The 87886-nt window shown below is 71.4% G+C and carries 80 protein-coding genes and 3 pseudogenes; 50 read left to right on the plus strand and 33 right to left on the minus strand.

Translation table 11 applies throughout. The annotated features are described in order from the left end of the window. The first annotated feature begins 113 nt into the window (after window positions 1-113). The 5 genes from AB0I45_RS11340 to AB0I45_RS11360 all read left to right on the plus strand — a co-directional run bounded on the left by AB0I45_RS11340 (window position 114) and on the right by AB0I45_RS11360 (window position 6907). On the plus strand, window positions 114-887 hold the full coding sequence (locus tag AB0I45_RS11340) for a Mu transposase C-terminal domain-containing protein (protein WP_345032546.1): 774 nt from the start codon (window positions 114-116) through the stop codon (window positions 885-887). Further along, entirely contained in the window at window positions 887-1699 is an 813-nt protein-coding gene (locus tag AB0I45_RS11345; protein WP_345032548.1) for an AAA family ATPase, read from the plus strand. The genes AB0I45_RS11340 and AB0I45_RS11345 overlap by 1 nt, the downstream gene beginning before the upstream one ends. A 356-nt stretch (window positions 1700-2055) precedes the next feature. Continuing rightward, window positions 2056-2448 (plus strand): WhiB family transcriptional regulator, encoded by a 393-nt coding sequence (locus tag AB0I45_RS11350; protein ID WP_295689568.1) that lies wholly within the window; start codon window positions 2056-2058, stop codon window positions 2446-2448. After that, window positions 2445-5465 carry a hypothetical protein gene (locus AB0I45_RS11355; RefSeq protein ID WP_345032550.1) on the plus strand — a complete coding sequence of 1007 codons (3021 nt, stop codon included), beginning with the start codon at window positions 2445-2447 and terminating at the stop codon, window positions 5463-5465. The genes AB0I45_RS11350 and AB0I45_RS11355 overlap by 4 nt, the downstream gene beginning before the upstream one ends. Further along, window positions 5462-6907, plus strand: a complete 1446-nt coding sequence (locus AB0I45_RS11360) for a DUF5719 family protein (RefSeq protein WP_345032552.1) — start codon at window positions 5462-5464, stop codon at window positions 6905-6907. Before AB0I45_RS11355 ends, AB0I45_RS11360 begins: the two co-directional genes overlap by 4 nt. Before the next feature lie 51 nt (window positions 6908-6958). Here the strand turns inward: AB0I45_RS11360 and AB0I45_RS11365 are convergent, their stop codons facing one another. After that, complete coding sequence (locus tag AB0I45_RS11365; RefSeq protein ID WP_265808452.1) at window positions 6959-7369, minus strand: metallopeptidase family protein; 411 nt, start codon at window positions 7367-7369, stop codon at window positions 6959-6961. A gap of 37 nt (window positions 7370-7406) precedes the next feature. Here AB0I45_RS11365 and AB0I45_RS11370 point away from each other — a divergent pair, with 37 nt between their 5' ends. From AB0I45_RS11370 to ahcY, 3 genes are read left to right on the plus strand one after another with little or no spacing between them, the layout of a single operon-like run. Then, window positions 7407-7751, plus strand: coding sequence for a DUF3499 family protein (locus AB0I45_RS11370; protein ID WP_345032556.1), 345 nt, complete (start codon window positions 7407-7409; stop codon window positions 7749-7751). After that, window positions 7748-9199, plus strand: coding sequence for a phosphomannomutase/phosphoglucomutase (manB, locus tag AB0I45_RS11375; protein WP_265808453.1), 1452 nt, complete (start codon window positions 7748-7750; stop codon window positions 9197-9199). Before AB0I45_RS11370 ends, manB begins: the two co-directional genes overlap by 4 nt. A gap of 35 nt (window positions 9200-9234) precedes the next feature. Continuing rightward, complete coding sequence (ahcY, locus tag AB0I45_RS11380) at window positions 9235-10686, plus strand: adenosylhomocysteinase (protein WP_265808454.1); 1452 nt, start codon at window positions 9235-9237, stop codon at window positions 10684-10686. Between the two features lie 171 nt (window positions 10687-10857). Here ahcY and AB0I45_RS11385 read toward each other — a convergent pair whose 3' ends face one another. The 6 genes and pseudogenes from AB0I45_RS11385 to AB0I45_RS11410 all read right to left on the minus strand — a co-directional run bounded on the left by AB0I45_RS11385 (window position 10858) and on the right by AB0I45_RS11410 (window position 16148). Continuing rightward, a complete protein-coding gene (locus AB0I45_RS11385; protein ID WP_247618903.1) occupies window positions 10858-11838 on the minus strand; it encodes an ABC transporter substrate-binding protein in 981 nt (326 codons plus the stop codon). 133 nt (window positions 11839-11971) lie between these two features. Beyond that, complete coding sequence (locus tag AB0I45_RS11390) at window positions 11972-12655, minus strand: ABC transporter permease (protein ID WP_247618902.1); 684 nt, start codon at window positions 12653-12655, stop codon at window positions 11972-11974. A gap of 21 nt (window positions 12656-12676) precedes the next feature. Next, window positions 12677-13003: a hypothetical protein gene (locus AB0I45_RS11395; RefSeq protein ID WP_247618901.1), complete on the minus strand. Its 327-nt coding sequence runs from the start codon at window positions 13001-13003 to the stop codon at window positions 12677-12679. Next, on the minus strand, window positions 12984-14492 hold the full coding sequence (locus AB0I45_RS11400; RefSeq protein ID WP_295689559.1) for a sugar ABC transporter ATP-binding protein: 1509 nt from the start codon (window positions 14490-14492) through the stop codon (window positions 12984-12986). Before AB0I45_RS11400 ends, AB0I45_RS11395 begins: the two co-directional genes overlap by 20 nt. Window positions 14493-14543: 51 nt before the next feature. Next, window positions 14544-14795 (minus strand): L-rhamnose mutarotase, encoded by a 252-nt coding sequence (locus AB0I45_RS11405; protein WP_345032629.1) that lies wholly within the window; start codon window positions 14793-14795, stop codon window positions 14544-14546. A 54-nt stretch (window positions 14796-14849) separates the two neighbouring features. Then, window positions 14850-16148: pseudogene (locus AB0I45_RS11410) on the minus strand (enolase C-terminal domain-like protein). A 224-nt stretch (window positions 16149-16372) separates the two neighbouring features. Between AB0I45_RS11410 and AB0I45_RS11415 the strand changes: the two are divergent. From AB0I45_RS11415 to AB0I45_RS11425, 3 genes are all read left to right on the plus strand, one after another. Beyond that, window positions 16373-17086 carry a GntR family transcriptional regulator gene (locus tag AB0I45_RS11415; RefSeq protein WP_295689557.1) on the plus strand — a complete coding sequence of 238 codons (714 nt, stop codon included), beginning with the start codon at window positions 16373-16375 and terminating at the stop codon, window positions 17084-17086. Between the two features lie 108 nt (window positions 17087-17194). Beyond that, window positions 17195-18058: a fumarylacetoacetate hydrolase family protein gene (locus AB0I45_RS11420; protein ID WP_247618898.1), complete on the plus strand. Its 864-nt coding sequence runs from the start codon at window positions 17195-17197 to the stop codon at window positions 18056-18058. Between the two features lie 67 nt (window positions 18059-18125). Beyond that, window positions 18126-18878, plus strand: coding sequence for an SDR family oxidoreductase (locus AB0I45_RS11425; RefSeq protein ID WP_247618897.1), 753 nt, complete (start codon window positions 18126-18128; stop codon window positions 18876-18878). 74 nt (window positions 18879-18952) lie between these two features. Here AB0I45_RS11425 and AB0I45_RS11430 read toward each other — a convergent pair whose 3' ends face one another. After that, window positions 18953-19768, minus strand: a complete 816-nt coding sequence (locus AB0I45_RS11430; RefSeq protein ID WP_247618896.1) for an RDD family protein — start codon at window positions 19766-19768, stop codon at window positions 18953-18955. A 43-nt stretch (window positions 19769-19811) separates the two neighbouring features. On the opposite strand from AB0I45_RS11430, the gene AB0I45_RS11435 reads away from it, so the two are divergent. After that, complete coding sequence (locus AB0I45_RS11435) at window positions 19812-20807, plus strand: stage II sporulation protein M (RefSeq protein WP_295689551.1); 996 nt, start codon at window positions 19812-19814, stop codon at window positions 20805-20807. Window positions 20808-20896: 89 nt separating this feature from the next. Here the strand turns inward: AB0I45_RS11435 and AB0I45_RS11440 are convergent, their stop codons facing one another. Genes AB0I45_RS11440 through AB0I45_RS11460 form a run of 5 tightly spaced genes read right to left on the minus strand, consistent with a single transcriptional unit; the run spans window position 20897 to window position 26334 of the window. After that, the gene (locus AB0I45_RS11440) at window positions 20897-22189 is read right to left on the minus strand and encodes a DUF58 domain-containing protein (protein ID WP_295689549.1); all 1293 of its coding nucleotides are present in this window, start codon (window positions 22187-22189) and stop codon (window positions 20897-20899) included. Further along, window positions 22189-23397 (minus strand): MoxR family ATPase, encoded by a 1209-nt coding sequence (locus tag AB0I45_RS11445; protein WP_295689546.1) that lies wholly within the window; start codon window positions 23395-23397, stop codon window positions 22189-22191. The genes AB0I45_RS11440 and AB0I45_RS11445 overlap by 1 nt, the downstream gene beginning before the upstream one ends. After that, a complete protein-coding gene (locus AB0I45_RS11450) occupies window positions 23394-24650 on the minus strand; it encodes a DUF4350 domain-containing protein (RefSeq protein ID WP_345032567.1) in 1257 nt (418 codons plus the stop codon). The genes AB0I45_RS11445 and AB0I45_RS11450 overlap by 4 nt, the downstream gene beginning before the upstream one ends. Next, a complete protein-coding gene (locus tag AB0I45_RS11455; protein WP_247618891.1) occupies window positions 24647-25267 on the minus strand; it encodes a DUF4129 domain-containing protein in 621 nt (206 codons plus the stop codon). Before AB0I45_RS11455 ends, AB0I45_RS11450 begins: the two co-directional genes overlap by 4 nt. After that, complete coding sequence (locus tag AB0I45_RS11460) at window positions 25264-26334, minus strand: hypothetical protein (protein ID WP_295690396.1); 1071 nt, start codon at window positions 26332-26334, stop codon at window positions 25264-25266. Before AB0I45_RS11460 ends, AB0I45_RS11455 begins: the two co-directional genes overlap by 4 nt. A 229-nt stretch (window positions 26335-26563) precedes the next feature. Here AB0I45_RS11460 and mtrA point away from each other — a divergent pair, with 229 nt between their 5' ends. The 7 genes from mtrA (at window position 26564) to secA (ending at window position 36196) form a co-directional block, all read left to right on the plus strand. Then, window positions 26564-27244 (plus strand): MtrAB system response regulator MtrA, encoded by a 681-nt coding sequence (gene mtrA, locus AB0I45_RS11465; protein WP_247618889.1) that lies wholly within the window; start codon window positions 26564-26566, stop codon window positions 27242-27244. Next, a complete protein-coding gene (mtrB, locus tag AB0I45_RS11470) occupies window positions 27241-28962 on the plus strand; it encodes an MtrAB system histidine kinase MtrB (RefSeq protein WP_247618888.1) in 1722 nt (573 codons plus the stop codon). Before mtrA ends, mtrB begins: the two co-directional genes overlap by 4 nt. Continuing rightward, complete coding sequence (locus AB0I45_RS11475; protein ID WP_175406917.1) at window positions 28949-30646, plus strand: LpqB family beta-propeller domain-containing protein; 1698 nt, start codon at window positions 28949-28951, stop codon at window positions 30644-30646. Before mtrB ends, AB0I45_RS11475 begins: the two co-directional genes overlap by 14 nt. Before the next feature lie 88 nt (window positions 30647-30734). Then, window positions 30735-31475: a ComF family protein gene (locus tag AB0I45_RS11480; RefSeq protein ID WP_137319223.1), complete on the plus strand. Its 741-nt coding sequence runs from the start codon at window positions 30735-30737 to the stop codon at window positions 31473-31475. 67 nt (window positions 31476-31542) lie between these two features. Continuing rightward, window positions 31543-32181: a ribosome-associated translation inhibitor RaiA gene (gene raiA, locus AB0I45_RS11485; protein WP_137319224.1), complete on the plus strand. Its 639-nt coding sequence runs from the start codon at window positions 31543-31545 to the stop codon at window positions 32179-32181. 4 nt (window positions 32182-32185) lie between these two features. Then, window positions 32186-33406, plus strand: a complete 1221-nt coding sequence (locus AB0I45_RS11490; RefSeq protein WP_345032574.1) for a crosslink repair DNA glycosylase YcaQ family protein — start codon at window positions 32186-32188, stop codon at window positions 33404-33406. A gap of 87 nt (window positions 33407-33493) precedes the next feature. Continuing rightward, complete coding sequence (gene secA, locus AB0I45_RS11495; RefSeq protein ID WP_295690941.1) at window positions 33494-36196, plus strand: preprotein translocase subunit SecA; 2703 nt, start codon at window positions 33494-33496, stop codon at window positions 36194-36196. 48 nt (window positions 36197-36244) lie between these two features. Here secA and AB0I45_RS11500 read toward each other — a convergent pair whose 3' ends face one another. Then, window positions 36245-36685 carry an Rv3235 family protein gene (locus AB0I45_RS11500; protein ID WP_247618885.1) on the minus strand — a complete coding sequence of 147 codons (441 nt, stop codon included), beginning with the start codon at window positions 36683-36685 and terminating at the stop codon, window positions 36245-36247. Beyond that, window positions 36682-37473: a hypothetical protein gene (locus tag AB0I45_RS11505; RefSeq protein WP_247618884.1), complete on the minus strand. Its 792-nt coding sequence runs from the start codon at window positions 37471-37473 to the stop codon at window positions 36682-36684. Before AB0I45_RS11505 ends, AB0I45_RS11500 begins: the two co-directional genes overlap by 4 nt. Before the next feature lie 180 nt (window positions 37474-37653). On the opposite strand from AB0I45_RS11505, the gene AB0I45_RS11510 reads away from it, so the two are divergent. Further along, window positions 37654-38166, plus strand: coding sequence for a hypothetical protein (locus AB0I45_RS11510; RefSeq protein ID WP_295690938.1), 513 nt, complete (start codon window positions 37654-37656; stop codon window positions 38164-38166). Between the two features lie 7 nt (window positions 38167-38173). Here AB0I45_RS11510 and AB0I45_RS11515 read toward each other — a convergent pair whose 3' ends face one another. Further along, window positions 38174-38395 (minus strand): helix-turn-helix domain-containing protein, encoded by a 222-nt coding sequence (locus AB0I45_RS11515; protein ID WP_137319229.1) that lies wholly within the window; start codon window positions 38393-38395, stop codon window positions 38174-38176. Window positions 38396-38560: 165 nt separating this feature from the next. Between AB0I45_RS11515 and AB0I45_RS11520 the strand changes: the two genes are divergently transcribed. The 3 genes from AB0I45_RS11520 to AB0I45_RS11530 are packed head-to-tail and all read left to right on the plus strand — an operon-like array spanning window position 38561 to window position 40880. Beyond that, a complete protein-coding gene (locus AB0I45_RS11520) occupies window positions 38561-39193 on the plus strand; it encodes an SAF domain-containing protein (protein WP_175406918.1) in 633 nt (210 codons plus the stop codon). Then, window positions 39190-40425 (plus strand): DNA-binding response regulator, encoded by a 1236-nt coding sequence (locus tag AB0I45_RS11525; RefSeq protein ID WP_345032584.1) that lies wholly within the window; start codon window positions 39190-39192, stop codon window positions 40423-40425. Before AB0I45_RS11520 ends, AB0I45_RS11525 begins: the two co-directional genes overlap by 4 nt. Further along, a complete protein-coding gene (locus AB0I45_RS11530; protein ID WP_137319231.1) occupies window positions 40422-40880 on the plus strand; it encodes a hypothetical protein in 459 nt (152 codons plus the stop codon). The genes AB0I45_RS11525 and AB0I45_RS11530 overlap by 4 nt, the downstream gene beginning before the upstream one ends. Here AB0I45_RS11530 and AB0I45_RS11535 read toward each other — a convergent pair. After that, the gene (locus tag AB0I45_RS11535) at window positions 40839-41309 is read right to left on the minus strand and encodes a DUF2505 family protein (RefSeq protein ID WP_295689943.1); all 471 of its coding nucleotides are present in this window, start codon (window positions 41307-41309) and stop codon (window positions 40839-40841) included. The genes AB0I45_RS11530 and AB0I45_RS11535 overlap by 42 nt on opposite strands. Before the next feature lie 152 nt (window positions 41310-41461). Here AB0I45_RS11535 and AB0I45_RS11540 point away from each other — a divergent pair, with 152 nt between their 5' ends. Together AB0I45_RS11540 and AB0I45_RS11545 are read left to right on the plus strand one after the other, a co-directional pair. Then, on the plus strand, window positions 41462-46348 hold the full coding sequence (locus AB0I45_RS11540) for an NAD-glutamate dehydrogenase (protein WP_295689940.1): 4887 nt from the start codon (window positions 41462-41464) through the stop codon (window positions 46346-46348). Between the two features lie 14 nt (window positions 46349-46362). Continuing rightward, complete coding sequence (locus AB0I45_RS11545) at window positions 46363-47928, plus strand: PAS domain-containing sensor histidine kinase (protein WP_265808476.1); 1566 nt, start codon at window positions 46363-46365, stop codon at window positions 47926-47928. Window positions 47929-48027: 99 nt separating this feature from the next. On the opposite strand, the gene AB0I45_RS11550 is transcribed toward AB0I45_RS11545, so the two are convergent. Further along, window positions 48028-48276 carry a WhiB family transcriptional regulator gene (locus tag AB0I45_RS11550; RefSeq protein ID WP_137319234.1) on the minus strand — a complete coding sequence of 83 codons (249 nt, stop codon included), beginning with the start codon at window positions 48274-48276 and terminating at the stop codon, window positions 48028-48030. A gap of 285 nt (window positions 48277-48561) precedes the next feature. Here AB0I45_RS11550 and AB0I45_RS11555 point away from each other — a divergent pair, with 285 nt between their 5' ends. The 3 genes from AB0I45_RS11555 to AB0I45_RS11565 all read left to right on the plus strand — a co-directional run bounded on the left by AB0I45_RS11555 (window position 48562) and on the right by AB0I45_RS11565 (window position 52560). Continuing rightward, window positions 48562-49134: a gamma carbonic anhydrase family protein gene (locus tag AB0I45_RS11555; protein ID WP_295689936.1), complete on the plus strand. Its 573-nt coding sequence runs from the start codon at window positions 48562-48564 to the stop codon at window positions 49132-49134. 87 nt (window positions 49135-49221) lie between these two features. After that, window positions 49222-51111: a heavy metal translocating P-type ATPase gene (locus tag AB0I45_RS11560; protein WP_295689934.1), complete on the plus strand. Its 1890-nt coding sequence runs from the start codon at window positions 49222-49224 to the stop codon at window positions 51109-51111. Between the two features lie 12 nt (window positions 51112-51123). Further along, window positions 51124-52560: an NAD(P)H-quinone dehydrogenase gene (locus tag AB0I45_RS11565; protein WP_137319236.1), complete on the plus strand. Its 1437-nt coding sequence runs from the start codon at window positions 51124-51126 to the stop codon at window positions 52558-52560. 54 nt (window positions 52561-52614) lie between these two features. On the opposite strand, the gene AB0I45_RS11570 is transcribed toward AB0I45_RS11565, so the two are convergent. From AB0I45_RS11570 to AB0I45_RS11580, 3 genes are all read right to left on the minus strand, one after another. After that, complete coding sequence (locus tag AB0I45_RS11570) at window positions 52615-54405, minus strand: biotin carboxylase N-terminal domain-containing protein (protein ID WP_295689931.1); 1791 nt, start codon at window positions 54403-54405, stop codon at window positions 52615-52617. Window positions 54406-54529: 124 nt separating this feature from the next. Next, window positions 54530-55246, minus strand: coding sequence for a Maf family protein (locus AB0I45_RS11575; protein ID WP_295689929.1), 717 nt, complete (start codon window positions 55244-55246; stop codon window positions 54530-54532). Beyond that, window positions 55243-56193, minus strand: a complete 951-nt coding sequence (locus tag AB0I45_RS11580) for an SGNH/GDSL hydrolase family protein (RefSeq protein ID WP_345032596.1) — start codon at window positions 56191-56193, stop codon at window positions 55243-55245. The genes AB0I45_RS11575 and AB0I45_RS11580 overlap by 4 nt, the downstream gene beginning before the upstream one ends. 48 nt (window positions 56194-56241) lie before the next feature. On the opposite strand from AB0I45_RS11580, the gene AB0I45_RS11585 reads away from it, so the two are divergent. Continuing rightward, a complete protein-coding gene (locus AB0I45_RS11585) occupies window positions 56242-57708 on the plus strand; it encodes an AI-2E family transporter (protein ID WP_295690283.1) in 1467 nt (488 codons plus the stop codon). A 106-nt stretch (window positions 57709-57814) separates the two neighbouring features. Here the strand turns inward: AB0I45_RS11585 and greA are convergent, their stop codons facing one another. Continuing rightward, entirely contained in the window at window positions 57815-58312 is a 498-nt protein-coding gene (gene greA, locus AB0I45_RS11590; RefSeq protein WP_137319241.1) for a transcription elongation factor GreA, read from the minus strand. Between the two features lie 99 nt (window positions 58313-58411). Further along, a complete protein-coding gene (locus AB0I45_RS11595) occupies window positions 58412-58837 on the minus strand; it encodes a DUF4307 domain-containing protein (protein ID WP_295690282.1) in 426 nt (141 codons plus the stop codon). A gap of 131 nt (window positions 58838-58968) precedes the next feature. Here AB0I45_RS11595 and mca point away from each other — a divergent pair, with 131 nt between their 5' ends. Next, entirely contained in the window at window positions 58969-59952 is a 984-nt protein-coding gene (gene mca, locus AB0I45_RS11600) for a mycothiol conjugate amidase Mca (RefSeq protein WP_247618876.1), read from the plus strand. Next, the gene (locus AB0I45_RS11605) at window positions 59949-60281 is read left to right on the plus strand and encodes a hypothetical protein (protein WP_247618875.1); all 333 of its coding nucleotides are present in this window, start codon (window positions 59949-59951) and stop codon (window positions 60279-60281) included. Before mca ends, AB0I45_RS11605 begins: the two co-directional genes overlap by 4 nt. Before the next feature lie 15 nt (window positions 60282-60296). Here the strand turns inward: AB0I45_RS11605 and AB0I45_RS11610 are convergent, their stop codons facing one another. Beyond that, complete coding sequence (locus AB0I45_RS11610) at window positions 60297-61058, minus strand: hemolysin III family protein (RefSeq protein ID WP_265808482.1); 762 nt, start codon at window positions 61056-61058, stop codon at window positions 60297-60299. Window positions 61059-61118: 60 nt separating this feature from the next. On the opposite strand from AB0I45_RS11610, the gene uppS reads away from it, so the two are divergent. Both uppS and AB0I45_RS11620 read left to right on the plus strand, forming a co-directional pair. Further along, a complete protein-coding gene (uppS, locus tag AB0I45_RS11615; RefSeq protein ID WP_137319245.1) occupies window positions 61119-61907 on the plus strand; it encodes a polyprenyl diphosphate synthase in 789 nt (262 codons plus the stop codon). A 203-nt stretch (window positions 61908-62110) separates the two neighbouring features. Further along, window positions 62111-63415, plus strand: coding sequence for a PhoH family protein (locus AB0I45_RS11620; RefSeq protein ID WP_247618872.1), 1305 nt, complete (start codon window positions 62111-62113; stop codon window positions 63413-63415). A gap of 25 nt (window positions 63416-63440) precedes the next feature. Here AB0I45_RS11620 and AB0I45_RS11625 read toward each other — a convergent pair whose 3' ends face one another. From AB0I45_RS11625 to glpX, 5 genes are all read right to left on the minus strand, one after another. Next, a complete protein-coding gene (locus AB0I45_RS11625; protein WP_247618871.1) occupies window positions 63441-63923 on the minus strand; it encodes an FABP family protein in 483 nt (160 codons plus the stop codon). After that, window positions 63920-64714 carry a methyltransferase domain-containing protein gene (locus tag AB0I45_RS11630; protein ID WP_295690276.1) on the minus strand — a complete coding sequence of 265 codons (795 nt, stop codon included), beginning with the start codon at window positions 64712-64714 and terminating at the stop codon, window positions 63920-63922. Before AB0I45_RS11630 ends, AB0I45_RS11625 begins: the two co-directional genes overlap by 4 nt. 108 nt (window positions 64715-64822) lie before the next feature. Further along, window positions 64823-66226: a class II fumarate hydratase gene (locus AB0I45_RS11635; protein WP_295690275.1), complete on the minus strand. Its 1404-nt coding sequence runs from the start codon at window positions 66224-66226 to the stop codon at window positions 64823-64825. A gap of 83 nt (window positions 66227-66309) precedes the next feature. Beyond that, window positions 66310-66930 carry a carbonic anhydrase gene (locus tag AB0I45_RS11640; protein ID WP_137320441.1) on the minus strand — a complete coding sequence of 207 codons (621 nt, stop codon included), beginning with the start codon at window positions 66928-66930 and terminating at the stop codon, window positions 66310-66312. A 91-nt stretch (window positions 66931-67021) separates the two neighbouring features. Further along, window positions 67022-68155 (minus strand): class II fructose-bisphosphatase, encoded by a 1134-nt coding sequence (glpX, locus tag AB0I45_RS11645; protein WP_360318411.1) that lies wholly within the window; start codon window positions 68153-68155, stop codon window positions 67022-67024. A 103-nt stretch (window positions 68156-68258) separates the two neighbouring features. On the opposite strand from glpX, the gene AB0I45_RS11650 reads away from it, so the two are divergent. Beyond that, on the plus strand, window positions 68259-68831 hold the full coding sequence (locus tag AB0I45_RS11650; protein WP_137319251.1) for a DUF4245 domain-containing protein: 573 nt from the start codon (window positions 68259-68261) through the stop codon (window positions 68829-68831). A gap of 39 nt (window positions 68832-68870) precedes the next feature. Here AB0I45_RS11650 and AB0I45_RS11655 read toward each other — a convergent pair whose 3' ends face one another. Beyond that, window positions 68871-69134, minus strand: a complete 264-nt coding sequence (locus tag AB0I45_RS11655; RefSeq protein ID WP_247618867.1) for an exodeoxyribonuclease VII small subunit — start codon at window positions 69132-69134, stop codon at window positions 68871-68873. Then, entirely contained in the window at window positions 69131-70459 is a 1329-nt protein-coding gene (gene xseA / locus AB0I45_RS11660; RefSeq protein WP_295690405.1) for an exodeoxyribonuclease VII large subunit, read from the minus strand. The genes AB0I45_RS11655 and xseA overlap by 4 nt, the downstream gene beginning before the upstream one ends. Before the next feature lie 164 nt (window positions 70460-70623). Between xseA and AB0I45_RS11665 the strand changes: the two genes are divergently transcribed. Next, on the plus strand, window positions 70624-71682 hold the full coding sequence (locus AB0I45_RS11665) for a 4-hydroxy-3-methylbut-2-enyl diphosphate reductase (RefSeq protein WP_247618911.1): 1059 nt from the start codon (window positions 70624-70626) through the stop codon (window positions 71680-71682). Window positions 71683-72041: 359 nt separating this feature from the next. On the opposite strand, the gene AB0I45_RS11670 is transcribed toward AB0I45_RS11665, so the two are convergent. Continuing rightward, window positions 72042-73226 carry a DNA recombination protein RmuC gene (locus AB0I45_RS11670; protein WP_295690408.1) on the minus strand — a complete coding sequence of 395 codons (1185 nt, stop codon included), beginning with the start codon at window positions 73224-73226 and terminating at the stop codon, window positions 72042-72044. Between the two features lie 82 nt (window positions 73227-73308). Between AB0I45_RS11670 and AB0I45_RS11675 the strand changes: the two genes are divergently transcribed. The 9 genes and pseudogenes from AB0I45_RS11675 (at window position 73309) to AB0I45_RS11715 (ending at window position 80794) form a co-directional block, all read left to right on the plus strand. Further along, entirely contained in the window at window positions 73309-74277 is a 969-nt protein-coding gene (locus AB0I45_RS11675; RefSeq protein ID WP_295690410.1) for a threonine/serine dehydratase, read from the plus strand. A gap of 24 nt (window positions 74278-74301) precedes the next feature. After that, window positions 74302-74553, plus strand: a complete 252-nt coding sequence (locus AB0I45_RS11680) for an LLM class flavin-dependent oxidoreductase (RefSeq protein ID WP_295690413.1) — start codon at window positions 74302-74304, stop codon at window positions 74551-74553. A gap of 43 nt (window positions 74554-74596) precedes the next feature. Continuing rightward, window positions 74597-76033 (plus strand): recombinase family protein, encoded by a 1437-nt coding sequence (locus tag AB0I45_RS11685; protein WP_345032609.1) that lies wholly within the window; start codon window positions 74597-74599, stop codon window positions 76031-76033. Between the two features lie 181 nt (window positions 76034-76214). Beyond that, entirely contained in the window at window positions 76215-76427 is a 213-nt protein-coding gene (locus tag AB0I45_RS11690; RefSeq protein ID WP_006215449.1) for a hypothetical protein, read from the plus strand. Continuing rightward, a complete protein-coding gene (locus tag AB0I45_RS11695; RefSeq protein WP_006215448.1) occupies window positions 76427-76675 on the plus strand; it encodes a hypothetical protein in 249 nt (82 codons plus the stop codon). The genes AB0I45_RS11690 and AB0I45_RS11695 overlap by 1 nt, the downstream gene beginning before the upstream one ends. Window positions 76676-77017: 342 nt before the next feature. Further along, complete coding sequence (locus AB0I45_RS11700; protein WP_040004150.1) at window positions 77018-78439, plus strand: Rep family protein; 1422 nt, start codon at window positions 77018-77020, stop codon at window positions 78437-78439. After that, a pseudogene (locus AB0I45_RS11705) lies at window positions 78436-79024 on the plus strand (hypothetical protein). Before AB0I45_RS11700 ends, AB0I45_RS11705 begins: the two are co-directional and overlap by 4 nt. After that, window positions 79021-79560, plus strand: a pseudogene (locus tag AB0I45_RS11710) (relaxase/mobilization nuclease domain-containing protein); the annotation flags it as partial. The pseudogenes AB0I45_RS11705 and AB0I45_RS11710, both read left to right, overlap by 4 nt. Window positions 79561-79894: 334 nt before the next feature. Beyond that, a complete protein-coding gene (locus tag AB0I45_RS11715; protein WP_345032614.1) occupies window positions 79895-80794 on the plus strand; it encodes a hypothetical protein in 900 nt (299 codons plus the stop codon). Window positions 80795-81164: 370 nt separating this feature from the next. Here the strand turns inward: AB0I45_RS11715 and merA are convergent, their stop codons facing one another. Further along, on the minus strand, window positions 81165-82586 hold the full coding sequence (gene merA / locus AB0I45_RS11720) for a mercury(II) reductase (protein WP_006215442.1): 1422 nt from the start codon (window positions 82584-82586) through the stop codon (window positions 81165-81167). A gap of 105 nt (window positions 82587-82691) precedes the next feature. Here merA and AB0I45_RS11725 point away from each other — a divergent pair, with 105 nt between their 5' ends. The 6 genes from AB0I45_RS11725 (at window position 82692) to AB0I45_RS11750 (ending at window position 87799) form a co-directional block, all read left to right on the plus strand. Further along, window positions 82692-83081, plus strand: coding sequence for a heavy metal-responsive transcriptional regulator (locus tag AB0I45_RS11725; protein ID WP_006215441.1), 390 nt, complete (start codon window positions 82692-82694; stop codon window positions 83079-83081). Between the two features lie 38 nt (window positions 83082-83119). Further along, window positions 83120-83914 (plus strand): LLM class flavin-dependent oxidoreductase, encoded by a 795-nt coding sequence (locus tag AB0I45_RS11730; protein ID WP_295688619.1) that lies wholly within the window; start codon window positions 83120-83122, stop codon window positions 83912-83914. A gap of 136 nt (window positions 83915-84050) precedes the next feature. Next, window positions 84051-85154 carry a redox-regulated ATPase YchF gene (gene ychF / locus AB0I45_RS11735; RefSeq protein ID WP_295688617.1) on the plus strand — a complete coding sequence of 368 codons (1104 nt, stop codon included), beginning with the start codon at window positions 84051-84053 and terminating at the stop codon, window positions 85152-85154. Between the two features lie 75 nt (window positions 85155-85229). Beyond that, the gene (locus AB0I45_RS11740; RefSeq protein ID WP_295688614.1) at window positions 85230-86243 is read left to right on the plus strand and encodes a hypothetical protein; all 1014 of its coding nucleotides are present in this window, start codon (window positions 85230-85232) and stop codon (window positions 86241-86243) included. A 12-nt stretch (window positions 86244-86255) separates the two neighbouring features. Continuing rightward, on the plus strand, window positions 86256-87491 hold the full coding sequence (locus AB0I45_RS11745) for a DEAD/DEAH box helicase family protein (RefSeq protein ID WP_295688612.1): 1236 nt from the start codon (window positions 86256-86258) through the stop codon (window positions 87489-87491). Continuing rightward, window positions 87488-87799, plus strand: coding sequence for a hypothetical protein (locus AB0I45_RS11750; protein ID WP_360318425.1), 312 nt, complete (start codon window positions 87488-87490; stop codon window positions 87797-87799). The genes AB0I45_RS11745 and AB0I45_RS11750 overlap by 4 nt, the downstream gene beginning before the upstream one ends. Window positions 87800-87886 lie beyond the last annotated feature (87 nt).

The raw sequence follows: 87886 nt of genomic DNA on the forward strand, positions 1-87886 counted from the left end.
AACGATCACCACGGCGCCGCTGAAGACCTCGTCCAGGCGGCCTGAGCAGAGAAGGAAAACTCGTAGGGACTGTCCACATTCCTTGACACAGCCCAAACGACCCGCACTGGCCGATGTGCGGCATCCCCGACCGGCTCTACGTCGACCACGGCACCGACTTCACCAGCGACCATCTCTCCCAGACCGCCAAGGATCTGCACTTCGAAATCATCTACTCCGCAGTGGCCAGGCCGCAGGGGCGCGGCAAAATCGAGCGGATCTTCGGCACCATCAACATCGAACTCCTGGCCACCCTTCCGGGCCATCTCGCCGAGGGCCACCGCCACCCCGACCCCGTGCTGACACTGCCGGACCTCGACGACGCCATCGGGGCGTTCATCGCCGATGACTATCACCAGCGCGAGCACCCAGAGACCACAGCATCTCCGCACCAAGCGTGGCTCGGCGACGGATGGCTGCCCCGCCTGCCCGAAACTGTCGATCACCTCAACCTGCTGCTGCTGACCGTAGCCAAACCTCGCATCGTCCACCGCGACGGCGTCCACTTCCAAGGCCTGCGCTATATGTCTCCACTGCTGGCCGCCTACGTCAAAGAGCCGGTCATCATCCGTTACGATCCCCGCGACATCTCAGAAATCCGCGTCTTCCACAAAGACCAATACATCTGCAAAGCCGTCGACCCCGACCACGTCGCCGCCACCGTCAGCCTCAAAGACGTCCAGGCAGCACGCGCCGCCCGACGCCGCGAGCTGCGCGGCCAGATCAACGAACGCCTCGCCGCCGTCACCCGACACCAACCGGTGCCTCCACCCACGCCGCAACCGACTCCCGTCGAACGTCCGAGCAACAAGAAGCCGAAACTGCGGACCTACCTTGAGGATGACTGATGCCCCAGCAACGATTCGTCGCCACCAAAGAACACCGCAGGTTCGCCGAATTCGCCGATGCCGTGCGCCGGCAACACACCATCGGCATCTGCTACGGGCAGGCAGGAATCGGCAAAACCCTGTCGGCCAGGCGATATGCCAACTGGCACAAGGCCGAGAAACTCCTGGAACAATGGGGGCCCCGCGATGACTCGGACCACCAGGTCTACGCCGCCTTAGCCCAAAGGCGAACCGTGTTCTACACCCCGCAGGTCCTCGCCAGCCCTCGCCAGTTCATGCAAGACCTCACCCACATCACCTCTCGCGTGGCGATCTGCATCGACCAACACCTGAACAAGAACGGCACGCGACAAGGACCGGTTATGCACTGGGACAAGCACGTCGAACTCATCATGATTGACGAGTCCGAACGACTTCGCCCTGCCGCTCTGGAGTACCTACGCGACAGCTATGACCGCACCAACACCGCGCTCATCCTGATCGGAATGCCAGGAATCGAGAAGCAATTCAGCCGCTACGCACAGCTCTACAGCCGCGTCGGCTTCGCCCACGAGTACCGGCCCCTCGCCGAAGACGAACTCCGCTTCGTCCTCGAACGCCGCTGGCGCAAACTCGGCCAAACCCTCGACCCCGACGACTTCACCGACGCCCAAGCCCTCGCGGCGGTCGCTCGCATCACCCGCGGCAACTTCCGCCTCGTCGACCGACTCTTCACCCAGATGGAACGCATCATGAAGATCAACGATCTCAACACCATCACCGACGACGTCGTCGAAGCCGCCCGCTCCACGCTCGTCATCGGCATCACCTGAAGCCGCCACCTCCAGCTGCAGAAAGCCGCCAACTCGAGCTAACAGTCACAATCATGGGAAACTTCCCGCCGGTGCCGGAGATCCCACAGGTTGTGGTCCAGCGGGTGCCGCAGCCCAAGATGTAGTGACATGTGCCGGAACGCCGGGGAACGCCTGTTCGAATAGCGAGACGCGGGCCGGTCCATCTAGCACTCGCGGGGTTGACTTATGGGTAATGACACGCGTGTAATTTCGGTAGGGGAAAACCGGGAACGGAGCGGCGGCAGCGCCGTCCGGACCCGAACGCAGAGCAGGGGGAAATCGTGTCAGAAGCGCGACATCACGCAGAGGAATGGCGGGCGCCGCACTATCCGTCGGTGACCGAGCGCACCGCGGAGGACTGGTTCGTCGACCCGACCCGCCCGGCGCCCGGCTTCGTCCCGGACCCGCTCTCGCTCGACCCCACGGATCTCTCGCCGATCCCGACCCGGTCCGAGGCCGAGGCCGCCGTGTCCCCGCTCTCGCTGCTGTTCGGCGGACTCGAGGACGGCGTGCTGTCCTGGCAGGACCAGGCCCTGTGCGCGCAGACGGACCCGGAGGCGTTCTTCCCGGAGAAGGGCGGCTCCACGCGTGAGGCGAAGAAGGTGTGCGCCTCCTGCGAGGTGCGCACGCAGTGCCTGGAGTACGCGCTCGAGAACGACGAGCGCTTCGGGATCTGGGGCGGACTGTCGGAAAGGGAGCGCCGCCGGCTGAAGAAGCAGGTGGTGTGAGCTTTGCGGTGACCGTCGTCGTCGACCTCGACGACGGGCCGATCGCACCCGACAGGCTCGCCGCGCTGCGCCGGGACCACGCCGATGTCACCGGCTTCCTCGCGCTGTCCTCCGGCCCGGCGCGCGCCGGCGTCCACACCCACGCCGAGGCCGCCTCCGCGCCCGTCCTCGAGCGCTCGCAGTACGTCTGGTTCCTCACCCCCGGCGCGGAGCCGGATCCCGACGCGCTCTCGCTCCTCATCGAGGCGCTCAACACCGCCGAGACCCTCGGTGCCGTCGGACCCGTCGTCACGACGGCCGGTCCGACAGCCCCGCTGCTCGTGTCCGCCGGGGTCACCACGACCCCCGACGGCCTGCGCGTCAACCCGGTGACCCCGGGCGAGACCGACGCCGGTCAGTACGACCGCCGGCAGGACGTGCTCGCCGTCGACGTCCCGGGGATGCTCGTCCCCGCCGCGCTCGTGCGCGCCATCGGCGTGCCGTCCCCCGCGCTCGACCCGGCGTACCGCGGCATCGAGTACTGCCGCCGGATCCGGGCCGCCGGGTACCGCATCGAGCTCGCGCCCGGTGCGGTCGTCGCCGTGCCCGAGGCCGGGCCGTACCGCTCCTCGGCCCGCCCCCTGCCGAGCCCGCGCGCCCTGCGCGAGGAGCACCGGTACCGGCTCGCGCTCACCCCGCGGTCCCGGACCACCTGGACGATGGTCCGGCTCGGAGCCGCCGCGCTCCTCGCCGCCCTCGGCTGCCTGCTGGCCAACGACCCGCGCCGCGCGGCCTGGAACCTCCGCGCCCTCCTCGCGCTCCCGGCCGACGCCCGTGCCACCGCCCGGGTCCGGCGCACCCGCTCCGGCCGCGATCCCGCATCCGTCCTCTTCGCGAGCCGGCACGCCCTCGAGATCGCCCGGCGCGAGCTGCGCGACGACGGGGAGCCGGCCGCGGAGAACGAGCGCGACGCCGGTCCGCTCGACACCGCCGGCGAGGTCGCGCGCTATTCGACGATCGAGGTCGCCGGCCGCCGCAGCCTCCTCCTCCACCCGCTCACCGCGGTCCTCGTCGCCACCGGGATCGCCTCCGGCCTCATGCTCCACTCGCTCGCCGGGCCCGGTGCGCTCACCGGCGGCGCGCTCCCGCGCCTCGACGTCCCCGCCGGCGCCGTCCTCGACCGGATCCTCACCCCGGTCGACCGCCAGGGGCTCGGCTCCGCGCTGCCCGCCGACCCGCTGCTCACCGTCCTGCTCATCGCCGCGCTGCCGTTCCTCGGCGACCTCGACCTGCTCGTGCGCGTGCTGTGGTTCGCCGCGCTGCCGGGCGCGGCCCTCATCATGTACCTGTGCGCCGCGCGTCTCGCACCGCCGGCCGGCATCCGCGGGCTGCTCGCACTCGTCTGGGCCTGCTCCCCGGCGCTCCTCCTCGCCCTGCTCGAGGGCCGCCTCGGCACCGTCGTGGCCTGGCTGCTCGCGCCGGTCGCCTGCTGGGCGCTCGAACGGGCCGTGCGCCTGCGCCGCGCCACCGCGGCCGCCGGGGCCGGACTCGCGCTCGCCGTCGTGCTCGCCGGTGCCCCGTTCCTCGTCCTGCCGGTGACCGCGGCGCTCCTCGTCCTCCTCGTCGTGCTGCGTCGCCCCGGCCTCGTCTGGACCCTGCTGCCGACCCTCGGCCTGTTCGCCCCCTGGCTCGTCTCCGCCGTGCGCCACCTCGATGTGTTCCTCACCAACCCCGGTGCACCCTTCGACTTCGCCACCCCGGCGAGCTACGAGCTCGGTCTCGGCTATGCCGCCCGGCCCGGGTCCGCGCTCCTCGACCAGTGGCTGCCCGACGGCGCCACCCCGTGGATCCTGCTCGCCCTCATGCTCCCGCTCCTGCTCGCCGGGGCGCTCGCGCTCACCCGGGTGAAGAACTCGCTGGGCCTGCTGCTCGCCTCCACCGTGCTCTACTGCGCCGGGCTCGCCGGCGGGATCGTCCAGTCCGCGCTCGAGGCCGGGCTCACCGCCGACCGGCTCATCGCCTCCTACCCGGGCGACTCGCTGCTCCTCATGGGGCTCGGCGCGGTCGGGCTCATTGCCTGCGCCCTGTGGCCGGCGGACTTCGACCGCGCCTCCCGGCTGCGCTCGGTGAGCCTGCGCATCCTCGTCCCGGGCGCCGCCCTGCTCGTGCTCGGCGTATTCACCGCCCAGTCACTGCTCGGCGGGCTCGCGCTCACCCGCACCCCGGACTCCCCGCTGCCGGCGTTCGCCACCGAGCGCGCCACCGGCCCGCTCGGCCAGCGCACCCTCGTCCTCGACACCCGCGACGGCCAGCTCTACGGCGAGCTCGCCGGGCCGGGCACCGGGACCGTGCTCACCACTGCGACCCTCCACCAGGCGCAGCGGATCGGCGGGGGGCCGTTCGATCGCCGCCCGGAGCCCCTCGACGCCGCCGACACCGCGCTCGCCACCGCGATCGGCGGCCTCACCGCCGGCGACGGCTCCGATGTGCGCCCGGCGCTGCAGGAGCTCGCCGTGGGCTTCGTCGTCGTCCGCGACACCGCCGAGGACTCGCTGAGCCGGGACGTGTCGGTGTCGACCGGGCTGACCCGGCTCGGCGACTCGGCGCAGGGCCGCCTGTGGCAGGTCGAGACCGACGGCGCGCCGATCTCCGCCGTCTCCCTCGTCCACCCCGACGGGATCGTCGAACCCGTCGAGGTCCACGACGGGGCGTTCACGATCCCCGCCGGCGAGGACGGACGCACCCTCGTCGTGTCCGAGCGCGCAGGACTCACCTCGGTGCGCCTGGGCGGCGCGCCGCTGCCCGCGGCCGAGGCCGGGTGGCGCACCGCCCACGCCGTCCCCGCCGCCGGCGGCAGCGGCACCCTCGAGGACCGCCGGGCCGGTCACACCGTGCTCGCCGTCACCGGCCTCGTCGTGCTCGGACTCGCCGTCATCACCGCGCTGCCCTTCGGCCGGTCGGACGCACCGCTGCGCACCGGGGGCAGCCGTGCCGTCCCGGTCCGCCGCACCGCACCGCCGAGGAGGGCCGAAGCATGATCAGCGAGCGCAACCTGCGGTCCCTCGTGACCTTCGCCGGGATCGCGGTGCCCGGCGTGCTCATCGCCGCCACCGGCTTCCTCACCCCGCTCGCGGGAGGCTCCGTGCAGCGCGGCCCGGAGCAGATCCGGCTGCCCGCCTCGGACACCGTGTCCGTGTGCCCCGGGCCCTGGCAGACGGCGGAGGAGGCCGCCGGCACCGACGCGGAGTTCTCCACCGATCCCGCCCCGCCGGCGACGGTGCAGTCGGCGACCGTCCTCACCTCCGCCCCCGACGGCACCGCGCAGGCCGCCGGTCTGCGCTCGGAATCCCTCGACGGGGCGGAGAACTTCACCGTCGGCACCTCCCGCGGCTTCGTCACCGGCGACGACCTCGTCGACGCGCCCACCCGCATCACCGGGCTCGCCGCGGAGGAGCACCCCGCCCTGGTGTCCGCCGCGCAGACCGTCGCCGCCGACTCCGGGGACTTCGCCGGGCTCGCCGCGCTCAGCTGCACCCGGCCGGCCACCCGCGCGGTGCTCACCGCCGGCGGCACCGCCGCCGGCGCCGATTCCCGGCTCCTCATCGGCAACCCCTCGGCCTCGCCGATCACCGTGGAGATCGCGCTGCGCGGTGCGCACGGCCGCGTCCCCGCCGCCGGGGAGGACGCGCTGAGCCTGGCGCCGGGCGAGCAGCGTGCCGTCCAGCTCGGCGCGCTCGCCCCGGACGAGGAGGTGCTCGGGATCGAGCTGCGCGCCGCCGGCGGACTCATGACCGCCGCACTCCAGCAGATCGAGCGCGACGGTCTGACCGCGCTCGGCATCGAGTACGGGGTCCCGACCGCTCCGGCCGGCTCCACCGCCGAGGTCCCCCTCGCCGCGGCCGGCTCCGCCGCGGTGCGGATCGTCAACCCCGGTGACACCGCGGCGAGCGCGCGCATCGAGTACCTCGGCGCCGACGGCCCGGTGGAGATCGAGGTGGGCTCCGCCGCGATCCCGGCCCACGGCACCGTGGAGGTCGCGCTCGGCGAGGTCCCGGCCGGGGTCGTGCGGATCAGCGCCGACGCCCCCGTCCACGCCGGGGCCCGCCTCACCGCCGACGGCGACTTCGCCGAGGTGCCCGCGACGGCTCCGCTGCGCGCCGGCCAGCTCCTCCTGCTGCCGCGCGGGCCGGCGGCGGAGGTCGTGCTCGGCAGCGCCGACGGAGAGGTGGTGCTCACCGGGGTGCGCGAGGACGGGACGAGCACGGAGCCGCACGCCGTCGATCTGTCCCCGGACCGGGCGAGCACGGTGACGCCGAGCGCGCTGTTCGGGGAGGCCGTCACCGGGCTGCGCTTCGACACCCCCGACGGGGTGCGCGTCCATGCCGCGGCGATGGCGGTGAGCGAGGCCGGGATCAGCGGGCTCGTCGTGCCCGCGCCGCCCACCGGGATTGGCTACCGCGACATCCGCCTCGGGCACTGAGCCTGCGCCGGGGTGCGCCGGGCGCGGGACGGCAGGCGCGGCGGGCGGGGGTCAGCCGCGCGCCTCGGGCCACAGCTCGGCGGCATCGCGGCCGCACAGCAGCCCGGCCTGCTCGCCGATGATCCGGCCGAGCAGGTCGACGAGCTCCTCGCGGTCCGCGCAGCGCGAGGCGATCGGCAGCCGGTGGACGACGATCGTCGCCGGCCGGCCCGGGGTGGCCGGGAACACGCGTCCGAGCTCGACGGCACCGGTGGGCGGGGGCACCCGGTCGACGGCGAGCACGACCCCGTCGAGCTCGCCGTCCGCGCGGGAGCGGATCCGGTCCATGATGCGCGCGGCGAGGCGGTCGAAGCGCGCGGCGCGCGAGCGCGCGCTCGGCACCGGGGCGGAGAAGATCTCCCCGCGCAGGCCGCGGCCGTGCCGGTCGCGAGCGTGCCGGTCGCGGGCGTGGGAGCGGGACATGGGGCCGATTGTATTAGACTCTCGTGGTGTGCCCGGAGTGAGACTGTGTTCCAAGACGAACTGCGCGAACAGCGCCGCGTGGACCCTGACGTACGTCCACGCCGACGCCTGCGTGGTCATCGGTCCGCTCGCGATGCGCGCCGAGCCCGGCGCCCACGACCTCTGCTCCCGCCACGCCGAGCGCCTCATCGCCCCGCAAGGCTGGCAGCTCATCCGGCTCGGGGCCGGCGAGGAGCAGCCCGAACGCAGCCGCGACGACCTGCTCGCGATCGCCGACGCCGTGCGCGAGGCCGCTCGGCCCAAGCCCGCGCCGGCCGCCGGGCCCGCCCCCGTCGCGCGGAGCCACGGCCACCTGCGCGTGGTCGGGGACCCCGAGGAATGACGGACCGCTCCTCCCGGCTGTCCCGCGCGCTCAAGGCCTACGACCTGCGCGGCCGGGTCGGCGACGACCTCGACGACGACCTGCTGTTCGCGCTCGGCTGGGGCACGGTGCGCACGATGCGCGCCCGCCACGGCACCGCCGGGGTCGTCATCGGCGCGGACATGCGCCCGGACTCCCTGGGATTCGCCCGCGCGCTCGCCCGCGGGGTCGCCGCCGCCGGGGGTGCACCCACCCTGCTCGGCCTGTGCTCGACCGACCAGCTGTACTTCGCCTCCGGGCGCTCCGGCCTGCCCGGCCTCATGGTCACCGCGAGCCACAACCCGAGCGGCTGGAACGGCATCAAGGTGTGCGGCCCGCACGCGGCGGGGATCTCCCGCGCCGGCGGCCTCGACGCGATCGCCGACTCCGCCCTCGACGCCCCGCCGGACCCCGCCGCCGGCGACCCGGCGGCGGCCGCGGAACCCCGGCCGGACCCGGACGCGGCCCGGGAGCTCGCCGTCGGGTATGCGGAGACGATCCGCGCGCAGACCGGCATCACGGGCCTTCGCCGGCCGCTCACCGTGATCGCCGACTGCGGCAACGGGATGGCCGGCAAGCTCCTGCCCGAGGTGTTCGGCACCGCCGCGCTCGCCGCCCCGGCGCCCCTGGACGTGCGCGGGATGTACACCGAGCTCGACGGCACGTTCCCCAACCACCCGGCGAACCCGCTCGACCCCGCGAACCTCGTCGACGTGCAGGCCGCCGTCGTCGACTCCGGCGCCGACCTCGGGCTCGCCTTCGACGGCGACGCCGACCGCTGCTTCGTCATCGACGAGACCGGGCGGGCGACCTCGGCCTCGGCGATCGGCGCGCTCGTCGCCCGCCGCGAGATCGCCCGCGCCCGCGCCGCCGGGGAGGACACCCCGGTCGTGCTCCACAACCTCATCACCTCGCGCGCGGTGCCGGAGACGATCCGCGCGGCCGGCGGCCGGCCGGTGCGCACCCCGGTGGGCCACTCCGGGATCAAGCAGCTCATGGCCGAGCACCGGGCGGTGTTCGCCTGCGAGCACTCCGCGCACTTCTACTTCCGCGACTTCTCCGGCGCCGACAGCGGCATGCTCGCCGCCTGCCACGTCATCGCCGCGCTCGCGGAGACCGGCGGGACGCTCAGCGCGCTGCTCGCCGATCTCGACCCCTACGCCGGCTCTGGGGAGATCAACTCCACCGTGGCGGACCCGGCCGCCGCGCTCGCCCGGTTCCGCGACGCCGCCCGGGCCGGGACGTTCGGCGCGGGCACGGTCGACGAGCTCGACGGGGTGACGCTCACCGGGGCGGACTTCTGGGCCAATGTGCGCCCGTCGAACACCGAGCCGCTCGTCCGGTTCAACTGCGAGACCCCGGACGCCGCGCGCACCGCCGCCCTCACCGCGGACGTGCTCGCACTCGTCCGCGCCGACGATCGACCCTAGACTGGACGCACACCCGACGGACAGTAAGGACTCACGTGCTCGAACACCGCATTGCCGACATCACCCTCGCCGAGGCCGGCCGCCACCAGATCCGCCTGGCCGAACGCGAGATGCCCGGACTCATGAGCCTGCGCGAGGAGTACGGGGACTCCCAGCCGCTGCGCGGCGCCCGGATCGCCGGCTCGCTCCACATGACCGTGCAGACCGCCGTGCTCATCGAGACGCTCACCGCGCTCGGCGCCGACGTCCGCTGGGCGTCGTGCAACATCTTCTCCACGCAGGACGAGGCGGCCGCCGCGGTCGTCGTCGGCGCGGGCACCGTCGAGGAGCCCGCCGGCGTCCCCGTGTTCGCCTGGAAGGGCGAGACGCTCGAGGAGTACTGGTGGTGCACCGACCAGATCTTCCGCTTCCCCGAGGGCGCGAACCTCATCCTCGACGACGGCGGCGACGCCACCATGCTCGTCATGGAGGGCGCGGACGCCGAGGCGGCCGGCGGCGTGCCGGAGCCCGGCGAGAACGCCTCGGCGGAGGCCCGCGTGTTCGCCGCCCGCCTGCGCGAGTCGCTGGCCGAGGACGCCGGGCGCCTGACCCGGATCCGCGACGGGCTGCTCGGCGTGAGCGAGGAGACGACCACCGGCGTCAACCGGCTCTACCGCCTCGCGGAGGCCGGCCGCCTGCCGTTCCCGGCGATCAACGTCAACGACTCGGTGACGAAGTCGAAGTTCGACAACCGCTACGGCATCCGCCACTCCCTGCCCGACGGCCTCAACCGCGCTACCGATGCGCTCATCGGGGGCAAGGTCGCGCTCGTCATCGGCTACGGCGACGTCGGCAAGGGCAGCGCCGAGGCGCTGCGCGGCCAGGGGGCGCGCGTGCAGATCGTCGAGATCGACCCGATCTGCGCCCTCCAGGCGGCGATGGACGGCTACGAGGTCGTCGACGCGCAGGCCGCGATCGGGCAGGCCGACTTCGTCATCACCACCACCGGCAACACCCGGGTCGTCGACACCGATCTCCTCACCCGCCTCAAGCCCGGCGCGATCGTCGGCAACGTCGGCCACTTCGACGACGAGATCGACCTCGCCGGCCTCGAGAAGCACAGCGGGGTGGAGATCGTCGAGATCAAGCCGCAGGTCCACGAGTGGACGATCCCGGTGCCCGCCGAGCTCGGGCTCGACCGGGAGGAGACCTCGTTCGTCGTGCTCTCGCAGGGCCGGCTGCTCAACCTCGGCAATGCGACGGGCCACCCCTCGTTCGTCATGAGCGCCTCGTTCACCAACCAGGTCATGGCCCAGCTCGAGCTCTTCACGAACCACGACGACTACCGGCCGGGCGTGCACCGGCTGTCGAAGGTGCTCGACGAGAAGGTCGCCCGCCTCCATCTCCCGGCGCTAGGCGCGCACCTCACCGAGCTCACCAAGGAGCAGGCGGAGTACATCGGCGTCGACGTGGCAGGCCCCTACAAGCCCGAGCACTACCGCTACTGATCCCGCCACCCCGCGCGGCACAGCACAGCACAGCGGCACAGCCAAACGGCAAAATCCTGCGGTTCCTGAGAACGGAACCGCAGGATTTCGCTGTCTCGGCCGGTGCGTGCCGCACCGCGGCGGAGGAGCCCGGTCCGGCGGCGCGGTCCCGCCGCGCCGCCGGATCCGATGTCACTCGTAGAGGTTGGGCTTGATCTCCTCGGAGTCGATGGTGTCCTTGTCGTACCAGTAGAAGCCGGTGTCGATGGTCTCCGGCAGGTCCTCGCCGGCGAGCGCCTTGACCGCGGCCTCGACGGTCTCGCGACCGATCCCCACCGGGTTCTGGGTCACGGCGCCGAACTCCGTGCCCTCGCGGATCGCGTCGAGCTGGGCCTTGCTCGAGTCGAAGCCGACGATGGTGACGGAGTCGACGACGTCCTTCTCCTTGACCGCGTTGACGACGCCGACCGCCGAGCCCTCGTTGGTCCCGTAGAGCCCGGCGAGGTCGGGGTTGGCCTCGATCATCGCGTTGGCGATGTCGGTCGACTTGAGCTGGTCGCCGCCGCCGTACTGGGTGTCGACGATCTCGATGTCGGGCTCGTTGGCCTCCATGTACCCGACGAACCCGTCGCGGCGGTCGCGGCCGGAGGACGAGGTCTGGTCGTGGGCGACGATCGCGATCTTGCCCGAGCCGTCGATCGCCTCGGCCATGTGCTTCGCGGCCTCCGCCGCAGCCGCCGTGTTGTCCGTCGCCGCGGTCGTCACCGGGATGTCGGAATCGACGCCGGAGTCGAAGGCGATAACGGGGATGTCGGACGACTGGGCGCGCTCGAGCAGCGGGGCCGCGGCCTGCGAGTCGAGGGCGGCGAGCGCGATCGCGTCCGGGTTCTTGTCGAGGGCGGTGGTGAGTATCTGGATCTGCTGGTCGACGTCGGTCTCCGTCTCCGGGCCCTCGAACGTCACGCGGACGTCGTGCTCGGCGGCGGCCTCCTCCGCGCCCTGCTTGACGGCCTGCCAGAACTGGTGCTGGAACCCCTTGGACACGATGGCGATGTAGGGCTGGTCGCCCTCCCCGCCGCCTGACCCGCCGGACTCGGTGGATTCGCAGCCGGACAGGGCCAGGGTGAGGATCGCCGCGCCGGCGGCGACCGTGCTCCACAGTGAGCGCTTCATGTGAACTCCTTCGTTCGTGGACGGTGGTGCTGATGGGTGGTCTGCGGTGGTGCTGGTGCTGCTGGTGCGAGGGTGCGGGTCCGGTGCGGCGTGCGCACCGGGGGCGGGAGGCCCGCGGGTGAGGCGTCCCAGCTCATGTCGACTCCTGCCGCTTGCGGCGCACCATGTCGACGAACACGGCGATGAGGATGACGACGCCGACGACGACCTTCTGCCACTCCTGCGGGATCGACATGATCTGCAGGCCGTTGGTGAGCAGGGACATGATGAGCGCGCCGATCACCGTGCCGATGATCGAGCCCTTGCCGCCCTGGAGCGAGGTCCCGCCGATGATCACCGCGGCGATCGCCTCGAGCTCGTAGCCCATGCCCTGGCCCGGCTGGGCCGAGGACAGGCGGGAGGCCATGATCACGCCGGCGAGTCCGGTGAAGCAGCCGGCCACCGTGTACACGATGACCTGCCAGCGGCGGACGTTGATGCCCGACAGGGCCGTCGCCTCGGCGTTGGAGCCGATCGAGAAGGTGTAGCGGCCGAACACCGTGCGGGAGAGCAGCACCCACGCGATGATCGCGGCGATGAACATGATGATCACCGCGTTCGGGATGACGAGGCCGGGGATCGATCGGCCCATGGCGACGTTGAAGAAGCCCGGCGTCTCGGTGAAGTAGATCGGCTTGGTGCCGGAGATCACGAGGGCGAGGCCCTGGGCCACCATCATCATCGCGAGGGTGGCGATGAACGGCGGGATGCCGAGGAAGGAGATCACCGAGCCGTTGACGAGCCCGATGAGCGCGCCGAACGTGATGCCGCCGAGCACCCCGACCCACAGCGGCAGCCCCTAGTAGGTGAGGAACACCCCGACCATGACCGAGCACAGGGTCATCCCGGTGCCGATCGACAGGTCGATGCCGCCGGTGATGATGACGAAGGTCGTGCCCAGCGCGAGGATGCCGATGACCGCGGTGGCGAGCAGGATGCCGGAGATGTTCGACACCGAAGCGAAATCGGGGTTGGCGACGGTGAAGAAGATGAAGAGCACGATGAGGCTGACGAAGGCGAGCATCTGCTGCAGCGAGCTGCGGAGCCGGGAGAGCAGTCCGGTGCGCTGCGGCGGGCCGCTCGCGGTCGGGCCCGCGGCCCGGGTCTCAGTGGTCGTGGTGCTCATGGCGAGGACCTCCTCGGTCACGGGTGTCGGTGGGCTGGGGTGCGGAGTGGACGGTGACCTGGGAGTGGGCCGTCGCGAGCTCCATGATCGATTCCTGGCTCGCCTCGGCGGCGTCGAGCGTGCCGGCGAACCGGCCCTCGCTCATCACCGCGACGTGATGGCACAGGCGCAGGACCTCCGGCAGCTCGGAGGAGATCACGATGATCGCCTTCCCCTGCTCGGCGAGCGACTGGAGGAGGGCGTAGATCTCCTCCTTCGCCCCGACGTCGATCCCGCGGGTGGGCTCGTCGAAGATCAGCACCCCGGAGTCGTGGAGCAGCCATTTGCCGATGACGACCTTCTGCTGGTTGCCGCCGGACAGGTTCTTCACCTGCTGGCCGATCGACGGGGTCTTGATCCGCAGCGTGTCGACCGCGGAGAGCGCGGCTGCGCGGATCGCCCCGGTGCGGACGAACCCGGCGGTGCTGAGCTTCGGCAGGCTGCTGAGCGCGATGTTGTCCGCCACGCTGCGGTCGAGGAGCAGGCCCAGGTGCTTGCGGTCCTCGGACAGGTAGCCGATGCCGGCCGCGGCGGCCGCCGCGGGCGAGGCGAGCCGCACCGGGGTGCCGTCGAGCCGGATCGTGCCCGCGGTGTGCGGGTCGGCGCCGATGACGGCGCGCGCCACCTCGGTCCGGCCGGCTCCCATGAGCCCGGCGAAGCCGAGGATCTCACCGCGCCGCACGGAGAAGGAAACGTCGCGCAGCAGCCGCTTCGTCGACAGTCCCTCGACCTCGAGGGCCGGGGGAGCGGCCGCATCGATGTGCGCGGGTGCCAGTTCCTCGGCCGCGGTGATCTCCCGCCCGACCATCATCGCGATCACCGTGCGCAGCTCGGTGTCCGGGGTGTCGACGGTGTCGATGTACTGGCCGTCGCGGAGCACGGTGATGCGGTCGGTGATCCGCTTGAGCTCCTCCATCCGGTTGGAGATGTAGATGACGCCGGTGGTCGGCGACACGAAGCCGCGGATGATGTCGTGGAGGGCCGCGACCTCGGCGTCGTTGAGGGCTGCGGTCGGCTCGTCCATGATGAGGATGTCCGACTGCACGCTCAGCGCCTTGGCGATCTCGACCATCTGCTGCCCGGCGACGGTGAGGTCGCCCACCCGGGTGCGCGGGTCGAGGTCGACGCCGACCCGCTCGAGGAGCGCGGCGGCGCGCCCGTTGAGCGTCGCGTCGGACACGAACATCCCGAGGCTGCGGGGTTCGCGGCCGAGGAAGATGTTCTGCGCGACGCTGAGGTCGGCGGCGAGGTTGAACTCCTGGTGGATGATCGACACGCCGAGCGTCTCCGCGGCCTTGGGGGTGAGGATCTCCACCTGGCGGCCGTTGATCGCGATCCGGCCGGCGTCCGGCGGGTGGATCCCGGAGAGGATCTGCATGAGCGTCGACTTGCCGGCGCCGTTCTCCCCGATGAGTCCGAGCACCTCCCCGCCGTGCAGGGTGAGCTGCACGTCGTCGAGCGCGCGGACCCCGGGGAAGGACTTCGAGATCCCCGGGTGCGGTCATGGCAGCCTCCAGTCGAGCGGCAGGCCGGAGTCCTGTCCGGAGTAGTCGTCGGGCACCGCGAGGAGCTCGTCCATCTGCGCCTGCCAGGCGACGTTCACCGGGTGGTCGGCGAGGGCGGCGCGCATCGCGGCGTAGTCGTCGACCTCGACGAGGTGGAAGAGGTGTGTGCCGTCGCGCCAGATCCGCCAGCCGCGGACCCCGGCGTCGCGCAGTGTGGTGTCGAGCTCGGCGGGGATCTGCGCGTGGATCGTTTGTAGTCGAGCTCGCGGCCGGGCCGGAGCTCGGTGCGGAGGGCGATGGTCTCAGGCATGGACCGCCTCGCTCCTGCCGGCCTCCGCCGCGGGGACGGCGCCCGTCGCCGCACTCCACTCGGCGCCGCCGGGGTAGGCGTAGCGGGCGAGCGATCCGGCGTGCATCTCCATGCCCGCGCCGGGCAGGCGGGGCGCCCGGTAGTGGCCGGCGCGGACGTCGATCGGCTCGATGAAGTGCGCGTGGAGGTGGTCGACGAACTCGATCGAGCGGCGCTCCCGGGTGCCGGAGACCGCGACGAAGTCGAACATCGACAGGTGCTGGACGGCCTCGCACAGGCCGACACCGCCGGCGTGCGGGCACACCCGCACACCGAACTTCGCGGCGAGCAGCAGGATCGCGATGTTCTCGTTGACCCCGCCCACCCGTGTCGCGTCGAGCTGCAGCACCTCCATCGACCCGGCCTGGAGCATCTGCTTGAACATCACCCGGTTGTGGACGTGCTCGCCGGTGGCGACGGGGATCGGGGCGATCCCCCGGGGCGATCGCGGCATGGGCCAGGATGTCTTCGGGGCTCGTCGGCTCCTCGACCCAGGCGATCGAGTCGTCGTCCATCGCAGTGACCCAGTCGATCGCCTCGGCGACGTCCCAGCGCTGGTTCGCGTCGATCGCGATCTCGACGGAGTCCCCGACGGCCCGCCGCGCGAGCGCGAAGCGCCGGCGGTCGTCGTCGAGGTCCGCCCCGACCTTGAGCTTGATCTGGGTGAAGCTGTCCGCGACGGCCTGCTCCGCGAGGGCGACGAGCTTCTCGTCGCTGTAGCCGAGCCAGCCCGGCGTCGTCGTGTACGCCGGGTAGCCGGTGGCTTCGAGCTCGGCGATGCGAGCAGCGCGCCCGGGCTCCGCGGCGCGGAGGATGTCGAGGGCCTCGTCGCGAATGAGCGCGCCGGTGAGGTAGCGGAAGTCGACGATGTCGACGATCTCCTCGGGCGTCACCTCCGCCAGCAGGCGCCACAGCTGCAGGCCGGCGCGCTTGGCGCGCAGGTCCCACAGAGCGTTGAGGACGGCGCCGGCGGCCATGTGCATGACGCCCTCCTCCGGGCCGAGCCAGCGCAGCTGCGAGTCGTGGACGGGAGTCGCCAGGCGCGGCCGAGGTCGGAGAGGAGCTCTTCGGCGTCGAGGCCGACGACGTGGTCGGTCAGCGTTGCGATCGCGGCGGTCATGACCTCGTTGCCGCGACCGATCGTGAAGCTGAAGCCGTGGCCTTGGAGGCCGTCGGCGGCATCGGTGCGCAGCTCGACGTGCGCCGCGGAGTAGTCGGGGTCGGGATTCATCGCATCGGAGCCGTCGAGCATCCGGGACTTAGGGGACCGGTCGTCGTAGACCCGGATGAGTGACACCGGGAGGCCCTCCTTCTTCGTCGAATGGTATGGGCTGGATCGCATGTTCACAGGAAACCTACACATCAGATAGGATCGTTGTAAATCATGTAGGGTTGGGATTCCCAGCCGCGATGAGGCGGCGAACTGGTATTCATGGAGGACCCGGATTCCACCGGGTGATCTGCGACGGAGGCGACATGACAGGCCGCATCGACGTGCTCGAGGAGATTCGGACGCTCATCGTGAGCAACGCGATCGCACCCGGGGAGCGGGTGAACATCGACCAGCTCTCGCGCCGCCTCGGCGTGTCGCAGACGCCGGTGCGCGAGGCGCTCCAGCACCTCGAGGGCGACCGGCTCGTCGTCCGCGACAAGAACCGCGGATACACGACGACCGCGCTGCTCGACGAGCGGGGGCTGGCCAACATGTTCGAGGTGCGGCTGCTCATCGAGCCCTGGACCGCCTCGACCGTGGCGGTCGACCGGGTGGGGAACCCGGGCCGGCGGATGGCCGACGAGCTCGAGTCCTACCTCGCCGCGCAGGAGTCGGCGCAGAACCCGCGCGCCGAGCTCATCGCCCACGACGTCCGGTTCCACGAGATCATGCTCGCCGCGGTCGACAACCCCTTCCTCCTCGACGCCTACCGCAGCCTCCACGCCCACCTCCACGTGTTCCGGCTCTACCCGCAGGACTTCGACGGCACCGCGACCGTCGGCGAGCACGTCGCGATCGCCACCGCGATCGCCGAATGCCGCCCGCGCGACGCCGCGCAGGCGATGCGCGAGCACCTCGGCAGCGCGCTCGAGCGGTTCCGCTCCGGCATGTCCGGCGGGTCCGGCACCGGCGGCGGGGCGGGGCTCGGATTCACGACCTCGGTCCTCGGCACCGCCGTCCCGGCGGCCGGCGGCTGAGGTCCTTCGCCGGAACCTGAGACCCTCGGTCGGGCTCCGCACGCCGACCGCCCCACGGCAGACCACCACGACCACCCACCTCACCACCACCCACAGTCAGGAGTACCCATGAAGCTCATGCGAGTCGGCCCGCTCGGGTCGGAGACACCGCTGCTCGGCATCGCCCGCCCCGACGGCGGTGACGACTGGTTCGAAGCCTCGTCCGTCACCGCGACCTACGACCGGCGCTTCTTCGCCGAGGACGGCCTCGCCCGGGTCGCCGCCGCGCACGCCGAGGGCGCGCTGCCCGCGGCCGAGGTCACCCCGGGCATGCGGATCGGCGCGCCCGTCGTCGATCCCCAGGCGCTGCTGTGCATCGGGATGAACTACGCCGCGCACGCCGCGGAGTCCGGCGCCGAGCCGCCCGCCCAGCCGGTGCTGTTCTTCAAGACCCCGAACACCATCGCCGGCCCGGACGACACCGCCCGGATCCCGCGCCGGTCGACGACGACGGACTGGGAGGTCGAGCTCGGGATCGTCATCGGGCAGCGGTGCTCCTACCTCGGCGACCGGAAGGAGGCGGCCGCCGCGATCGCCGGCTACGTGCTCGCCGACGACCTGTCCGAGCGGAACTTCCAGATGCACGAGTCCGGCGGACAGTGGTCGAAGGGCAAGTGCGCCCCCGGCTTCTCCCCGCTCGGCCCGTGGTTCGTCAGCGCGGACGCGCTCGACCCGTCCGACCTCACGATCCGCAGCTGGGTCAACGGCGAGATCCGGCAGGACTCGAACACGCGGGACATGATCTTCGGCGTCGACGAGATCGTCCACCACCTCTCGCAGTACCTCGTGCTCGAGCCCGGCGACGTCATCCTCACCGGCACCCCGGAGGGCGTGGCCCTGTCGGGACGCTTCGACTATCTCCGTGCCGGGGACGTCGTCGAGGTCGAGATCGCCGGGCTCGGCCGCCAGCGCCACGAGTTCGTCGACGCCTGAGCGCCGCCCGCCGAACCCGGGTGCACGGCGACCGCCGCCCACCGGACCGAAGAACCAGGAGAACACCATGCACGCATCCATGACAGGGCTCTCGGCGATCGTCACCGGCGGCGCCTCGGGCATCGGTGCCGCCGCCGCCCACGCGCTCGCCGAGCGCGGAGCCGCGGTCGCCGTCCTCGACCTCCGGCCCGAGGCGGCGGACCCCGCCTTCACCGGCATCGCCTGCGACGTCGGCGACGATGCCTCCGTGCGCCGTGCCGTCGCCGAGGCCGCCGAGCGGCTCGGCGGGATCGACGTCGTCGTCAACAACGCCGGGATCGGCGCGCAGGGGACCATCGAGGACAACTCGGACGAGGAGTGGCGCCGCGTCCTCGACATCAACGTCCTCGGCATCGTGCGGGTGACGCGGGCCGCGCTGGGGCACCTGCGGGCCTCGGACCGCGCCGCGGTCGTCAACACCTGCTCGATCGCGGCCACCGCCGGGCTCCCGCAGCGGGCGCTCTACAGCGCGAGCAAGGGTGCGGTGGCCTCGCTCACGCTTGCGATGGCCGCCGACCACCTGCGCGAGGGGATCCGCGTCAACTGCGTCAACCCCGGCACCGCGGACACCCCCTGGGTGGGCCGGCTCCTCGACTCCGCGCCGGACCCGGCGGCGGAACGGTCCGCGCTCGCCGCCCGGCAGCCGCACGGGCGGCTCGTCACCCCGGCCGAGGTCGGGGAGGCCATCGCCTACCTCGCCTCCCCGCTCGCCGGTTCGACCACGGGCGTCGCGCTCGCCGTCGACGGCGGGATGCAGGGACTGCGGCTGCGCCCGGAGTGAGCGCGGCGCCCGGAGCGGGATCGGACCCGCCCGGGCGCCACGGTGCCGCTGACCGAACCGGTGTGCCGGTCCGGTCAGAGGCGCTGGCCGAAGGGAAGCGCGCCCACCCGCGCGCGGAAGGCCTCGGTCGAGCGCGCCGAGCGCTGCATCCGCAGCGTGTACTCGTGGCGGGTGCGGCCGATGATCGCGGCGAGGAACTCCTCGGGGTGCGTGCCCGGGGGAGGAGCCGGCGCGATGAACGGGTTGACCTCCTCGGCGAGCTCGATCGCCCGGTCGAGCCGGGAGGCGGGCGTGCGCTGCTCGGCGGTGACGAGGAACTGCACCATCCGGTAGTGGAGCCCCGCCGGGATCGGTGAGACGTCCGCGCGCGAGATCCACGGCACCAGGTGCTGCGGGACGGCGATCCGTGCGAAGCGCGGCATCCCGGCCCGCTCGTTCACCGCCAGCGTGCCCGCCAGATAGTCCCCGATCCGCTTGCTCTGCGGGGACAGCAGGCCGACGAGCGCGGCCAGGCCGCCGCCGGTGGCGAACACCTCGAACTGCCACAGCAGGGCGCGGATGAAGGCGTGCCGGAAGGTGATCGCCCCGCCGTCCTCGCGCACGATCCGCAGCCCGCAGATGAGCCTGCCGAGCGAGCGGCCGCGGGTGAGCGCCTCGACCGTGCACGGGATGAGGACGAGGGTGAGCACGGTGAGGAGCAGGGTGAGCGTCCGGCCGAGGAGCGAATCGACGATCGTGCTCCAGTCGATCACCCAGGCGGCGCTGAACATGATCGCGGAGTAGGCGATACCGTAGACGACGAAGTCGATCGCGCACGACACGGCGCGCGCCCCGAGCGAGGCCGCGCGCACGTCGAGGGCGACCGCCTCACCGGTGACGAGTGTGCTCACGGGAACTATCGTGGCACAGACGGTGCCGACTATGCTGTCCACCATGGATCCGGCTCTGCTCGCCGAGCTCCACGGACCGGCCTGGGCCCGGCTGTCGACGCTCGCCTCCCGCAACACGCTCGACGCGCGCGAGGCCGAGGAGTTCCTCGCCCTCTACCGCTCCGCCTCGAAGGACCTGTCGCGGATCCAGACCGTGGCACCGGACTCCGAGGTGTCGATCCGGCTGTCGAGCATCGTCCACCGCTCGCGCATGCAGCTCACCGGGGTGCCGCTGGGCCTGCGCGGCTCGCTCGTCCAGTTCTGGGTCGTGTCCCTGCCCGCCGCGCTCTACTCCCTGCGCTGGATGTTCCTCGGCGTGTTCGCCTTCTTCGTCGGGATCAGCGTCCTCACCACCGTGTGGGCCTACAACGACCCGGCGGTGCTCGAGGGCTTCGGCGATGCGGAGATGCGCCGGCGGCTCGCGGAGGAGGATTTCGTCGACTACTACTTCGAGCACCCGAGTGGCTTCTTCACCGTCGGGGTGTGGGCGAACAACGCGTGGATCGCGGTGCAGTGGGTGGCGCTCGGGATCCTCGGCTTCCCGATCGTGTTCGGCCTCATCCTCAACGCCTTCAACGTCGGGCTGTCCGGGGCGATCATGTTCGAGTTCGGCCACGGGGCGGAGTTCTTCCGCTACATCCTGCCCCACGGGATCCCGGAGATCACGTGCATCCTCATCGCCGCGGCGGCCGGCCTGCAGATCTTCCTCGCCTGGGTCGTGCCCGGTCCGCGGACCCGACGCGCCGCTCTCGCCCGAGCCGCCCGCTCCCTCATCACCGTCGCGCTCGGACTCGTCGTGCTCCTCTTCCTGTCCGGCATCATCGAGGGCTTCGTCACCCCCTCGAGCCTGCCCGACGTCATCCGGATCGGGATCGGCGCGCTCTACACCGTGGGCATCGTCGTCTATGCGATCGTGCTCGGCCGGCCGGCGCTGCGCGCCGGCGACACCGGTGACCTGTCGGACGACCGCGCCGGCTACGAGGTCGTCGCCGTCGACTGAGCCCGGCCGCGGCGTCGCACGCATTCCACGGCGGTCGAGAGTGCAGAGAACGGCGGATCCGCTCCCAGGAACCTTCGGAGATCGAGTGCTCAGAGGCGGCCGGTGGCCTTGAGGGAGATGTAGAGGTCGGCGAGCGCCGGGGCGAGGTCCTCCGGGGGCTCATGGACCGAATGGATGCCCGATTCCCGCAGCGAGCCGATGACCGAGCGCACCTCGAGGAGCTCCCGCTCGGCCGCCGCCGCCCGATAGGCCAGGGCCGGGGTGTGCACGCGGGCGGCCATCGACTCGAGCTCGGGGTCCGCGACCGAGGCGATCGCCACGGAGTGCCGGGCGCGCAGCACGGGCAGGGCCGGCAGGATGTCCTCGGCGACCGTCGTCGGGTCGAGCGCGGTGACGAGGACGACGAGCGAGTGCTGGGATGCCGCCCGCATGACGGCCGAGGTGATCGCATCCCAGTCCGCGTCGAGGAGCTCGGGGTCGACGTCGGTGAGCTCGTTCGACAGCCGGCCCATCGGATCGCGCCCGGTGATCGGTCCGATCCGGGCGCGGACCCGGGCATCGGCGACGAGGAGGTCGACCCGGTCGCCACCGCCGGCGGCGAGCGCGGCGAGCAGCTGGCCGGCCTCGAGCGCGGCATCGAACACCGTGCCGGTGCCGCAGCGGCGCGCCGCGAGGCGCGAGGAGTCGAGGACGATGACGACCCGCCGGTCGCGCTCGGGCCGCCAGGTGCGGACCATGAGCTCGCGAGCGCGCGCGGTGGCCCGCCAGTCGATCGAGCGCACGTCGTCGCCGCGGACGTACTCGCGCAGCGAGTCGAACTCGGTGCCGAGACCGCGGATCATCACTGCGGTGCGCCCGTCGAGCTCGCGCAGCCGGGCGAGCTTCGAGGGCAGGTGGCGGCGCGACAGGAACGGCGGCATGACACGGATGCTCGCAGGCACGTCGATGCTCGTCTGCCGCCCGAGGACGCCGAGCCAGGACCGCGAGCGCAGGGTGAGGCGGTCGGCCGGGAGCACCCCGCGGCGGGTCGGGGTGAGCGTGAGCACGCGCTCGAAGGACTCACCGGCGCGCAGCCGGGTGCGGAACCGGACGTCCGCGGCGCCGGCGCTCGGGGTCCACGCGTCGCGGACATGGAGGCGCTGCATGCGCCGGCCCTCGTTGCGCAGCGTGAGGGTGGCGTGCGTGTCCTCGCCGAGGCGCACCCGGCGGCCGGGCGTGCGCTGGGCGGAGACCCGGCGCGGGCGCGGGGTGAGGAGCCAGTCGAGGAGTGCGATGAACGCGGCCGCGGCGAGCGCGAGCCCGGCGGTGTCCCAGCCGGGCACGAGCAGCACCGGGATCGCCGCGAGCGCGACGAGGAGGACGAAGCGCCAGGTGGGGACCATCAGCGCGGGGCTCGGGTGGTGTCGATGATCGAGGTGAGCACCTGGTCGATGCCGATCCCGTCCATCTGCGCCTCGGGCCGGAGCAGGACGCGGTGGCGGAAGGTCATCGGGACGAGTAGCTTGACGTCGTCGGGGGTGACGTAGCCGCGCCCGGACAGCCAGGCGCGCGCCTGCGCGGCGGCGAGGAGCCGGGTGGCGCCGCGCGGGGACACCCCGAGCGCGAGCGAGGGCGCGATCCGGGTCGCCTGCACGATGTCGACGAGGTACTCGAGCACCTCGGGGGCGACGTGGATCCCGCCGGCCCGCTCGGCGGCCTCGAGCAGGGTCGGGATGTCGGCGACCGGGCCCACCCCGGCTTCGGCGAGGTCGTGGGAGTCGAATCCGTGCGCGTGCCGGCGCAGGATCTCGAGCTCGGTGTCGCGACCGGGCAGCTCGAGGACGAGCTTGAACAGGAAGCGGTCGAGCTGCGCCTCGGGCAGCGGATAGGTGCCCTCGTACTCGATGGGGTTCTGGGTCGCGGCGACGAGGAACGGGCTCGGCAGGGTGCGGGTGGTGCCGTCGACGGACACCTGCCGCTCCTCCATCGCCTCGAGCAGGGCGGACTGGGTCTTGGGCGGGGTGCGGTTGATCTCGTCGGCGATGAGGAGATGGGTGAACACCGGCCCCTCCCGGAACTCGAAGTCCCCGGAGCGCGTGTCGTAGATCATCGAACCGGTGACGTCGCCGGGCATGAGGTCGGGGGTGAACTGCACGCGGGTGGAGGCCATGTCGAGCGCCTGCGCGATCGTGCGCACGAGCAGCGTCTTGGCCACCCCGGGCACTCCCTCGAGGAGCACGTGCCCCCGGCACAGGAGCGCGAGCAGGATCCCGTCGACGGCCGGCTCCTGGCCGACCACGGCCTTGCCGACCTCGCTGCGGACCGCCTCGAGCCGGGCGCGCAGCGCGTGGTCGCGGTCGTCGAGCCGGTGCTGCTCGGCGAGCCGGGCTTCGAGGGTCGGTGGGGCGTACGCGGCGTGGCCCTGCTCCACCGGGGGAGGCGCCCCCGGCCCCGGGGCGGGGTGGTGCCCCGGACCGGACCCGGTGTACTGGCCCGGCGCGGGTGCCGCAGGCTGCCCCGCCCCCGGGTGCGCGCCGGAGGGATGGGCGCCGGGGTGCGGGCGGAACCGGTCGTCGGGCTGGTTCGGCGGCTGCGGGGGGATGTGGCTCATAGGGGTGAGATCTCGCTCTCCAGGGTTGCGATGGCGGTGGCGATGGCGGTGAGCTCGGCGTCGCTGCTCGGGGCGGGTCCGGCGAGGAGCCGGTTCACCTCGGCGGGGTCGCGAGCGGTGCGGGCGGCGACGGCGGCGCAGATCTCCGGGGTGCGGGAGTGCGGCGGCAGCGACAGGCCGGAGGCCAGGCGCAGCAGCGCGGCGGTGCGCAGGGTGTGCAGCGCGGAGTCGCGCGCTCCGGCGCGCTGGAGGATGCCGGCGCGGCCGAGGACGGTCTCCACCGGCGGCACGACGACCGGCAGGCGCTCGACGGCGAGCGGTCCGAAGCGGCGGCCGCGCCACAGCATCGCCGCGATCCCGAGCGGGATCAGCCACAGCAGGGCGACCCAGAACCAGGCGGGCACGAGGTCGAACGACGGGCCGAGCAGCTCGTCGTCCGGGCCGGCGCCGAGAGTCTCGTCGTTCGGATCGGCGTAGTAGTAGACGAGGGAGTCCCGCTCGCCGAGCGCGCCGAGGGCGAGGGCGGCGTTGCCCGAGTCGGCGAGGTGCGCGTTATTCAGCCAGGCCCGGGAGCCGAGCACGGTCACGGTGGTGCCGTCGAGCTCCTCCCGGGTCACCGCGCCGTAGCCGGCCTGGTCCCATGGTTGGTGGTAGCACACCGTGACCTCGGAGTCCTGGGCGCCGAGCGCGGCGTACCGCTCGGGCGAGTCCCTCACGGTGCCGGCGCGCTGCGCGGTCTCCCACGTGCAGTCGGGGGCGAGCGGAGCGCTGCCGCCGGGCCCGGCGGCGGTCTGGTACGCCTGCTGGACGCCGGGGGACCAGTCGGTGACCTCCGTCCCGGGCTCGACGACGACGAGCGGGGATCCGGAATCCACCGCTGCGGAGCGGAGCCGGTGCCGGTGCTCGGTGGCGAGGGCGGAGTCGGGGTCGAACACGAGCAGCGTGGCGTCGGAGTCCGCGGCGCGCTGCGCGGCCTCGTCGTAGGACTCGGTGGTGCTCACCTCGATGCCCCGGGCGCGGAGCACCTCGATCACGGCCCGCCCGCCCGCGGGCGCGGACGACTCCCAGTGGAGCGGCCGGGTCTCCTCCGTGCCGGTCTGCGACAGGAACCCGACGATCGCGGCGAGGAGGACGACGAGGGCGGCGATCACCCACACGGTCGAGGAGCGGGCCCCGCTGCGCACCCGCTGCCAGGTCCCGGGTCCGCCGGCGCGAGCAGTGCCGCGCACCGCGACGTCGAGGCCGGCGCTCATGCGCGCACCCCGGCGGTCAGTCGGCGGTCGAGCTCACGGACCCGCTCGTAGTCGGCCTCCGCAGCGGCCTCCGTGCCGAAGGTGATGTCGTCGAAGGTGCGGCCGACCCGGTGGAGCGCGCCCGCCTCGGCGGGACGGGCCGCGGCGGCGGCCGTCGTGAGCTCCGAGGCGGTGCTCGCCGTCGTCACCTCGATGACCTCGGCCCGCCCCAGGCCCACGAGGAGGGCGCGGGTGGCGTCCTGCACCGCCGGGGTCCAGTCCCCGGCGGCGGCCGCGGCCCGTGCGCGTGCCCGCAGCTCCTCGGGGTCGACATCGGGCACGAGCACGGCGAGCGGCCGGTAGGGGTCGCTCAGGCTGCCGCCGGAGCCGCGCCGCACCCGCCACACGACGAGCACTGCGAGGGCGGCGACGACGAGCACGACGAGCACGATGAGCCAGACGGAGCGGATGTCGGCGACCGGTGCCGTGAGCTCGGAGAAGAAGTCGGAGATCGCGGCTCCCAGCCGCTGCAGGAGGGTGAGGTCGGCCTCCTGGTACTCCTGCTTCGACAGCTCCTCCTCGGCCCAGCGCTGTGCGGAGTCGCGGTCCGGGTTGAGCGGCGCGGCCCAGGCGCTCACGCCTCGGCCTCCGCCTGGCGCAGGAGCACGAGGTCGTAGCCCTCGGCGCGCATGAGCCGGTCGAAGAAGACGACGGACACGAGCCCGGCGAGGTAGGCGAAGAGGACCGCGGTGGCCGCGATCGTCAGCGCGCCGACGACGACGGCGACGACGGCGAGCGCGGAGAGGAGCATCACGGTGCCGCCGGTGCCGCTCGAGATCCCGATGATGACGGCGAGGATCGTCAGGACGTAGGCGATGACGACGAGCGGGGTGATGATGATCGAGACGAGCTGGTTCGAGAGGTACCAGCCGAGCAGGAGCTGGCCGAGGGTGCGCCAGAACCCGCTCCCGGTGAGTCGCCACGAGCGGACGAACGCCTGCCGGATCGTGCGGCGCTCGTGCGCGACCGTGCAGCCGACGAACGCCGTGCGCAGCGCGAAGTAGAGGGTGAAGGCGCACCAGCCGAGCAGCCCCAGGCCGGTGAGCACGAGCGAGGCGGTGCTCTGCCCGAGCCCGGCGACGACGAGCGCCGGGAGGAGGAGCACGGCGAGCGCGAGGAGATGGGCGAGGCCGAGCAGCCCGGTGACGAGCACGAGGCGCAGGCGCACCCCGCGCAGCGCCAGCCAGCCCGCGCGCAGGGTCATGCGGCGGGAGTCGAAGGCGGCCCGCGCCGCGACGGCGCCGACCCCGGTGAGCAGGTGGACGAGGGAGAGCGAGGAGATCGAGAGCGCGAAGGCCCCGAACTGGGCGACGATCGAGAAGCCGGCGGCGGCATCGGGGTCGGAGAACACCTCGGAGAGGAACCCGGTGCCCGCCCACGCGAGGCCGGAGATCACGACGCCGATGAGCAGCGTCCACAGGGTGAAGACGATCGCGGAGAGCCCGACGGTGAGCGCCGGGGCGAAGCGGATGAGCCGGAAGCCGCCGTCGAGCCCCTCGAAGAAGCGCAGCGGACGCCGGGACAGCACTCCGGGCCGCGGCGGCGGCCGCCACTCGACCCGCGGCGCTCCCGGGGCGGCGGCCACGAGGGTCCCGCTGCGCCAGTCCATGCGCGCGGCCCAGGCGGCACTCGGCGGTTCGGCCACGGTGCTCACCTCCTCGGACGCGTCCGGCCGGTGCCCGTCGGCGTCGACGGTCCGGTTCCCCGCGCCATTATTCCCAAGCCGGGATGCGGATACCAACACCGGCCCGGCTCGGCCCCGGCCGCGGGGCGGGCTGCGAGGCCGTCGGCGCCGGGGTGCGGGAGGCCCGGTCCGCGACGCGCCCGGGCACGCGGATTCCGCAATCCGGGACGAGTGGGGAAGAATGGGCGCCATGAACGCTCGGATTCTGGTAGTGGACGACGACACCGCACTCGCGGAGATGATCGGCATCGTGCTCAAGAGCGAGGGGTTCGAACCGCACTTCTGCGCCACCGGCGACGGGGCGCTGGACGCCTTCCACGACGTCCATCCGGATCTCGTCCTCCTCGACCTCATGCTCCCCGGCAAGGACGGCCTCGAGGTGTGCCGGGAGATCCGTGAGGAGTCCGGCGTCCCGATCATCATGCTCACCGCGAAGTCGGACACCGTCGACGTCGTGCTCGGCCTCGAGTCCGGGGCCGACGACTACGTCCCCAAGCCGTTCAAGCCCAAGGAGCTCATCGCCCGGGTGCGCGCCCGGCTGCGGATGGCCGAGCCGTCCGCCCCGGAGATCCTCACCGTCGGCGACGTCAGCATCGACGTCGCCGGGCACACCGTGACGAAGGCCGGCGAGCCGGTGTCGCTCACCCCGCTCGAGTTCGACCTGCTCGTCGCGCTCGCCCGCAAGCCCTGGCAGGTGTTCTCCCGCGAGACCCTCCTCGAGGAGGTCTGGGGCTACCGGCACGCCGCCGACACCCGGCTCGTCAACGTCCATGTCCAGCGACTCCGCTCGAAGATCGAGAAGGACCCGGAGAAGCCCGACATCGTCGTGACCGTGCGCGGCGTCGGCTACAAGGCCGGCCAGGCGACGTGAGCCGCACCCCGGCGCTCGCCGGGTTCCTCGAGACCGCCGCGCGGATCCTCGGCGGCGCGGGACGCTGGGTCGCCCGGGCATTCACGCACTCGCTCCAGTTCCGGATCGTCGTCCTCACCATCGCGCTGACGATCATCGCGGTGCTCGGCGTCGGGGCGTACATGTCCCAGCAGATCTCGCGCGGCCTGTTCGAGTCGAAGCTGTCCTCGGTGTCGGTGCAGACCGCCGGGTACGCCGCCGAGCTCCAGTCGCTGTCCACAGGGGAGGACGACGAGGCGCTGTCGGAGACGCTCAACACCCAGCTGCGCTCGATGCTGTCGCGCTCGCCCACGCCCCTGCGCTCGGTGGCGCTCGAGCCGAAGGAGCGCTCCACCTCGGTCCCGCCGCTCGTCGCGCTCGTCGGCGGCGAGGAGTCGATCCCCGTCGCCGAGCTGCCCGACGCCTACCTCTCCGCGGTCGACCGCGCCGAGCTCGGCGAGCAGCTCTACCAGTCCGTCACGCTGCCCGGCGAGGAGTCCTCGCCCGGGCTCGTCGTCGCCCAGCAGGTGACGATCCCCGCCGCCGGCCAGTTCGAGCTGTTCGTCGTCGCCGATCTCCAGGAGGAGCAGAACACGCTCGACTTCGTGCTCCGCGCGCTCATCGTCGCCGCGATCGTGCTGTCCGTGCTCATCGGCGCGATCGCGTGGATCGTCACCCGGCTCGTCGTCGTGCCGGTGCGCACCGCCGCCGAGGTCGCCGGGCAGCTCGCCCACGGCGACCTCGACCAGCGGATGCCGGTGCACGGGAAGGACGAGATCGCCACGCTCGCCGAGAGCTTCAACTCGATGGCCGACACCCTGCAGGACCAGATCACCCGGATGGAGCTGCTCACCGTGCTCCAGCGGCAGTTCGTGTCCGACGTGTCCCACGAGCTGCGCACCCCGCTCACCACGATCCACATCGCCTCGGACATGATCTACGAGTCGCGGGAGGACTTCGACGATTCGACCGCGCGCTCCGCGGAGCTCCTCAACTCCCAGGTCGAGCGCTTCGAGCTGCTGCTCGGCGACCTGCTCGAGATCTCCCGCTACGACGCGGGCGCGGCGAACCTCGTGACGAAGCCCACCGACATCGGCGAGATCGTCACCGGCGTCCTCGACACCCTCTCCGTCGTCGCCACCCAGGCCGGCACCGAGCTCCTCCTCCACGCCCCGTCCTCCCCGGTCATGGCCGAGGTCGACCGGGTGCGGATCACCCGCGTCGTGCGCAACCTCGTCGTCAACGCGATCGAGCACGGGGAGGGCCGGCGGGTCGACATCTACCTCGCCGCCAACGCCGAGGCGGTCGCGGTGAGCGTGCGCGACCACGGCATCGGGATGAGCGAGGAGCACGTCGAGCACGTGTTCGACCGCTTCTGGCGCGCCGACCCGTCCCGCCGCCGCACCCTCGGCGGCTCGGGGCTGGGCCTGGCGATCTCGCTCGAGGACACCCACCTCCACGGCGGCTGGCTGCAGGCCTGGGGCCGGGAGGGCGAGGGCGCGTGCTTCCGGCTCACGCTGCCGCGGCGCCAGCGGCAGGAGATCTCCTCCTCGCCGCTGCCGCTGCCGCCGGCCGATGCCGCGCACACCGGTGCCGCCCTGGTCGCCGGTCCGAGCTCCTCGGACGGCTCGGTGCGGATCCAGACCGGGTCCATCCCCATCGTCGTCGACCCCGCGGAGGCTGAGTATGAGACGGACTGACCTGCTCGCCCTGCTCGCCTGCCTCGCCCTCGTGCTCAGCGGCTGCGTGTCGATCCCGCGCGACGGCGGGATCGGGCGCATCCCCGTCGACGACAGCGAGTCCGGGGTGCAGTCGCGCATCGACCCCGATGGTCCCGTGCCCGGGGCCGGGCCGGACGAGATCGTGCGCGGCTTCCTCGCCGCCGGTGCCGGCTACTCGAACAACTTCGAGGTCGCACGCGCCTTCCTCACCGAGTCCTTCTCCACCGAGTGGAACCCGCGCTCCGTCGTGCGGGTGATGCCCACCGGGACCGGTCTCGACGAGCTCACGAGCGAGATCACCGCGGATTCGCAGAGCGTGTCCTTCGACGTCCCGATCCAGGCGAGCCTCGACGAGCGCCGCCTCTACCGCGAGCCCGGCGACGACACGGTGATCGAGATGGAGTTCGCGCTGCGGCAGGTCAACGGGGAGTGGCGGATCTCGCAGGCCCCGCCCGGCCTCGTCGTGTCCGCGTCGAACTTCAACACCCTGTTCCAGGCCTACCCGGTGTACTTCTACACCCCGGACTACGAGCACCTCGTGCCCGACACCCGCTGGTTCATCCGTTCCCCGGCGACCGCGACGGAGGCCGTCGGCGAACTCCTGCGCGGACCCGCCGATCACCTCGACGGCGCCGTCGTGTCCGCGGTGCCGGAGGGCACCCAGCTCGACCCGCAGATGGTGACGGTGAGCGAGGGCGTCGCCGAGGTCGGCCTGTCCGACACCGCAGAGGGTCTCGAGGAGCTCGCCCAGGCGCGGATCATCAACCAGATCGGGGAGACCGTGCGTGCGATCGGCTCGATCACCGAGGCCGAGGTCGGCGTCCGCTCCGGGCTCCTCGACCCGGCGACGAGCGAGGCGGCCGGCCCCGGCGTGGCCGTCGACGGCCCGCCCGTCGCCGTGTCCGACGGCGCGCTCGCCCGGGTGGTGGGCACCGGGGTCGAACCGGTCGAGGGCAGCCCGGAGATGTCGGACGCCGACTCGGACCCGGCGGTGTCCCTCGACGGCTCGATGTACGCCTACCTCGGAGGGGATCGCAGCGAGCTCCATCGGGTCGTCGCCGATTCCATGGACGATGCGGTGATCCTCACCGGCGACGACCTCGCCGGTCCGAGCTTCGACCGGTTCGGCTGGGCGTGGACGGCCGAGGCGGACTCCGGGCGCGTCCACGCCGTCGACCGGTCCGGGGAGCTCTCGGTGTTCGAGGTCCCGTTCCTCCTCGAGCGGCGGATCGAGGCGCTCCACGTGTCGCGCAACGGCACCCAGCTCGCGGTGCTGTCCAGCGATGGGGAGTCCCGCACCCGGATCGAGGTCATCGGCGTCACCCGCGACGGCCAGAACCGCCCCACCGGCACGGTCGAGGCCGCCCCGCTGCTCGTCGGCGCCGGACTCCACTCGATCTCCGACTTCTCGTGGGCCGGCCCCCACACGCTCGTCATGCTCGCCGCGCCGGCCCCGGGGTCGCCGGAGACCCCCTACAGCACCCCGGTCGCCGGCCCGCAGAACTCGCTCGGCTCGATCGACGGGGGGATCCGGGTCACTGCGGGCGACGACTCGCGTTCCCTGCGCGTGAGCACCGCCGCCGGCGAGATGTACACCTACAGCGCCGGGAACTGGCAGAAGCTCGTCGACGTCCGCGCCTTCGACCCCGCCTACCCGGGCTGAGCCGGGCCGCGCACGGCCGGGGCCGTCGACAGGTCACAGCGGCCGCCTGCGCCTGGTGCGCACCCCGGGCGGCGGGGATCATGGCGGTGTGCACCGGATCCTCGGCGAGCTCCTCGACCTCCTCGTGCCGCGCGCCTGCGCCGGCTGCGGGGCGGAGACGGTGACCCTGTGCGGGCGCTGCCTGGCCGAGCTCGCGGTGCCGGTGCGGGCGACGATGCCGCGCTACGGCACCCGCGCGGTGCACGGGGCCGGCGAGTACACCGGTGTGCTGCGCGACTGCCTCGTGGCCTACAAGGAGAAGGACCGCCGCGACCTCACCGCCCTCCTCGGCCTGCTCCTCGCCCGGGCGGTGCTCGCGGTGCTCGAGCACTCCCCGCCGGCTCCGTTCCCGGCGGGCGCGCCCGCCGCGCTGCTCGTCCCGGTGCCGGCGACCGCCGCGGCGGTGCGCCGGCGCGGTGCGGACCACGTCGCCGCGCTCGGCGCGCACGCCGCCGCCGTGCTCCGGGCGGAGGGCCTCGACGTGCGCTGCGCGCCGCTGCTCGAGGTGCGGGCGCACCGCGACCAGGTGGGGTTCGGCTCCACCGCCCGGCGGCGCAACGTGCGCGGCACCCACCGGGCCTCCGCACGGGCGGCGGCGCAGCTCGCGGCAACCCGCACGGCCGCCGCGGCCGGGGCGCGGATCATCGTCCTCGACGACATCTGCACGACCGGCGCGACGGTCGCGGAGAGCACGCGTGCGCTCGCCGCATCCCGCATCCCGGTCGACGGCGTCGCGGTGGTCGGAATCGCCCCCGGCGGACCTCGCACTGCCCCTGGCGATGGTATTTAATGGAAGGAGCCGTCGAACCGTGACGGCAACGGAGCGATCCGTTCCCCGAGGTGCAAAGGACCGCACAATGGACATCGTCGTCAAGGGTCGTCATCTGACCATCTCCGACAGCTTCCGGGCCCATGTCGAGGACAAGGTCGCCAAGGTCGAGCAGCTCGCCCCGCGCGCGCTCGCCGTCGAGGTCCAGATCACGAGCGAGCCGAACGCACGCCAGCCGGAGACCTCCGAGACCGTCGAGATCACCGTCATCGCGAAGGGCCCCGTGCTCCGGGCCGAGGCGAGCGCCTCCGACAAGTACGCCGCGCTCGACCTCGCCTGGGCGAAGGTGCTCGAACGCTTGCGCCGCGCCCGCGACCGGCAGAAGATCTCCCACCGCGGCAAGCACCGGCCGGAGTCCACCGCCGAGGCGATGGCCCGGATAGAGTACGTGCCGCCGCAGGAGGACGCCCCGGAGGCCGAGGAGCCCCAGGCGGGCGACCGGACGAACGGCCGCATCAAGTCCGAGGGCGACTCCCCGGTGGTGCTGCGCGAGAAGAACTTCCCCGCGACCCCGATCGGCATCGAGGAGGCCCTCAACCGGATGGAGATGGTGGGCCACGACTTCTACCTCTACATCGACGAGGAGAACGCGAAGCCCTCGGTGGTCTACCGCCGCAAGGGCTGGAGCTACGGGGTGATCACCCTCGACCCGGAGATCACCGAGTGATCCCGTGCGCTCGCTGAGCAGGGAGGCGGCCAGACGCTGTGCGCTGGCCGCCTCCGGCTTCTCCGCGCCGCGCCCGCCGCGACCCGACCGCCGGCACCTGCGGCGGGTGTTCGACACGCTGGGCCTCGTGCAGATCGATTCGGTGGCGCGCGTCGCCCGCAGCCACTACCTGCCCTTCTACTCCCGCCTCGGGCCCTATCGCACCGCCGACCTCGACTCCCTCCTCCACGCCCCCGACCCGATGGGCGTCGAGTACTGGATGCACGAGGCGGCCTACGCCCCGCCGTCCACCGTGGCGCTCGCCGCCGGCCGCCGGGCGGACTGGTACCGCCGCGACTACGGCCAGCGCGACCCCGTGACCGGCTCCGCCTTCCGCGCCCTGCTCCTCGATCTCGAGGCGGCGCTCGCCCATGGCCCGGGCACGGCGCGCGAGCTCGCCGGCCGGGTGAGCCACGACATCCCCGAGCGCGAGCGCGACCACTGGGGGTGGAACCCGAGCCGCGTGAAGTCCGGGCTCGAGGCGCTGCTGCGCGCCGGCCGGGTCTCCGTCGCCGCCCGCAGCCGCTCCTTCGAGCGGATCTACGCGCTGCCCGGCGACGTCCACCCGGACCTGCCGGTGCCGGAGCTGCGCTTCGGCCCGCCCGCCGACCCGACCCTGGGCCTGCGCCCGGACGCCGGCCGGCTGCCCCGCGGGATCGGCGGGGAGCGCGACGACGCCGTCGCGCTCGTGCGGATCGCCGCCGCAGCCCGCGGGATCGGCACTCCGGCCTGCCTCGCCGACCACTTCCGGCAGCCCGTCGCCGAGGTGCGCGCTGCCGCGGCGGAGCTCGTGGCCGCAGGAGAGCTCGTCGAGGTCGACGTCGAGGGCGTCCGGGCGCTGCGCTGGCATGCCGCGCGGGTGCCGCGCCGGATCGAGGCGCGCGCCCTGCTCGCCCCCTTCGACCCGCTCGTCTTCACCCGCGAGCGGCTGCGCTGGCTCTTCGACTTCGACTACCGGATCGAGATCTACACCCCGGCGCACGCACGCGTCCACGGCTACTACGTCATGCCCTTCCTGCTCGGGGACCGGCTGGTCGGGCGCGTGGACCTCGCCGCGGACCGGAAGGCGGATGCGCTCATCGCCCACCGGGTGCACTGGGAGGACGCCCAGCACCCGGAGGCGCTCGTCGCGGAGCTCGAGGACATGCGCCGCTGGCTGGGACTCGGCACCCTCGTCGTGCGATGACGGGCGCCTGCTGATCGGCGCTAAGCTAGGTCACTGACGTGACGGAAACACCCGAGCCGGTCGATCGGACCGGACGCAAGGAGAATCGTGGCCAACTTCCTGGAAAAGCTGTTGAGGACCGGAGAGGGTCGCACGCTCAAGAAGCTGCGCGGCTACACGACGGCGATCAACAATCTCTCCGACGAATTCGACGAGATGAGCGATGCGGAGATCCGGGAGGAGACCGACCGATTCAAGGAGCGCTGGGCCGACGGCGAATCCCTCGATTCGCTGCTGCCGGAGGCGTTCGCCGCGGTGCGCGAGGCCTCGACCCGCACCCTGGGGATGAGGCACTTCGACGTCCAGCTCATGGGTGGGGCGGCGCTCCACCTCGGAAACATCGCGGAGATGAAGACCGGTGAGGGCAAGACCCTCGTCGCCACCGCACCGGCCTATCTCAACGCGCTCACCGGCAAGGGCGTCCACGTCGTCACCGTGAACGACTACCTCGCGAGCTACCAGTCCGAGCTCATGGGACGCGTGTTCCGGTTCCTCGGGATGGAGACCGGCTGCATCCTCGCCCAGCAGAGCTCCGACATCCGCCGCCAGCAGTACGCCGCGGACATCACCTACGGCACGAACAACGAGTTCGGCTTCGACTACCTGCGCGACAACATGGCCTGGTCCGCGGAGGAGATGGTGCAGCGCGGACACCACTTCTCCATCGTCGACGAGGTCGACTCGATCCTCATCGACGAGGCCCGCACGCCGCTCATCATCTCCGGCCCCGCCGAGGGCGACGTCAACCGCTGGTACTCCGAGTTCGCGACCGTCGTCAAGCGGCTCAAGGCCGAGTCCGACTACGAGGTCGACGAGAAGAAGCGGACGATCGGCATCCTCGAGTCCGGGATCGACAAGGTCGAGAACTACCTCGGCATCGAGAACCTCTACCACGCCGACAACACCCCGCTCATCAGCTTCCTCAACAACGCGATCCGGGCCAAGGAGCTGTTCAAGAAGGACAAGGACTACGTCGTCCTCAAGGGCGAGGTGCTCATCGTCGACGAGCACACCGGCCGCATCCTCAAGGGCCGTCGCTACAACGAGGGCCTGCACCAGGCGATCGAGGCGAAGGAGGCCGTCAAGGTCAAGCCCGAGAACCAGACCCTGGCGACGATCACCCTGCAGAACTACTTCCGCCTCTACGACAAGCTCTCCGGGATGACCGGTACCGCGGAGACCGAGGCCGCGGAGTTCATGTCGACCTATCAGCTCGGCGTCGTCCCGATCCCCACGAACAAGCCGATGCAGCGCATCGACCAGTCCGACTTCGTCTACAAGAACGAGAAGGCGAAGTTCGACGCGGTTGTCGAGGACATCGTCGAGCGCCATGAGGAGGGCCAGCCGATCCTCGTCGGCACGACGAGCGTGGAGAAGAGCGAGTACCTCTCCAAGCAGCTCTCCCGGAAGGGCGTCGCCCACGAGGTGCTCAACGCGAAGAACCACGCGCGCGAGGCCGCGATCGTCGCGCTCGCCGGACGGCGCGGCGCCGTCACGGTGGCGACGAACATGGCCGGGCGCGGCACCGACGTCATGCTCGGCGGCAACGCCGAGCACATCGCGGTCGCCGAGATGGCGGAGAAGGGCCTCGACCCGGTCGAGAACTCCGACGAGTACGAGGCGCTCTGGCCCGAGGTGCTCGAGGCCGCCGAGGCCCGGGTCGAGGAGGAGGCCGAGGAGATCCGCGAGCTCGGCGGGCTCTACGTGCTCGGCACCGAGCGCCACGAGTCGCGCCGCATCGACAATCAGCTGCGCGGCCGCTCCGGCCGCCAGGGCGATCCCGGCGAGTCGCGCTTCTACCTCTCGCTCACCGACGACCTCATGCGGCTGTTCGGCTCCGGCGCGGCGGAGCGGATCATGGCGACGGCGAACGTGCCCGACGACGTCCCGCTCGAATCGAAGATGGTGTCCCGGGCGATCCTGTCCGCGCAGACGCAGATCGAGCAGCGCAACGCCGAGCAGCGCAAGAACGTCCTCAAGTACGACGACGTGCTCAACCGCCAGCGCACCGTGATCTACGACGAGCGCCGCCGTGTGCTCGAGGGCGCGGACCTCGCCGAGCAGGTGCAGCTGTTCCGCGACGACGTGCTCGCCGCGTACGTCGACGGGGCCACCCGCGGCCCGGCGGAGACCTGGGACCTCGACGAGCTGTTCACCGCCCTCGGCGAGCTGTACTCGCCGTCGATCACCGCCGCGGAGCTCATCGAGGACGTCGGCGGGCAGGCCCACCTCACCCGCGAGTCGCTGCTGCGCGAGATCCGGGCCGACGCCGATCTCGCCTACGACGGCCGCGAGCAGGAGCTCGGCGAGGAGGCGATGCGCGAGCTCGAGCGGCGCGTCGTGCTCTCCGTCATCGACAAGCGCTGGCGCGAGCACCTCTACGAGATGGACTACCTCAAGAACGGCATCGGTCTGCGCGCGATGGCCCAGCGCGACCCGCTCGTCGAGTACCAGCGTGAGGGCTACGAGATGTTCAGCACGATGCAGGAGGGCATCAAGGAGGACGTCGTCCGGTTGACGAACACTCTCGAGGTCAAGGTCAAGGTCAACCCCGGGAAGGATCTCGAGGACCCGAGCGACGACTTCGTCGAGGTCGAGGCAGACGAGCTCGAGCCGCGCAAACCCAAGCTCCAGCTGTCCGCGCCCTCGGACTCCGGGGGAGTGCAGGTGCGCGCCGACGGTGCGGCCGGCGAGTCCGCCGCGGAACCCGGAGCGGGCAACCGCGCCCAGCGCCGCTCGAAGAAGCGCTGAGCCCGGCGCGTTCGGCGGGCACCGCTCGCCGGCCGGGGGACCGCGGTCTCACACGCTGACGAACTCGGTGACGAGCCAGCGGCCGTGCATGTGCTCGAGCCGCATCGCGACTGCCCGGTGCCGCCGGGCGGCGCGGACGACGACGCATGCTTCGACCGCGCTGTCGCCGATCATGCACAGCCGCGGCCTGCCCGGGGTGAAGACGTGCCCGCGCGGGGCGACCGCCCGGGCGAGGTCCTGGCGCAGTGCCGCATGGGTGCGGATGCGCTCCTGGAGCTCCGGTGCGATCCAGCGGGCGATCGAGCTGCTCGCTCGCGCTCCGGTGAGCACTTCGACGACTGCGACGGCGAGCGACTGCACCGTGGTGCGGAGGAACTCCGCCTGCTCGGCCGGTGTCGCCGGGCGCCTGCGCTGCGGGGCGCGGTGGATCGGGCTCCGCACGGCCTGGGAGCGGCCGGCGGGACGGGTGATGGTCAGCGGGGTGCTCATGGGATCTCCAGACGTGAGCCGGGCAGGATGAGATTCGGGTCCGAGCCGATGACCGCCCGGTTCTCCCGGTGGATCGCCGCGACCGCGGAGGCGACGGCCGCCGGCTCCCGGGTCCCCTCGATCTCCGCCGCGATCGACCACAGGCTGTCCCCGGCGCTCACGGTGACCGTGCGCGGCCGCGGACCCTCCGGCTCCGCGCCCGGCTCGTCCGGCGGTCCGGGGCTGCGTGTCCGATCCTCGTCGGGGCCGGGAGCCGCCGGGGGCTCGGACTCCGGATCATCCGGAGCACCGGTGCCCGGATCGACAGGCCAGCCGGGTGAGTGCTCCGGAGCGGGATCCGGCTCCTCGGTCACCGGCCACCCCGGCGAGGGCGCGGCAGCCGGCACTGATGCCGGCACTGCGGACTCCTGACCGGCTCTCGGCGCGGGGCCTGTCGCCGCAGCGACCGCGAGTGCGCCGGTGGTCAGCGACCCCGTCACCACGAGACCGGTGAGCGACCCGGCGAGGGCGAGGCGCAGTGCTCGCGGGCTGCATCGCAGCGCCGCCGCGGCGAGCGCCCGCCCGCTCCCGTGATGGAGCGCAGCCGCGGCCCGTGCGCCCACGGTGAGGAGCACGGCGAGGGTGGCCCGCAGGCCGAGCAGCGCGACCGCGCCGGCGACGAGGAGCACCAGCCCGGCACCGGCATCCCCGGTGGAGAACCGGTCCCACAGCCGGGTCGCGCTCGCGGCGAGCCAGCAGCAGAGCAGACCGTGGGCCGCAGCGGCGGCGAACGGGAGAACACGGATCATGACGACTCCTCACATCGGTCATCACACTGTGCCAAAAGTCACCATATGATGTCAATGGATGAAGTTTGATGATGATCGACGGAGTTCGCGGACGCAGTGGTCAGGATGCATTCCTTGCGGATCGGGTCCGTGCAGAACCGGCCCTTGCAGGAGAGGGAGGGTCCGCGGAGGATGGGTGCCATGGAGGACGAGCGCTTCGACCGGCTGTTCGCGGACATCGACGCCGCGCATGCCGGTGAGCAGATGCACGAGCGGGCCGGTGAGTTCGGCGATCTCGTCGCCGGGGAGATCGCCGAGGCGACGCTCGAATCCCGGGCGGCCGCCGCGATCGGCACGCCGGTGGAGCTGTGGGCCGGCGAGGAGCGGATCACCGGGGAGATGCACGAGGTGGGATCCGGCTGGTGCCTCGTGGCCGGCGCGGACGAGGTCGTGATCAACCTCGCCGCACTGCAGAGCCTGCGCCTGGGTGATCGGGTCCGCGCCGCGGCAGGTGCGGTGTCGGTGCTGTCGATCGGTTCACCGCTGCGCCGCTGGTCGGCCGAGCGCCGCGAGTGCCGGGTGGCGGTGGGACGCCGGACGGTCGACGGGCGTCTCGACGCGGTGGCCCGCGATCATCTCCAGCTGCGCCGGGCCGGCGGGGGCTGGGAGCTCATCCCGCTGTCGGCGGTGTCGACGGTGCGGGCGCTGCGCTGAGCGGGTCTCAGACCTCGGGCTGGCCGGATTCGACCGCGGCGCGCGTCTGCTGGTACATGCGCTGGATGTAGTCCTCGAGCTCGGTCTTCTCGACCCGCCACTGGCCGCGGCCGCCGACCTTGATCGCGCGCAGCTCGCCGGAGCGCACGAGCGCCCGGGCCTGGGCGGCGGACACGTTGAGGATCTCCGCGACATCGGTCAGCGGCAGGAAGCGGGCTTCGACGACCATGGGGCTGCCTCTCGGGGGACGGGTGCGCGTGGATGCGAGCGGGGCGCGGAACGGGAATTCTGCCGCAGCTCTTGATCCGCAGGCGTTTGTCTACGAATAATAGCACTTGAGTGCGTTTGCGCACCCATCCCCGCCCACCGTTCAGCGAACCCGGAGCATCCCCTCATGCCTCACCCCTCCGCCCGCCCCGCGGACCGGCTGCGCGCCCCGCGCCTCCGGGACCCGCGCCTCGTCATCGGCGCCCTCCTCGTCCTCCTCTCCGTGCTCGGCACGTGGTTCGTCGTCACCCGGGTGGCCGACACGACCACGGTGTGGGCAGCCGCCAGGCCGCTCGTGCCTGGTGGCGTGCTCGTCCCCGACGACCTCGTCGCCACCGAGATCCGGATGAGCGGCGACCCCGGCGTCTACCTCAGCGCCGACGCGGCGATCCCCGAGGGTGCCACGGTGCTCGCCGCGGTCGCCCCGGGCGAGCTCGTCCCGGCCTCGCAGCTCGGCTCCCCGGACCAGCTCGCCGGACGGGTGGTCGCCCTGGCCGTGCCCGGCGCACTGCCGGCGGCCGTGCGGCCCGGCGGTGCGGTCGACGTCTGGGCCACCGACCCGGAGGCCGACCCTGTCGATCCGCGCGAGGTCCTCACCGCCGTCGACGTCATCGCCGTCGACCGCGAGACGGGGGACTTCGCCACCGGCGACCAGGTGATCGAGATCTTCGTCCCCAACAGTCGGCTCGGCGACGTCATGCGGGCGCTCGCCGAGGACCACCGGATCTCCGTGGTCGCGGTCCCGGAGGCGGCCCGGTGATCGAGGTCGTCGTCGCCGTCGACGTCGAGTTCGAGGCGCGCGTCGTGTCCGCGCTCGGCACGATCCCCGACATCGAGGTCATCCGGCGTCCCGCCGACGAGGTCGAGCTGCTCGCCGCCGGTGCGGCCGGGGTGGGCGACGTCGTCGTCCTCGGGCAGCACTTCCTCGGCGCCGACGCCGAGGTGGTGCGCCGGCTCCACGCGCACGCCGTCCGGGTGCTCGGGCTCGCCGACGACCCCGCCGTGCTCACCGACTGGGGCGTGCCGACCACCGTGTCGCCCTGGGCGACACCGGAGGAGCTCGCGGCCGCGGTCCGCGCCGCCGCGGCCGCCGTGCCCACCCCGCCGCGCCCGGCCGAGCCGCCCCGCACCGCAGGCGGTGGCGCCCCGGGGCCGGTCATCGCCGTCTGGGGCACCGGGGGAGCGCCGGGTCGCAGCACCGTGGCCGCCGCCCTCGCCCACACGCTCGCGCGGACCGCCGGCCCGACCGTCCTCGTCGACGCCGACACCGTCGCCGCCTCCCAGGCCGCGCTCCTCGGCCTGCTCGACGACGCACCGCAGATCGCCGCCCTGTGCCGGGCCGCGGCGAGCGGCGGGACCGCCGCCGCGCTCGCCCGCCACGTCTCCGTCATCGACGAGCACTTCGCCGTCGTCACCGGGCTGAGCCGGGCGGAGCGCTGGCCGGAGGTCCGACCCGGGGTGCTCGCCGAGGTCCTCACCGCCCTCGCCCGCGCATACACCTGCACCGTCGTCGACGTCTCCGACCGGGTCGACCCCGACGACCCGTACGCGGACCCGCACTACGACCGCCATGGTGCCACGCGGGCGGTGCTCGACCGGGCCGATCACGTCGTGGTCGTCGCTGCCGGGGACCCGATCGGGCTGCAGCGGCTCGTGCGGCTGCTCGAGACCGAGCGTGGGATCGCGGTGCGCGACGACTGCACCGTCGTCGTCAACCGGGTCCGGGCCGGGAGCGTGGGCCCGGGGCCGGAGGCGCGCATCCGCGCGACGCTCGAACGGTTCGCCGGACTCACCGGGGTCCACCTCGTGCCCGACGACCGGGCCGCCGCCGACGCTGCGCTGCTCGCCGGCCGCACGCTCACCGAGTCGGCCCCGCACAGTGCGGCGTCCCGCGCGGTCACCGCGCTCGCCGGCCTGCTCCCGGTGCCGGACACGCCGGACGCCCCGCCGCGGCGCAGCCGCAGGCGGGGGAGGAGGAGAATGGGGGCATGAGTCCTGCGAACACCGTGCGCGCCTACGTGCCCCTGACCGACCGATCGCTGAGGGCCGCCTGGCCGCACCTGACCGAGGCGCTCGGCTTCGCCCCGGACGTCCGCCCGGGGAGCCTGCGCGGCGAGGAGCTCGAGGAGGCGGAGTGGATCGCCCTGTCGACCGCCGCCGAGGTCGTCCTCGACACCGCGGTCGAGCAGCGCTGCGGCCGCGTGGTCCTGGCCTGCGACCTCCCGGCGGACCTGCGCTCCCGACCGGTCTCCGCCGGCGTCGTCGCCCTCGGGCCGGCGGCGCTCGACCCCGCCTGCGTCGTCAGCGCCCACATCGACGATCCGGCCCTCGTGGCGGCGCTGCCTGACGACCCGGCAGCCGCCGCGGACGCCCTCCGGGACGGCGGGCTGCTGTGGTACGACGTGTCAGAGATCGACGAGCTGGTCGAGGCGCTCGGACAGGAGTGACTCGACGTACGGCTCGAGGGCGGACTCCACCATCGAGCCGAACAGCGGCACCGAGGACACGATCCGGGTGATCGCATGGATGTCCGTGCCGCCCGAGACCTCGCGCAGCGCGATCGCGATGTCGATGTCGACCGGCGCGCCGGCGACCTCCGCCGCGATCGCCACATGCGTCTGGGACGACTGCGCGTCGACGGGATCGGCCCGCACCTCCTGGACGAGCTCCGCGCCCTCGCCGAGGAACCGCGCGGCGGCCGCCGGCAGGTCCGCCGCGCGCAGCGGGGTGCGGGTGGTGAGATGCGCGCCCTCGGCCGCACCGCGGTGCACGGTCACGCTCGTGCCGGCACCCGCCCACGTGCTCGGCTCGATCGCCCGATTCAGGATCTGGGCAGGGGTCCCGACGGCCCGGCGGCGCAGCTCGATGGTCTTCATGGCTTCCAGTCTGTCACGTCGCGGCCGCGTCCGAGACCTCGGAAACCCCCTGCGGAGCGGAGTCGGAATCACCGGAGTTCCCGCATAGAGTGGACGGGGAGGCCACACCGTCGTGGTCCCAGCCGAAACCGAGACGAACACGAGGTGGCACCGTGACCGAGGTCCGATCGACCGAGATCGCACAGCAGTGGAGCGCACTCACCGGCAGCACCCCGCCGGAGAATCTCCTGGCCGCGTACTATCCCCGCCCCGAGGCCACGCCGGCGGAGCGCTACCGCCCCCGCGAGCTCGCGGCCTCCGCGATCGAGCACGCCCGGTGCGCCGAACGGCACCGGGCCGGGGAGCCGACGATCGAGATCCGCAATCCGGGTGAGGACTCGATCGAGCAGATCGGCAACCGGACGGCGATCAGCATCGTCACCGACGACATGCGCCACCTCGTGTCCTCGCTCGTCGCCGAGCTCACCGGGCTCGGGCTGGCGATCCGCGAGGTGCACCACCCGATCATCGTCGTCGAGCGCGGTCCGGACGGGATGCACGTCGTCGCCCCCGCCGATCTCAGCCGCACCGTCACCGACACCACCGCGCTGCCGGTCATCGCCCCCGGCGACTCCCCGGCCGAGCGCCGCAAGGAGTCCTGGATCCACATCGAGGTCGACCGGATCCCCGAGGACCGGTTCGCCGAGGTCGAGGCCGGGCTGCGCGAGACCATCGAGTTCGTCGCCGCCGTCGAGCGCGACCGGCACACGATGGCCGACACCGCGCGGCACATCGCCGAAACGCTGCGCACCCGGCCCCCGCGGCCCGAGCTCGCCGAGGAGGCCGCGGAGTCCGCCGACCTCCTCGACTGGCTCGACGGCCGCTTCGCGTTCATGGGCTACCGCGAGTACGCGCTCGAGGAGTCCGGCGGGGAGAAGATCCTCGTCCCGATCGAGGACTCCGCACTCGGCATCTCCTCGCTCCGCGCGACGCTGAGCTCGCCGCTGTCGCGGGCGGTGGCCGCCAAGGCCGAGGAGCCGCGCGTCCTCGTGCTCACCAAGGCGAACTCCCGATCCCGGCTCATCCGGCGCGGGTACCTCGACTACGTCGGGGTGAAGACCTTCGACGACACCGGGCGGATCGTCGGTGAGAAGCGCTTCGTCGGCCTGTACACCTCGGGGCTGTACTCGGCCTCCGTGCTCGACATCCCCCTCATCGCGTCGAAGATGCGCTACGTGCTCAGCCATTCCGGCCTCGCCCGCGACACGCACTCCGGCGACGAGCTCGTCGCGATCCTCGAGAGCTACCCGCGCGACGACCTGCTCCACGCCGATGCGCAGGAGATCCTCGATGTCGTCACCCAGGTGCTCGACCTGCAGGAGAAGCGCGAGTCGAGCGTCTTCATCCGGCGCGACCCCTACGAGCGCTACGTCTCCGTGCTCGTCTACGTGCCGCGCGACCTCTACGACACCGCCGCCCGACTGCGGGTCGAGGGCGTGCTCCGCGACTACTACGGCGCGGAGTCCGTGGACTTCGACGTGCTGCTGAGCGACTCCGCGCTCGCCCGCCTCCACTTCGTCGCCCGGGTCCCGCGCGACGAGGTGCTGCCCGACATCGCCGGGGAGACGGTGGCCGAGCGGATCACCGCGGCGCTGCGCTCGTGGGAGGAGGACATCGCGGAGTTCATCGCCCCGGCCGGCGGCTCGGTGTCCGCGGCCGACATGGAGCTGCGCCGGCGCTGGATGCGTGCCTTCCCGCCGAGCTACCAGGAGTACCACACGCCGCGTCAGGCGGTCGACGACGTCGACCGCTTCGAGGAGCTCGACTCCGATGCGGAGCCCTCCGTCCGGATCTACCGCCCCGACGCGGAGGACGAGGCCGACGTGCGTCTCGCGTTCTACCGCATCGCCCCGGCGGGCCTGTCGGAGATCCTGCCGTTCCTCGCCAACCTCGGCGCCCAGGTGCACGACGAGCGGCCCTACGAGCTCGACCTGCCCGACGGCGAGCACCGCTACGTCTACGACTTCGGGCTGTCCTTCGACCGGCCGCTCGACGACGGCGACTTCGCCCGCATCGAGCGCGCCTTCACCACCGCCTGGACCGGTGAGCGGGAGTCCGGCCGGATGGACAGCCTCGTGGCCTCCGGCCTCGAATGGCAGGACGTCAGCATCATCCGCGCCTTCACCCATTACCTCCGGCAGGCCGGCTTCTCCCTCACCGAGCGCCACATGGGCGAGGTGTTCACCACCCACGTCGCCCTCACCACCGCGCTCGTCGAGCTGTTCCGGGTCCGTTTCGACCCCGACCTCGACGAGTCCCGGGGCACGCGCGAGGAGCTCATGCGCGCCCGGGAGGAGGAGATCGAGGCCGCGCTCGCCGAGGTCGCCAGCCTCGATGCCGACCGGGTGCTGCGCGCCGTCCTCGAGCTCATCCGGGCCACTGTGCGGACGAACGTGTTCCAGCCCGCGGACGGCCGGATGCCGGCCGCGGCGGTGTTCAAGATCCTCCCCACCCGGCTCGACTTCGTGCCCAAGCCCAAGCCGGCGCTCGAGATGTGGGTGTACTCCCCGGAGGTCGAGGGCGTCCACCTGCGCTTCGGGCCGGTGGCCCGCGGCGGCCTGCGCTGGTCGGACCGGGCCGACGACTTCCGCACCGAGGTGCTCGGACTCGTCAAGGCGCAGATGGTGAAGAACGCGCTCATCGTGCCGACCGGCGCCAAGGGCGGGTTCTTCCCCAAGCAGCTGCCCGACCCGGCGGTCGACCGCGACGCCTGGGCGGCCGCCGGGCAGCACGCCTACGAGCTGTTCATCGGCGCGCTCCTCGATGTCGCCGACAACCTCGTCACCGAGGGCGAGGGCACCCGCACGGTGCGCCCGGAGCGGACCGTCGTCCACGACGGCGAGGACAGCTACCTCGTCGTCGCGGCGGACAAGGGCACCGCCCGCTTCTCCGACGTCGCCAACCGGATCGCGCTCGAGCGCGGCTTCTGGCTCGGTGACGCGTTCGCCTCGGGCGGGTCCGTGGGCTACGACCACAAGGCCATGGGGATCACCTCCCGCGGCGCCTGGACCTCGGTCGAGCGCCACTTCCGGGAGCTCGGCCTCGACACCTCCCGGGACGAGTTCACCGCCGTCGGGATCGGCGACATGAGCGGCGACGTGTTCGGCAACGGCATGCTCCGCAGCGACCGCACCCGGCTCGTCGCCGCCTTCGACCACCGCGACGTGTTCCTCGACCCGGACCCGGACGCCGCGGCGTCCTACGCTGAGCGCAGGCGCCTGTTCGAGACCCCGCGCTCGAGCTGGCAGGACTACGACCCGGAGCTGATCTCCGCCGGCGGCGGGGTGTACCCGCGCTCGGCGAAGACCATCGAGGTGAGCGAGCGCGCCGCCGAGCGTCTCGGCATGCGCCCCGGCGCGCACCCGCCCACCGAGGTCATCCGCGCGATCCTGCGGGCCCCGGTCGACCTGCTCTACAACGGCGGGATCGGCACCTACGTCAAGGCGGAGACCGAATCCCACCTCGATGTCGGGGACAAGGCCAACGACGCGATCCGCGTCGACGGCGGCGAGCTGCGCGCCCGCGTCGTCGGCGAGGGCGGCAACCTCGGCTTCACTCAGCTCGGCCGGGTCGAGGCCGCGCTCGGCGGGGTCAGGCTCAACACCGATGCCGTCGACAACTCCGCCGGCGTGGACTGCTCCGACCACGAGGTCAACATCAAGCTGCTCCTCGACCTCCTCATCAGGCGCGGCGAGTTCGCTTCCGCCGAGCGGGAGTCGGTGCTCCTGTCGATGACGGACGAGGTCGCCGGGCTCGTGCTCGCGAACAACTACAGCCAGAACGTCGCGCTCGGGGAGGCGCGCGATCGGGCGCAGTCGATGACGAGCACGCAGCGGCGCCTCCTCAAGCGCCTCGAGAAGACCGCCGAGCTCGACCGCGCGGTGGAGTTCCTCCCCGACGACAAGGCGCTCAACCGGCGCGCCGAGGCGGGCCGCGGCTTCACCTCCCCGGAGCTCGCCGTGCTGCTGGCCTACGTCAAGATGGACACCGCCGGCGAGATCCTGTCCGGCGATCTGCCGGCGGAGGACTGGACGCGCGAGCACCTCGTCGACTACTTCCCCGACAGCCTCGCGCAGCGGCACGCGGACGCCTTCGTCCACCACCCGCTGCACCGGGAGATCGCGACGGCCCACCTCGTCAACCGGATCGTCGACCGCGGCGGGCTGACCTACATCTTCCGGATGCAGGAGGAGACCGGCGCCTCGGTCGCGCAGATCGCCCGGGCGTTCACCGTGGTGAGCCGGGTGTTCGACCTCGACGCGCACTTCGAGGACATCTGCGCCCTCGACAACCGGGTGCCGGCGGAGGTCCAGGTCCAGCTCCTCCACGGCTACGTCCGGCTCCTCGACCGCGCCTCCCGGTGGCTCGTCCACCAGGCGCCCGACGGTCTCGACGTGCTCGCCGAGGTCGACCGCTACCGGCCCGTGATCCGGGAGCTGCGGCCCCTCGTCCCGGGCCTGCTGCGCGGGCAGGACCGGGCTGAGCTCGAGGACGCCGCCCACCGCTGGATCGGCGAGGGCGTGCCGGAGGAGCTCGCCTTCCGGGCGGCCGCGCTGCTCGACGAGTTCGCGCTCCTCGACGTCGCGCAGGCCGCCTCCCGCACCGACACCCCCGCGATCGATGCGGCCGAGGTGTACTATGCGGTGACCGACCTGCTCGCGGGCTCGCAGCTGCTCAACCTCATCGGTGATCTCGATCGCCGGAGCCGGTGGACGGCCCTGGCCCGCGGTGCGATGCGGGACGACTTCTACCAGGCGGTGCTCTCGATCGTCGTCGCGATCCTCACGGTGACCGACAGCGAGCGGGCGACCCCGGCCGAGCGCGCCGACGACCGGATCGCGCAGTGGCGCGTCCGCACCGACGCCTCGCTGCGCCAGGTGCTCTCGACGATCGACGAGGTCATCGCGCTCGAGCAGGTCGACCAGGCGCCGCTGTCCGTGCTCCTGCGGATGATGCGCTCCGTCGTCCGCTCGACCGAGTGGGGCATGCAGGACACCTGAGACGAGGAGGACCCATGGGTCTGCTGAGCGATCTGCTGGCCGCCGAGGGGATCGTCGACGCCGACGACGTCGAGTGGCTCCACCTCGTCGTCGGCGACTGGCAGCTCATCGCCGACCTCTCCTTCGCCGATCTCGTGCTGTGGGCCCCGGCCCGCATCGCCGAGGCGGCCGGGGGCGAGGGCACCGGGGCCGATCCCGAGGGCGGCACGGACACGCCTGAGGCGGGTGCGGACGGCGAGGCTCCGGAATACCGGGTGATCGCGCACTGCCGGCCGACCACCGGCTCGACGGTCTACCCGCACGACGAGGTCGGCACGCTCGCCACCGCGGAGGAGCGCGCGCTGCTCCACGAGGCCCACTCCCAGCAGCGGATCGTCATCTCGCAGGCCGCCGAGCCCCCGCTCGTCGGCGCCGAGGCGGTCCCCGTGGTGCGCGCCGGCCGGGTCATCGCCGTGCTGACCCGGCACACCGAGGAGGGGCGTCGACAGGGCTCCTCCCGGCTCGAGCGCTACTACCGCTCGAGCGCGACGATGCTCCTGTCGATGATCGCCGAGGGGGCGTTCCCCGATCTCAGCGCGCCCTCCGGCGCCCATCGCGGGGAGCCCCGCGTGGGCGACGGGCTCATCGTCCTCAACCGGGAGGGCCGGGTCCGCTACGCCTCCCCGAACGGCGTGTCCGTGCTCCACCGGCTCGGGCACGAGGGGGAGATCGAGGGCCGCTACCTCGCCGAGGTCGTGTCCGGCCTCATCGCCCAGCTCCGTCCGGTCGACGAGACCCTGCCGCTCGTGCTCACCGGCCGCGCGCCGTGGCGCACCGAGGTCGAGTCCGGCCGGGTCACGGTGTCCCTGCGCGCGATCCCCATCACCCGGGCCGGCACGCGCACCGGCGCGATCATCCTCGCCCGGGACGTATCCGAGATCCGGCGCCGCGAGCGCGAGCTGCTGAGCCGCGACGCGATGATCCGGGAGATGCACCACCGGGTGAAGAACAACCTGCAGACGGTGTCGGCGCTGCTGCGGCTGCAGGCCCGGCGGATGGAGTCCCCGGAGTCGCGGGCCGCGCTCGAGGAGGCGATGCGCCGGGTGGCGATCATCGCCGTCGTCCACGACGTGCTGAGCCAGGGGGTGGAGAGCGAGGTCGACTTCGACGAGATCGTCGACAAGGGCCTGCGGCTCACCCCCGAGCTCACCTCGCCCGAGCTCGAGGTCACCCTGCGGCGCACCGCGAGCTTCGGCGCGATCTCCTCGGCCGACGCGACCTCGCTCGCGCTCGCCCTCACCGAGCTCGTGACGAATGCGATCGAGCACGGCTTCCCGCTGTCGGCGAAGCCGGAGGGCCAGGACACCCTGCGCGGCACCGTGTGGGTGACCCCGGAGCGGGTGGGGGACCGGCTCACCGTCATCATCGCCGACGACGGCGTCGGCCTGCCGCCCGGCGGCGGCCCCGGCTCGGGGCTCGGCACGCAGATCGTGCGGACCCTCATCACGAGCGACCTCGCCGGCAGCATCGAGTGGCGGCCGCGCGACGGCGGCGGCACCGAGGCGCTCATCGACGTGCCGCTGCGCTCCGACACGGTGTGAGCGCCCCGGGCGGGACCTGCCCCGGTGGGCACGCACAGCACGACAGCGGCCGCAGGCTCATCGAGCCTGCGGCCGCTGTGAGAAAGCGTGCGGGTGCGCTCAGCCGGCGCGGCGGGCGCGGGCGGCGCGCCGCTTGAGAGCGCGGCGCTCGTCCTCGCTCAGACCACCCCAGACTCCGGCGTCCTGACCGGATTCGAGTGCCCACTGCAGGCAGGTCTCGACGACTTCGCACCGCCGGCAGACGCTCTTGGCCTCTTCGATCTGGAGCAGGGCGGGCCCGGTGTTGCCGATGGGGAAGAAGAGTTCCGGGTCCTCGTTGAGGCACGCCGCGCGATGGCGCCAGTCCATGGTGTCCTTTCCTGGGAGCGGAGATCGCCGCTGCCGCGGACCGGAGGCTTCCCGAACGGGAGCGCAGACACGGGTGACGGCGTGGAAGATCGGCGATCGTATGGAACGATCACCACAAGACTCACACACGCCGGAGGGGCGCACAAGGGTTGAGCAGTGTGAAATCACTGACAGATCTCCATTCTCAGCACAACTGCGGGCTGCGTGCAAATCGCCGCGCACCGGGGTGAGACACCGGCCCGGCGCCCTTGTGCCGGTGCGCCGGCGTCTGCTTGGCTGGGGTGCATGACCGACTCGCACACCTCTTCCGGCCGCCCCCTCGGGGACCTCGCCGACGTCCGCCTCATCGCGATCGACGGCGTCGCCCCGACGATCGACCCGGGCGCCTTCATCGCCCCCGGCGTCATCCTCATCGGCGACGTCCGGGTGGGGCCGGGCAGCAGCATCTACTACGGCTGCGTGCTGCGCGCGGACCGCAATTCGATCACCATCGGGTCCGGCACGAACATCCAGGACAGCACCGTCATGCACGCCGACCCGGGCAAGCCCGTGGTGATCGGCGACCGGGTGTCCGTCGGCCACCGCGCACTCGTCCACGGCTGCATCGTCGGCGACGACGTGCTCGTCGGGATGAGTGCGACGCTCCTCAACGAGTGCCGGATCGGCAGCGGCTCGCTCGTCGCCGCCGGCGCCGTCGTGCTCGAGGGGACCGAGGTGCCCGCCGGCTCGCTCGTCGCCGGGGTGCCCGGCAAGGTGCGTCGCCCGCTCACCGAGGACGACCTCGCCCGCGTCCACGGCAATGCGCAGGCCTACGAGGAGATCACCGCGCTCCACCGGGAGCGCGGCCGGCTCCTCTGAGCCACCTCCTCCGATCCCGGGCCGGCGCGGGTTGAGGTTGCCCTGTCCTTCCTGGCAGGACCGGGCGCGGTGGCCGACACTGGTGGCATGAGGATCGTCGGCTTCTTCCGCAGCTATCCGCTCGTCGCACTCGCCCTCGCCGCGCTCGTGCTCACCCTCGTCCTGCTCGGCCTGGGAGCCCCGGGTGCGGCGCAGATCCTCGCCACCGCCGTCATCGCCCTCGTCGTCGTCCTCACCGCGATCGACATGGTCCGCGACCTCCTCGCCGGCACCTGGGGCCTCGACGTGCTCGCCGTCGTCGCGATGGTGTCCACCGTGCTCGTCGGGGAGTACGTCGCCGGCCTCATCATCGTGCTCATGCTCACCGGCGGCGAGGCGATCGAGGACTACGCCGCCGGGCGCGCCGGCCGCGAGCTCGATGCCCTCATCAGCCGCGCCCCGGCCTTCGCCAGCCGGCTGACCGCCGCGGGGGAGATCGAGCGCATCCCCGTGCGCGCGGTGGCACCCGGCGACCGCCTCCTCGTGCGCCCGGCCGAGGTGCTGCCCGTCGACGGGGTGCTCGAGGACGCGCACGCCTCGATCGACGAGTCCTCCCTCACCGGGGAGCCGCTGCCCGTCACCCGCGCCGCTGGCGAGGAGGTGCACTCCGGCACGGTCAACGGCACCGAGGCCTTCACCATGCGGGCGACGGCGACGGAGCAGGAGTCGCAGTACCACGCGATCGTCGAGCTCGTCGGCGAGGCGGTCGCCTCGAAGGCGCCGATGGTCCGCCTCGCGGATCGCTACGCCGTGCCCTTCACCGTGCTCTCCCTCCTCATCGCCGGGGTCAGCTGGGCGGTGAGCGGCGAGGCGGTCCGCTTCGCCGAGGTGCTCGTCGTCGCCACCCCGTGTCCCCTCCTCATCGCCGCGCCGGTGGCATTCATGGGCGGGATGAGCCGCACCGCTCGGATCGGCGTCATCGTCAAGAACGGCGGGGCGATCGAGACGCTGTCCCGCGTCCGTTCGGTCGCCTTCGATAAGACCGGCACCCTCACCCGGGGGCGCCCGGAGATCCGCGCCGTCCATCCCGGATCCCTGCCCGCCGACGAGGTCCTCGTGCTCGCCGCCGGGGCCGAGCAGTACTCCGTGCACGTGTTCGCCGCCCCGATCGTCGCCGCCGCCCACCACCGGGGGCTGCGGCCGGCCGAGGTCGCCGAGGCCGCCGAGGTCGCCACGAACGGGGTGCAGGCGACGCTGGCGGACGGCACCGAGGTGCGGGTGGGCAAGCCCGCCTTCGTCGCCGAGCGAGTGCCGGGACTGCGGCGCACACCGCTCACGGCCGGCGAGACCGCCGTCTACGTGTCCCGTGGGGACGAGCTCGCCGGGACCATCGTGCTCGCCGACCCGGTGCGTCCCGAGGCGCGGGGCACCGTGGCGGCGCTCCGCGGCCTCGGCATCGAGCGCTGCGCGATCCTCACCGGCGACGTCGCCCCGACCGCGGAGTCGATCGCCGCGGAGGTCGGCATCGACACCGTCCACGCCGAGTGCACCCCGTCCACCAAGGTCGACCTCGTCGCCGCCGCACGCCCCCGCCCGGTGCTCATGGTCGGGGACGGCATCAACGACGCCCCCGTGCTCGCGGCCGCCGACGTCGGGATCGCGATGGGCGCACGCGGGGCGACGGCGGCGAGTGAGGCGGCCGCCGCGGTCGTCACCGCCGACGACATCTCCACCGTCGCGCAGGCCGTGGCGATCGCCCGGCGCACTGTGCGGATCGCGCTGCAGAGCATCTGGCTCGGCATCGCGATCTCGCTGGGGCTCATGCTGGTCGCCGCCTTCGGCTTCCTCCCCGCGGTGCTCGGCGCGATCCTCCAGGAGGGCGTCGACCTCGTCGCGATCCTCGGCGCCCTGCGCGCGCTCGGCGGCGGCCCGATCGCGGTGCCCCCGGCGGCGGGGGAGGACCATTCCGACGATTTCGTCAGCCCCGAGCGGGTTTGACATGATGAGCGGGTGAAGAACGTACTGGATCCCGCGCAGAACCGAGTCGTCGTCATCGGCGGCGGCCCCGGCGGCTACGAGGCGGCCCTCGTCGCCGCTCAGCTCGGCGCCGACGTCACCCTCGTCGAACGCAACCGCTGCGGCGGTGCGGCAGTCCTCACCGACGTCGTGCCCTCGAAGACGCTCATCGCGACCGCCGAGCTCATGGGCGACATCGCCGAATCCGGGTCGCTGGGCATCCGCCTCGATGACACCGACACGGGGGAGGCCTCGGACTCCACCGGCGGCCGGATCCGCGCCGACCTCGGTGCGATCAACACCCGGATCCTCGAGCTCGCCAACGCCCAGGCCACCGACATCCACCACGGCCTCGTGCGCGCCGGGGTCACCGCCGTCAAGGGGCAGGCGCGCCTGACCGGCCGCAGACAGGTCGAGATCTCCCCGGCCGACGGGGAGGCGTACTCCGTCGAGGCCGATACCGTGCTGCTCGCGGTCGGCGCCCACCCGCGCGAGCTGCCGAGCGCTCAGCCCGACGGCGAGCGGATCCTCACGTGGACCCAGCTCTACGGCCTCGCGGAGCTCCCGGAGCACCTCGTCGTCGTCGGCTCCGGCGTCACCGGCGCGGAGTTCGCCTCGGCCTACAACGCGCTCGGCTGCCAGGTCACCCTCGTGTCCTCGCGCGACCGGGTGCTGCCCGGCGAGGACAGCGACGCCGCGGAGGTGCTCGAGAACGTGTTCCGCTCCCGCGGCATGAACGTGCTGTCGCGCTCGCGCGCGACATCGGTCGAGCGCACGGAGACCGGGGTCGAGGTCACCCTCGAGGACGGCCGCACGGTGGCGGCGACCCACTGCCTCATGGCGGTCGGCTCGATCCCGAACACCGAGGACCTCGGACTCGAGGCGGCCGGGGTGCAGACGGAGGAATCCGGCCACATCACCGTCGACGGGGTGTCGCGCACCTCGGCGCCCGGCGTCTACGCCGCCGGGGACTGCACCGCGGTGCTCCCGCTCGCCTCGGTCGCGGCGATGCAGGGTCGGATCGCGATGTGGCACGCGCTCGGCGACGCGGTCTCCCCGCTCAAGCTGCGCAATGTCGCCTCGAACGTCTTCACCGCCCCGGAGATCGCCACGGTGGGCTTCAGCCAGGCCGACTATCTCGAGAACTCCGACGAGGTGGAGACGGTGACGCAAACGCTGTCGACGAATCCGCGGGCGAAGATGCAGGAGATCACCGACGGCTTCGTCAAGATCTTCGCCAGGCGCGGCTCGGGGTCGATCCTCGGCGGCGTCGTCGTCGGCCCCAAGGCGAGCGAGCTCATCCTGCCGATCACGCTCGCCGTCGAGAACCGCCTCACCGTCGATCAGCTGTCCTCGAGCTTCACCGTCTATCCCTCGCTCAGCGGCTCGGTGACGGAGGCGGCGCGCAAGCTCCACCACCACGCCCGCTGAGGCCGGTGCGCCCACGCCGTGCGCTGAGACAGGTGCCGAACCCGGCGGGCGGGCTCAGGCCTCGAACTCGACGAGCGGCTCGCCGGCGCGCACCGTGGCGCCCGGCTCGACGAGCACGCGCGCCACGGTCGCCGCGTGCGTCGCGGTGAGCGGCTGCTCCATCTTCATCGCCTCGATCACCGCGAGCCGCTGACCGGCCTCGACGGTGTCGCCGGCGGCGACCTCGACAGACACGATGGTGCCCTGCATGGGAGCGGTGAGGCGCGGCGAATCGTCCTCGCGGCGCGAGCCCCGTCGGCGCAGGCCGCCGCGCCGGGTGGCCGACCCGGGAGCCGCCGGGCGGGCGAGCTCGGCGGGGACCTTGACGGTCATCCGATGGCCCTCGACCTCGACCACGATGTCGATGACGTCCTCGGCGGGCTGGGTGTGCACGGACATGGGTTCCTCCGGAGTGTCGAACTGGGGCATGTAGGTCGACTGCAGCCAGTGCGTCGACACGGTGAAGTCCTCGGTGAAGGCCGGTTCGTCGACGAGCCGGCGGTGGAGCGGTATGAGGGTGCGCACACCCTCGATGGTGAACTCGTCGAGCGCGCGGCGGGCGCGCGCGAGCGCCTGTGCGCGGTCCTCGCCGGTGACGATGAGCTTGGCGAGCATCGGGTCGAAGTCGGTGCCGACCTCGGTGCCGGTGCCCACGCCGGAGTCGAGCCGGATGCCCGGCCCGGCCGGCGGGATGTAGCGGGTGATCCGACCGGTCGCGGGGAAGAAGCCGCGGCGGGCGTCCTCGGCGTTGATCCGGAACTCGATCGAATGGCCGCGCGGGACGGGGAGCTCCGGCGGCAGGGATTCGCCGGCGGCGATCCGCAGCTGCCAGGCGACGAGGTCGACCCCGGCGACCTCCTCGGTCACCGTGTGCTCGACCTGGATCCGGGCGTTGACCTCCATGAATGTCGGGCGCCCGTCGCGGCCGAGCAGGAACTCGCACGTCGCTGCGCCGACGTAGCCGACCTCGGCGAGGATGCGCCGCGAGGCCTCGGTGACCGTCTCCTGCTGCTCGGGGGTGAGGAACGGGGCGGGTGCCTCCTCGACGATCTTCTGGTTGCGCCGCTGCAGGGTGCAGTCGCGGGTGGACACCACGTGGACGGTGCCGGCGGCATCGACGAGGCACTGCGTCTCGATGTGCCGGGGGTCGACGATCTGCTGCTCGAGGAGGCACTCGCCGCGGCCGAAGGCGCTGCGCGCCTCCCGGGTGGCGGACTCGAGGGCCGGCTGCAGCTCGGAGGCGTCCGCCGCGGTGCGGAAGCCGCGCCCGCCGCCGCCGTAGACGGCCTTGACGGCCACGGGGTAGCCGATCTCCGCGGCGATCCGCCGGGCCTCCTCCAGGCTCTCCACCGCGCCGCCGGAGCCGCGCGTGATCGGGGCGTCGACGGCCTCGGCGACAGCGCGGGCTCCGGCCTTGTCGCCGAGCCGGGCGATCGCCGCCGGCGGCGGGCCCACCCACACGAGGCCGGCGTCGAGCACGGCCTGGGCGAAGTCGGGGCTCTCCGCGAGGTACCCGTAGCCGGGGTGCACGGCGTCGGCGCCGGACCTCCGGGCGAGATCGAGGAGTCGGGTGATGCTGAGGTAGGTGTCGGCGGGTCCGAGCCCGTCGAGCAGCCAGGCGTCGTCGGCGAGCCGGACGAAGTCGGCGTCTGCGTCCGGCCGGGTGTAGGCGGCGATCGCGCGGATCCCGAGGTCGTGGCAGGCGCGGATGATGCGCAGGGCGATCTCTCCGCGGTTGGCGATGAACACCGCGCGGACCGGCCGGTGCGTCACGCTCGCGGAGTACTCCGCGGCCAGCTGACTCATGTGGGGGACTCCTGAGGACGGAACGACATGGAACAGGTCAAACCTAGAGACCCTCGCCAAACACTTGTCGCCGATCGACAAAAGACTTGGATGAACTTCTTCCGGCGCCGCGGGAGTGTCGCGCTCAGTCGCGGGCGTCCCACAGGGACGGCCAGAACACGCCGAGCCCGGTGACGAGCCGGCGGAGCACCGGCAGGCTCAGGCCGATGACGTTGTGGTGGTCGCCCTCGATCCCGGTGACGAAGGCGCCGCCGAAGCCGTCGATCGTCAGTGCGCCGGCGACCTCGAGGGGCTCCCCGGTGGCGATGTAGGCGTCGAGCTCGGCCGGGCTCGGCCGGACGGTGCGGATGACGGTGCTCGCCGTCTCGACCGTGATGCCGGTGAGGCCCCATCCCGCCTGCGCGTGCCCGGACGCGGTCGGTGCTGCGTCCGGGGCGGGGCTCCCGGCGGGGGCGTTGCGGTCGAGCCGCGCGACGCAGTGACCGGTGTGCAGGTGGGCCGTGGACCCGCCCATCTCCTCCCACACCCGGCGGGTCGCCTCGGCGGTGTGGGGCTTGCCCACCGGCCTGCCGCCGAGCTCGAGGATCGAGTCCGAGGCGATGAGCACCGCGGTGCCGGAGTCCCCGGGGATGGCCGCGGTGCCGGTGAGGATGCGGTCGAGCACGGTCCGGCCCTTCGCCTCCGCGAGCACCCCGGCCAGCGTGCGGACGTCGGCATCCGGATGGGCGGCCTCGACGGCGGCCTCGTCGACGTCGGAGACGATGACGTGCGGCGTGATGCCGGACCCAGCGAGGATCCTCCGGCGCGACGGCGAGGCGGAGGCGAGGACGACGGCGGTCATGCGGAGAGCTCCTCGGGATCGGCGGCCGGTCCGGCGGAAGCCGGGGGCGGGGGTGCGTCGGGCTCCGCGGCGGGGTGCGCGGTGGGCTCGGTGCCGGGGGCGATCGACACGGGCGCGGCGAGGTCCTCGGCGATCCGGCGGACGATCGCCGCGGCGAGCTGTGCGCAGCCGAGCACGCTCGGATAGCGGCCGCCGGCGCTGACCAGCCCGATCCGGGTGGTGCCGGCGAGCGTCTGGTTGAGCGACACGGGCAGCGCACCGGTGCTCACCGCGGTCAGCCACTGGGAGCCCGACAGCACACGCGAGCTGCGGCGGAGCACGTCGCGCAGCGGTCGGCCGATCGAGGGGAGGAGGCCGAGGTTGGGCACGGTGAGCACGATGACCCGGTACCCGCCCTCGCGCTGCAGCCGGTTGATCACCGTCGACAGGACCGGCAGGCCGATCGTGCCGCTGATCGGATGGACGAGGTCGGCGGTGCCCATCGACACGACGGCGTAGCGCGGTTCGCCGCCGCCGGTGCGCGAGCGGCGCATCCGGCGGTCGGTGAGCACGGCCGACACCTGCCCGAGGAGGTCGTCGGCCCCGGCGGACGGCGCGGCGACGACGCGCAGCCGCACGTCCTCGCCGATGAGGCGGGCCACGCCGCGGGCGATGAGCATCCCCTGGGTGCGGCGTCGGGAGCCGACGTCGAGGCCGGCGACCCACGAGTCCCCGAGCACGGCGACGGCCGGCAGGTCCTCGTCGGCGCGGCTCTCGACCAGCGGGATGCCGCGGCCGGTGGAGCGGTCGACGCGGAGCGCGGGCTGCGGCACCGGGCGGCGACCGTCCTGCTCGACGGCGGTCCGCAGACGGGCGGATTGGAGGCGCAGCTGCACGGTGCCGAGCGCGAGCGCGAGCGCCGGCATGCCGACCCCGAGCGCGAGCCCCCACTTCGTCGTTCGCCGCATCCCCGTCCTTTCGGTTCCGTGGCGAGTCTAGGCGATACAGTGGGGCCCATGGCCAACGAGACCCGGACCGGGATGACCCGGCGACTGCGCAGTGTGTGGGACGAATTCAGGCTCCGTCGCGACCAGGCGGCCCAGCGCCCCGGCGGCAGCTTCGGCACCCTCGCCCCCGGGCCGGCGGTCTATGCCGAGCCGACCGAGGACGAGCTCGGGCGCGGGGCCTACGAGCCCTACGTCGCCCCGCCCATGCGGCTCGCCGCGGCGTGGAGCTGGCGCACCATCGTCGTGCTCGCCGGGATCGGGGTCGCGCTGTGGCTGCTGTCCAAGGTCAGCATGATCGTCCTGCCGGCGCTCATCGCGCTCCTCATCTCCGCGCTCCTGTCCCCGCTCGTCGGCCTGCTGCGCCGGATCGGGCTGCCCCAGGTGCTCGCCTCGTTGATCTCCTTCGTCGGCTTCATCGTGTTCGTCGTCGGCCTGCTCTACCTCGTCGGCCAGCAGATCGTCGTCGGCTTCACCGACCTCGCCGACCAGGTCGTCGCCGGCTTCCGCTCGATCAGCGACTGGCTCCAGGGCAACCCGTTCGGCCTCGAGTCCGCGCGCATCTCCCAGGCGATCGACGACGGCGTCAACCAGGCCACCGCGTACCTGCAGAGCCACTCCTCGCAGATCCTCGGCGGGGCGGTCGGCGCGGCGAGCTCGGTGGGCAGCTTCCTCACCGGTCTCCTCCTCACCCTGTTCACCGCCTTCTTCTTCCTCTACGACGGCCGCAGCATCTTCAGCTGGTTCGTCGGGCTCCTGCCCAAGCCCGCCCGTGCCCAGGCGGAGGGCGCGGCGCTGCGCGGCTGGCAGACCCTCGTCCAGTACGTGCGGGTGCAGATCATCGTCGCCGGCGTCGACGCGGTCGGCATCGGCATCGGCGCGTTCTTCCTCGGACTGCCGCTCGTCATCCCGCTCACCGTGCTCGTCTTCCTCGGGTCCTTCATCCCGATCGTCGGTGCGGTGGCCACCGGCGCCATCGCGGTCATCGTCGCGCTCGTCTCGCAGGGCTTCGTCTCCGCGCTCATCATGCTCGGCGTCGTGCTCCTCGTGCAGCAGATCGAGGGCAACGTCCTGCAGCCGTTCATCATGGGCAAGGCCGTCTCCGTCCACCCGCTCGCGGTGGTCCTCGCGGTGGCCGCCGGCGGCTTCCTCTACGGCATCCCCGGCGCGCTCTTCGCCGTCCCGCTCATCGCGGTGATCAACACCGTCGTCCTCTACCTCTCCGGCAAGGACGTCTTCGCCCCGGACGAGGAGGCGAAGACGACGGTCGAGGACGGCGAGGAGAGACCCGTGCTCGACGACGACCCGGACGACTCCCCGCTGCGCACCTCGCTGCAGGAGGAGCAGGACCCGGCGCCGCAGGCGCACGGATCGTCCGCGCGCGGCTCACAGGCGAAGGACGCCGCGCAGGCACGCGGCACAGATGCACCGGCCTCGGGGCGCGGACCCGGCTCGGGGGATCCCGACACCCGGCTCTGAGTCGGGGTCCGGCCGCCGGGCGCACCGACGCGAACGGCCCGGGGCGTGAGCCCCGGGCCGTTCTGCTGCGTCGATCGCTGCGTGCCGGATGGTCTCCGGCGGCGCATCAGCCGGTGTAGGCCTCGATGCGCTTGACGGTGACGGCGATGGTCTTGCCGCTGGGCGCCTCGTACTCGGCGGTGTCGTCGACCTTCTTGCCGTTGACGGCCGCGCCGAGGGGAGCCTGCTCGGACACGACGTTGATCGTCTCGTTCTCGTCGACGATCTCGCGGGAGCCGAGCAGGAAGGTGAGCTCGCGGCCGCCGGCGTCGACGGTGATGACCTTGCCGGGGGAGACCACCGTGGTGTCGGTGTCGGTCTCGCCCACCTGGGCGCGCGCGAGCAGGTGCTCGAGCTGACGGATCCGGGCCTCCTGCTTGCCCTGCTCCTCGCGTGCGGCGTGGTAGCCGCCGTTCTCCTTGAGGTCGCCCTCGTCGCGGGCGGCCTCGATGCGCTCGGCGATCTCGACACGACCGGGCCCCTTGAGGTGCTCGAGCTCCTTGGTCAGGCGATCGAAGGCCTCCTGGCTGAGCCAGGTCTCCTCACCCGTGATGTCCTCGGTCATGTCACTCCTAATCCCGGCCGCAGGCTGCGGCCGAACTGCAATGAGAACTCCCGGGAGCCGGTCGGCTTCCGGGAGTGAACAGTGTTCGAAGGCTCCAGTTTAGTCGAGGAACCAGCAGGAATCCACATGCCCGCTCGCCGCGAGCTGGGTGGTCGCGATGTCGAGGCGGAGCTGCGCGGGGCGGGATTCGTCGGCCGCCGGGTCCGGATCGACGGTGACCTCGCGGAAGCCGACGATCGCCTCCTGCTCGTTCGTCGCCTGCACGATGCACTCGATCGTGCGCTCGGCGTCCGGGACGACCGACACGTGGGCGATGGTGCGGGTGGAGTCGACGACCTCGTAGCCGATCGTCGTGGGATCGGTGGGGGTGGTGCGCGGGGCGAAGGAGTACCAGGCGGCGAGCGCGATCATCACGGCGATGCCCGCGGCGGCGGCGATCGCGAAGCCGCGCCGGCGCGGCGGCCGGCCGGCCGGTGGGCGGGCGCTCCCGTACCGTTCGGCGATGGCGGCGTGTGCCGTGGTCATATGCAGTCGATCCCGATTCGTCTCGTGTCCGTGCGGCGCACTAATCTAGAGTAGTCGAATTGTCGTCCCACCGGAGAGCCCGCCCCCGCGGCGCGGACCCGGTGGGCCCGTGTCGAGAGGTACCGCCACCCATGAGTCACCCGTCCTCGGAGTCACTGCCCTACCACGGACTGCGTCTGCTGGCGGTGCACGCTCACCCCGACGACGAATCCTCCAAGGGGGCGGCGACGACCGCCCTCTACGCCGAGCGCGGGGCGCGGGTGATGATCGCGACGATGACCGGCGGGGAGGCCGGGGACATCCTCAACCCGGCGCTGCTCCAGAGTCCGCAGGCCGCCCGCGACATCGCCGGGCTGCGCCGCGACGAGATGGCCCGCGCGGCCGCCGAGCTCGGCGCCGAGCACCGCTGGATCGGCTTCGTCGACTCCGGGCTGCCCGAGGGCGACCCGGCCGTCGAGACCCCGCACGGCTGCTTCTACCGGACCCCCACCGCGGTCGCTGCACGTCCGCTCGTGCACCTCATCCGCAGCTTCCGGCCGCACGTCGTCACCACCTACGACGAGCTCGGGGGCTACCCGCACCCGGACCACATCAAGACCCACGAGGTGACGATGGCGGCAGTCGAATCCGCCGCCCACCCGGAGGACAACCCGGAGCTCGGCGAGCCCTGGCAGGTGCAGAAGGTCTACTACAACCAGGACCTCTCCCCGACGAAATGGCTCATCATCCACGAGCGGATGCTCGCCGACGGGCTCGAATCGCCGTTCGGCGAGATGCTCGAGCGCTACCGGGAGCGGGCGGACACGCGTCGCACCTGGCTGTCGACCCGGATCGAGTGCCGCGAGCACTTCGAGCAGCGCGACCGTGCGCTGCTCGCCCACGCCACCCAGATCGATCCGGAGGGCGGGTTCTTCACCGGGGCCCGTGAGGCCTCGAAGAAGTACTGGACCTCGGAGGAGTTCGAGCTCGCCCTCGACTTCACCGGACGGGACCCGCTCGACGGCGCACAGGAGTTCGTCGAATCGGATCTGTTCGCCGGCGTGATCGACGACTCAGGGCGGCGAGTGCCCGACACCGGACCCCTGGGCCAGGGTGCCCGAGAGGACGAGGGATGAACGCCGCACTCATCGCGCTGGCCCAGTCGCCGGCGCCCACCGAGGACATCGAGTACCCGGACCCGGTGCTCGTCACCCCGGGCACCATCGGCTTCCTCGTGACGTTCTTCATCGTGGTCGCGGCCATCTTCCTCATCCGCGACGCGCTCAAGCGCGTGCGCCGCGTGCGCGCCAAGGACCACGCGGTCGACCGCTACCCGATCCCGATGCGGCGTCCGGGCGAGGAGAACCAGCCCCTCAACCACGGCCACGACGGGCAGGGCGATGCCGTCGGACCCGACTCGGATGTCGCGGACACGGATGCCGGGGACACCCCGCCTCGCACCTGAGCCGGACCGCCCGGCTCAGAGCTCGGGGTTCGTCGTCACCGCGCCGACGAGCAGGGCGGCGAGATGGCAGCCGAAGCCGAGCACCGTGAGGGTGTGGAAGATCTCGTGGTACCCGAACACCCGCGGGGCGGGGTCGGGCCGCTTGATGCCGTAGATCACCGCACCGGCGATGTAGAGCGCGCCGCCGACGATGACGAGGATCGCGACCGCGGGGTTCTCCTGCCAGATCTGGGGCAGGTGGCCGACCCCGGTGACCCCGATCCCGACGTAGACGGGGACGAACAGCCAGCGCGGGGCGGTCGTCCACACGATCCGGAAGATCACCCCGAGGATCGCACCGATCCACATGATGCTCAGCAGCACGGTGGCCGCGCCGCGATCGAGCATGAGGACGGCGAGCGGCGTGTAGGTGCCGGCGATGATGAGGAAGATGTTCGCGTGGTCGAGGCGGCGCAGGAGCAGCCGCACCCGCATCCGCCAGCGCCCGCGGTGGTAGACGGCCGAGGTGCCGAACAGCATCATGCCGGTGACGGTGAACACCGCCGCGGCCATGCGCGAGGCGATGGTGGGGGAGAGGATGATGAGTGCGAGCCCGCCGATCACGGCGAGCGGGAACGCCCCGGCGTGGATCCAGCCGCGCCACGAGGGCCTGATCTGCCCGGCCAGCCGACTGAGCTCGAGGCGGATCGCGCGGCCGCGCCGGCTGCCGTAGAAGCTGCCGCCGCCGGCGGGTGCCTCGGAGGGGGGTTCGGGCGGCCGGGTGACGGGGGAATCCATGCCACCGATTCTATCGGGCGCCGCATGCCGCTCCCGCGCGGGCCGGGTACGCTGAGGACCATGCGCGTGAAAGGAACTCTGCAGTCGGCGCTCTACCGACTCTACGACCACCGCATCGTGCGCAGGATCGCCCCCGGCGAGCAGGTGCCGCGCCATGTCGGGATCATCACCGACGGCAACCGGCGCTGGGCCAAGGAGTTCGGCACGACCACCGAGCACGGCCACCGGATGGGCGCCGGGCGGATCCTCGAGTTCCTCGGCTGGTGCGAGGAGATCGGCGTCGAGGTCGTCACGCTCTATGTGCTCTCGAAGGAGAACCTCGCCCGGCCCGCCGAGGAGGTCGCGGCGCTCACCGACATCATCGCCCGGATGGCCTCGGACATCGCCGACCGGGAGACCGCCTCGGTGCAGCTCGTCGGTGACCTGGGGATGATCCCCGAGCCGCTGCGCTCCCAGCTCATCGGCGCCCAGCAGCGCTCCGCCTCCGGCGAGCCCACCGCCAAGCTCCTCACCGTCAACGTCGCGGTGGGCTACGGCGGTCGGCAGGAGGTCGTCGACGCGGTGCGCAGCTGGCTCACCGAGGAGCGGGCCGCCGGAGCCACGCTCGACGAGGCGCTCGAGAGCCTGAGCGAGGCCTGCATCTCCGAGCACCTCTACACCCGGGGGCAGCCGGACCCGGACCTCATCATCCGCACCTCCGGCGAGCAGCGCCTGTCCGGGTTCCTCATGTGGCAGTCCGCGTACTCCGAGTTCTACTTCTGCGAGGCCTACTGGCCCGACTTCCGGCGCACCGACTTCCTCCGCGCCGTGCGCTCCTACGGGCAGCGCAACCGCCGCTACGGGCGCTAGCCGCACCCGAGGGAAGATGCCGGCGCTGCGATTCAGCCGCTGTTCATCCTGCTGTCACACGCCGGTCCGGCGCGCCGCCGGTCGCGACCGGGAGCCGCGGGTAGGTTGAGGAGCAGTTGGCCGACACCAACCCGGGGTGCACATCTCGTCGGGGAAGGACAGGGAACGGGCGCCTCGGCAGACGATGCACAGGGGAGCCCAGCATGACCGCATCATCCCGCACCACCTACGTCCTCGACACTTCGGTGCTGCTGTCGGATCCGAACGCGGTGTACCGCTTCGCCGAGCACGAGGTGGTGATCCCGCTCATCGTCGTCAGCGAGCTCGAGGGCAAGCGCCACCACCCGGAGCTCGGCTTCGCCGCCCGCAAGGCGCTCAACATGCTCGACGAGTTCCGGCAGGAGTTCGGTCGTCTCGACGAGTCGCTGCCGCTCGGCGAGGAGGGCGGATCGCTGCGGGTCGAGATCAACCACGTGGACTCCTCGGGCATGCCGGTGGCATTCGACCGCGGGGAGAACGACACCCGCATCCTCGCCGTCGCCCGCAACCTCCAGGCCGAGGGCGACGCCGTCATCGTCGTGACGAAGGACATCCCGATGCGCGTCAAGGCCTCCGCGCTCGGCCTGCGCGCCGAGGAGTACCTCGCCGAGCTCGCGATCGACTCCGGCTTCACCGGCCTGTCCGAGGCGGCGCTCGACGAGGCGGAGATGAAGACGCTGTTCGACACCGGGCACCTCGAGACCGAGGCCGTCGCCGGGGAGATCGTCAACACCGGGCTCGTGCTGAGCTCGCCGCGCGGTTCCGGGCTGGGCCGGGTCGTGGGGCCGAACCGGATCAAGCTCGTGCGCGGGGACCGGGATGTGTTCGGCGTGCACGGGCGCTCCGCCGAGCAGCGGATCGCGATCGATCTCCTCACCGATCAGGACATCGGCATCGTGTCCCTCGGCGGGCGGGCGGGCACCGGGAAGTCCGCACTCGCGCTCATGGCCGGCCTGCAGGCCGTGCTCGAGGACCGGACGCAGGAGAAGATCATGGTGTTCCGGCCGCTCTATGCCGTCGGCGGGCAGAACCTCGGCTACCTGCCCGGTTCCGAGGGCGAGAAGATGAACCCGTGGGCGGAGGCGGTGTTCGACACCCTCGGAGCCCTCGTGTCGAAGAACGTCATCGACGAGGTCGTCCACCGCGGGCTGCTCGAGGTGCTGCCGCTCACCCACATCCGCGGCCGCTCCCTCCACGACGCCTACGTCATCGTCGACGAGGCGCAGTCGCTCGAGCGCAATGTGCTGCTCACGGTGCTCTCGCGCCTCGGGCAGAACTCGCGCGTGGTCCTCACCCACGACGTCGCCCAGCGCGACAATCTGCGGGTGAGCCGCCACGACGGCGTCGCCGCGGTGATCGAGAAGCTCAAGGGGCACCAGCTGTTCGCCCACATCACCCTCACCCGCTCCGAGCGCTCGGCGATCGCGGCCCTCGTCACGAGCGTCCTCGAGGAGTACGACATGCACTGACCCGGTGCGGGTGCGCAGCGGAGGCTCAGGGCTCTGCCGGGGCCCGCTCGAGCCGCGCGGCGAGGTGGTGGGTGAGCGGCAGGCCCACCGCGGCCATCGCGAAGTCCACGGCGAGCACGTCGCCGGAGAGCCGGTAGACCCGCTCGGTCGTCTTCACGGGCTTCGCGCTCGCGGAGTTGACCACCCGGGAGCGCAGGCGGATCTCGAAGCCGTCGTCGTGTGCGGCGAGCGTGCCCTCGGCGAGCTCGGTCTGCCCGGTGGGCTGGGCGAGGACGATCTCGATGCGCCCCTCACCGGGGGAGCGGAGGAACCCGGTCTCGGTGTGGAGCGGCCGGCCGTCGGGCGCCCAGGTGCGCTGTCGGTAGGCGAGGAACGGCTTCCCTACGTCGGTGAAGGTCAGCTCCTCGGTGTAGTCGAAGGAGTCGATCGTCGGGTACTCGCCGTGGCCGGGCCCGCGCCACACCCCGAGCAGGGCGGAGAGCGGGACGAGGTGCGGATGCAGGGTCATGCCCCATGGTAGGCAGGCGGCCGGTGGGCCGTCACCCGGAAGCGCTTCTGCGTCACCTGGATCGGGGCGGCGTCGAGCCGGACGAGGGTCTCGAGGTGGTCGTCGACGGCGAAGCCCGGGACGTCCCAGGGGACGAGCCCGAGGTACTCGACGAGCGCCTCGGCGTCGCGGAACTCCATCGTGCCCGCCCAGTCCTCGGCGCGGTCCACCGTGAGCCCGGCGGCGGCGAGCTCCGCGACCATGATCGGCAGGCGCACCTCCGCGTGGAGCGGCGCGCCGCCGAACCACTCGCGCAGCTCCCCGGCCTCGGTGCCGTCGACCTGCTGGGTGAGCAGCATGCCGCCCGGGCGCAGGCAGCGGGCGACCTCGGTCGCGGCGAAGGATTCGTGCCGGGCCATGACGAGGTCGAGCGAGGCGTCGGGGAACGGCAGCCGGTCACCGGCCTCGGAGTCGTAGGCGAGCACCTCCACCCCGGCCGGGGCGAGGGCGGCCCGGGCGACGGGCAGATTCGGCTCCCACCCCTCGGTCGCGGTCACGGTGGGCCGCTGCTGCCCGGGCTCTGCCGGCGCCCTCCCCGTCGGCAGGCCGGCGAGGAGGGCGAGGAGCCGCTCGCCGCCGCCGGTCCCGAGGTCCGCTGCGGTTCGGGACGCGCCCAGCGCGGTGCGGCAGTCGGCCTCGAAGTCCCACGGCGGGTCGTCGGCGCGCAGCCGACCGTCGAGGCGGGAGAAGTCCCAGCCGGTCATCGTCGCCTCCGCATGCGCGGCGCGCAGGCGAGCAGCGAGCTCGCGCATCGCTCGTCTCCTGTCGAACAGCATCGAGCGGTCGCTTCCCTGGCGTTCCGGGGCAGGAGGCCGGAGGGAAGCGACCGCTCGACGACGGTGACGCCGTGGGCGTCGGTTCTACCTGTAGTCGCCGATCATCGTGGTGACGTCGAGGGCCTTGTCGAGGTCGGCCTCGGTGATCGAGCCGTCCTCGACGAAGCCGAGGTCGATCGTCGCCTCCTTGACGGTCATCTTGCTGTTCACCGCGTGCTTGGCGATCTTCGCCGCCGCCTCGTAGCCGATGACCTTGTTGAGCGGGGTGACGATCGAGGGCGAGGCCTCGGCGAGGAAGCGGCAGCGCTCCTCGTTCGCGGTGAGCCCGTCGATCATCTTGTCGGCCATGACGGTGGAGACGTTCGCGATGAGGCGGATCGACTCGAGGAGGTTCTTCGCCATCACCGGGATGCCCACGTTGAGCTCGAAGGCGCCGTTCGTCGAGGACAGGGCGACCGTGGTGTCGTTGCCGATGACCTGGGCGGCGGCCTGGATCGCGGCCTCGCAGATCACCGGGTTGACCTTGCCGGGCATGATCGACGAGCCGGGCTGGAGGTCGGGGATGTGGAGCTCGCCCAGGCCGGTGTTCGGGCCCGATCCCATCCAGCGCAGGTCGTTGTTGATCTTCATGTAGCTGTAGGCGATCGTGCGGAGCTGGCCGGACACCTCGACGAGGCCGTCGCGGTTGGCCTGCGCCTCGAAGTGGTTGCGCGCCTCGGTGATCGGCAGGCCGGTCTGCTCGGCGAGGAGCTCGACGACGCGGGAGGAGAAGCCGGCCGGGGTGTTGATGCCGGTGCCTACTGCGGTGCCGCCCTGGGGGACCTCGGCGACGCGGGGGAGCGAGGCCCGGATCCGCTCGATGCCGTAGCGGACCTGCGCGGCGTAGCCGCCGAACTCCTGGCCGAGCGTCACCGGGGTGGCGTCCATGAGGTGGGTGCGGCCGGACTTGACGACGTTCTCGAACTCCTTCGCCTTCTTCTCCAGCGACGTGGCGAGGTGCTCCATCGCGGGCGTGAGGTCGTGGACGAGCGCCGAGGTCACGGCCACGTGGACCGAGGTCGGGAACACGTCGTTCGAGGACTGCGAGGCGTTGACGTGGTCGTTGGGGTGGACCTCGATGCCCTCGCCCTCGAGCGCACGGGTGGCCAGGGTGGCGAGCACCTCGTTGGTGTTCATGTTCGAGGAGGTGCCGGAACCGGTCTGGAACACGTCGATCGGGAACTCCCCGTCGTGCTCGCCGGCGATGACGGAGTCCGCGGCGGCCTGGATCGCCTTCGAGCGGGCGGCATCGAGGACCTCGAGCTCCTCGTTCGCGCGCGCCGCGGCCTTCTTGACCTGGGCCAGCGCGGCGATGTGGGCGCTCTCGAGCGTCGAGCCGGAGATCGGGAAGTTCTCGACGGCGCGCTGCGTCTGCGCCCGGTAGAGGGCCTGGGAGGGGACCTTGACCTCGCCCATGGTGTCGTGCTCGATGCGGAATTCTTCGCTCATGCTTCTTCTCAGCTCCTTGCTGGTGTCGTGATGCGGGCTGCGGGCCCGCGCCTCAGGGGTCGGGGGTGTGGGCGGCGGTCGGATCAGGCGGCGGGTTCGGGGGCGGAGTCGGCCTGCGGCGTCTCGGTGACGCCGCTCGCATCGAGCTTCGCGACGAGGTTGACCCGGCCGTCGGCGAGCCGGTAGGTCAGCCCGGCGATGACGAGGCGGCCGTCCTCGACGGCCTGCCGCAGGATCGCCGAGCGCTGGGGGAGACGGCGCACGGTGTCGATGGTGTTCTGCACGACGGTGCCCTGGACGTCGCCGCGCCCCGCGCCGGTCGCGCGGACCACCGAGGGGAGCAGCTTGGACACGACGTCGGAGATGAAGCCCTCGGGCATGTCACCGGTGGCGAAGGAATTCAGCGCGGCCGTGATCGCCCCGCAGCTGTCGTGTCCGAGCACGATGAGCAGCGGGGTGCCGAGCACCTCGACGCCGTACTCGAGGCTGCCGATCGTCACCGAGTCCGCGACCTGGCCGGCGGTGCGGACGACGAACATCTCGCCCAGCCCGACGTCGAAGATCATCTCCGCGGCGACGCGGGAGTCCGCGCACCCGAACAGGGTGGCGAAGGGGGCCTGTGCAGCGGTCAGCGCCTCGCGGCGGGAGGCGTCCTGGTTGGGGTGCGCCGGGGTGCCGTCGACGAACCGCTGGTTGCCGTCCATGAGGCGCCGGTAGACCTCCGAGGGGGTCTGCGCCTGCTGCGGTGCGCTCGCGGATCCGGGCGCTGCCCGTTCCGGGGAGCCGGATCGCGGATCAGACGAGGCCACGGCGCGCGGCCTCCTCCGCGGCTTCGACGTAGGAGTGGGTCTTCTCGAGCTGGTGCTCGGCGTAGACGTTGCGCACGGTGCCGGACTTCGAGCGCATGACGAGCGAGTGGGTGAGCACCCGCCGTCCTTCGTAGCGCACACCCTCGATGAGGTCGCCCTCGGTGATGCCGGTGGCGACGAAGTACGTGTTGTCGCCGGTCACGAGGTCATCAGTGTTGAGCACGGCGCCGAACTCGAGGCCGGCGGCCTCCGCGTTCTCCCGCTCCTCGTCCGACTGCGGCCACAGGCGGCCCTGGATCACGCCGCCGAGCGCCTTGATCGCGCACGCGGTGATGATGCCCTCGGGGGTGCCGCCGATGCCCATGAGCATGTCGATGCCCGAACCGGGGCGGCACGCGGCGATCGCCCCGGCGACGTCGCCGTCGCTGATGAGGCGGATGCGGGCGCCGGCCTGCCGCACCTCGTCGATGAGCTGCGCGTGGCGCGGGCGGTCGAGGATGACGACGGTGACCGAGGACATGTCGGTGCGCTGGCCCTTGGCCTTGGCCACCCGGCGGATGTTCTCCGCCACCGGCAGGCGCAGGTCGATGGCGTCGGCGGCCTCGGGGCCGGTGACGAGCTTCTCCATGTAGAACACGGCGGACGGGTCGTACATCGCGCCGCCCTCGCTCACCGCCATGACGGAGATCGCGTTGGGCATGCCCTTGGCGGTGAGCGTGGTGCCGTCGATCGGGTCGACGGCGACGTCGCACTTGGGCCCCTGGCGATCGCCCACGGACTCGCCGTTGAAGAGCATCGGCGCCTCGTCCTTCTCACCCTCGCCGATGACGACGGTGCCGTCCATCCGGACGGTGGAGATGACGTTGCGCATCGCGGCGACGGCGGCGCCGTCGGCGGCGAGCTTGTCGCCGCGCCCCACCCACGGGGCGGCGGCGATCGCCGCGGCCTCGGTGACGCGGACGAGCTCGAGGGCGAGGTTGCGGTCGGGCCCGCCCTCGGCGTCCCGGAGCTTCTGGGTCCAGGAGTCGGTGACCGCGACGGGCGGGGTCTCGGCACGGCCTCCGCCGTGGTGCGCCTTCTCGGTCTGGGCTGGGGTCTCTGACGGCGTCGTCTCACTCATAGGCTCATTGTGCCACCCGCGCGGGCCGGGCAACCACCGCCCCGGCATCGGTTCGGTGGCTCCCCGGTTTGGACCGGTGCCCGCGACACGGGACAATGGCCGGGTGAGTGACACAGGAAGAGTCCCGGTGCAGCCCGGTTCGCGCGAGGAGATGCGGCGCATCCGGATGTCGTCCAACTGGGTGAACATGGTGATCGCGCTCGGCGTCTGCCTGGCCGCGGTCCTCGTCGCGTTCGCTTTCGTGCCGCGTCCGGAGATGGAGCTCACCCGAGAGGTCGACTACGTCGGGATGGCGGAGTCCGCCCAGACCTCGGCCGACTTCACCCTCGCCGTGCCCGCGCTCCCCGAGGGGTGGACGAGCAACGAGGCGAACCTCGAGCCCATGGGCACCCCGGCCGTGGAGACCTGGTACGTGTCCTGGGTGGGCCCGGAGCGCGAATGGATGTCGCTGCGGCAGTCGCAGGGCAACGACAACTGGGTGCGCTCGATGGTGACCGACGAGCTGTCCGAGTCCGGCACGCGCGAGATCGCCGGGCAGACCTTCACCGCCTATGAGAACTCCCGCGGCGACCAGGCGCTCGTCGGCGAGGTCGACGGCACGACCGTCGTCCTCAAGGGCACCGCCGCCTGGGAGACCTACGACCGCTTCGCCACGGAGATCGTCGAGGGCGCCTGAGCGGCGGCTTGCGCGGACCGCTCTCAGTCCTCGGAGTCCTCAGCCCTCGGTGTCGGCGCGCTTCGCCTTCGCGGTCTCGAGCTTCTCGCGGGCGCCGTCGAGCCAGGCCTGGCAGCGGTCGGCGAGCGCCTCGCCGCGCTCCCACAGCCGCAGCGACTCCTCGAGCGGCAGGTTGCCGGCTTCGAGACGGGTGACGGCAGCGACGAGCTCGGCCCGCGCCTCCTCGTAGCTCAGGTCCGCGATGTCGGGCTCCGCGGAGCCCGCGCCCGCGGCGTCCGGGGTATTCGTCGTGGTCTCGCTCATGCGGGTTCTCCTCCTGTGCCGGAACGGGCTGCGGTGTGGTGATCGGGTTCGGGGTGGACCTCGGTGACCTGGGCCGCGAAGCCGCCCTCGGCGACCCGGACGCGCACGGCCTGCCCGGCGGCGAGCTCCGCCGAGGACCGTACGGCCGCACCGTCGGCGGTCTGCACGACGGCGTAGCCGCGGGCGAGCGTGTTGCGCGGGGACAGGGAGCGCACCTGTGTCCGCAGGTGCTCGATCTGGGCCGAGGCGTGGCGGACCGCCGCACTCCCGGACTGCCAGGCGCGGGCGCGCAGCGCCTCGACGTCCTGGGCCCGGGTGCCGATCATCGACTCCGGGTGGGCGAGCACCGGCCGGGAGCGGACCGCGGCGAGCGCCTCGGACTCGCGGCGCAGCAGCCGGTCGATCGCGCCGTCGAGCGCTGCCCGGGCCTGGAGGAGGTTCATCCGCTCCTCGTGGATGTCCGGCACGATCCGTTTCGCGGCGTCCGTCGGGGTGGAGGCGCGGAGGTCGGCGACCTCGTCGAGGATCGGCCGGTCGGCCTCGTGACCGATCGCCGACACCACCGGCGTGCGAGCCTCCGCGACCGCCCGGATGAGCGACTCGTTGGAGAAGGGGAGGAGATCCTCGAGGCTGCCGCCGCCGCGCGCGATGACGATGACGTCGACCTCCGGCAGGGCATCGAGCTCCGCGAGCGCCGCCCGCACCTGCGGGACGGCGTCCGGCCCCTGCACGGCGACGGTGCGGACCTCGAAAGCGACGGCCGGCCAGCGCAGCGCGGCATTGCGCATGACGTCCTTCTCCGCATCCGAGTTGCGCCCGGTGATGAGCCCGATCCGGTTCGGCAGGAACGGCAGGCGCTGCTTGCGCTCGGGAGCGAACAGGCCCTCCGCGCCGAGCTGGCGGCGGAGCTTCTCGAGGCGTGCGAGCAGCTCCCCGAGGCCGACCGGCCTGATGTCGTTGGCGCGCATGGTGAGCCGGCCGGCCTTGAGCCAGAAGTCGGCCTTGACGTTGACGACCACCCGTGCGCCCTCCGACAGCGGGGCGTCGATCCGCTCGAGCACGGAGTTCCACACCTGCACCGGCAGGGACATCTCCTCGTCGACGTCGCGCAGTGTGAGATAGCTCGCCTTGCCGCGGCGGTTGAGCTCGATGACCTGTCCCTCGATCCAGACGGCGGACATCCGGTCGATGTAGGTCTTGATGTTGCGGCTGAGCAGGCTGAGCGGCCAGGGGTTGTCCGGGCTCGTCTCCGCGGCGGTCCGCGCCCGCTCGCGGGGCACGTCCGCGCCCAGCGTCCCCGGGGTGCCCGAGATCCTCTGCACCATCTCCCTGCCCTCTCGTTCGGTGTCTGCGCCGAGTCTAGTGCCCGGCACGGACACGGGCGCCCGCTCGCCCCGTCGCGCGCAGGACCCGCCCCGGCGTCGGCTCGGTGGAGGTGCTCAGGTTCCTTCCCTAGACTGGTCGGGTGACTTCTACCGTGACTGTTCCCGTGCCCGCCATGCCGCGCAAGCGGCTGGAGCCTTCCGAGATCCGGTCCCCCGAGGGAGTGGAGAAGAAGGTGCTGCTCGCCGCCCCGCGCGGCTACTGCGCCGGGGTGGACCGCGCCGTCATCGCCGTCGAGCGCGCGCTCGACCACTACGGCGCCCCGGTCTACGTCCGCAAGGAGATCGTCCACAACCGCCATGTCGTCGACACGCTGTCGGCCCGCGGGGCGATCTTCGTCGACGAGACCGACCAGGTGCCCGCCGGCGAGCGCGTCGTGTTCTCCGCCCACGGCGTGTCCCCGCAGGTCCACCGGGAGGCCGAGGCGCTCGGCCTGTCGACGATCGACGCGACCTGCCCGCTCGTCACCAAGGTCCACCGCGAGGCGGTCCGGTTCGCCCGCGACGGCTATTCGATCCTGCTCGTCGGCCATGCCGGCCACGAGGAGGTCGAGGGCACGATGGGCGAGGCGCCGGAGCACATCACCCTCGTGCAGAACCCCGCCGAGGCGCGCACCGTGACGGTGGAGAACCCGGAGAAGCTCGTGTGGATCTCGCAGACCACCCTGAGCGTCGACGAGACCATGGAGACGGTGAACATCCTGCGCGAGCGGTTCCCTTCCCTGCAGGACCCGCCGAGCGACGACATCTGCTACGCGACCCAGAACCGCCAGGTCGCGGTGAAGAAGGTCGCCCCCGACGCCGACCTCGTGCTCGTCGTGGGCTCGGCGAACTCCTCGAACTCGGTGCGCCTCGTCGAGGTCGCGCTCGAGCACGGGGCGAAGGCCGCCTACCGCGTCGACTTCGCCCGCGAGGTCGACGAGTCCTGGTTCCACGACGTCGCGACTGTCGGTGTGACGAGCGGGGCGAGCGTCCCGGAGACCCTGGTGCAGGACCTCCTGCGCCTGCTCTCCGACTACGGCTTCGACGCCGTCGAGGAGATCCGCACCGCGGAGGAGGACCTGATGTTCTCGCTCCCGCGCGAGCTCCGCAAGGATCTCAAGGCCGCCGGGCAGGAGACCTCGAACAAGAGGAACGGCGCCGACCGGGACCACGAGCTGCGCTGAGTCCCGGCTCCTCCGACCGCGGATGAGAACGTTCTCATCCGCTTATCATCTGCGATTCATCGCCGGTTCATAGCGTGATCACGTCAAGGTCAGCCGCCGGAGCCCGTCTTTGCGCCGGATCCGGCCCCGGTGCGCAGGACGGAGCGGCCGGCTTCGCGATCTCCCCGAGCATCATGGCGGTGATCGGAGCCGTGGCCGTCGTGCTCGCTGGCCTCGCGGCCGGTGCGTTCGTTCTCATGCGGTGCCGGCGCCGGCGCACGCCCACGGGCCCAGATACCGGCACCGGCCCTGTCTGAGCGAACACCTCGGGGCCCCCGCCCACTGAACGCTCGGGCACGCACCCGGAGCTCCGCCTGCGATCACGCGCTTCGCCGGGCATCACCTCCACCCCGGCTGGGACCGCCCTCGCGCAGCTCCGGGGGAGAGGCGAGTTCGGCGGCGCTGATCCCGCGGGTCTGCCCGTCGAGCTGATCGAATGCAGCGAGCTCGTCCTGCACGACCCCGGTGGCCGGGAACTTCCGGGCGGTGACGAGGAAGCGGGACTCGAAGGAGCCGATGAACCCGTTGTACTCCGCGACGGCCTTGTCGAGGCTCCCGCCCAGGCGGGTGAGCCGCTCGCTGAGCAGACCGGTGCGCTCGTAGAGCTCGCGGCCCAGCCGCATGACCTCCTTCGCCGAAGTGCTGATCTCGTGCTGGCGCCAGTTGAGCGCGACGGTCTTGAGGAGGACGAGCAGCGTCGACGGGGAGGCAAGCACGACGTTCTTCGCCAGCGCGCGGTCGATGAGCTGCGGGTAGGCGGCCGCGGCCTCGGAGAGCAGACCGTCGGTGGGGACGAAGCACACGACGAACTCCGGGGCCGTGTCGAACAGCGCCCAGTACTCCTTGGAGGCGAGCTGGTCGACGTGGCGGAGCAGGGCACGTGCATGGTCGTCGCCCGCCCCCTGGGCCGGCGCCTCCTCCCCGGACCGCAGCCGGGCGGAGAGCGGCGTCTTCGCGTCGACGACGATCGTGCCGCCGCCGGGGATGTGCACGACGAGGTCCGGACGAGAGCCGCGCGTACCATCGCCGGCGCGGCTCACGCTCACCTGCGTGTCGAAGTCGACGTGGGGGAGCATGCCGGAGTACTCGACGATGCGGCGCAGCTGCACCTCGCCCCACGACCCCCGGGCCACCGTCGAATGGAGGGCGGTCGACAGCCGCCCGGTGGACTCCTGCAACCGCTGGTTCTGCTCGGTGAGCGCGGCGATCTGCGTGCTCAGGCGGGTGATCTGCTCGATCCGCTCGCGGTCGTGCCGGCCGACCTCTGTGTGGAGGCTCTTGACGCCGGCGGCGAGCGGACCGACGGCGGAGGTGAGCTCGGTGGCGAGCCGAGCGTCGGCCTCGAGCGCGGCGGTGCGGTCGGTGAGGAGGCGCTGGGCGGTGCGCGCCTCGGCGAGCTGCCCGACGTAGCCGCTGCGGGTGCGTGCAGCACCGATGAGCCAGCCGAGCGCGGCACCGACGAGGAGGAAGAGAACTGCGGTGATGAGGAGCGCGGTGATGTTCATGCCGCAAGCCTCGCACGCGGCACGGACACGGGGCCGGATGGCAGGATGGAACCCGGGAGCACGTTCGAGAGGGGACAGCACGATGAGCGGACTCGACCTCGCGGAGGTGACCGCGGCGCGCGCCCGGATCGGCGCCCACGTGCGGCCGCTCGCGGTGACGCGAGCGGACGACCACCGAGTTGCCGACGGCGCACCGTTCGAGCTCCACCTCGCCCTCGAGCACCTCCAGCACACCGGGTCATTCAAGGCCCGCGGCGCGCAGAACTTCATCCAGGCGCACCTCGAATCCGGGACCCTGCCCGCAGCAGGAGTGACGATCGCCTCCGGCGGGAACGCCGGACTGGCCTGCGCCTGGGCGGCCCGGGAACAGGGAGTCCATGCGACGGTGTTCCTCCCTGCCACCGCACCTGCGGTGAAGGTCGAGCGCCTGCGCGGTTACGGTGCGGACGTCCGGCAGATCGGAGACGAATATGCCGAGGCGCAGGTCGCCTGCCAGGAGTTCGCCGCGCGGTCCGGCGCCCTGCAGTCCCACGCCTACGATCACCGGCTCATCGCGGCCGGCGCCGGCACGCTCATGGCGGAGCTGCACGAGCAGGTCCCCGATCTCGACACCGTTGTCGTCGCGGTCGGCGGAGGCGGGCTGTTCGCCGGGGTGGCGACCGCGGCGCGGCACCTCGGCGTCCGCACGGTGGCGGTCGAACCGGAGCACTGCCGCGCGCTGTCCGCTGCCCTCGCCGCAGGCCGGCCCGTCGATGTGGCCGTGGAGTCGGTAGCGGCGGATTCCCTGGGTGCGCGCCGCATCTCCGACACGGCGCTGCAGGCGGCGCGCTCCGGTGGCGCGGTGTCGGTGCTCGTGACCGACGAGGCGATCGTCGACGCCCGGCAGCTCCTGTGGGACGAGTACCGCCTCGCTGTCGAACATGCGGCGGGCACAGCGCTCGCCGGCATCCTCAGGCCCGGCGGGTACCGGCCGGCAGCGGGGGAGAAGGTCGCCGTCGTGCTGTGCGGGGCGAACACCGATCCGAGCGATCTCATGGATCGGAATAGTTGAACTCGCAACCATGTTGGGACGGGCATGAAGGCTTTCGGATTCCTCAGCTTCGGCCACTACGGGCACGGTCGCGGACCCGGCGACCCCGACGCCGCGGCGATGCTTCGCGACGCCGTGGAGATCGCGGTCGGTGCCGATGAGATCGGTGTCAACGGCGCGTACTTCCGCGTCCACCACTTCGTCCGCCAGTCGGCGTCCCCGATCCCGCTGCTCGGAGCGATCGCCGCGCGCACCTCGGCGATCGAGGTGGGCACCGGAATCATCGACATGCGCTAGCGCATGTCGGGGTTGCAACACTCGTCCACGTAAGCTTGGTTGCATGGTCGAACTGGTAGCGCTGAGGAAGACGAACGAGGTGGCGGCCTACGTCCGCGCCTCCATGGACCGCAAAGGCGACCGCTGGACGGTCGATACACAACTGAGGAAGATCAGGGCATTGGCCGAGGCCAAGGACTGGAACGTGGTCGAGGTCTACGAGGACAACGCGGTGTCGGCGACGAAGAAGCGTCGAGCTGGCACCCGCTGGGCCGAGATGTTGGACGACGCCCGAGCAGGTCGATTCTCGATGGTCGTCGCCGTGGACATGGACCGACTGCTGCGGAGCACGAAGGACCTGAACACGCTGATCGACCTCGGCCTGCGCGTCGTCACCGTGGACGGCGAGATCGACCTCTCGACGGCCGACGGAGAGTTCCGAGCGACGATGCTCGCCGCTCTCGCCCGGTTCGAGGCTCGACGCAAGGCCGAGCGACAGATCAGGTCGAACGAGCGCCGACGTGCCGAGGGCATCCCCACGTCCGCCTGGAAGGCGTTCGGATGGTCGAGGGAGGGTGAGCTGATCGAGGAAGAGGCCGACGCGGTTCGGCGGGCCTTCGACGCGTTCCTCGGCGAGCCGTCGCTGTCGATCCGTCGCATCCGGGAGGACCTGAACAGCGCTGGCCACCTCACCGCCCGCGGCTCGGAATTCTCCGTCGATGCCGTGCGCTACCTGCTCGCGAACCCGCTTTACTGTGGCTACATCAAGCACTACGCATCCGGCGAGCTGTACCCGGTGCAGGGCGAGGCGTTCCCGCCCATCGTCAGCGAGCAGACGTGGCGGGCCGCGGTGGCGAAGCTGGAGGACAACGTGCGGAGGTCGGCGAGGCAGGGCAATCAGCCGAAGTACCTCCTGTCCACGATCGGCCTCTGTGGGAAGTGCGGCGCGACGCTCGTCTCGGGGACGAACAGCCGCAAGCAGCCGACGTATCGCTGCGGCGAGCAGTTCCATCTCACCCGCCAGCGCGAGCCCGTCGATGCGATGGTCACCGAGGCGGTGCTCACGCGCCTGTCGTCCGTGGACGTGCACGACCTCGTGATGCCGCAGGAAGCCGCCGGGCCGGATCGCGAGGAACTGCTGACCGAACGGAACGCCCTGGTCGAGCGGGTGAAGGAGCTGAGCCCGCTGCTGCGCGACATCCATCAGCCGGTCCTGGAGATCACCGCGGCGATCAACGACGTGAAGGTCCGCATCGACGAGATCGACGCGGAGCTGCTCGACCGCTCGGTATCCGTGGCGGCGAAGCTGCTGGCAGACGTGGAGGAGGCGGTCGGCACCGCGGAGCGTCGCGAGGTTGTCGAGTCGAAGTGGAAGGCGTTGGACATAGACCGCCGCCGGATGCTCGTGGACGAGCTGGTGACTGTGACCATCGAGCCCATCGCGCCCGGTCACGTGAAGTTCGACCCCGACCTCATTCGCATAGAGCCGCGTCGCGACTGACTCATGAGTCAACTCGTCATTGCAATGGTGAGTCGACTCGTGGGAGAGTGGTTGCAGACAAGAAGATCCCACCGGGGCCGCGACTTAGAAGCGCGGGGTTCTGCTCCCGGATGAGTAGCCGGTCAAACAGCCCAACTACCGTGGCGGGGAACCGGAAGATACTCATATCTGAGGACTTCCGATGTCTGTCGTTATCGACGTTCCCCGCGCATCCGCGCTTGACTGCCCTGCTCTCGATCAGGACTCGTCTCCCGTTCCGCATGCTGATGGGCTCGATCCCGTCATCGCCGCCGCCCGCGCCGCCGGTCGCCGAGCCGGTGAGCGCCTGGCACTCACTCCGCTGACGCCGCGACAGCGCGCCGCCGTCGCCGCCGTGATGGGCGGTGGTCGCTGATGAGCGCGAACTCCGCCGCCTTCGATCACCTGACCAGCTTCCGCTGGCGACAGGGCGACCCGTCCCTCGCCGATGGCGAGGCCCAGCTCTACGACCTCGGCGTGCTCCGCTCCGTGCTGGAGGAGGCCGTCGAGATCGCCGTCGCCGACGCCCGCGCCGACGGGGTGACCTGGGCCAGGATCGGCGACGCCCTCGGCGTCACGCATCAGGCTGTCATCAAGCGCTACGGCCGGGGCGGTGGTCGCTGATGCACGCCGACGCACGCAACCTCAGCACCGCACCCGCCGACCTGACCCCGCCCGGAGGGCCTGGCCTGGCACCCGCCGAAGGCGGGCTGCCCATCGCCGTGATGACGGTCCGCAGCCGTGCTTCGCACTCCAAGAGTTTCGGGGGCCTCATTCGTTCCTACGGGCGCGGCAAGGGCTTGTCGATTGCCGCGCCTTGCAACAACGCGCCTGGTCAGAAGCCGATTCCGTCTTCGCTGCGTCGCGTCGCCTCGCGGGTTCATTTGAGGTCTCATTTGGGGGTCAATACGGGGTCATTTAGGCGCCGCACCCCCTCTGCGGCCCTCCACGCCGCCTGCGACGGGGGTGGTCGCCGTGGCTAAGCAGGAGAACAACCCGACGAGCATCGGGCTCACGCAGTACCTCGATCCGTCGTACTGGACCTGGGCTGCCGAGGACCCGAACGGGGCCGCGCTGCTCGAGCAGGGAGCCGGGGCGATCCTCGCCTACGTCGCGCAGCGGCTCGAGGCCATCGGCTGCGAGGTCATCGAGGCCTACGGAATCGTGCACGACAAGGATGAGCGCGAGGTCTGGAGCGACACGGAGAAGGCTCTGGTGGTCGAGCCGAAGCCCGATCACCTGCACGCGGTCATCAAGTTCGCCAGCCGTGCGAAGAGCGCGCCGCTGGATCGGCTCGCGTTCGGCATCGGCGTCGAGCCCCAGTACGTCGAGAAGCCGGGCCGCGGTCGGTACGCCTTCGACAACATGCTGTCGTACCTGACTCACGTGAAGTATGCGGACAAGCATCAGTACGCGCCGTCGGAGGTCGCCACGGTGCGCGGGCCGGACTACCTCGGGATCGACGCCCAGCGCCGGGAGACCTGGCTCAAGGGGCGCGCCCACGTGAAGAAGAAGGTCGTCGCGGAGAACTTCGAGGACATGCGGGAGCGGGTGCTGCAGGGCGAAATCACGCGGGATCAGATCATGCTCACGGACGAACTGTTCGACATCTACTCGCGGCATCAGCGGGAGATCGACGACGCGCTGTCGGCCTACGGCCAGCGCCGCGCGTACCGGGCGGCCGCGAAGCTGCGCGCCGGTGCCTTCTCGACGCACGTGGTGTTCGTCCACGGGGATGCCGGGATCGGCAAGACTCGGTTCGCAACGGATTTCATCACCGAGGCGATTAGCGCGGCCAATGCACATGGCGAGCGGTGGCAGGTCTACCGTGCCGCGACGGGGAACCCATTGGATGACTGGCGGGGCGAGGAGGTGCTGCTGCTGGACGATCTGCGGGCCTCGGCGATGGACGCGAACGATTGGCTGCTGCTGCTCGATCCGTATAACGCCTCGCCTGCGAAGGCTCGGTACAAGAACAAGGGCGAGGTGGCTCCGCGCCTCATCGTGATTACGGCGACGATCGAGCCGGTCGAGTTCTTCTACTACGCCCGCCAGAAGGGCAACGTGGACGAGGCGCTGGACCAGTTCATCCGCCGCCTGGCGTCGGTCGTGAAGGTCTACCGCGCCGACGACATCAACCGCTACCTCGTGCAGCACATCGGGAAGATCGAGCCCTACGAGTGGCACCAGTGCAGCATCCCGACCGCCGCGCACACGCCCGGCATGTACGGCAACGCGTACCACCAGAACGCCGGGTCGCGGGAACTGACGTACGGTCCGGAGACCTCGGCGGAACACGACGCGGACGGTGCGGTCGCGGAGCTGCTCAGCGGGCTCGCGGTGCGAAGTCCGGACGTGCCGCTGGCGCTGATCGAAGGTGCCGCATGAGCACCGATCAGCATTCGCTCTTCCAGGGGGTCGAGGGGGCCGGAGGCCCCTCGCAAGCAGGGCTGGAGGACACGAGCGTCAGCGATGTGTCCGACAGGCCTACTGCTTGCCACTCTGGCGTACAGGTGGAGCAGCAGACCGACTCCCAGGTGAACACCGGTCGGGCTGATGCGGAGGCTGTGCGTCAGAGTCACGGCGGCGCGAAGCGTCGTCGTGGGGGCCGCGCGAAGCTCGATACCGACTTCGGGGAGGAGACGCTCGCGGCGCTTCGCACTCGTGCGAAGCGGCTCGGGCTGGCTCCGAGCACGTGGGTACGGACCGTCGTACGCGATGCCCTCCACGCCTCCCGCTCGGAGGAGTTGGACGCCGCCGTGGCGGCGCACCTGCTCGGGGTCGAGGCGCGTGTGCAGGCGTCGGCGGACGCTCGTGAGCTGGCTGCCCAGGTGCGCCCGCTGGCGATCAACGTCAACGACTTGGATCGCCGCGCGCGCCGGTGAGGCGGTGGCGCTGTCGTCGGAGGTGCCCGAGCTGATCGAGCTGCTGCGCGAGGTCCGCGCCTTGCTCGGGGATCGGACGGCCGCATGAGCACCACCCACTACAGCCCGAGCACCAGCGCCGCCGACACCGAGCGCTATATCCGCGGGAAGGAGGACGAGCGGGGCGTCGCGATCACGTGCGAAGTGCCGGGAGGCCCTGGCGCATTCTCGGCGCGCGCACGGGCGCTCACGCAGAACACCACGCGCGAGGTCGAGGCGCTGCATTACCGGCAGTCTTTCAGCGACGAGGAGTTCGACCCGAAGAACCCGGAGCACGTGCAGCGGGTGAACGATCTCGGCTATCAGCTCGCGAAGAGGATGCACCCCGACTCGGACTGCCTCGTGGTCAGTCACGTGGATGGCCGGGGCAGAAAGCCGCATAACCACATCTTGGTCATCAATCACAGCAACCGGACCGGAAAGGCGCTCTCGAACTACCGGACGTTCCACGATCGCAAGGCCGGGAACCAGCGGGGCGTGCAGTCGGCGAACGACGAGCTGATGCGAGAGCACGGGCTCTCGGTCGTGAAGCGGCTGGAGCACGCGCCGAAGGACTGGGAGCTGCGCCGCGAGGACTTCGCGGAGGGCGGGCTCGACCGCGAGATGGGTGACCGGATGAGCGCCGCACTGGCCGACCCCCGCGTGGTGGACAAGGCCGGTCTCGAAGCGGTGATCGAGGAGCAGAACCAGCAGCTCGACGACGCCGGGGAACGTGTGCCGAGGATGCGGCTGCACAGCCCCGTCAGCAAGAAGGGCAAGCGCGCCGGGCAGGAGACCTGGACGCTCTACATCGAGGACCGCCGCGGCGAGTCCGGCCGCGCCGATCGCCGCAAACGCGCGAGCGCGCTCTCGGCGGACTTCACCCCGGAGGGCGCGCAGGCGTTCTTCGACTACCACCAGCAGCAGAAGGAGCAGGAACATGAGCGCAGCGCTCGACAGGCTGAAGCAGCAGAACGGGCCCGTGCAGTCGCCGCAGCCGCTCGGCAGTCCGGAGACGATGGAGCTGTTGACCTCGATCCTCGCCGCCGTCGAGGCGCAGAATACGAGGATTGCCACGCTGACCGAGCAGCAGAAGAAGCTCGCGGGGTTCGTGAAGGTCATGGACGAGGAGACGACGAGGCGGCTGGAGCGGATCACGACCCCGGCGTCGACCTCCTCGCCCTCCAGCGACGTGTCCGCGAGGATCGCGAGTATCGAGAGCAGGCAGAACGAGATCGCGAGCACGCTCGGCGAGTTCGCGCAGAGTCTCAACGGCGAGAGCTTGAACGCCGCGTCGCGAACCTTGGTCGCGGAGGCGCAGAAGAATCGCGCGGCTACGGCCTCGGCGATTGAGGGTCTGAAGGTGCAGGCCACAACGAACCAGAAGCTTGTGAGCCAGGTCGGCGGCGCGGTGCAGCGGATCGAGAAGCGTACTGAGGAGCGGGTCGAGAAGGCCGTCGAGCAGGTCGCCGGGGAGGCCTCGGCCACGATGACCGCGAACCTCGACGCCTCGAACGAGCGCGCCGAGCGGATGATGGCGGCGACGGCGAAGCTCGAAGCGCGTCAGCTCTGGTCGCCCGCCGCTGCGATGTGCCTCGCCCTGCTGCCGGTGGTCGTGGTCGTCGCCGGGCTCTGGATGGGCATCGCCGGTCTCATCACGGGCGCTCAGTGGGCGCTCGACGTGGACGGGCGCATCTGGCTCGGCATCGGGCGCTGGCTCGTGGTCTCCGTGGGTCTCGCCGGGGCCGGCTACGGGCTCTTCGCGTCCGTCCGCTCGGCCGCCGGTCTCGTGGAGACGTGGAAGGGTCGCGGGGTGCCGAAGTGGCCGAGGTGGCGATGATGGCTGGATCCGCTCGAGCTACCGGTTCCGATCAGCGGTCGAAGGATTTTCGCAGCAGCCGGTCCTGCGGCCTCGGTGCCGCCGCCCTAACCTGACGAGCATCCCCGCCGTGACGGCCATCACGACGGCGATCCCGGCACCGATGATCCAGGGGTTACCGAGGAGCCCACCGACGCCCGCGAGTGCTCCGCCCGCCGCGATGAGCGGCAGGCCGCAACAGAGCAGCAACGGAAGCGCGCAGCATGCCAGCAAGAGCAGTCCGGTCCCTGCAGCGACGACGGGACCGGCGCGCCGTTCGTCGCGGTCCTGATCGGCGCTCGTCGTCTGCACCTCTTCAGGATGAGATCTCCCCGATTGCCTGCGCTGCCGGTCATGCGCAGCACGACAGCAGCGACGGGTCGGTGGTGAAGGCCTTCGCGGCGATCCGGATGCCCTCGGCCATCGTCAGGTAGGGAGCCCAGGCGTCGGCGATCTCGGCGACGGTCTTGCCGAGCACGTGGACACCGGCGGCGGCGAGCTCTCCGGCGTCCTTGGCGACGGCGGTCAGGCCGAGGATCTCGTTCGTGTCGGCGTTCACGACGATCTTGATGAACCCGCGGGTGTCGCGGTTGACCAGCGCGCGGGGCACGTGGTGCAGCGGCAGGACGCGGCAATCGCAGCGGATCCCCGCAGCAAGCACTTCCTTCTCGGTCATCCCGACCGCTCCGATCGCGGGCCCGGTGAACGTCACCCGCGGCAGGCGGGAATAGTCGACGGCACGATCGGCGTCGGCGAACGCGTTCTCGGCGACGAGGGTGCCGTGGTGGGCGGCGACGTAGACGAACTCGGGGTGCCCGGTCACGTCGCCCGCGGCCCAGATCCGCGGGTTCGAGGACCGCAGCCGGTCGGAGACGACCACCTCGCCGGAGTCCCCGGTCTTCACCCCGACCGCATCGAGGTTCAGGCCATCGGTGACGGGACGGCGTCCGAGGGCGACGAGCACCTGCTCGGCGCGGAACTCCTGCGAGTCGCCGGACACGTCGGCGGTCACGACGGCCTCGCCTCCCGTGCCGCGGGAGACCCGGGTGGGCACCACGCGGCGGACGACGCGGATGCCTTCGTCGGCGAACGCCTCCTGAAGCGCCTTGGACACCTCCGGCTCCTCCTTCGAGGCGAGCCGGGACCGCACCAGCAGCGTGACCTGCGAGCCGAGGCGAGCGAACAGCTGCGCCTGCTCCAGGGCGACGTAGCCGCCGCCGAGCACCAGCAACGACTCAGGAACCTCAGCGAGTTCCATTGCCGTGGTCGAGGTCAGGTACCCGGTCTCCTCCAGGCCGTCGATCGGCGGAGCCCACGGGCGAGAACCAGTCGCGACCAGGAAGTGGTCGGCCTCGATGGTCTCGACCGTCCCGTCGCCGGCGATGATCTCCAGTACCGGGGCGTCTGGGCCGCCGGCGAACGATGCATCGCCGCGGCGGACCTGCCAGCCGTAGGAGTCGGCGACGTCGGCGTACTTCTCGCCGCGCAGCGACTCGACCAGCGCCTGCTTCCCGGCGATCAGCGCAGGCATGTCCACTGTCTCAGCCGTCGCCGCGATCCCCGGGAACCGGCCTGAAGCGTCGGCGGCGACGTGACGGGTGTCGGCAGCGGCGATGAGGGCCTTCGACGGCACGCAGCCGGTGTTCACGCAGGTGCCGCCGAGCGTCCCGCGCTCGATCATCACCACCGACTTGCCGAGCGTGGTCGCACGGATGGCGGCGGCGAATGCTCCGCCTCCGGATCCGATGATGGCGAGGTCGTACTTGGTAGGCATCGCTGCTCCTGTCAGTCCTTGGCTTTCTGCTCTGTCTCAGCCATACTGGACCTTCCAGTGCAGGGGAAGGTCAAGCCTGCTCCTGCCGAACGATCGGAGGCCGCGATGCGCATCGGAGAACTCGCCGAACGCGCGGGCACCACGGCGAAGACGCTCCGCTTCTACGAGGGGCAGGGGCTGCTTCCGCCGGCCGAGCGCACGCAGTCCGGCTATCGCGACTACGCACCCGAGACGGTCGCCCGGATCGACTTCGTCCACCGCGGCCAGGCCGCGGGCCTCACCCTCGCCCAGATCCGCCAGATCCTCGACATCCGCGACGGCGGCCATGCGCCCTGCGAGCACGTGCGCGACCTGCTTGACGTGCGCCTCGCTGAGATCGAGCAGCAGATCGCGCAGCTCTCCGTGCTGCGCGACACTATCGCGGACCTCAGACAGGACGCCGCGCACCCGGACCCTGAAACGTGCAGCACCGATCAAGTGTGTAGGTACTTGTAGACGACGGTAGCCAATGACTCCAACGCTACAACCCCGATATGCGCTACGAGAACCCGCTGTACCTCGCCGAGGAGGCGGCCGCCCTCGACCTGCTGTCCGGCGGCCGGGTGGCCCTCGGCGTGAGCCGCGGATCACCGGAGCCCGCGCTGCGCGGCTGGGAGGCGTTCGGCTACACCGGGTCGACCGACCCGCGCGGGGCGGACCTCGCGCGGGAGAAGTTCGATCTGTTCATGCGTGCGGTGCGCGGCGAGGGGATCGCCGAGGCGGACCCCGAGCAGTTCGGCCGCACCGGGAGGCTCCGCGTCGAACCCCATTCCCCGGGTTTGGCGAGCCGGATCTGGTGGGGTGCGGGATCGCGGGAGACCGCCGCATGGGCCGGCGCCCAGGGCGTCAACCTCATGAGCTCGACCCTGCTCACCGAGGCGACCGGGGATGCGTTCGCCGATCTCCAGGCCGAGCAGATCGCACTGTTCCGCGAGGCGTGGCGGGACGCCGGCCACACCGGGGCGCCGCGGGTGTCGGTGAGCCGGAGCATCTTCCCCGTCGTCAACGAGAACGACCGGCTGCACTTCGGCCTGCGCGGCCAGGGGGCGGCGGACCAGATCGGCGTCATCGACGGCTTCCGCTCGACCTTCGGCAAGACCTACGCCGCCGAGCCGGACGCCCTCGTCGAGCAGCTGCGGGCCGATGCCGCGGTGCAGGCGGCCGACACGGTGATGCTCACGATCCCCAGCCAGCTCGGGGTCGACTTCAACCTCCGCATCCTCGAGGCGTTCGCCGAGCACGTGGCCCCGGGGCTCGGCTGGGAGCCGAACACGCAGGGTCCGGTGTAGGGCGACCCGGTCTGAGCCTCACCCCTCGCGGGCTCTGGCTCCGGCCGGGTGCGCACCGGGGATCGGTGGTGCCCTGAGCCCACCCGGTCGCAGGGCGGTGTCAAGGACGGAGCGGGCCCGGCTAGACTGGGTGACCGTGGCTCTTACTATCGGAATCGTCGGACTGCCCAACGTCGGCAAGTCCACCATGTTCAATGCCCTGACCAAGAACCAGGTGCTCGCGGCGAACTACCCGTTCGCGACCATCGAGCCGAACATCGGCGTGGTCGAACTGCCGGATCCCCGGTTGAACCGGCTCGCCGAGATCTTCGGCTCGGCGAAGATCCTGCCGGCGACGGTGAGCTTCGTCGACATCGCCGGGATCGTGCGCGGCGCCTCGGAAGGGGAGGGGCTGGGCAACCAGTTCCTCGCGAACATCCGCGAGGCCGACGCGATCTGCCAGGTGATCCGCGGGTTCTCCGACTCCGACGTGGTGCACGTCGACGGCAAGGTCAGCCCGGCCGACGACATCGACACGATCAACACCGAGCTCATCCTCGCCGACCTCCAGACGATCGAGAAGGCCACGCCTCGGATCGAGAAGGAGGTCAAGCAGAAGAAGACCGCGCCCGAGGTGCTCGCCGCGATGCAGGCCGCGCAGGCGATCCTCGAGGAGGGGCGGACGCTGTACCAGGCGATGCATACGGAGAAGTTCGACGTCGCTCCGCTGCGCGAGCTCCAGCTCATGACGACCAAGCCGTTCCTCTACGTGTTCAACGTCGACGACGACGTGCTCGCCGACGAGGCCAAGAAGGACGAGATGCGCGCACTCGTGGCGCCGGTCGAGGCGATCTTCCTCGACGCGAAGTTCGAGTCCGAGCTCGCCGAGCTCGACGACGACGAGGCCGCGGAGATGCTCGAGATGAGCGAGCAGGACGAGGCGGGTCTCGACCAGCTGGCGCGCGTGGGCTTCTCCACGCTCGGGCTGCAGACGTACCTCACCGCCGGGCCCAAGGAGTCGCGCGCCTGGACGATCCCGCAGGGAGCGACCGCGCCCGAGGCGGCCGGCGTCATCCACACCGACTTCCAGAAGGGCTTCATCAAGGCCGAAATCGTGTCCTTCGAGGACCTCGATCAGCACGGTTCGATGGCCGATGCCCGCGCCGCCGGCCGCGTGCGTATGGAGGGCAAGGATTACGTCATGGCCGATGGTGACGTGGTGGAGTTCCGGCACAATACAACCTCTGGTGGCAAGAAGTAGGGGACCAGGTGCGCTTCTTCCCGGACGCAGCCCGGAGCGTGAATTTTCAGAAACTGAGACGGCTGGTTCGCCGACGTGAGCCTGTTCGTGTCGGAGGATAATGAGGGTTCACCCCAGCAGGAGATGAGCACAGTGGCGCACAATGAAGCCGTTCAACGGGGTTCAATGCTCGACATCGATGTGAGCGAAGACGCGATCGTTGACTCCTACCCGGATGTCCTCGAGGTTCTGCTCGTTGACCGCACCACAGGCGGGAACATCATATGGGCGACGGATCATTACACGGCTCTCGGGAATTCCTATGCTCCGTCCGCGCAAATCACTGTCGCTGCCATCACCGGGCCGCGACAGGGCGTCATTCGGCCCCGCGTAGAGAAGTCGAAGGAGCAGCGCTGGGACCGTACCAAGGACAAGGCCGAGGTATTCACGCCGGCATGGCTGTGCAACGAGCAGAACAATCGTGTTGACGACGCGTGGTTCGGCCGGCCAGACGTGTTCAACCATGCCGCGGCCACGAATTGGGAACCCCGGCGGGGAAAGATTGCTTTTGAGCCCGACGGGCAGCGTACCTGGAAGAAGTACGTGGATGACCGCCGCATGGAGGCAGCGTGCGGCGAAGCTCCGTACCTCGTCAGTCGGTACGATGCCGCTACCGGTGAGCCTATCGAGCTGGAGCGCCGCATCGGTTTGCTGGACCGGAAGCTCCGCGTCGTCTCCGAGAACGCGGCTGATGCGACCGAGTGGCGCGCGTGGGCACGACGCGCGTTCGAAAGCACGTACGGCTTCGAGTATCAGGGTGACAGCTTGCTTCTTGCCCGCGAGAACCTCTTGGCGTCATATGCCGAGTACTCGCTGGACGCCTTAGGGGAAGAGCCATCTCGAGCGGAACTGGCGTCGATCGCTGCGGTGATTTCGTGGAACCTGTGGCAGATGGATGCTCTTACGGGGCGACCGCCACTCCAAGCGGAGCCTTTCGAGACGGGGGTATTACCGCTGTTCGGTGAGATCGAGGAAGCCCCAGACCTCAGATGCGTCATCCGCGATTGGCGGGCGAAGAAGAAGTATACGTATTCCGAGCTAACGAGCTAGGCGGGGGCTAGATTGATCGAGAATCTGGATTTAATCGAAGGGCTCATCATTGGGCGAGTGCGGCCAAAAATCTATGCCTTCAGCACCAACACCTTGCCGAACTACTTGAAAGTCGGCGACACGTACCGTCCCGTGACGCGACGTCTTCAAGAGTGGCGGAAGCACTATCCTGACCTGCAGCAGCACTTCGAGGGCTCCGCATCCGTCACAGACGACGTCTACTTCCGAGATCATTCAGTTCATCACTTCTTGTCACAAGATAGAGGCCGCCACCGGCTCGATCGTGATGGGTTAGGCCCGGGCATCTACTACAGTAATGAGTTCTTCGAGGACGCCAATTCTGATGACGTTCATATGGCGATCGAGGACATACGTCATGACCATCAGCATGAGGGTGGCCGCTACGTCTTCTTCGATGCGTCTCAGCGACTACGCAAGACCTTCCACTATGCACGCGGCGATGAGTGGACACCACGCCCCAATCAGCAGCAGGCTGTCGACAACTTTGTAGCCGCCGTCGATGCCGGTCGAACAAACCTGCTGATGTACGCCGTCATGCGGTTCGGAAAGACTTTCACCTCCTTGCTGTGCGCGAAGGAGATTCAGGCTCAAACAGTGCTGGTGGTCTCGGCCAAGGCAGACGTTAAAGGCGAATGGAAGCAGACAGTCGAATCCGCGGGGAACTTTTCTGGTCACGTCTTCCTCGATGCGGACGACCTTCTCGCTGATCGAAACGCAATCGCTAAGGCCAGAGATCAGAACGACAGCGTCGTCGTCTTCCTCACTCTCCAAGACCTGCAAGGTGACGAACTCAAGGAGAAGCACCAGGAAGTCTTCAGCGATGAGATTGATCTCCTCATCGTTGACGAGACTCACTTCGGAGCACGAGCCGAGAAGTACGGTGCTGTGCTGCGAGAGGCGAAGCAGCCTGCCGAGGCCGAATCAGCGATCGTTAAGACGGAAGACGACCGAATTGAATTGGCAGACGCTCAGGACAGGCTCAAGATCCTTGATGCAAAGATCCGCCTTCATCTATCCGGGTCTCCCTATCGAATCTTGATGGGGAGTGAGTTCGAACCGGAAGACATCATCGCCTTCGTGCAGTTCGCAGACATCGTGAGGGAACAGGAGCTGTGGGATCAGGAGAATCCTGACGAGGACGAGTGGAAGAACCCCTACTTCGGATTCCCTCAGATGATCCGTTTTGGGTCTCGCCTCGTCGGCCTTTTGATCTTGACGGTGACATGAGCGGCATTTCGGGATATCAGGATGTTGTCGATGGCATAGACGACCCTGTGCGCTGCATCGGGAAACGCAGGAAAGCTGGATATCTCCCAAGGCGAGTAGTGGCGGCAAACGATCATTGGATTGATCGTTGGAAGGTTTTGATTTCTCGCTCGAATAATATTGGAACAGAGTTAAACGACGATAATCAGAACGCGTTTGTAGTCGAGCCGGGATCGGTCTGCACTGAAACGTATATTGTCGTTGGGGCTGATCTTGAATTGGACGAGAGTACCGCATTGAATCTCGTCGCATACATGAAGTCTGTTTAGCAGCGTCTTTCGGTAGCGTGTGTGTGGCGAACCGGTAGCGCGGGCGGGACGACCGGGTAGCGGCGATCCCGCCCGCGGTGCTGTTCA

Source organism: Brevibacterium sp. NPDC049920 (assembly GCF_040656435.1).
Taxonomy (GTDB): domain Bacteria; phylum Actinomycetota; class Actinomycetes; order Actinomycetales; family Brevibacteriaceae; genus Brevibacterium; species Brevibacterium pityocampae.

Coding starts and splice junctions, on each gene's coding strand:
- AB0I45_RS11670 (WP_295690408.1), bottom strand. CDS start 73,226: ATGAACATCACCGCGCTCCTCATCACCGCAGTTCTCTTCCTCCTCGTC.
- AB0I45_RS11450 (WP_345032567.1), bottom strand. CDS start 24,650: ATGAGCGCCGGCCTCGACGTCGCGGTGCGCGGCACTGCTCGCGCCGGC.
- AB0I45_RS11510 (WP_295690938.1), top strand. CDS start 37,654: ATGGAGGACGAGCGCTTCGACCGGCTGTTCGCGGACATCGACGCCGCG.
- uppS (WP_137319245.1), top strand. CDS start 61,119: ATGCGCGTGAAAGGAACTCTGCAGTCGGCGCTCTACCGACTCTACGAC.
- AB0I45_RS11610 (WP_265808482.1), bottom strand. CDS start 61,058: ATGGATTCCCCCGTCACCCGGCCGCCCGAACCCCCCTCCGAGGCACCC.
- AB0I45_RS11520 (WP_175406918.1), top strand. CDS start 38,561: ATGCCTCACCCCTCCGCCCGCCCCGCGGACCGGCTGCGCGCCCCGCGC.
- AB0I45_RS11580 (WP_345032596.1), bottom strand. CDS start 56,193: ATGCGGCGAACGACGAAGTGGGGGCTCGCGCTCGGGGTCGGCATGCCG.
- AB0I45_RS11395 (WP_247618901.1), bottom strand. CDS start 13,003: ATGAGCACCACGACCACTGAGACCCGGGCCGCGGGCCCGACCGCGAGC.
- AB0I45_RS11695 (WP_006215448.1), top strand. CDS start 76,427: ATGAGCGCGAACTCCGCCGCCTTCGATCACCTGACCAGCTTCCGCTGG.
- AB0I45_RS11730 (WP_295688619.1), top strand. CDS start 83,120: ATGCGCTACGAGAACCCGCTGTACCTCGCCGAGGAGGCGGCCGCCCTC.
- AB0I45_RS11560 (WP_295689934.1), top strand. CDS start 49,222: ATGAGGATCGTCGGCTTCTTCCGCAGCTATCCGCTCGTCGCACTCGCC.
- AB0I45_RS11425 (WP_247618897.1), top strand. CDS start 18,126: ATGCACGCATCCATGACAGGGCTCTCGGCGATCGTCACCGGCGGCGCC.
- AB0I45_RS11360 (WP_345032552.1), top strand. CDS start 5,462: ATGATCAGCGAGCGCAACCTGCGGTCCCTCGTGACCTTCGCCGGGATC.
- AB0I45_RS11340 (WP_345032546.1), top strand. CDS start 114: ATGTGCGGCATCCCCGACCGGCTCTACGTCGACCACGGCACCGACTTC.
- AB0I45_RS11635 (WP_295690275.1), bottom strand. CDS start 66,226: ATGAGCGAAGAATTCCGCATCGAGCACGACACCATGGGCGAGGTCAAG.
- AB0I45_RS11440 (WP_295689549.1), bottom strand. CDS start 22,189: ATGGTCCCCACCTGGCGCTTCGTCCTCCTCGTCGCGCTCGCGGCGATC.
- AB0I45_RS11625 (WP_247618871.1), bottom strand. CDS start 63,923: ATGACCCTGCATCCGCACCTCGTCCCGCTCTCCGCCCTGCTCGGGGTG.
- AB0I45_RS11385 (WP_247618903.1), bottom strand. CDS start 11,838: ATGAAGCGCTCACTGTGGAGCACGGTCGCCGCCGGCGCGGCGATCCTC.
- mtrA (WP_247618889.1), top strand. CDS start 26,564: ATGAACGCTCGGATTCTGGTAGTGGACGACGACACCGCACTCGCGGAG.
- AB0I45_RS11715 (WP_345032614.1), top strand. CDS start 79,895: ATGAGCGCAGCGCTCGACAGGCTGAAGCAGCAGAACGGGCCCGTGCAG.
- AB0I45_RS11725 (WP_006215441.1), top strand. CDS start 82,692: ATGCGCATCGGAGAACTCGCCGAACGCGCGGGCACCACGGCGAAGACG.
- AB0I45_RS11750 (WP_360318425.1), top strand. CDS start 87,488: ATGAGCGGCATTTCGGGATATCAGGATGTTGTCGATGGCATAGACGAC.
- AB0I45_RS11685 (WP_345032609.1), top strand. CDS start 74,597: ATGGTCGAACTGGTAGCGCTGAGGAAGACGAACGAGGTGGCGGCCTAC.
- AB0I45_RS11545 (WP_265808476.1), top strand. CDS start 46,363: ATGGGTCTGCTGAGCGATCTGCTGGCCGCCGAGGGGATCGTCGACGCC.
- AB0I45_RS11640 (WP_137320441.1), bottom strand. CDS start 66,930: ATGGACGGCAACCAGCGGTTCGTCGACGGCACCCCGGCGCACCCCAAC.
- AB0I45_RS11680 (WP_295690413.1), top strand. CDS start 74,302: ATGAAGGCTTTCGGATTCCTCAGCTTCGGCCACTACGGGCACGGTCGC.
- AB0I45_RS11345 (WP_345032548.1), top strand. CDS start 887: ATGCCCCAGCAACGATTCGTCGCCACCAAAGAACACCGCAGGTTCGCC.
- AB0I45_RS11555 (WP_295689936.1), top strand. CDS start 48,562: ATGACCGACTCGCACACCTCTTCCGGCCGCCCCCTCGGGGACCTCGCC.
- AB0I45_RS11550 (WP_137319234.1), bottom strand. CDS start 48,276: ATGGACTGGCGCCATCGCGCGGCGTGCCTCAACGAGGACCCGGAACTC.
- AB0I45_RS11575 (WP_295689929.1), bottom strand. CDS start 55,246: ATGACCGCCGTCGTCCTCGCCTCCGCCTCGCCGTCGCGCCGGAGGATC.
- mca (WP_247618876.1), top strand. CDS start 58,969: ATGAGTCACCCGTCCTCGGAGTCACTGCCCTACCACGGACTGCGTCTG.
- AB0I45_RS11535 (WP_295689943.1), bottom strand. CDS start 41,309: ATGAAGACCATCGAGCTGCGCCGCCGGGCCGTCGGGACCCCTGCCCAG.
- AB0I45_RS11420 (WP_247618898.1), top strand. CDS start 17,195: ATGAAGCTCATGCGAGTCGGCCCGCTCGGGTCGGAGACACCGCTGCTC.
- AB0I45_RS11655 (WP_247618867.1), bottom strand. CDS start 69,134: ATGAGCGAGACCACGACGAATACCCCGGACGCCGCGGGCGCGGGCTCC.
- AB0I45_RS11605 (WP_247618875.1), top strand. CDS start 59,949: ATGAACGCCGCACTCATCGCGCTGGCCCAGTCGCCGGCGCCCACCGAG.
- AB0I45_RS11595 (WP_295690282.1), bottom strand. CDS start 58,837: ATGACCACGGCACACGCCGCCATCGCCGAACGGTACGGGAGCGCCCGC.
- merA (WP_006215442.1), bottom strand. CDS start 82,586: ATGCCTACCAAGTACGACCTCGCCATCATCGGATCCGGAGGCGGAGCA.
- glpX (WP_360318411.1), bottom strand. CDS start 68,155: ATGAGTGAGACGACGCCGTCAGAGACCCCAGCCCAGACCGAGAAGGCG.
- AB0I45_RS11620 (WP_247618872.1), top strand. CDS start 62,111: ATGACCGCATCATCCCGCACCACCTACGTCCTCGACACTTCGGTGCTG.
- AB0I45_RS11585 (WP_295690283.1), top strand. CDS start 56,242: ATGGCCAACGAGACCCGGACCGGGATGACCCGGCGACTGCGCAGTGTG.
- AB0I45_RS11365 (WP_265808452.1), bottom strand. CDS start 7,369: ATGTCCCGCTCCCACGCCCGCGACCGGCACGCTCGCGACCGGCACGGC.
- AB0I45_RS11445 (WP_295689546.1), bottom strand. CDS start 23,397: ATGAGCCACATCCCCCCGCAGCCGCCGAACCAGCCCGACGACCGGTTC.
- AB0I45_RS11515 (WP_137319229.1), bottom strand. CDS start 38,395: ATGGTCGTCGAAGCCCGCTTCCTGCCGCTGACCGATGTCGCGGAGATC.
- AB0I45_RS11570 (WP_295689931.1), bottom strand. CDS start 54,405: ATGAGTCAGCTGGCCGCGGAGTACTCCGCGAGCGTGACGCACCGGCCG.
- xseA (WP_295690405.1), bottom strand. CDS start 70,459: ATGGTGCAGAGGATCTCGGGCACCCCGGGGACGCTGGGCGCGGACGTG.
- raiA (WP_137319224.1), top strand. CDS start 31,543: ATGGACATCGTCGTCAAGGGTCGTCATCTGACCATCTCCGACAGCTTC.
- AB0I45_RS11435 (WP_295689551.1), top strand. CDS start 19,812: ATGGATCCGGCTCTGCTCGCCGAGCTCCACGGACCGGCCTGGGCCCGG.
- AB0I45_RS11530 (WP_137319231.1), top strand. CDS start 40,422: ATGAGTCCTGCGAACACCGTGCGCGCCTACGTGCCCCTGACCGACCGA.
- AB0I45_RS11475 (WP_175406917.1), top strand. CDS start 28,949: ATGAGACGGACTGACCTGCTCGCCCTGCTCGCCTGCCTCGCCCTCGTG.
- AB0I45_RS11690 (WP_006215449.1), top strand. CDS start 76,215: ATGTCTGTCGTTATCGACGTTCCCCGCGCATCCGCGCTTGACTGCCCT.
- manB (WP_265808453.1), top strand. CDS start 7,748: ATGACGGACCGCTCCTCCCGGCTGTCCCGCGCGCTCAAGGCCTACGAC.
- AB0I45_RS11415 (WP_295689557.1), top strand. CDS start 16,373: ATGACAGGCCGCATCGACGTGCTCGAGGAGATTCGGACGCTCATCGTG.
- greA (WP_137319241.1), bottom strand. CDS start 58,312: ATGACCGAGGACATCACGGGTGAGGAGACCTGGCTCAGCCAGGAGGCC.
- AB0I45_RS11675 (WP_295690410.1), top strand. CDS start 73,309: ATGAGCGGACTCGACCTCGCGGAGGTGACCGCGGCGCGCGCCCGGATC.
- AB0I45_RS11505 (WP_247618884.1), bottom strand. CDS start 37,473: ATGATCCGTGTTCTCCCGTTCGCCGCCGCTGCGGCCCACGGTCTGCTC.
- AB0I45_RS11500 (WP_247618885.1), bottom strand. CDS start 36,685: ATGAGCACCCCGCTGACCATCACCCGTCCCGCCGGCCGCTCCCAGGCC.
- AB0I45_RS11630 (WP_295690276.1), bottom strand. CDS start 64,714: ATGCGCGAGCTCGCTGCTCGCCTGCGCGCCGCGCATGCGGAGGCGACG.